At 70.4% G+C, this 101,440-nt stretch carries 104 protein-coding genes, 2 tRNA genes, 3 pseudogenes and 1 riboswitch; of the genes and pseudogenes, 36 read left to right on the top strand and 73 right to left on the bottom strand.

Going from position 1 to position 101,440, the window contains the following annotated elements:
* The 4 genes and pseudogenes from ABD437_RS23225 to ABD437_RS23210 all read left to right on the top strand — a co-directional run.
* Positions 1 to 291: pseudogene (locus tag ABD437_RS23225) on the top strand (pseudouridine synthase); the annotation flags it as partial.
* A gap of 107 nt (positions 292 to 398) precedes the next feature.
* The gene (locus ABD437_RS23220) at positions 399 to 857 is read left to right on the top strand and encodes a peroxiredoxin (protein ID WP_344651001.1); all 459 of its coding nucleotides are present in this window, start codon (positions 399 to 401) and stop codon (positions 855 to 857) included.
* 111 nt (positions 858 to 968) lie between these two features.
* Complete coding sequence (locus ABD437_RS23215) at positions 969 to 2,420, top strand: acyltransferase family protein (RefSeq protein WP_344651000.1); 1,452 nt, start codon at positions 969 to 971, stop codon at positions 2,418 to 2,420.
* Positions 2,421 to 2,485: 65 nt separating this feature from the next.
* The gene (locus tag ABD437_RS23210; protein ID WP_344650999.1) at positions 2,486 to 4,069 is read left to right on the top strand and encodes an acyltransferase family protein; all 1,584 of its coding nucleotides are present in this window, start codon (positions 2,486 to 2,488) and stop codon (positions 4,067 to 4,069) included.
* A 55-nt stretch (positions 4,070 to 4,124) separates the two neighbouring features.
* On the opposite strand, the gene ndk is transcribed toward ABD437_RS23210, so the two are convergent.
* Positions 4,125 to 4,532 (bottom strand): nucleoside-diphosphate kinase, encoded by a 408-nt coding sequence (ndk, locus tag ABD437_RS23205; protein WP_344650998.1) that lies wholly within the window; start codon positions 4,530 to 4,532, stop codon positions 4,125 to 4,127.
* 267 nt (positions 4,533 to 4,799) lie between these two features.
* Between ndk and ABD437_RS23200 the strand changes: the two genes are divergently transcribed.
* Positions 4,800 to 6,209, top strand: a complete 1,410-nt coding sequence (locus ABD437_RS23200) for an acyltransferase family protein (RefSeq protein ID WP_344650997.1) — start codon at positions 4,800 to 4,802, stop codon at positions 6,207 to 6,209.
* A 57-nt stretch (positions 6,210 to 6,266) separates the two neighbouring features.
* Positions 6,267 to 7,847: an acyltransferase family protein gene (locus ABD437_RS23195; protein ID WP_344650996.1), complete on the top strand. Its 1,581-nt coding sequence runs from the start codon at positions 6,267 to 6,269 to the stop codon at positions 7,845 to 7,847.
* On the opposite strand, the pseudogene ABD437_RS23190 reads toward ABD437_RS23195, so the two are convergent.
* The 8 genes and pseudogenes from ABD437_RS23190 to ABD437_RS23155 form a co-directional block, all read right to left on the bottom strand.
* Positions 7,844 to 8,832: pseudogene (locus ABD437_RS23190) on the bottom strand (IS481 family transposase). The gene ABD437_RS23195 and the pseudogene ABD437_RS23190 overlap by 4 nt on opposite strands.
* A 112-nt stretch (positions 8,833 to 8,944) precedes the next feature.
* Positions 8,945 to 10,309: a sensor histidine kinase gene (locus tag ABD437_RS23185; RefSeq protein ID WP_344650995.1), complete on the bottom strand. Its 1,365-nt coding sequence runs from the start codon at positions 10,307 to 10,309 to the stop codon at positions 8,945 to 8,947.
* Positions 10,310 to 10,311: 2 nt separating this feature from the next.
* Positions 10,312 to 10,998 (bottom strand): winged helix-turn-helix domain-containing protein, encoded by a 687-nt coding sequence (locus tag ABD437_RS23180; RefSeq protein WP_344651018.1) that lies wholly within the window; start codon positions 10,996 to 10,998, stop codon positions 10,312 to 10,314.
* A gap of 71 nt (positions 10,999 to 11,069) precedes the next feature.
* The gene (locus ABD437_RS23175) at positions 11,070 to 13,448 is read right to left on the bottom strand and encodes a bifunctional polysaccharide deacetylase/glycosyltransferase family 2 protein (protein ID WP_344650994.1); all 2,379 of its coding nucleotides are present in this window, start codon (positions 13,446 to 13,448) and stop codon (positions 11,070 to 11,072) included.
* A gap of 5 nt (positions 13,449 to 13,453) precedes the next feature.
* On the bottom strand, positions 13,454 to 14,254 hold the full coding sequence (locus ABD437_RS23170) for a hypothetical protein (protein WP_344650993.1): 801 nt from the start codon (positions 14,252 to 14,254) through the stop codon (positions 13,454 to 13,456).
* 517 nt (positions 14,255 to 14,771) lie between these two features.
* A complete protein-coding gene (locus ABD437_RS23165; protein ID WP_344650992.1) occupies positions 14,772 to 15,155 on the bottom strand; it encodes a DUF4233 domain-containing protein in 384 nt (127 codons plus the stop codon).
* Complete coding sequence (locus tag ABD437_RS23160) at positions 15,152 to 16,513, bottom strand: bifunctional folylpolyglutamate synthase/dihydrofolate synthase (protein ID WP_425558213.1); 1,362 nt, start codon at positions 16,511 to 16,513, stop codon at positions 15,152 to 15,154. Before ABD437_RS23160 ends, ABD437_RS23165 begins: the two co-directional genes overlap by 4 nt.
* Positions 16,510 to 19,140 carry a valine--tRNA ligase gene (locus tag ABD437_RS23155; RefSeq protein WP_344650991.1) on the bottom strand — a complete coding sequence of 877 codons (2,631 nt, stop codon included), beginning with the start codon at positions 19,138 to 19,140 and terminating at the stop codon, positions 16,510 to 16,512. The genes ABD437_RS23160 and ABD437_RS23155 overlap by 4 nt, the downstream gene beginning before the upstream one ends.
* Before the next feature lie 68 nt (positions 19,141 to 19,208).
* On the opposite strand from ABD437_RS23155, the gene ABD437_RS23150 reads away from it, so the two are divergent.
* A complete protein-coding gene (locus ABD437_RS23150; RefSeq protein WP_035849228.1) occupies positions 19,209 to 19,433 on the top strand; it encodes a hypothetical protein in 225 nt (74 codons plus the stop codon).
* Between the two features lie 11 nt (positions 19,434 to 19,444).
* Positions 19,445 to 20,317 (top strand): GNAT family N-acetyltransferase, encoded by an 873-nt coding sequence (locus ABD437_RS23145; protein WP_344650990.1) that lies wholly within the window; start codon positions 19,445 to 19,447, stop codon positions 20,315 to 20,317.
* On the opposite strand, the gene ABD437_RS23140 is transcribed toward ABD437_RS23145, so the two are convergent.
* The gene (locus ABD437_RS23140) at positions 20,269 to 21,114 is read right to left on the bottom strand and encodes a carbon-nitrogen hydrolase family protein (protein ID WP_344650989.1); all 846 of its coding nucleotides are present in this window, start codon (positions 21,112 to 21,114) and stop codon (positions 20,269 to 20,271) included. The genes ABD437_RS23145 and ABD437_RS23140 overlap by 49 nt on opposite strands.
* A 10-nt stretch (positions 21,115 to 21,124) precedes the next feature.
* Positions 21,125 to 21,958, bottom strand: coding sequence for an EamA family transporter (locus ABD437_RS23135; protein ID WP_344650988.1), 834 nt, complete (start codon positions 21,956 to 21,958; stop codon positions 21,125 to 21,127).
* 125 nt (positions 21,959 to 22,083) lie between these two features.
* Here ABD437_RS23135 and ABD437_RS23130 point away from each other — a divergent pair, with 125 nt between their 5' ends.
* Positions 22,084 to 22,647 carry a helix-turn-helix domain-containing protein gene (locus ABD437_RS23130; protein WP_344650987.1) on the top strand — a complete coding sequence of 188 codons (564 nt, stop codon included), beginning with the start codon at positions 22,084 to 22,086 and terminating at the stop codon, positions 22,645 to 22,647.
* Here the strand turns inward: ABD437_RS23130 and ABD437_RS23125 are convergent.
* The 8 genes from ABD437_RS23125 to ABD437_RS23090 all read right to left on the bottom strand — a co-directional run bounded on the left by ABD437_RS23125 (position 22,604) and on the right by ABD437_RS23090 (position 30,757).
* Positions 22,604 to 23,455: a YndJ family protein gene (locus ABD437_RS23125; protein ID WP_344650986.1), complete on the bottom strand. Its 852-nt coding sequence runs from the start codon at positions 23,453 to 23,455 to the stop codon at positions 22,604 to 22,606. The two genes, ABD437_RS23130 and ABD437_RS23125, sit on opposite strands and share 44 nt — an antisense overlap.
* Before the next feature lie 59 nt (positions 23,456 to 23,514).
* A complete protein-coding gene (locus tag ABD437_RS23120; RefSeq protein WP_344650985.1) occupies positions 23,515 to 24,285 on the bottom strand; it encodes a hypothetical protein in 771 nt (256 codons plus the stop codon).
* Positions 24,272 to 24,790: a SigE family RNA polymerase sigma factor gene (locus tag ABD437_RS23115; RefSeq protein ID WP_344650984.1), complete on the bottom strand. Its 519-nt coding sequence runs from the start codon at positions 24,788 to 24,790 to the stop codon at positions 24,272 to 24,274. Before ABD437_RS23115 ends, ABD437_RS23120 begins: the two co-directional genes overlap by 14 nt.
* Positions 24,791 to 24,900: 110 nt before the next feature.
* Positions 24,901 to 26,184 carry an ATP-dependent Clp protease ATP-binding subunit ClpX gene (gene clpX, locus ABD437_RS23110; protein ID WP_344650983.1) on the bottom strand — a complete coding sequence of 428 codons (1,284 nt, stop codon included), beginning with the start codon at positions 26,182 to 26,184 and terminating at the stop codon, positions 24,901 to 24,903.
* A 114-nt stretch (positions 26,185 to 26,298) separates the two neighbouring features.
* Complete coding sequence (locus tag ABD437_RS23105; RefSeq protein WP_344650982.1) at positions 26,299 to 26,964, bottom strand: ATP-dependent Clp protease proteolytic subunit; 666 nt, start codon at positions 26,962 to 26,964, stop codon at positions 26,299 to 26,301.
* Positions 26,965 to 27,009: 45 nt separating this feature from the next.
* The gene (locus tag ABD437_RS23100; protein ID WP_344651016.1) at positions 27,010 to 27,582 is read right to left on the bottom strand and encodes an ATP-dependent Clp protease proteolytic subunit; all 573 of its coding nucleotides are present in this window, start codon (positions 27,580 to 27,582) and stop codon (positions 27,010 to 27,012) included.
* 242 nt (positions 27,583 to 27,824) lie between these two features.
* Complete coding sequence (gene tig / locus ABD437_RS23095; protein ID WP_344650981.1) at positions 27,825 to 29,195, bottom strand: trigger factor; 1,371 nt, start codon at positions 29,193 to 29,195, stop codon at positions 27,825 to 27,827.
* Positions 29,196 to 29,398: 203 nt separating this feature from the next.
* On the bottom strand, positions 29,399 to 30,757 hold the full coding sequence (locus ABD437_RS23090) for an MFS transporter (RefSeq protein ID WP_344650980.1): 1,359 nt from the start codon (positions 30,755 to 30,757) through the stop codon (positions 29,399 to 29,401).
* Between the two features lie 133 nt (positions 30,758 to 30,890).
* Between ABD437_RS23090 and ABD437_RS23085 the strand changes: the two genes are divergently transcribed.
* Positions 30,891 to 32,456: a M12 family metallopeptidase gene (locus tag ABD437_RS23085; protein ID WP_344650979.1), complete on the top strand. Its 1,566-nt coding sequence runs from the start codon at positions 30,891 to 30,893 to the stop codon at positions 32,454 to 32,456.
* Here ABD437_RS23085 and ABD437_RS23080 read toward each other — a convergent pair.
* A complete protein-coding gene (locus ABD437_RS23080; RefSeq protein WP_344650978.1) occupies positions 32,408 to 33,091 on the bottom strand; it encodes a GNAT family N-acetyltransferase in 684 nt (227 codons plus the stop codon). The two genes, ABD437_RS23085 and ABD437_RS23080, sit on opposite strands and share 49 nt — an antisense overlap.
* Positions 33,092 to 33,195: 104 nt before the next feature.
* Here ABD437_RS23080 and ABD437_RS23075 point away from each other — a divergent pair, with 104 nt between their 5' ends.
* The 4 genes from ABD437_RS23075 (at position 33,196) to ABD437_RS23060 (ending at position 36,092) form a co-directional block, all read left to right on the top strand.
* The gene (locus ABD437_RS23075; RefSeq protein ID WP_344650977.1) at positions 33,196 to 34,089 is read left to right on the top strand and encodes a DUF5996 family protein; all 894 of its coding nucleotides are present in this window, start codon (positions 33,196 to 33,198) and stop codon (positions 34,087 to 34,089) included.
* A gap of 148 nt (positions 34,090 to 34,237) precedes the next feature.
* A complete protein-coding gene (gene vapB, locus ABD437_RS23070) occupies positions 34,238 to 34,462 on the top strand; it encodes a type II toxin-antitoxin system VapB family antitoxin (protein ID WP_344650976.1) in 225 nt (74 codons plus the stop codon).
* Positions 34,453 to 34,869, top strand: a complete 417-nt coding sequence (locus ABD437_RS23065; RefSeq protein ID WP_344650975.1) for a PIN domain nuclease — start codon at positions 34,453 to 34,455, stop codon at positions 34,867 to 34,869. Before vapB ends, ABD437_RS23065 begins: the two co-directional genes overlap by 10 nt.
* 11 nt (positions 34,870 to 34,880) lie before the next feature.
* Positions 34,881 to 36,092, top strand: a complete 1,212-nt coding sequence (locus ABD437_RS23060) for a hypothetical protein (RefSeq protein WP_344650974.1) — start codon at positions 34,881 to 34,883, stop codon at positions 36,090 to 36,092.
* On the opposite strand, the gene ABD437_RS23055 is transcribed toward ABD437_RS23060, so the two are convergent.
* Both ABD437_RS23055 and ABD437_RS23050 read right to left on the bottom strand, forming a co-directional pair.
* Positions 36,058 to 36,366 (bottom strand): DUF4326 domain-containing protein, encoded by a 309-nt coding sequence (locus tag ABD437_RS23055; protein ID WP_344651015.1) that lies wholly within the window; start codon positions 36,364 to 36,366, stop codon positions 36,058 to 36,060. The genes ABD437_RS23060 and ABD437_RS23055 overlap by 35 nt on opposite strands.
* Positions 36,367 to 36,651: 285 nt before the next feature.
* A tRNA-Pro gene (locus tag ABD437_RS23050) sits at positions 36,652 to 36,725 on the bottom strand.
* Between the two features lie 121 nt (positions 36,726 to 36,846).
* Between ABD437_RS23050 and ABD437_RS23045 the strand changes: the two genes are divergently transcribed.
* Positions 36,847 to 36,917, top strand: a tRNA-Gly gene (locus tag ABD437_RS23045).
* A 98-nt stretch (positions 36,918 to 37,015) separates the two neighbouring features.
* On the opposite strand, the gene ABD437_RS23040 is transcribed toward ABD437_RS23045, so the two are convergent.
* Both ABD437_RS23040 and ABD437_RS23035 read right to left on the bottom strand, forming a co-directional pair.
* Complete coding sequence (locus ABD437_RS23040) at positions 37,016 to 38,176, bottom strand: tyrosine-type recombinase/integrase (protein WP_344650973.1); 1,161 nt, start codon at positions 38,174 to 38,176, stop codon at positions 37,016 to 37,018.
* Positions 38,176 to 38,361: a helix-turn-helix domain-containing protein gene (locus ABD437_RS23035; RefSeq protein ID WP_344651014.1), complete on the bottom strand. Its 186-nt coding sequence runs from the start codon at positions 38,359 to 38,361 to the stop codon at positions 38,176 to 38,178. Before ABD437_RS23035 ends, ABD437_RS23040 begins: the two co-directional genes overlap by 1 nt.
* On the opposite strand from ABD437_RS23035, the gene ABD437_RS23030 reads away from it, so the two are divergent.
* Positions 38,278 to 38,463: a hypothetical protein gene (locus ABD437_RS23030; protein ID WP_344651021.1), complete on the top strand. Its 186-nt coding sequence runs from the start codon at positions 38,278 to 38,280 to the stop codon at positions 38,461 to 38,463. The genes ABD437_RS23035 and ABD437_RS23030 overlap by 84 nt on opposite strands.
* A gap of 122 nt (positions 38,464 to 38,585) precedes the next feature.
* Here ABD437_RS23030 and ABD437_RS23025 read toward each other — a convergent pair whose 3' ends face one another.
* The 12 genes from ABD437_RS23025 to ABD437_RS22970 all read right to left on the bottom strand — a co-directional run bounded on the left by ABD437_RS23025 (position 38,586) and on the right by ABD437_RS22970 (position 47,348).
* Positions 38,586 to 39,887, bottom strand: a complete 1,302-nt coding sequence (locus ABD437_RS23025; protein WP_344650972.1) for a DUF3631 domain-containing protein — start codon at positions 39,885 to 39,887, stop codon at positions 38,586 to 38,588.
* Positions 39,884 to 40,549: a DNA cytosine methyltransferase gene (locus ABD437_RS23020; RefSeq protein ID WP_344650971.1), complete on the bottom strand. Its 666-nt coding sequence runs from the start codon at positions 40,547 to 40,549 to the stop codon at positions 39,884 to 39,886. The genes ABD437_RS23025 and ABD437_RS23020 overlap by 4 nt, the downstream gene beginning before the upstream one ends.
* Positions 40,546 to 41,760, bottom strand: a complete 1,215-nt coding sequence (locus ABD437_RS23015) for a bifunctional DNA primase/polymerase (protein ID WP_344650970.1) — start codon at positions 41,758 to 41,760, stop codon at positions 40,546 to 40,548. The genes ABD437_RS23020 and ABD437_RS23015 overlap by 4 nt, the downstream gene beginning before the upstream one ends.
* Entirely contained in the window at positions 41,760 to 42,230 is a 471-nt protein-coding gene (locus ABD437_RS23010) for a single-stranded DNA-binding protein (protein ID WP_344650969.1), read from the bottom strand. Before ABD437_RS23010 ends, ABD437_RS23015 begins: the two co-directional genes overlap by 1 nt.
* A 47-nt stretch (positions 42,231 to 42,277) precedes the next feature.
* Positions 42,278 to 42,496, bottom strand: a complete 219-nt coding sequence (locus tag ABD437_RS23005; protein ID WP_344650968.1) for a hypothetical protein — start codon at positions 42,494 to 42,496, stop codon at positions 42,278 to 42,280.
* 189 nt (positions 42,497 to 42,685) lie between these two features.
* Positions 42,686 to 42,847: a hypothetical protein gene (locus tag ABD437_RS23000; RefSeq protein WP_344650967.1), complete on the bottom strand. Its 162-nt coding sequence runs from the start codon at positions 42,845 to 42,847 to the stop codon at positions 42,686 to 42,688.
* A 15-nt stretch (positions 42,848 to 42,862) separates the two neighbouring features.
* Complete coding sequence (locus ABD437_RS22995; RefSeq protein WP_344650966.1) at positions 42,863 to 45,031, bottom strand: hypothetical protein; 2,169 nt, start codon at positions 45,029 to 45,031, stop codon at positions 42,863 to 42,865.
* Positions 45,032 to 45,037: 6 nt separating this feature from the next.
* Complete coding sequence (locus tag ABD437_RS22990; protein ID WP_344650965.1) at positions 45,038 to 45,409, bottom strand: hypothetical protein; 372 nt, start codon at positions 45,407 to 45,409, stop codon at positions 45,038 to 45,040.
* 11 nt (positions 45,410 to 45,420) lie between these two features.
* Entirely contained in the window at positions 45,421 to 45,765 is a 345-nt protein-coding gene (locus ABD437_RS22985) for a hypothetical protein (protein WP_344650964.1), read from the bottom strand.
* The gene (locus tag ABD437_RS22980) at positions 45,765 to 46,517 is read right to left on the bottom strand and encodes a hypothetical protein (protein ID WP_344650963.1); all 753 of its coding nucleotides are present in this window, start codon (positions 46,515 to 46,517) and stop codon (positions 45,765 to 45,767) included. The genes ABD437_RS22985 and ABD437_RS22980 overlap by 1 nt, the downstream gene beginning before the upstream one ends.
* Positions 46,517 to 46,975, bottom strand: coding sequence for an RRQRL motif-containing zinc-binding protein (locus tag ABD437_RS22975; protein ID WP_344650962.1), 459 nt, complete (start codon positions 46,973 to 46,975; stop codon positions 46,517 to 46,519). The genes ABD437_RS22980 and ABD437_RS22975 overlap by 1 nt, the downstream gene beginning before the upstream one ends.
* A gap of 151 nt (positions 46,976 to 47,126) precedes the next feature.
* Positions 47,127 to 47,348, bottom strand: a complete 222-nt coding sequence (locus ABD437_RS22970) for a DUF6284 family protein (RefSeq protein WP_425558211.1) — start codon at positions 47,346 to 47,348, stop codon at positions 47,127 to 47,129.
* Between the two features lie 293 nt (positions 47,349 to 47,641).
* Between ABD437_RS22970 and ABD437_RS22965 the strand changes: the two genes are divergently transcribed.
* Genes ABD437_RS22965 through ABD437_RS22950 form a run of 4 tightly spaced genes read left to right on the top strand, consistent with a single transcriptional unit; the run spans position 47,642 to position 50,643 of the window.
* Positions 47,642 to 48,439 carry a GntR family transcriptional regulator gene (locus ABD437_RS22965; RefSeq protein ID WP_344650960.1) on the top strand — a complete coding sequence of 266 codons (798 nt, stop codon included), beginning with the start codon at positions 47,642 to 47,644 and terminating at the stop codon, positions 48,437 to 48,439.
* A gap of 58 nt (positions 48,440 to 48,497) precedes the next feature.
* Positions 48,498 to 49,292, top strand: a complete 795-nt coding sequence (locus ABD437_RS22960; RefSeq protein ID WP_344650959.1) for a hypothetical protein — start codon at positions 48,498 to 48,500, stop codon at positions 49,290 to 49,292.
* Positions 49,289 to 49,720: an NUDIX hydrolase gene (locus ABD437_RS22955; protein WP_344650958.1), complete on the top strand. Its 432-nt coding sequence runs from the start codon at positions 49,289 to 49,291 to the stop codon at positions 49,718 to 49,720. Before ABD437_RS22960 ends, ABD437_RS22955 begins: the two co-directional genes overlap by 4 nt.
* Positions 49,721 to 49,734: 14 nt before the next feature.
* Complete coding sequence (locus ABD437_RS22950; protein WP_344650957.1) at positions 49,735 to 50,643, top strand: protein NO VEIN domain-containing protein; 909 nt, start codon at positions 49,735 to 49,737, stop codon at positions 50,641 to 50,643.
* 12 nt (positions 50,644 to 50,655) lie between these two features.
* Here the strand turns inward: ABD437_RS22950 and ABD437_RS22945 are convergent, their stop codons facing one another.
* From ABD437_RS22945 to ABD437_RS22935, 3 genes are all read right to left on the bottom strand, one after another.
* Positions 50,656 to 51,732 carry a DUF262 domain-containing protein gene (locus ABD437_RS22945; protein ID WP_344650956.1) on the bottom strand — a complete coding sequence of 359 codons (1,077 nt, stop codon included), beginning with the start codon at positions 51,730 to 51,732 and terminating at the stop codon, positions 50,656 to 50,658.
* Positions 51,732 to 52,463, bottom strand: a complete 732-nt coding sequence (locus ABD437_RS22940; RefSeq protein ID WP_344650955.1) for an FRG domain-containing protein — start codon at positions 52,461 to 52,463, stop codon at positions 51,732 to 51,734. The genes ABD437_RS22945 and ABD437_RS22940 overlap by 1 nt, the downstream gene beginning before the upstream one ends.
* A 501-nt stretch (positions 52,464 to 52,964) precedes the next feature.
* Complete coding sequence (locus tag ABD437_RS22935) at positions 52,965 to 53,447, bottom strand: SRPBCC family protein (protein ID WP_344650954.1); 483 nt, start codon at positions 53,445 to 53,447, stop codon at positions 52,965 to 52,967.
* Between the two features lie 82 nt (positions 53,448 to 53,529).
* Here ABD437_RS22935 and ABD437_RS22930 point away from each other — a divergent pair, with 82 nt between their 5' ends.
* The 3 genes from ABD437_RS22930 to ABD437_RS22920 all read left to right on the top strand — a co-directional run bounded on the left by ABD437_RS22930 (position 53,530) and on the right by ABD437_RS22920 (position 56,987).
* Positions 53,530 to 53,994, top strand: coding sequence for a MarR family winged helix-turn-helix transcriptional regulator (locus ABD437_RS22930; protein ID WP_344650953.1), 465 nt, complete (start codon positions 53,530 to 53,532; stop codon positions 53,992 to 53,994).
* Positions 53,995 to 54,103: 109 nt separating this feature from the next.
* Positions 54,104 to 55,405 (top strand): hypothetical protein, encoded by a 1,302-nt coding sequence (locus ABD437_RS22925; RefSeq protein WP_344650952.1) that lies wholly within the window; start codon positions 54,104 to 54,106, stop codon positions 55,403 to 55,405.
* On the top strand, positions 55,311 to 56,987 hold the full coding sequence (locus ABD437_RS22920; protein WP_344650951.1) for an alkaline phosphatase family protein: 1,677 nt from the start codon (positions 55,311 to 55,313) through the stop codon (positions 56,985 to 56,987). Before ABD437_RS22925 ends, ABD437_RS22920 begins: the two co-directional genes overlap by 95 nt.
* Here ABD437_RS22920 and ABD437_RS22915 read toward each other — a convergent pair.
* Both ABD437_RS22915 and ABD437_RS22910 read right to left on the bottom strand, forming a co-directional pair.
* On the bottom strand, positions 56,977 to 57,327 hold the full coding sequence (locus ABD437_RS22915) for a nuclear transport factor 2 family protein (protein WP_344650950.1): 351 nt from the start codon (positions 57,325 to 57,327) through the stop codon (positions 56,977 to 56,979). The genes ABD437_RS22920 and ABD437_RS22915 overlap by 11 nt on opposite strands.
* Positions 57,324 to 58,070, bottom strand: coding sequence for an NAD(P)H-binding protein (locus ABD437_RS22910; protein ID WP_344650949.1), 747 nt, complete (start codon positions 58,068 to 58,070; stop codon positions 57,324 to 57,326). Before ABD437_RS22910 ends, ABD437_RS22915 begins: the two co-directional genes overlap by 4 nt.
* 88 nt (positions 58,071 to 58,158) lie before the next feature.
* On the opposite strand from ABD437_RS22910, the gene ABD437_RS22905 reads away from it, so the two are divergent.
* Positions 58,159 to 58,815 (top strand): helix-turn-helix domain-containing protein, encoded by a 657-nt coding sequence (locus tag ABD437_RS22905; RefSeq protein WP_344651013.1) that lies wholly within the window; start codon positions 58,159 to 58,161, stop codon positions 58,813 to 58,815.
* A 66-nt stretch (positions 58,816 to 58,881) separates the two neighbouring features.
* Entirely contained in the window at positions 58,882 to 59,259 is a 378-nt protein-coding gene (locus ABD437_RS22900) for a YkvA family protein (protein ID WP_344650948.1), read from the top strand.
* On the opposite strand, the gene ABD437_RS22895 is transcribed toward ABD437_RS22900, so the two are convergent.
* The 4 genes from ABD437_RS22895 to ABD437_RS22880 form a co-directional block, all read right to left on the bottom strand.
* Complete coding sequence (locus ABD437_RS22895; protein ID WP_344650947.1) at positions 59,253 to 60,086, bottom strand: ferredoxin family protein; 834 nt, start codon at positions 60,084 to 60,086, stop codon at positions 59,253 to 59,255. The genes ABD437_RS22900 and ABD437_RS22895 overlap by 7 nt on opposite strands.
* Positions 60,083 to 61,291 (bottom strand): cupin domain-containing protein, encoded by a 1,209-nt coding sequence (locus ABD437_RS22890; RefSeq protein WP_344650946.1) that lies wholly within the window; start codon positions 61,289 to 61,291, stop codon positions 60,083 to 60,085. The genes ABD437_RS22895 and ABD437_RS22890 overlap by 4 nt, the downstream gene beginning before the upstream one ends.
* A complete protein-coding gene (locus ABD437_RS22885) occupies positions 61,288 to 61,572 on the bottom strand; it encodes a BatC protein (RefSeq protein WP_344650945.1) in 285 nt (94 codons plus the stop codon). Before ABD437_RS22885 ends, ABD437_RS22890 begins: the two co-directional genes overlap by 4 nt.
* Before the next feature lie 75 nt (positions 61,573 to 61,647).
* Positions 61,648 to 62,025 (bottom strand): hypothetical protein, encoded by a 378-nt coding sequence (locus tag ABD437_RS22880; protein WP_344650944.1) that lies wholly within the window; start codon positions 62,023 to 62,025, stop codon positions 61,648 to 61,650.
* Positions 62,026 to 62,293: 268 nt separating this feature from the next.
* Between ABD437_RS22880 and ABD437_RS22875 the strand changes: the two genes are divergently transcribed.
* On the top strand, positions 62,294 to 62,692 hold the full coding sequence (locus ABD437_RS22875; RefSeq protein WP_344651012.1) for an ATP-binding protein: 399 nt from the start codon (positions 62,294 to 62,296) through the stop codon (positions 62,690 to 62,692).
* Here the strand turns inward: ABD437_RS22875 and ABD437_RS22870 are convergent.
* Positions 62,678 to 63,472 (bottom strand): Fpg/Nei family DNA glycosylase, encoded by a 795-nt coding sequence (locus ABD437_RS22870; protein ID WP_344650943.1) that lies wholly within the window; start codon positions 63,470 to 63,472, stop codon positions 62,678 to 62,680. The genes ABD437_RS22875 and ABD437_RS22870 overlap by 15 nt on opposite strands.
* Between ABD437_RS22870 and ABD437_RS22865 the strand changes: the two genes are divergently transcribed.
* Positions 63,458 to 63,775 (top strand): hypothetical protein, encoded by a 318-nt coding sequence (locus ABD437_RS22865; protein WP_344650942.1) that lies wholly within the window; start codon positions 63,458 to 63,460, stop codon positions 63,773 to 63,775. The genes ABD437_RS22870 and ABD437_RS22865 overlap by 15 nt on opposite strands.
* Here the strand turns inward: ABD437_RS22865 and ABD437_RS22860 are convergent.
* From ABD437_RS22860 to ABD437_RS22850, 3 genes are read right to left on the bottom strand one after another with little or no spacing between them, the layout of a single operon-like run.
* Positions 63,772 to 64,239 carry a ribose-5-phosphate isomerase gene (locus ABD437_RS22860; protein WP_344650941.1) on the bottom strand — a complete coding sequence of 156 codons (468 nt, stop codon included), beginning with the start codon at positions 64,237 to 64,239 and terminating at the stop codon, positions 63,772 to 63,774. The two genes, ABD437_RS22865 and ABD437_RS22860, sit on opposite strands and share 4 nt — an antisense overlap.
* A 12-nt stretch (positions 64,240 to 64,251) precedes the next feature.
* On the bottom strand, positions 64,252 to 65,205 hold the full coding sequence (locus ABD437_RS22855) for an alpha/beta hydrolase (protein WP_344650940.1): 954 nt from the start codon (positions 65,203 to 65,205) through the stop codon (positions 64,252 to 64,254).
* Entirely contained in the window at positions 65,202 to 66,371 is a 1,170-nt protein-coding gene (locus tag ABD437_RS22850) for a DUF1015 family protein (protein ID WP_344650939.1), read from the bottom strand. Before ABD437_RS22850 ends, ABD437_RS22855 begins: the two co-directional genes overlap by 4 nt.
* A gap of 115 nt (positions 66,372 to 66,486) precedes the next feature.
* On the opposite strand from ABD437_RS22850, the gene ABD437_RS22845 reads away from it, so the two are divergent.
* Positions 66,487 to 67,119 (top strand): hypothetical protein, encoded by a 633-nt coding sequence (locus tag ABD437_RS22845; protein WP_344650938.1) that lies wholly within the window; start codon positions 66,487 to 66,489, stop codon positions 67,117 to 67,119.
* Between the two features lie 2 nt (positions 67,120 to 67,121).
* Here ABD437_RS22845 and ABD437_RS22840 read toward each other — a convergent pair whose 3' ends face one another.
* Entirely contained in the window at positions 67,122 to 67,748 is a 627-nt protein-coding gene (locus tag ABD437_RS22840) for a mycothiol-dependent nitroreductase Rv2466c family protein (RefSeq protein ID WP_344650937.1), read from the bottom strand.
* Between the two features lie 225 nt (positions 67,749 to 67,973).
* Between ABD437_RS22840 and pepN the strand changes: the two genes are divergently transcribed.
* The gene (gene pepN / locus ABD437_RS22835; RefSeq protein ID WP_344650936.1) at positions 67,974 to 70,517 is read left to right on the top strand and encodes an aminopeptidase N; all 2,544 of its coding nucleotides are present in this window, start codon (positions 67,974 to 67,976) and stop codon (positions 70,515 to 70,517) included.
* Between the two features lie 220 nt (positions 70,518 to 70,737).
* Here the strand turns inward: pepN and ABD437_RS22830 are convergent, their stop codons facing one another.
* From ABD437_RS22830 to ABD437_RS22815, 4 genes are all read right to left on the bottom strand, one after another.
* Positions 70,738 to 71,130, bottom strand: a complete 393-nt coding sequence (locus tag ABD437_RS22830) for a DUF5130 family protein (RefSeq protein ID WP_344651011.1) — start codon at positions 71,128 to 71,130, stop codon at positions 70,738 to 70,740.
* A 49-nt stretch (positions 71,131 to 71,179) separates the two neighbouring features.
* On the bottom strand, positions 71,180 to 71,491 hold the full coding sequence (ctaJ, locus tag ABD437_RS22825; RefSeq protein WP_344650935.1) for an aa3-type cytochrome oxidase subunit CtaJ: 312 nt from the start codon (positions 71,489 to 71,491) through the stop codon (positions 71,180 to 71,182).
* A gap of 139 nt (positions 71,492 to 71,630) precedes the next feature.
* Positions 71,631 to 73,562 (bottom strand): protein kinase domain-containing protein, encoded by a 1,932-nt coding sequence (locus tag ABD437_RS22820; RefSeq protein ID WP_344650934.1) that lies wholly within the window; start codon positions 73,560 to 73,562, stop codon positions 71,631 to 71,633.
* 104 nt (positions 73,563 to 73,666) lie between these two features.
* The gene (locus ABD437_RS22815) at positions 73,667 to 74,185 is read right to left on the bottom strand and encodes an HNH endonuclease (protein WP_344650933.1); all 519 of its coding nucleotides are present in this window, start codon (positions 74,183 to 74,185) and stop codon (positions 73,667 to 73,669) included.
* A gap of 170 nt (positions 74,186 to 74,355) precedes the next feature.
* On the opposite strand from ABD437_RS22815, the gene ABD437_RS22810 reads away from it, so the two are divergent.
* Entirely contained in the window at positions 74,356 to 75,420 is a 1,065-nt protein-coding gene (locus ABD437_RS22810; protein ID WP_344650932.1) for a mechanosensitive ion channel family protein, read from the top strand.
* Here the strand turns inward: ABD437_RS22810 and ABD437_RS22805 are convergent.
* Positions 75,417 to 75,728 (bottom strand): hypothetical protein, encoded by a 312-nt coding sequence (locus ABD437_RS22805; protein WP_344650931.1) that lies wholly within the window; start codon positions 75,726 to 75,728, stop codon positions 75,417 to 75,419. The two genes, ABD437_RS22810 and ABD437_RS22805, sit on opposite strands and share 4 nt — an antisense overlap.
* A gap of 488 nt (positions 75,729 to 76,216) precedes the next feature.
* On the opposite strand from ABD437_RS22805, the gene ABD437_RS22800 reads away from it, so the two are divergent.
* From ABD437_RS22800 to ABD437_RS22790, 3 genes are all read left to right on the top strand, one after another.
* A complete protein-coding gene (locus tag ABD437_RS22800; protein ID WP_344650930.1) occupies positions 76,217 to 76,633 on the top strand; it encodes a globin in 417 nt (138 codons plus the stop codon).
* An 89-nt stretch (positions 76,634 to 76,722) separates the two neighbouring features.
* The gene (locus tag ABD437_RS22795) at positions 76,723 to 78,282 is read left to right on the top strand and encodes a glycoside hydrolase family 13 protein (protein WP_344650929.1); all 1,560 of its coding nucleotides are present in this window, start codon (positions 76,723 to 76,725) and stop codon (positions 78,280 to 78,282) included.
* A 76-nt stretch (positions 78,283 to 78,358) separates the two neighbouring features.
* A complete protein-coding gene (locus tag ABD437_RS22790) occupies positions 78,359 to 79,393 on the top strand; it encodes a hypothetical protein (protein WP_344650928.1) in 1,035 nt (344 codons plus the stop codon).
* Here ABD437_RS22790 and ABD437_RS22785 read toward each other — a convergent pair.
* The 4 genes from ABD437_RS22785 to ABD437_RS22770 all read right to left on the bottom strand — a co-directional run bounded on the left by ABD437_RS22785 (position 79,377) and on the right by ABD437_RS22770 (position 82,690).
* A complete protein-coding gene (locus ABD437_RS22785; protein WP_344650927.1) occupies positions 79,377 to 79,958 on the bottom strand; it encodes a DUF8185 domain-containing protein in 582 nt (193 codons plus the stop codon). The two genes, ABD437_RS22790 and ABD437_RS22785, sit on opposite strands and share 17 nt — an antisense overlap.
* Positions 79,955 to 80,362, bottom strand: coding sequence for an acyl-CoA thioesterase (locus ABD437_RS22780; protein WP_344650926.1), 408 nt, complete (start codon positions 80,360 to 80,362; stop codon positions 79,955 to 79,957). The genes ABD437_RS22785 and ABD437_RS22780 overlap by 4 nt, the downstream gene beginning before the upstream one ends.
* A gap of 1 nt (position 80,363) precedes the next feature.
* The gene (ettA, locus tag ABD437_RS22775; protein WP_344650925.1) at positions 80,364 to 82,034 is read right to left on the bottom strand and encodes an energy-dependent translational throttle protein EttA; all 1,671 of its coding nucleotides are present in this window, start codon (positions 82,032 to 82,034) and stop codon (positions 80,364 to 80,366) included.
* 68 nt (positions 82,035 to 82,102) lie between these two features.
* Positions 82,103 to 82,690 carry a TetR/AcrR family transcriptional regulator gene (locus tag ABD437_RS22770; RefSeq protein ID WP_344650924.1) on the bottom strand — a complete coding sequence of 196 codons (588 nt, stop codon included), beginning with the start codon at positions 82,688 to 82,690 and terminating at the stop codon, positions 82,103 to 82,105.
* A 44-nt stretch (positions 82,691 to 82,734) separates the two neighbouring features.
* On the opposite strand from ABD437_RS22770, the gene ABD437_RS22765 reads away from it, so the two are divergent.
* Positions 82,735 to 83,694, top strand: a complete 960-nt coding sequence (locus ABD437_RS22765; protein WP_344650923.1) for an alpha/beta fold hydrolase — start codon at positions 82,735 to 82,737, stop codon at positions 83,692 to 83,694.
* Between the two features lie 54 nt (positions 83,695 to 83,748).
* Here ABD437_RS22765 and ABD437_RS22760 read toward each other — a convergent pair whose 3' ends face one another.
* From ABD437_RS22760 to ABD437_RS22750, 3 genes are all read right to left on the bottom strand, one after another.
* A complete protein-coding gene (locus ABD437_RS22760) occupies positions 83,749 to 84,702 on the bottom strand; it encodes a carbohydrate ABC transporter permease (protein WP_425558210.1) in 954 nt (317 codons plus the stop codon).
* A complete protein-coding gene (locus ABD437_RS22755; protein ID WP_344650922.1) occupies positions 84,699 to 85,670 on the bottom strand; it encodes a carbohydrate ABC transporter permease in 972 nt (323 codons plus the stop codon). The genes ABD437_RS22760 and ABD437_RS22755 overlap by 4 nt, the downstream gene beginning before the upstream one ends.
* Positions 85,671 to 85,981: 311 nt before the next feature.
* Positions 85,982 to 87,331 (bottom strand): ABC transporter substrate-binding protein, encoded by a 1,350-nt coding sequence (locus ABD437_RS22750; protein WP_425558209.1) that lies wholly within the window; start codon positions 87,329 to 87,331, stop codon positions 85,982 to 85,984.
* A 373-nt stretch (positions 87,332 to 87,704) separates the two neighbouring features.
* On the opposite strand from ABD437_RS22750, the gene ABD437_RS22745 reads away from it, so the two are divergent.
* Positions 87,705 to 89,096: an alpha,alpha-trehalose-phosphate synthase (UDP-forming) gene (locus ABD437_RS22745; RefSeq protein WP_344650920.1), complete on the top strand. Its 1,392-nt coding sequence runs from the start codon at positions 87,705 to 87,707 to the stop codon at positions 89,094 to 89,096.
* Entirely contained in the window at positions 89,093 to 89,845 is a 753-nt protein-coding gene (otsB, locus tag ABD437_RS22740) for a trehalose-phosphatase (RefSeq protein WP_344650919.1), read from the top strand. Before ABD437_RS22745 ends, otsB begins: the two co-directional genes overlap by 4 nt.
* Positions 89,846 to 89,962: 117 nt before the next feature.
* Here otsB and ABD437_RS22735 read toward each other — a convergent pair whose 3' ends face one another.
* The 11 genes and pseudogenes from ABD437_RS22735 to ABD437_RS22685 all read right to left on the bottom strand — a co-directional run.
* Complete coding sequence (locus ABD437_RS22735; RefSeq protein WP_344650918.1) at positions 89,963 to 90,232, bottom strand: hypothetical protein; 270 nt, start codon at positions 90,230 to 90,232, stop codon at positions 89,963 to 89,965.
* 401 nt (positions 90,233 to 90,633) lie between these two features.
* Positions 90,634 to 91,893, bottom strand: a complete 1,260-nt coding sequence (cobA, locus tag ABD437_RS22730; RefSeq protein WP_344650917.1) for a uroporphyrinogen-III C-methyltransferase — start codon at positions 91,891 to 91,893, stop codon at positions 90,634 to 90,636.
* A complete protein-coding gene (gene cobT / locus ABD437_RS22725; RefSeq protein ID WP_344651009.1) occupies positions 91,890 to 92,939 on the bottom strand; it encodes a nicotinate-nucleotide--dimethylbenzimidazole phosphoribosyltransferase in 1,050 nt (349 codons plus the stop codon). The genes cobA and cobT overlap by 4 nt, the downstream gene beginning before the upstream one ends.
* A gap of 106 nt (positions 92,940 to 93,045) precedes the next feature.
* The gene (gene cobC / locus ABD437_RS22720; RefSeq protein WP_344650916.1) at positions 93,046 to 94,068 is read right to left on the bottom strand and encodes an Rv2231c family histidinol phosphate aminotransferase CobC; all 1,023 of its coding nucleotides are present in this window, start codon (positions 94,066 to 94,068) and stop codon (positions 93,046 to 93,048) included.
* The gene (locus ABD437_RS22715) at positions 94,061 to 94,456 is read right to left on the bottom strand and encodes a cobalamin biosynthesis protein (RefSeq protein WP_344650915.1); all 396 of its coding nucleotides are present in this window, start codon (positions 94,454 to 94,456) and stop codon (positions 94,061 to 94,063) included. Before ABD437_RS22715 ends, cobC begins: the two co-directional genes overlap by 8 nt.
* Positions 94,453 to 95,157, bottom strand: a complete 705-nt coding sequence (gene cobI / locus ABD437_RS22710; RefSeq protein ID WP_344650914.1) for a precorrin-2 C(20)-methyltransferase — start codon at positions 95,155 to 95,157, stop codon at positions 94,453 to 94,455. The genes ABD437_RS22715 and cobI overlap by 4 nt, the downstream gene beginning before the upstream one ends.
* A gap of 595 nt (positions 95,158 to 95,752) precedes the next feature.
* Positions 95,753 to 97,084: pseudogene (locus ABD437_RS22705) on the bottom strand (cobyrinic acid a,c-diamide synthase CobB); the annotation flags it as partial.
* Positions 97,081 to 97,695 carry a cob(I)yrinic acid a,c-diamide adenosyltransferase gene (gene cobO / locus ABD437_RS22700; protein WP_344650913.1) on the bottom strand — a complete coding sequence of 205 codons (615 nt, stop codon included), beginning with the start codon at positions 97,693 to 97,695 and terminating at the stop codon, positions 97,081 to 97,083. The pseudogene ABD437_RS22705 and the gene cobO, both read right to left, overlap by 4 nt.
* Positions 97,695 to 99,809, bottom strand: coding sequence for a putative cobaltochelatase (locus ABD437_RS22695; RefSeq protein ID WP_344651008.1), 2,115 nt, complete (start codon positions 99,807 to 99,809; stop codon positions 97,695 to 97,697). Before ABD437_RS22695 ends, cobO begins: the two co-directional genes overlap by 1 nt.
* A 96-nt stretch (positions 99,810 to 99,905) precedes the next feature.
* Positions 99,906 to 100,032: riboswitch (cobalamin riboswitch) on the bottom strand.
* Between the two features lie 69 nt (positions 100,033 to 100,101).
* Positions 100,102 to 100,770, bottom strand: a complete 669-nt coding sequence (locus ABD437_RS22690; protein ID WP_344650912.1) for a phosphoribosyltransferase — start codon at positions 100,768 to 100,770, stop codon at positions 100,102 to 100,104.
* A 41-nt stretch (positions 100,771 to 100,811) separates the two neighbouring features.
* On the bottom strand, positions 100,812 to 101,440 hold a 629-nt coding region (locus ABD437_RS22685; RefSeq protein WP_425558208.1), incomplete at its 5' end, for a LuxR C-terminal-related transcriptional regulator.

Raw genomic sequence — 101,440 nt, 5'->3', positions numbered from 1 at the left:
CACGGCAGCCGGGGCGGCTCGGCCCGTGGCGGTTCGAGCCCCGGTGGCCGCGGCGGTTCGACCCATGGCGGTCGGGGCGCGAGCGGCGAGAACGCCGGGCGGAGCGGCGGACGCGGCCGGGGTGGCGCGAGCCGCTCCGGTGGTGCCGTGTACACGTCCGACAGCAACGGCACCAGCGGTTACACGGCCGGCGGCGGCGCTGCCGGCTACTCGGGCGGCGGAGCCGCGGCACACAGCGAGCGCAGCGGCGGGCGTCGTCGCCGCGGGTCGGGTCCGCGTCGCGTCGCCTGACCCCCGGTCGGCGGGCAAGGCGAGTGGCCTTGCCCGCACCGACTGGCGGGAGCGCAGCGGGGCTGCGAGAGTGACCACCGACGAACCGAGCGCTACGAAGGTCGACGATGGACACAGGTGATCTGGCCCCGGACTTCGAACTGCCCGACCAGGACGGTGTGCCGCGCAAGCTCAGCACGCTGCTGGCCGAGGGCGGGCCGGTGGTCCTGTTCTTCTACCCGGCCGCGATGAGCCCCGGCTGCACCGCCGAGAGCTGCCACTTCCGTGATCTCGCCAAGGAGTTCGCGGCCGTCGGCGCCCAGCGCATCGGTATCAGCAACGACCGCGTCGAGGTGCAGTCGGAGTTCGCCGGCCGCCACAACCTCGACTACCCGCTGCTGTCCGACCTCGACGGCACGGTCGCGGCCGAGTACGGCGTCAAGCGTCGCCTCGGCCCGCTGGCGGTCAAGCGCCACACGTTCGTCATCGACGTCGACCGGCGTCTGCTCGCGGTCGTCCGGAGCGAACTGCGGATGTCCGTCCATGCCGACAAAGCGCTTGAGGTTCTCCGCCACCGAAACGTCTAGCCGGGAACATTTGTCCTTTCGGACGGTTTCGCTCCGCTGATCACCCCCTTTTGGCGGTGATCACCGAGATGCGTCCCCCATCACGCTGGCGAATCGGGCAATTATGGGCCAGTGACCGCTTTAGCCCCAGCGAAGCCCGTCGTCGACGCTCCCGCCGGACGCGTTCACGTCACCGTCAGTAGGCCGATCGGAGAACGGAACCGCTACTTCGACGTCCTGCGAGCGGCCTGCATCGCCTACGTCGTGCTGTACCACATGTTCCCGCTGGCAGCGTTCTCGTACTGGCCGCGGATGGGGCTGTTGTTCGCGATCGCGGGCTCGCTGACCGCCCGCTCCCTCGACACCTCCACGCGTCGCGCGGTCGGCCGGCGGCTGCGGCGCCTGCTCGTGCCGCTGTGGGCCACGGCCGCGCTGGCCGTCCCGGTGATGGTGGGCCTCGGCTGGCGCCCCGAGGCCCGCTGGGAGCTGCTGTTCTGGGTGGTGCCGTTCTCCGACCCGCCGGGCGCGGACTGGGCCGGCCCGCTCACCGAGCCGCTCTGGTACCTGCGGACCTATCTGTGGTTGCTGCTGCTGTCACCGGTGCTGCTGCCGCTGTTCCGGCGCTTCCCGCGGATGACGGTGCTGGTCCCGGCCGCGGTGGCGGTCGCGATCGGCACCGGCCTCTTCGACGTGTGGACGCTCGGCGAGCGGCTCGGCGCGGTGGTCCGCGACGCCTCGATCTACCTGCCGTGCTGGCTGCTGGGCTTCGCGCACCGCGACGAGTGGATCGCGCACGCCCGTCGCGCGACCGTGGTGATCGGCGGTGCGGTGCTCGCGCTCGCCGGCGTCGTCTGGGCGTTCACCCACCCGGCGGCCGGGTCGGTGGACCTGAACCTGATCCCGCTCGCCCAGCTGCTGTTCTCGACCGGAACGGTCCTGCTCCTGCTCCGCCCGGCGCCGTCGTGGGCCGGCCTGGAGCGGCGGTGGTGGCCCTACCTGCCGGCGAACTGGCTGGTGATGGTCGTCAACCGGCGCGCGATGGTGATCTACCTGTGGCACAACGTCGCGCTCGCGCTCAGCTTCCCGATCGGCACCGCGCTCGGCATCTGGGCGCTCGGCACCGTGGTGGGCACCGCGGCGTGTTTCGGAATCGCGCTGGTGCTCGTCGGCCTGGGGGTGGTCGCGTTCGGCTGGATCGAGGACGTGTCGGCCGACCGCCGCCCCACGCTGCTCCCCCGCCTCCCGGCCGAACCACCGCTGACGTGGCTCGGCGGACCGATCCGGCCGCGGCCGGCGGCGGTCGCAGCCGGCATCGCCGCCGGTTCCCGCGCCGACGCCGAGACGACCGTTCCCGACACGGTCACCGGCGATCCGGCCGAAGCTCCTCCGCCGGCCGACCCGTGGGCACTGGGCCTCCTGCGCGCCGACCAGTTCCCGGCCGAGGAGAGCCGCCCGGTCCGGGTCGTGCACGCGGTGGGCATCGCCGGTGGCGAGGTGCGTGCCGTACCGACGACGTTGCTCGTCCGCGAGGTGGCGTGGTCGGCGTTCCCGGGGCAGGACGCTCCGGTGCGGTCCGGCTCCTGATTCGCACCTGAATCGCTCCTGCCTTCTCACGATCCCCTCATGGAGAGACATCAATGATCTCGGGTGTGAGCGATCGCCCCACCAAGCGCCCGAACCGTGAGCTGTACCTGGATGCTCTCCGCACTGCGGCGATCATCCGGGTGGTCACGTACCACACGTTCGGCGGCAGTTGGCTGAGCTGGGCCTTCCCGGCGATGGGCGTGATGTTCGCGCTCGCCGGTGGTCTGATGGTGCGCTCGCTGGACAAACAGCCTCCGCTCACCGTGATCAAGAACCGGGCGCGGCGGCTCCTGCCGGCGCTCTGGCTGTTCGGCCTGGTCATCATCCCGGTCATGCTCTGGGGCGGCGGCGCGTTCTCCACCTGGACCGACCCGAACACCGGCGAGCCGGTGCCGTTCTGGAAGCTGATCTTCTGGGTGGTGCCGATCTTCGACCCGCCGGGCAACGAGTTCGGCACGAACTTCACCGTCGTGCTCTGGTACCTGCGCACCTACCTCTGGCTGGTCGCGCTCAGCCCGCTGCTGCTCAAGGCGTTCCGCAAGTGGCCGATCCCGACGCTCGTCGCGCCGCTCGGGCTCGTGCTGCTGCAGGCCTTCGGCGTCCTGCCCTCGCCCGACGAGGGCAACCTGTGGGACCTGGTCTCGACGCTCGGCATGTTCGCACCGTGCTGGATGCTCGGTTTCGCGCACCGCACCGGCAAGCTGACGAAGATCCCGATGCCGGCGCTGATCGCCATCGTGGTGGCGTGCGCGGTCGGCGGCATCGCCTGGGCGCTCGGTCACCCGGCGCAGGACGCCGACGCCGGCGAGGCCTACGACCTCAACGGCATCCCGCTGGCGAACGCCCTGTGGTCGATCGCGGTCATCATCCCGCTGCTGCGCTTCGCCCCCGACGCCAGCTGGATCGGCCGGACGCCGTTCCTGGGGCGGCTGGTGGCGCTGGTCAACAACCGTGCCGTCACGATCTACCTCTGGCACAACGTGATGATCGACGCGTCGTACCCGATCGACGACTGGCTGACCCGCTGGCTCCCGGAGGGGCTCGTCGAGAACCCGGCGTGGGACTTCCTGACCGTCTGGGTGCTGGTCGCGCTCTGCGTGCTGGCGTTCGGCTGGGTGGAGGACCTGGCGGCCCGGCGCAAACCGCGGTTGTTCCCGGTGGGGCCGTCGGCGGCGGAGCGACGCGCGGAGTACGCCGCCGAGCTGGCCGCCAAGGAGCAGGAGGACGCCGCCCCGGGTCGACCGGCCCCGGTGGGGCCGAACGTCGCCCACGGCGACGACCGGGGCCGGCGGCCGGGCCCCTACGGACCGGACCAGTACGGCCAGGGCCAGTACGGCCCGGGTCAGTACCCGCCGCCCGACCGGTACGCGCAGCAGCAGCCCTCCGGCTACGCCCCCAACGGCTACGGGCCGCCCGACGCGCAGCGCTACCAGCAGTACGAGACGGGCCAGTACGGCGCACCGATGGGTGGCTACGACCACCCCACCGCCGACTACAACGCCGAGTACCGGAACGCGAACCACCCGACCGCCGACTACAGCCAGGCGTACCGGGAGGCCCGTGGCGAATCACCGCGCCGCAACGGGTACCCGACGCAGCGCCCGGCGGCCGAGGGGCAGCCGGAGGAGCACCGCCGCAGCCGGCACTGAACGACGACGAGGCCGCAGCACGCTCGGAGCGTGCCGCGGCCTCGTCGTGGAAGTCTCAGGCCTCCGGGAACCAGATCTTGATCTCGCGTGCGGCCGACTCCGGCGAGTCCGACGCGTGCGCGAGGTTCTCCCGGTTCGACAGCGAGTAGTCACCGCGGATCGTGCCGCCCGCGGCCTTGCGCCCGTCGGTGGCGCCGATCAGCGTCCGGACGACCGTGATCGCCTGGTCGCCGGAGAGGATGAGCGCCACCAGCGGCCCGGACGTGATGAAGTCGCGCAGCGGCGGGTACCAGGGCTGCTCGAGGTGCTCGGCGTAGTGCTCGTCGGCGAGCGCGGCGTCGACCGTGCGCAGGTTCAGCGCGTCGATGCTCAGGCCCTTGCGCTCGAACCGCCCGAGCACCTCCCCGACCAGGCCGCGGCGGACCGCGTCGGGCTTGATCAGAACCAGCGTGCGCTCGGACACAGAGTTGACTCCTCGTTCATCGGGTGGGGGCCGGAGGCCGGGCGTGAACACCGGCAGCGGACGATGCGTGATGATGCTTTCGGCCCGTGCGCCGACCCGTCACCGCAGCGTACCGTCCGCGTGACGCCGCTCTCATACACCCCCGAACGAGCGGCGATCTGTGGCTACTCGGGTGATATGTGCATTCACCTGTGAAGACTCGCAGCAAACCGGAGTTGTTCTCCTCATCCAAACTTCATCTCGTTCCCGGAACATGTGCTCGTGTCCGTGACTGCCCCTGCGCCCGCGCCGAAGGCGACCCCCGCAAAGGGCCGCGACCGTTATCTCGACACGCTGCGCGCGGTCGCGATCATCCGCGTGGTCACCTACCACGCGTTCGGCTTCGCGATTTTTCCCTGGTTCCCGGCGATGGGCGTGATGTTCGCGCTCGCCGGAACGCTGATGGTGCGCTCGATCGACAAGGGCGCGTTCGCCGCGGTCAAGAGCCGGTTCCGCCGCCTGCTGCCGGTCGTCTGGGTGTTCGGCGCGATCTGGATCCCGCTGATGATCTGGCACGACGGCGCACCGCGTGAGTGGAGCTACGGCGCCAACGGCGACTCCCCGATCTGGCAGCTGGGGTTCTGGCTGCTGCCGGTCGGCGACCCGCCGGGCAGCCAGTGGGGCGAGGTCGCGTGGGGCGTCCTCTGGTATCTGAAGACCTACCTCTGGTTCGTGGCGCTCTCGCCGCTGCTCCTGAAGCCGTTCCGCAAGGTGCCGTGGCTGGTTCTCGCCCTGCCGTTCGCGCTGCTCGGCCTGGCCGAGGTGGGCCTGCTGCCGCTGGAGGACTGGTGGGGCAGCACGTTCAACGACGTTCTCGTCTACCTGGGCTGCTGGCTGATCGGGTTCGCGCACGCCGAAGGCATCATCAAGCGCCTGCCGCTGCCGGCCCTGTTCGCGATCGGTGGCGCGGTGATCGCCGCCGGCATCGGCTGGCTGGCCGGGCCGGGTAACACCGAGGCGCTCGAGGAGGGCGGCCGGGCCTGGTCGGTGGAGAACAGCAGCCTCACGCTCGCGCTCTACTCGTTCGGCGTCGTGTTCATCCTGATGCGTTACTCGTCGCGGATGGAGTGGCTGCAGCGCCACGCGGTGATCGACCGGATCATCACGATCTTCAACTCACGCGCGGTGACGATCTACCTCTGGCACAACGCCGCGATCCTGATCGCGATGACCGTGCTGGAGAACTTCGGTATCGACATCTGGGTCGCCTGGTTCCCGCTGACCTGGGTGCTCGTCGGCGTCTTCGTGCTGGTGTTCGGGTGGGTGGAGGACGTCGCCGCCCGGCGGAAGCCGGAGCTGGTGCCGGGCAAGGTGAAGGTGGTGGCCGCGCCGCTGCAACCGGGGGCCGAGGCCGCTCCCCAGTCGCCGCCCGTGCCGCCGGCCCCGGCTCCCGCCCACTACGGGAACGCCCAGCCTTACGGCGGCGACCCCCGGTACGCGAACGACCCGCGATACGGGGATCCACGGCAGCAGGTTCCGCAGCAGTACGACCCGCGGCAGTACCCGCCACAGCAATTCCCGCCGCAGCAGTACGAGCCCCGGAGCCCCGACCCCCGGGCCGGCGGGCGCTATCCGTCGGCGGAGTACGGTACTGCCCGTCCTCGCTCGGACGACCGGCCAGATCAAGCCGCCCGATAGTACGAGGAGTGTCAGCAAATGTACACCGCGTGCGCGAATTAGTTATCTCAAACAACCATGCGCACCCGTTCGGAAGGTGATCATGGTTCAGTGACCACGCATACGCCTGCGCGCGCCTCCACCGGGGGTCGGGACCGGTACTTCGACGTCCTCCGGTTCCTTTGCATCATCTGGGTGGTCGTTTACCACATCTTCTCGACCGAGGCGTGGCTCGGTTTCTGGCCGGCGATGGGCCTGCTGTTCGCGATCTCCGGGTCGCTGATGGTTCGCTCGCTCGACCGGGGCGCGTTGAAGACGATCAAGAACCGTCTCCAGCGTCTGCTGCCGGTGCTCTGGCTGGCCGGCATCATCGGCGTCCCGCTGATGTTCTGGCACGGCTGGCCGGCCGACGAGCGTCCGCCGCTCTGGCGTCTGGTGTTCTGGATCTTCCCGCTGTCCGACCCGCCCGGGTCGGAGTGGGCGGCCTCGCTCACCGAGCCGCTCTGGTACATGCGGAGCATCGTCTGGTTCATCCTGCTCTCGCCGCTGCTGCTGATCCTGTTCCGCTGGTACCCGCGGACGATGATCACGATCCCGCTGCTGGTCATGGTCGGGGTCGCGACCGGCAAGGTCGGCTTCGGCTGGGCCGGCGAGCTGGGCGAAGGTGTGCTCACCGACGGCTTCACGTTCCTCTCGCTCTGGCTGCTCGGCTTCGCGCACCGCGAGGGAATGCTCAAGAAGATTCCGGTACCGCTGGTGGTCACCGGTGGTCTGGCGCTGGCCGCGGTCGCGACCTTCTGGGCGTTCACGCACCAGGAGGAGAACAGCTACGACTTCAACCTGATCCCGGCCGGGCAGGCGATCTTCTCGTTCGGCATCGTGCTGATCCTGCTGCGCTTCGCCCCGAAGTTCAGCTGGGTGGGCAACAACAAGGCGCTCGACCGCCTGATCACGATCGTCAACGGCCGCGCCATGGTGATCTACCTGTGGCACAACGTCGCGATCGAGCTCAGCTACCCGGTCGGCGACAAGGTCGGGGTCTGGAAGCTCGGCGAGACCGCCGGCACCGCGGTCTGCGCGGTCATCGCGGTGCTGCTGACGATCCTGGGCATGCTCGCGTTCGGCTGGATCGAGGACGTCGCCGCGCAGCGGCGGCCGCAGCTGCTCCCCAAGGACCTGGGCAAGAAGGGCGGCGCGTCCACGCCGGCCGCACCCGCCGCGGCCTCCGGGGTCACCGGTGGTGGGCAGCCCGAGCCCCCGGTGTCCGCGAACGTCGACGACAGCACGGTGTCGCTTCCGGTGTCCGGTGCCCCGGTGGGTACTCCGCCGGGCGGCGCCTGGCAGGCGACTCCGGCGTCCCGGCCGGGGTGGCCCGACGAGCGGCCGCAGCCCGGTGTGTACGGCTCCCCCGCGCCCCGCGACGACCAGGCGTACGACAACGACCGGCGCTACGAGAACGACCGGCGCGTGCCCGAGCAGCGGCGTACGTCGGAGCGGGCCGCCACCTACGGCACGCCACGCAGCGGCCGGTTCCCCGACGTGCCGCCGCAGCGTGACGACGTCGGCTGGAGCGCCGGCCCCGGCACCCAGTCACCCCGGGGCCGCGACGACCGCCCACCGTCGTTCGACGAGACCGGCACCATCCCGCGCAACCGCTAGGCCGTGTCCTGTCCCGTGAGGTTGGTGACGCGGGTTGCGGGTGGTTGGCCGTCGAGGGCGGTGTGGCCGCGGTGGTGATTGTAGAAGTGCAGCCAGGGCGGAAACGCGCCCTGGCGTTCTGCTTCTGACTGGTAGGGGCGGGCGTAGGCCCATTCGTCGGCCAGCGTGCGGTGGAAGCGTTCGACTTTGCCGTTGGTCTGGGGCCGGTAGGGGCGTGTTCGTTTGTGGGTGATGCCGGCAGTGGTGAGGGTGTCGGCCCGGAGCTGGGACTTATAACAGGAGCCGTTGTCGGTCAGGACCCGGGCGACGGTGATGCCGCAGGAGTGGAAGTAGGCCTGGGCGCGGGTCCAGAACGCGGCGGCGGTGTGTTGCGTTCGTCGCCGAGGATTTCGGTGTAGGCCAGGCGGGAGTGGTCGTCGATCGCGGTGTGCAGGTAGGCGTAGCCGATCACCGCCCGGCAGTTCTTGCGGGCGGTGGTGGTGGCGCGTTGGTTGCGGCCGCCTTGGGCGCGGCCGACGATGCGGTGGCCGCCGCCGTCGGGGATCCGGCCGAGTTTCTTCACCTCGACGTGGACCAGGTCGCCGGGGTCGTCGCGTTCGTAGCGGCGGACCCGGACACCGGTCGCGCGGTCCAGCTGGGTCAGACGCGGCAGGCGGTAACGGGTCAGAACGCGGTGAACGGTGGACGGGTTCAGGCCCAGGCGGGCGGCAATGCGTGCTGGTCCGAGGCGTTTGATGACCCGGATCTTCACTATCCGCCGCTCCAGGGCGGTCGGCGTGCGTGTCGGTGATCGGTGCGGGCGGCTGGACCGGTCGGACATGCCGGCTGCACCCTCGCGGCGATAGCGGCCGGCCCAGCGCGCGGCGGTAGTGGGCGAGACCTGGAACCGGTCGGCGGCCCGCCGCAACGACCAGTTTTCCTCGACGACGCAGCGGGCCAGCCGCAGGCGTCCGAGTTCGGTCAGCGGGGCATTACGGTGGGGCACTGGAGGACCTCCGTGGACCGACAGGCTGTGTGTGCTTGGCAGCTACACACCTGCCCGGAGGTCCTCCGCCACGTCAACCCCAGTGTCACCAACGTCCATGGACAGAAAACACCTAGGCCGGGATCACCAGTTCGAAGACCGCGCCGCCGCCCGGGCGGGCGGCGGTGGTCAGTTTTCCGCCGTGCAGGTCGGCCGCCCAGAGCGTGATCGAGAGCCCCAGGCCGATCGAGCCACCATCGCTCCGGAACCGGCCGAACAGCGCCGAGGCCACGTTCGGGTCGATTCCCGGGCCGCGGTCGCTGACCGTGATGCGCCCTGGCCGCAGCACGACGACGTCCACCTCGGGCGCGACGCCCGGGTGGTGACCGTGCTTCAACGCGTTCTCGACCAGGTTGGCCACCGCGCGGGTGACCAGGTGGGCGTCGGCCCGGACCGTGCACTCCTCGGCGTGGAACGTGACCTGGGCCCGCGCGCCGGGACCGCCCACCGGGTCGGCCAGCTGATCGACGATGCTCTCGACCAGCAGATCGAGCCGGAGCAGCTCCTTGTTCAGGTGCTGGACACCGGCGTTGAGGCGGGCTCGGGTCAGCAGGTCGTCGATGATGTCGCCCATGCGTGCCGACAGCGCCACCGCCCGGGGCAGCAGGTCGGAGCGTTGGGCGGGATCGGCCAGGGCCGCTTCGGCGAGCGTCCGGAGCGTCGCCACCGGGGTGCGCAGGTCGTGGGCGGCGTCGGCGAGGAACGCTTCCTGCCGCTCCAGCGCGTCGACCGCGGGCCGCATCGACCGCCCGGACAGCGCGTGCCCGGCGAGCGCGGCCAGCGTCACGAGCGTCACGCAGCCGAGGATGAGCGCGGCGACGAGCTTCTCGTGCTCCTCGTCCCCGTCGGTCGGGTCCCCGATGACGACGACCGCACCGGCCGCGGTGCCCTCGTTGTCGTAGAGCGGGGCGGCGAGCAGCCGGGTGGGGTGCCCGCGGTCGTCCTCGCCGTCGGTGCGCACGATGCCGCCGAGATCGATGGCCTGCGCGGCCACGCCGTTCAGGTGGGACGCGGTGACCTTGAGCGCCGGATCGCTGCTCGCGAACACCGCCCGCTCGGGCGGGTACCCGAGCAGCACGACCAGCTGCGGCGACCCGGTGGCGACCTCGTCCTGCCGGATGTCCTGCAATTGGATGCCCGAGTCGGTGAAGTAGACCAGCGCGACCGCGGTGCGCGCGCGGGTCTCCATCGAGTTGTCGAGCCGGGTCTCGCGCAGGTGGTTGTCGGTGTTGACGGCCAACGTGGCCAGTGCGATCAGCCCGCAGCCGGCCACCACCGTGTAGAGGACGGTCAGCCGCCAGCGCAGCAGACGCAACGACCGCCGGACGCCGACGGTGCCCGTTCCCTTCCCGGTGAGTTTCCGCTTCCGGAGCCGCCCCGAGCGCCGCCCGGAGGTCTTCCCGGCGGCGGTGGGCGCGAGCGGCGGCGTGGCGACCACGATCAGCCGTAGGCCGGTTCGGCGGGGTCCTGACCGAGCAGATAGCCCGCACCCCGGACGGTGTGGATGAGCTGCGGACCGCCCAACTTGCGACGCAACTGGCGCACGAGCACGTCCACGACGTTCGACATCGGTTCGGCCATCGCGTCCCAGCAGTGCTCGATGAGCGTGGTGCGGCTGACCACCTCGCCGGCGTGGTTGGCCAGTAGCTCGAGCACCGCGAACTCCTTCGCGGTGAGCGTCAGCAACACACCGCCGCGCCGGACCTGCCGGCGGGGCACGTCGATCTCCAAATCGACCACGCGCAGCACCGGTGCGGCCGGCGGACCGGTGGTGAGCGAACGCCGGCCCAGGCTCAGCACCCGCGCGACGAGTTCGGCCACCGCGAACGGCTTCACCAGGTAGTCGTCACCGCCGTGCTCGAAGCCGGCCACCCGGTCGGCCACACTGTCACGGGCGGTCAGGAACAGCACCGGGGTGGCCCAGCCGCCCCGTCTGCGCGCGGCCACGTAGTCGACGCTGTCCCCGGAGGGCAGCATCCGGTCGAACACGACGCAGGCGTACGGGCTGACCAGCACGGCCTCGTCGGCAGCCGGGATGTCGCCCACCAGGTCGACGGCCAACCCGGCGCCGCGCAGCGCCGCTGCGACCGCGTATCCCAGGTCGGCATCGTCCTCGACCACGAGCACCTTCACGCCGACACTCTCCCACGGGGGTACGACGAAGGGCCCGGCGGATTCGCCGGGCCCTTCGTGATGCATCAGCTACCGGGAGCTTGGAGCCCGGTGCGGTGCAGCTTGTGCCACCGCAGTCGCGCGCCGGTCAGCGCGGTGACCACGGATTGGATCATCACCGCGTACATCAGCTGCCGGTAGACGAACTGCTGGGCGGGGAGCGACCAGAGCGGGCCGAGCTTCTCCTTGTCCAGCTTGAACGCGAACACCGCCAGGAAGAACTGCAGTGCGAGCATCCCGATCCATGCCGCCGCGGAGAGCGCCGCGTCGTACGCGACCAGGCCGTAGAGCGCGAACACGTCGATCAGCGGCGCGAACAGCGGCAGGCCGACCTGGAAGATGCCGAGGAAGACCAGACCGAACCGGCCGAACCGGCCGGACGGACCGCTCTCGAACACCGCCTTGCGGTGCTTCCACATCGCCTGCATGGTGCCGTAGCTCCAGCGGTAGCGCTGCTTCCACAGCTGCTGGATCGTCGACGGAGCCTCGGTCCAGGCGCGGGCCTTCTCCTCGTAGACGACCTTCCAGCCGGCGCGGCCCATCGCGATCGTGAGGTCGGTGTCCTCGGCGAGGGTCTCGTGCGAGACCCCACCGACGTCGTTGAGCGCCTCGCGGCGGAACGCGCCGATCGCGCCGGGGATCGTCGGCATGCACTGGAGCATGTCGTACATCCGCCGGTCGAGGTTGAAGCCGATCACGTACTCGATGTGCTGCCAGCGCGCGACGATGCTCTGGCGGTTGCCGACCTTCACGTTGCCGGCGACGCCGCCGACACGCGGGTCGGCAAACGGCTGCACGAGCTCGTAGACCGAGTCGGGCTCGAAGATCGTGTCACCGTCGACCATGACGATCACGTCGGCGCGGGCCCAGGCGGTGCCGATGTTGAGCGCCGCGGGTTTACCGCCGTTGGGTACTCGGACCACCCGGACGTTCGCGAAGCCCAGGCTCTCGGCGATCTCGGCCGTGTTGTCCGACGAACCGTCGTCGACCACGATCACTTCGACCATCGGATAGTTACTGGTCGCCAGCGATCTGACCGCGGCCGCGATGCCTTCCTTCTCGTTGTAGGCCGGCACCACCACCGACACTGGCTCCAGGAACTCCGGACCCCAGCGGAAGTTCTTCGACCGTCGCTTCCGGGCGTGCACCGTGGCCAGCACCAGCATCAGCACCAGGCGGGCGAGCGTCAGCACACCGACGACCGTCAGCAGGCCCACCAGGCCGGTGACGAACCAGCCCGACGCCTGGACGACCCAGATCATCGCGCGCCCGCGCCAGATCTCACCCGAGCTGGCCGGCTGCATGGCCTGGAAGTTGGAGCCACCGTCGGCGTTGTTCCAGTCGGGAGACAGCTTCAGGCCCTCACCGACGGTGACGAACGAGTAGCCCTCCCCCTGGAACCGCGGCAGCATCTTCGCGATCGCGGCCAGCGTCATCTCGCGGTTGCCGCCGGCGTCGTGGAAGAGCGAGACCGCGCCGTACTTCTTGTCGGTCGGGTAGGCCTTCTCGACGATCTTGTCGACGCCTTCCTTCTTCCAGTCCTCGCTGTCGGTGTCGTTGACGACGTTGAGGTAACCGAGCTTTCCGGCCTCCTGGACGATCGGCCAGTACACGTTGTCGATCGCGTCGGGCTGGGAGGAGTACGGGAAGCGGAGCAGCGACGTGGTGACGCCGGCCGCGCCGACGATCGCCATCTGCGTCTGCGAGTACTGGAGCTTGCGCTCCCAGGCACCCATCTCCGACATCTCGGGGTGGGTGAAGCTGTGGATGCCGACCTCGTGCCCCTCGTCGACCATCCGCTTGACGAGCGCGGGGTGCTCGGTGACCGCGGAGCCGACGAGGAAGAACGTCGCGTGGGCGTTGTGCTTCTTCAGCAGGTCGAGGACCTTCGGCGTCCACTTCTCGTCCGGGCCGTCGTCGAACGTCAACGCGATCTTCTTCGGCGGCAGCCGGTACGAGTACGGCTTGGCGTGGGTGGTGTCGATGATCGGCCCGCCCTCGCGCACCGAGTCGGGCACCTGGTCGGACTCGCCCGCGTTGTGAACGTTCTTCGGCGTGGCGACCTGCGCCTGGACGTACGCCTGCACCATCAGGACCGCGACGAGCACGAGCAGCAGGAACGCCACGAAGAGGAAGCGCGGGCGCGGTGGGACCTTACGGGCCTCGCCGCCACCGGCGTCGCCGCCGCCGCCTCCCCCACCGCCGCCTCCGCCCGGCGGTGGGGTGACCGGCCCGCCACCGTCACCGAACGTCGGTGGGTTGGCCGGCGGCCGCTGCTGCGGGAACTGCGTACCCGGACGCTGCGGAGCAGCCGGCGCCGGAGGCGCCGACTGCGGGTACCGCTGTGCGGGGTACTGCGGGTACTGGGTCGGCTGCGGGACGCGGCCGTACTGCCCAGGCTGCATCTCGGTCAGCTCTCCGTGGTGGAACTCGGGTTTGCGCTGGCGGTCGGCGCCTTGGTGACGGGCGCCGGGTCGTTGCTCGCCGGAGGATCGGCCGGCGGGTCAGCCGGGGGCTTCGGCGCGGTGCTGCCGCCACCGCCACCCGCGCCGGTGCCGGGCGCCGGATCCGCGGGCTTGGACGTCGGCGGGTCGGCCGGCTTCGTCGTGGGCGGCGGGTCCGCGGGCTTCGTCGTGGGCGGCGGGTCCGCGGGCTTGGTCGTCGGCGGCGGGTCGGCCGGCTTGGTCGGCGTGGGCGACGGCTTGGTCGGCGTGGGCGACGGCTTCGTCGGCGTCGGCGACGGCTTCGTCGGCGTGGGCGACGGCTTGGTCGGCGTCGGGCCCGGCTTGGTCGGCGTCGGGTTCACCGGCACCTTGGCCGTGCCGGACGGCGTCACCCTCGGCGTGGTGGTGGAAGTCGAGTCGATCCGGTCGTCACGGCGACCCCGGTTGCCGTCGTCGCCGCGGGAGATCTCCTCGTCGCTGCTGACCGCGGACATGTCGTCGCCCTTCGGCTCCTTGTCGGCAACGGCCAACGGAGCAGCGGTGGGGACGCCCGGGATCGGCAGCAGCGCGTTCGGAGCGATCGGGCCGCCGGCGAAGCTCAGGCCCAGCATGGCGGCGTAGGCGATGCCGACGCCGCCCGCGAGGAAGCCGACGGTACGGAAACGGCGGTGCCGCTTACCCGTCGTATCCACGAACACCGGAGCAGCAACGATGTCTTCAGGTAAGACCTCGACCTGCTCGGTATCGGAATTCAGCCCTGATTCCACGAGTGCACCTTAAGCGATATCTCAAAGACGTCAACGAAACCGACAAGTTGGACTTCCGACCCAAGGACCGCCAATTTGGGCGGACAGTGAGGGTTCAATCGGTCATCACGGACAGTGCCATTCCTAGGAAGTCACCAATCCGACATAGAACCTCGACTGTTCGACGGAGCGAGCCTTAAAGATCAGACGGTCGCCCACGCCATTCGGTTCGTTCGGATGACGACTGAAATTACCGGGAGTAGCCAGGACGTCGCGCTTTCGCGCAGCTTATTCTGCCAGGTCAGCGCTACAGGCGAGAGCGCGGACCGGACACCGGAGTGTTGCCCTGCATTCACTCTGCGGAACGGTCATCCGTCACGGTACGGATTGGAACCGCTACAGAGGCGACATACTGCGCCCGCTATCGGGTCGGTGTAGGACACACCCAATAGACGCTGTGAACAGCGAGGAAGTTGCTTCGGAGAACCGACTGATTCAATTACTTTCAGTTAATGACTCATGTACTCAAGGTGACTCTTTACGAGCGGTCACCCAGAACGCTTTTCCGGACGTTGAGGACATAGATCCACACCAAGAGGAATATGCCCCCGACGACGCCGAGCATCCAATGAACGATGCCGGTCGCGACGATCACAACCTGCAGACCGATCACCGCATTCCACGCCCAGTCGCGACGCAGCAGACCGGCCGCGGCCAGGCACAGCACCCCGAGCGCCAGGGCCAGGGCCGCGGCCGCACCGGAGGCGTCCGGCAGCAGCGTCCGCAGCGGCTGGATCGCCAGCAGCAGCACGAGGAACTCCAGCAGCAGCGCCGCCGAGCCGACCCCGCGGACCGCGGCGCCGGGGTTCTTCAACCCCGACTGCGGTGGCGTCGGCTCCGGGGTCTCGTCCGGCCCGCTCACCGGGCCAGCAGCTTCCGGGCGTCGGCGGCCGTCACGACCGAGCCGGTGACCAGCACGCCGGCGCCGGCCAGCGGGGCGTCGCCGTCGTCGTCCTCCTCGGCGATCGTGACCGCGGACTCGATCGCGTCGTCGAGCCGGGAGGCGACGTCGACGCGGTCGGCGCCGAACACCTCCACGGCCGCGGCCGCCAGCTCGTCGACGCTCAGGCGGCGCGGCGACGAGTTCTCGGTCACCACTATCGCGTCGGCCACCGGCTCGAGCAGTTCGAGCATGCCCCGGTAGTCCTTGTCGTCGAGCACCGCGACGACGGCCACGAGCTTGCGGAACGCGAACGCCTCGGCCATCGCCTGGACCGTCGCGGTCATGCCGGCGGGGTTGTGGGCGGCGTCCACCAGCACGGTCGGCGACGTGCGCAGCCGCTCGAGACGCCCGGGCGAGCGCACGTTCGCGAAGCCCTCGCGGACGGCGTCGGCGGCCAGGGCGCGGCCCGGCGCGGCACCGAGGAACGCCTCGACCGCGGCGAGCGCCATGACCGCGTTCTGCGCCTGGTGCGCGCCGTAGAGCGGCAGGAAGATCTCGCCGTACTCGCCGGCCAGGCCCTTGAGCCGCAGTTGCTGGCCCCCGACGGCGATCGTGCGCTCGAGCACGCCGAACTCGACGCCCTCGCGCGCGACCGAGGCGCCCTCCGACGCCGCCCGCGACAGCAGCGGCTCGATCGCGTCGGCCGGCTGCACCGCGGTGATCACGCTCGCGTCGCCGTGGATGATGCCGGCCTTCTCGGTGGCGATGCTCGCGACCGTGCCGCCGAGCAGAGCGGCGTGGTCGAGGCTGATCGGCGTGACGACCGCGACGCCGGCGGCCAGGACGTTCGTCGCGTCCCACTGGCCGCCGAGGCCGACTTCGACGACCGCGACGTCCACCGGCGCGTCAGCGAACGCGGCGAAGGCCATCGCGGTGGTGAACTCGAAGTACGTGACGGGATCGGCGTTCTTGGCGTCGAGCAGGTCGGCCATCGGCGCGACCTCGTCGTAGGCCGCGGCGAACTTGCCCCCCGGGATCGGCTCGCCGTCCAGCGCGATCCGCTCGGTGACCGACTCCAGATGCGGGCTGGTGTAACGCCCCACCCGCAGGCCGAACGCCTTGAGCAGGCTGTCGACCATGCGTGAGGTCGACGTCTTGCCGTTGGTGCCGGTCAGGTGGATCGACGGGTAGGCCCGCTGCGGGTTTCCCAGCAGGTCGAGCAGCGCGACGATGCGGTCCCGGTCGGGCACCATCCGCCCGGGACCGCGCGCGTTGAGGCCCGCCTCGGCCCGGGCGAGCTCGGCGGCGTCCTCCGCGGCCCGGTCGTTCTTGCTCATGCCGAGGGCAGTGCGGCGAGTTGGGCTTCGAGGCGGGCCAGATCGGCCTCGGCGGCGGTGAGCCGCTCGCGCACCTTCGCCACCACCGCGTCCGGTGCCTTGGCCAGGAACGCGTCGTTGCCGAGCTTTCCGGAGTTCTGCGCGCGTTCCTTCTCGGCCGCGGCCAGGTCCTTCTCCAGCCGACGCCGCTCGGCGGCGACGTCGATGGTGCCCGAAGTGTCGAAGCTGACCGTGAGCTCGGCCCCCACCTGCACGGTGCCGGTGGCGGTGAAGTCCTCACCGGCGGGGTCGAGCCGCGACAACGACCGGATGAGCGTCTCGTGCGCGGCCACGCCGAGCGCGTCCAGCCCGTCGAGCCGGGCCGGCACCCGCTGCGTCGGCTTCAGGCCCTGGTCGGAGCGGAAGCGCCGGATCTCGGTGACGACCCGCTGCAGCGCCTCGATCTCGGCCTCGGCGGCGGGGTCGCGGCGCCCGAGCTCGGCCTTCGGCCACTCGGCGATCACCACCGACTCCTTGCCGGTCAGCGCGGTCCAGAGCGCCTCGGTGACGAACGGCGTCACCGGGTGGAGCACGCGCAGCAGCCGGTCGAGCACGTGCCCGAGCACCGCCCTGGTGGTCTGCGCCCTGGTGCCGCCGGCCGCCAGCTCCGGCTTGGCCAGCTCCACGTACCAGTCGCAGACCTCGTCCCACGCGAAGTGGTAGAGCAGGTCGGTGAGCTTGGCGAACTCGTACCGCTCGTAGAGGTCGTCGACCTCGGCGAGCACGGTGTGCAGCCGGGACAGGATCCAGCGGTCGGCCGGGGAGAGCTCGCTGGGCAGCTCGGCGCTCGCGTCGGCGCCGTTGAGCAGCGCGAACCGGGTGGCGTTCCAGAGCTTGTTGCAGAAGTTGCGGGCGCCGGCCACCCACTCCTCGCTGGACGCCTGGTCGGAGCCGGGGTTGGCCCCGCGGGCCAGCATGAAGCGCAGCGCGTCGGAGCCGTAGGCGTCCATCCAGTCGAGCGGGTCGACGGTGTTGCCCCGCGACTTCGACATCTTCTTGCCGTACTTGTCGCGCACCAGGCCGTGCAGCGCCACCACGTCGAACGGCTGCTTGCCGTCCATCGCGTAGAGGCCGAACAGCATCATCCGGGCGACCCAGAAGAAGATGATGTCGTACCCGGTCACCAGCACGCTGGTGGGATAGAACTTCGCCAGGTCGGCGGTCTGGTCGGGCCAGCCCAGCGTCGAGAACGGCCAGAGCCCGGACGAGAACCAGGTGTCGAGCACGTCGGAGTCCTGGGTCCACTCCGGACCCGGCGGCTGCTCGTCGGGCCCGACGCACACCATCTCGCCCTGGGGTGAGTACCAGACCGGGATTCGGTGGCCCCACCACAGCTGGCGGGAGATGCACCAGTCGTGCATGTTGTCGACCCAGTCGAAGTACCGCTTCGCCAGCTCCGGCGGGTGGATCGCCACCCGGCCGTCGCGCACGGCGTCGCCGGCTTCCTTCGCGAGCGTCTCGACCTTCACGAACCACTGCAGCGACAGCCGCGGCTCCACTACCGTGTCGCAGCGCGAGCAGTGGCCCACCGCGTGCACGTACGGACGCTTCTCCGCGACGATCCGTCCGTCCTCACGCAGCGCGCGGACCACCGCGGGACGCGCCTCGAACCGGTCCATCCCGAAGAACGGACCGTGCGCGGTGATCACGGCCTTCTCGTCCATGATCGTGAGGTTGGGCAGGCCGTGGCGCTGGCCGATCTCGAAGTCGTTCGGGTCGTGCGCCGGGGTCACCTTCACCGCGCCGGTACCGAAGCTCGGGTCGACGTGCTCGTCGGCCACGATCGGGATGCGCCGACCGGTGAGCGGCAGCTCCACCTCGGTGCCGACGAGGTGCCGGTAGCGCTCGTCGTCGGGGTGCACGGCCACCGCGGTGTCACCGAGCATCGTCTCGGCCCGGGTGGTGGCCACGACGATCGCGTTCTCGCCGTCGCCGTAGCGGATGCTGACGAGTTCGCCGTCGTCGTCGGAGTGCTCCACCTCGATGTCGGACAGCGCCGTGTGGCAGCGGGCGCACCAGTTGATGATGCGCTCGGCGCGGTAGATCAGGTCGTCGTCGTAGAGCTTCTTGAAGATCGTCTGGACGGACTTCGACAGTCCCTCGTCCATCGTGAACCGGTCGCGCGTCCAGTCGACGCCGTCGCCGAGGCGACGCATCTGACCGGCGATCTTGCCCCCGGACTCGTCCTTCCACTGCCACACCCGGCGCACGAACTCCTCGCGGCCGAGGTCGTGGCGGCTCTTGCCCTCGTTCTTGGCCAGCTCGCGCTCGACGACGTTCTGGGTGGCGATACCGGCGTGGTCCATGCCCGGCAGCCACAGCACCTCGTAGCCCTGCATCCGACGGCGCCGCGTCAGCGTGTCGATCAGGGTGTGGTCGAGCGCGTGGCCGATGTGCAGGACGCCGGTCACGTTGGGGGGCGGGATGACGACCGTGAACGGCGGCTTGTCGCTCGTCGCGTCGGGAGTGAAGTAGCCGGCCTCGACCCACCGCTCGTAGAGCGGCCCCTCTACGTCCGCCGGCGTGTACTTGGTCGACAGCTCGGTCGACGGCGACGGCGGTGCCTGGGTGTCGGGGTGTGTGGTCACGCACTGAATCCTAGTTCGGTCGGCGAGCGCGTTCGCCACCCGGATACGGACGTGGCAGTCTGGGTGCCGTGGACTTGATTGCCCCGATGTGGGGCCCGTTGATCGGTCTTCTCGTGCTGATCGCGGTGGTCGTCGGCGCGGTCCGGATGCGTGGCCCGGGCTCCGCGCCGATGCGGCGGGCGATGCTCACGGTCGGCGGCGGCATCGTCGCGGTGTTCCTGATCGGCGTCGCGGCCGAAGGTTGTTCCGGTCCGGCCGACCATTCGCCGGGAAATGCCGTGGTCCAGCCTTAACATCGTCAGGCGTGCGCTGTGAACTGCTCCGCGGGGCGATCGGCCTGTCCGCGTTCACGCCGGCCGCCGCGTCCTGGCTGGCTCGTGACCCGGTCCGCCACAACCACCTGGCCACGGTGGTCAGCCAACGCGCCGACGGCGTTCTGCCCACCGAGCCCGACGCGCTGTGGGCGCTGATCGGCGCCGCACCGGGCACCCCGCCCACCTGGGTCGCGGCCTGGACCCCACCGCACCTGCTGCTCGTGCCCGAGCTGGACGACGAGGCCGCGTCCGCGCTCGTCGACGCCCTGCTCGAGGCCGGTGAGACGCTGCCCGGCGTCACCGGGATGGCGCCCGGTCCGTCGGCGGTGGCCCGCGCGTGGACGAGCCGCACCACCGCCTCGGCCCACCGCGGCATGGCCACGAAGCTGCTCGTCCTCGACGGGTTACGACCACCGTCCGACGTTCCCGGGCGGCTCATCCGCGCCGACTGGACCTACCGGCCCTGGTTGATCCGGGCCGTACTGGGCTTCGAGGCCGACGCCCACTCCGACGAACCGGAGCCGTTCACCGAGCGGGAAGCGGCCCGCCGGGTGGATTACTTCCTGAGCGGCGGGCGCGCCTGGCTCTGGGAGGTGCGTGGCGAGCCGGTCACGATGGTCTGTTTCGCCCCACCGGCCGCGGCCAGCTATCGCATCAACGCCGTCTACACCCCTCCGGAGCACCGGCGGCGTGGTTACGCGGCGGCCGCGACCGCCGAACTCAGCCAGCACCTGCTCGACATCGGGGCGGCCACCGTGCTGCTGTTCACCGACGCGGCCAACCCGACGAGCAACGGCGTCTACGAGCGGATCGGCTATCGGGCGGTGGCCGACGGCGAGACCTGGACCTTCACGCCGTCCTGATCCGGCAGCCGCCGGTTGGCCAGGCTGGGCAGCTCGGCGCGCACGTCCTCCAGGCGCTCCAGATCCAGATCCGCGGTGACGACGCCGACGACGTCGGGCGCCTGGGCGACGACAGTGCCCCACGGGTCGATCACCATGCTGCGGCCGAAACAGGTGCGGCCGGGCTCGTGGTCACCGATCTGGCCGGCCGCGACGACGTAGCACTGGTTCTCGATCGCCCGGGCGCGCAACAGCACCTCCCAGTGGTCGCGGCCGGTGTGGGCCATGAACGCCGCCGGGACGACGAGCACCCGGGCCCCGGCCACCGCCAGCGCGCGGTACAGCTCGGGGAAACGCAGGTCGTAGCAGATCGAGAGCCCGACGGGGGTGCCCTCGACGTCCGCGACGACGAGCTCCTCCCCCGGCGCGATCGTCTTCGACTCGTGGTACGAGACGCGACCGGGGATCTCCACGTCGTAGAGGTGGATCTTGCGGTAGGCGGCGATGCGCCGGCCGGACCGGTCGAACACCAGGCTCGTGTTGTAGGCCCGCTCGCCGTCCTCCGCGCGTTCGCGGAACGACCCGGCCAGCACGGTGAGGTTCAGTTCGCGCGCGGCGCGGGAGAAGAACTCCGCGAACTCACCGTCGACGGTCTCCGGCTCCGGTTCGCCGCGACGGCGCCCCAGGTAGTCGACGAACTCCGGCAGTACGGCGAAGTCGGCACCGGCCGCCGCGGCCCGTTCCAGCAGACGCCGGGCCTCCGCGAGGTTCGCCGCCCGGTCGTCCCGTGAGTTCAACTGACACACCGCTACGCGCATGGTTCAAGTCTTAACCGGTGGCGGCGAGAAGGGCCAGGGCGGTTCCGGCCAGGCCCAGGCCGAGCAGCTGCCAGCCGCGCACCTTCTCGCGGTCGAGCACCAGCGCGAGCACGACCGTGCTGGCCGGGTAGAGCGACGCCAGCGGCGCCACCAGCGCGAGCTGCCCGCTGTTGTTGGCCAGCACGTAGAGCACGTTGGCGACCGTGTCGAACGCGCCCGCGGCCAGCGCGAACGGCAGCGCCGCGCGCGGCACGGACATCCGTTCCCGGCGCACCGAGCTCAGGACGACGAGCGCGAGGATCGCCGCCACCTGCGCGACGACGAGCGGCCACTGCCCGGTGCCGGGGTGCACCCGGTCCAGCAGCACGAAGAACAGGCCGAAGCCGACGCCGGCCACCACGGCCAGCCCCACCAGTGCGGGCGTGACGTGCGCCGGCCGGCCTCCACCTGCGCTCACCAGCGCGATCGCCACGACCGCGCACCCGACGCCGAGCAGCGGCACGGTGCCGGGTGACCCGTCGACCAGGATGCCGACGATCACCGGCAGCACCGCCGACGCCGCCGCGGTGACCGGGGCCACGACCGCCATCGCTCCGGCCGACATCGCCTTGTAGAACAGGACGACCGCGCCGACGCCGGCCAGACCGGCCAGCGCCGCCCACCCCAGGTCGGCGGCGGACGGAGCGGTTTCGGCCCCGAGGAGCAGCGTGATGACCAGCAGCAACGGGAACGCCGACACCTTCGCCACCACCGTCACCGCGACCGCGGGTGCGCGCTTGCCTGCGGTTCCACCGCAGTAGTCGCCGACGCCGTAGACCAGGGCGGACCCGGCAGCGAGCAGCACCGGGATCATCGCCGGGGCCAACCGGTAGCGTTGTTCATGGCACCGTTTGTATCACTGAACTGACCGAAGAGGCCAATATAGTGACCACAGCTCGGGATGACGCGCGCCCCGCGATCGCACTCCTCGTGGGTGAACGGGTCCGGGGCCTGCGCACCGGGCGCCGCTGGTCACTGGACGAGCTGGCCGGCCGCTCCGGCGTCAGCAAGGGCATGCTCGTGCAGATCGAGGCGGGGCGCACCAACCCGAGCATCGGCACGCTCGTGCGCATCGCCGACGCGTTCGGCGTCACCGTGGCGCGGTTGGTGGAGGAGGCGCGGCCGCCGGAGGTGCAGCTCACCGGCCCCGACGACTACCGCGTGCTGTGGGAAGGCCCGTCCGGGGGCCGGGCGACGCTGTTCGCCGGCCTCGACGACCCGGAGTTCGTCGAGTTCTGGGAGTGGGTGCTGGAGCCGGGCGAGGAGCACGTCTCCGAGGACCACTCGGTGGGCACGCACGAGATCGCGCACGTGGTGGACGGCACGATGACGCTCGTCGTCGGCGACGTGGAGCTGCGTGTCCCGACCGGCCACACCGCGGTCTACCCCGGCGACGTGCCGCACCGGTACCGCAACGACGGCGAGTCGGCGGCCCGCGTCCACATGGTGGTCACGATGCCACCGGGTGAGTTCGATCGGCGGACGCGACGCTGAGCCGGCTGAACGCCAGCACCGCACAGAGACCGAACCCCAGTGCGTTCAGGACGCCGTGGGTGGCGGCCATCCAGGTGAGGCTGAGCTTCGGGACGCCGAACGCCTCGCCCAGCGCCCAGTCGAGCGCGAGCAGCATCGTCACGACGAGCACCACCGAGGAGATCGTGAGCAGGACCCGCGCCGCCCGGTCCGACACCGAGGCTCGCAACCGCCAGGTCAGCGCGCCGACCACCCACATCCCGGCGGTGAGCACCGCCGCCCCGGCCAGCTCCACCACCTCACCCGCGAAGAACCCGATCAACACCAGCAGGGTGCCCGCCGGCACGGTGAGCGCGGCGAACTTCGCCGCCCGGGCGGCCGGGGCCGCGCGGGTCGCCTGCGCCACGAGCCCCGCGACCAGGGCGGCCGCGAACCCGGCGTAGTGGAAGTGGGCGACGGTGAGAAGCAGGATCTTCGGGCCGAACCCCAGCACCGTGCCGCCGACGCGCTCGACCACCAGCGAGGCACCCGCCACCGCCGGCGTCACCAGCGCGGTGAGCGCCGCCACGTCCACCGGCGCGAACGACCGGTCCCGCAGGAACCGAGCCGCCCCCGTGCCCGCCAGCACGAACGTCCCGACGGCGTAGACACAGGCGAGCCCGACCGCGGGACTGCTCACCGGCATCGCCAGCGAGAGCGCGCCGACGATCGCGACCGGCGGCCACACCTTCCGGAGCATCCGGAGACCGGGCGCCTCGAGCAGCCCCAACCCCACCGGCACGATCACCAGCATGCCGAGCGCTATCGCCGCAACCACGACCCACCGCATCGTCGACCTCCCGATTTGAGCACCTGCTCAAATCATGGAAGCACGCTTTGAGCGATCGCTCAAGACTCGGTGAACCGGCTCCCGTCCCAGCGGTAGGTGTGCACACCGTCCGCCGAGTTGACCTCGTTGTGGTCGACGACGATCGCGCCGTCCTCGATCCAGTAACGGGGACCCGTGCTCTGCGGGTTGATCTGTGCCACCAACCCGAGCAGCTGCGGACCTCCCCGGGCGTTCGCGGTATACACCGCGACGGCCGGCTGGTACTCCGTGATCCGGCTGCCCTCGCCGGTGCCGACGCAGTCGAACGCCACCACCGCGTCCGGCCTGCCGTCGTTCGTGACGTCGCCGTACTCCGGCTCACTGTCCGGGAGCATCCGGTACTTCAACCGTCCCCACTGCCCGCTCTCGAACATCGCCGTTCCGGCCGTGAACCGCAGCCGGTCCGCCGAGCACACTCCGTATACCGGCAGGTCGAGGACGGCGTTCTTCCAGTCGGTAGTAGTCAGCGAGGCCGCCGGCTCGGACGAGCCCGAGGGCGACTGACCCGAGGGCGACGGACCCGAGGGCGACGGACCCGACGGGGCCGGGGACGCGACCGACGGCGTCGGCGGCTGTACCGGACGCAGGGTCTGCGGTCGATCGATCCCGACGACCGCCACTCCCCCGGCCGTCACCACGGCGACGACGGCCGCCAGCACCACCAGCCGGGTACGCCGCCGACGCCGCCCCGCGGCCGCGACGGCCTCCGGACCCGCACCACTGAACGACGGCCCCGCGTCGTGCCGGAGGCCGCCGAACAGCTCCGCCACCCGGTCCTCACGCCCGCTCATCGTCGTACCTCCCGTCGTAGACGTCGACCTCGACCTCGACGAGGCGGGCGGCGAGCGCCGTACGGCCACGGTGCAACCAGGCTTTGACCGTGCCGATCGCCGCACCCTCCTGCTCCGCGATCTCCGCGACGGACAGGTCGCCCACGTAGTGCAGCACCACGGCCCGGCGCTGCTTCTCGGGCAGCACCGCGAGCGCGGCGACGAGCGTCACGTGCTCGGGGCCCGGCGGTGGGGCGTACTGCTCCCGCTGCCGACGTGCGAACGCCAGCGCCGTGCGAGCCCGACGCCAGCGGCTCACCGCCAGCCGCCACGCCACCCGGCGCACCCACGCCGCCGGATCGTCGTACCGCGACAGCACCGACCAGCGCAGCCACGCGCGCGTGAACGCCTCCTGCACCAGGTCCTGGGCCTCGGCATGGTCACCCTGGTAGGCGTACAACTGCTTGCACAGGCCGGCGTAGTGCTCGGCGTAGAACCGCCCGAAGTCCCGCCCGGTCTCGGCCACGGCCCTCCTCCCCGTCGTCGGAGAGGACACGCGCGAAGCAGGACGAGGGTTGCACCCGACAAACGAATCGACCCCCGCCCTGCTGGGCGGGGGTCGATCGGCGAAACCTTCTAGGCGCTCTTCTCGCGGCGCTCGCGCTTCGGAACGTCCCGGGGGACGATCGTCGGCAGCACCTTCTCCAGCACGACCTCGCGGCTGATCACGACGCGGGCGACGTCGGGACGCGACGGGATCTCGTACATCACCGACATCAGCACCTCCTCCATGATCGCCCGGAGGCCACGGGCCCCGGTGCCACGCAGGATCGCCTGGTCAGCGATGGCCTCGAGTGCGTCCCGGGTGAAGTCCAGCTCCACCCCGTCGAGCTCGAAGAGGCGCTGGTACTGCTTCACCAGCGCGTTGCGTGGCTCGGTGAGGATCTGCATCAGCGCGCGCCGGTCGAGGTTGCGCACCGTGGTGATGACCGGGAGACGGCCGACGAACTCCGGGATCATCCCGAACTTCAGCAGGTCCTCCGGCATGACCTCGGCGAACACGTCGTCGGTGGTGCGCTCGGACGCGGAGATGATGTTCGCCGCGAAGCCCAGGCCGTTCTTGCCGACCCGGTTCTCGATGATCTTCTCCAGCCCGGCGAACGCCCCACCCACGATGAACAGCACGTTGGTGGTGTCGATCTGGATGAACTCCTGGTGCGGGTGCTTCCGACCGCCCTGCGGCGGAACACTCGCGGTGGTGCCCTCCAGGATCTTCAGCAGCGCCTGCTGCACACCCTCGCCGGAGACGTCACGCGTGATCGACGGGTTCTCGCTCTTACGAGCGATCTTGTCGACCTCGTCGATGTAGATGATGCCGGTCTCGGCGCGCTTGACGTCGTAGTCGGCGGCCTGGATCAGCTTCAGCAGGATGTTCTCGACGTCCTCACCGACGTAGCCGGCCTCGGTCAGCGCCGTGGCGTCGGCGATCGCGAACGGGACGTTGAGCAGCTTGGCCAGCGTCTGCGCCAGGTGCGTCTTGCCGCAGCCGGTGGGGCCGATCAGCAGGATGTTCGACTTCGCCAGCTCGACCGGTTCCGGGCCGCCGTTGCGGTGGCCCGTGTTCTCGGCCTGGATGCGCTTGTAGTGGTTGTAGACCGCCACCGCGAGCGCCTTCTTGGCCGAGTCCTGACCGACCACGTACTGGTCGAGGAACTCGCAGATCTCGATCGGCTTGGGGAGCTCGTCCCACTTCAGCTCGGAGGACTCGGAGAGCTCCTCCTCGATGATTTCGTTGCACAGGTCGATGCACTCATCACAGATGTACACGCCTGGGCCCGCGATGAGCTTCTTTACCTGCTTCTGCGACTTTCCACAGAAAGAGCACTTAAGCAGGTCTCCGCCGTCACCGATCCGTGCCACGAACGACCATCTCCCTGTCCTCGCCGGACCGCCGGCCGACTGACTCCTCGACGGTACATGCTCCGCGCCCTCGCTGACCCCTGGTCGCGAGGGCGCGTTGCCTTATTACGACTCTCAACCCGCCGCGACCGGAATCTTCTTGCGGCTTTCCAGCACCTGGTCGATGAGGCCATACTCCTTGGCCTCGTCCGCCGTCAGGATCTTGTCCCGCTCGATGTCCTTGCGGACCTTCTCGATCGGCTGGCCGGAGTGCGACGAAAGCATTTGTTCCAACTGCGTACGCATGCGCAAGATCTCACGGGCCTGGATCTCGATGTCCGAGCCCTGGCCGCCGCCCTCGCTGTAGGGCTGGTGGATCAGCACGCGGGCGTTCGGCAGCGCGAGGCGCTTGCCGGGCGTCCCGGCGGCGAGCAGCACGGCCGCGGCGGACGCCGCCTGGCCCATGCACACCGTCTGGATGTCGCAGCGGACGAACCGCATCGTGTCGTAGATCGCGGTCAGCGCGGTGAACGAGCCGCCCGGCGAGTTGATGTAGATCCAGATGTCCCGGTCGGGGTCCATCGACTCGAGGCAGAGCAGCTGGGCCATCACGTCGTTCGCGCTGGCGTCGTCGATCTGCACGCCGAGGAAGATGATGCGCTCCTCGAACAGCTTGTTGTACGGGTTCATCTCCTTGATCCCGTACGACGTGCGCTCGACGAACGACGGCAGGACGTAGCGGCCCTGCGGAGCGGTTTCGCGGTTGTACAACCCGGAGCCCGGGAAGCTTAGGTCACTCATTTCAGGTCCTCCGGACGAGAAAATGGCGGATCGGTGGCTGCGCGCTCAGTGAGCGCCGGTGGTCGCCGCCACGTCGGAAGTGGTGGGCAGCACCGCGTCGATCAGGCCGTACTCCTTGGCCTCGTCAGCGGTGAACCAGCGGTCGCGGTCGGAGTCGGCTTCGATCTGCTCGACGCTCTGACCGGTGTGGAAAGCGATCCGCTCCTGCATCAGCTTCTTCGTGTACAGCATCTGCTCGGCCTGGATCGCGATGTCGCTGGCCGAACCACCGATGCCGCCGGAAGGCTGGTGCATCATCACCCGGGTGTGCGGGAGGGCGTACCGCTTGCCGCGGGCGCCGGCGCACAGGATGAACTGCCCCATCGACGCGGCCAGGCCGAGGCCGTAGGTGGCCACGTCGTTCGGGATGAACTGCATGGTGTCGTAAATCGCCATGCCGGACGAAACACTGCCACCCGGCGAGTTGACGTACAGCGCGATGTCGCGCTCGGGGTCCTCCGCGGAGAGCAGCAGCAGCTGGGCGCAGATGCGGTTGGCCATCTCGTCGTCGAACTGCTGGCCGAGGAAGATGATGCGCTCCTTGAGGAGCCGGTTGAACACCGAGTCATCGAAGCCCATGCCGCCCGAGCTCGGCGCGCGGCCGACCGCGGGTGCTGCCGGTGTGTCGAAGTGGGTCACGATGCCTGCCTTCGCCTTGAACGTGATGCTGGGCTGAAGCTTTTCGAGCTGTGGGGCCTGCTTGCGCTGGGCCGACCAGAACTACGCGGCTGGCCGTACGCCTGACACTAACGCGGCCCCGAGGCGCCTGACGGGGCCTCGGGGGGCTGTTCGCTGTGAGCGCACGACCACGGCCCGGAGGATCAGACCTGAGCCGGAGCCGACTCGGCCTCGGCGTCCGCCTGGGGCGGGTTGATCTCGTCCTGCAGCGCCTTCAGGTCGACCGGGTTGCCGGCCGAGTCGACGATCTTCGCCTGGTCGGTGACGACCCCGAGCGCCTTGCCGCGGCGCAGGTCGGCGACGACGATCGGGAGCTCGCCGTTCTGCACGAGCTGGTCGGCGAACTGCTGCGGGTTGACGCCGGACTGCTGGGCGCGCCGGACGACCTCGCTGGTGAGCTCACCGTCGTCGATGCCGACCTCCTCGGCGTCCGCGACGGCGTCGAGCACGAGCTGGGAGCGGACGGCCTGAGCGCAGTCCTTGTCCAGCTGCTCGTCGAACTCCTCCTGCGTCTGGCCCTCGTTCTCCAGGTACTGCTCCAGCGTCACGCCGGCGTTCTCCAGCGCGTGGCCGAGCTGGTGGCGGCGGTACTCGATCTCGTCGGCGAGCACCTTCTCCGGCATCGGCACCTCGACGGCCTCGAGGAGCGCCTCGAGCGTCTTGTCACGGGCCGCGACGGCCTGCTCGAGCTTCTTGACCCGGCCGAGCCGGTTCCGGACGTCGTCCTTGAGCTCGTCGAGCGTGTCGAACTCCGACGCGGTCTGGGCGAACTCGTCGTCCAGCTCCGGGAGCTCCTTCTCCTTCACCGTGCGGATCGTGACCTTGACGTCCGCCTCCTGGCCGGCGTGCTCGCCACCGGCCAGTGTCGTGGTGAAGGTGACCTCGTCGCCGGCCTGGTGGCCCTCGATGGCCGCGTCGGTGCCCTCGAGCAGCTGGCCGCTGCCGACCTCGTAGGACACGTTCTCGGCGCTGCCGCCCTCGATGGCCTCGCCGTCGATCGTGGCGACCAGGTCGAGCTGCACGAAGTCGCCGGTGCGCACCTCGCGCTCGACACCCTTCAGGGTGGAGAACCGCTGGCGCAGGCTGTCGACCTGGTTGTCGATGTCCTCGTCGGAGACGACCGCCTCGTCGACGGTGACCTCGAGCGTCGAGTAGTCCGGGAGCGCGAGCTCCGGGCGGACGTCGACCTCGGCGGTGAACGAGACCTTCTCGCCGTCCTGCAGTTCGGTGACCTCGACGTCGGGGCGCCCGATCACCTTGATGTCGTGCTCGCGCACGGCGGAGGAGTAGTGCGCCGGGATCGCGTTGTTCAGCGTCTCCTCGAGCACGGCCGCGCGGCCGATCCGCTGGTCGATCAGGCGCGGCGGGACCTTGCCCTTGCGGAAGCCGGGGATCGAGACCTGGCTGGCGATCGAGCGGTAGGCCTCGTCGAGGTTGGGCTTCAGCTCCTCGAAGGGCACCTCCACGGCGAGCCGCACCCTCGTCGGGCTCAAGGTCTCGACGGTGCTCTTCACGTGTGTGCTCCTCAACGCTGCAGGTGTAATTAGGTGTTCAATCTCTGTGGGTTTCAGAGGGTAGGGCCCGCCCAGGACCGAGGCAGCGACAAATCGCCGACGATCGACACGGGGCACCACCAGAAGACGCGCACGCGGATAGACCGCAGGATTGACTCTACGCAGTCTATGCGACCGCCGATCAGCGACCGCACCCCAGCGTCCTACCCCGGTACGAGCAGGCGGGCCGCGTGGGCGTCCGGGCGGATCGTGGTCGCGGCCAGCGCGGCTCCGGCGAGCAGGAGCACGCCGGCCAGGCCGAGGGCGGCGGCGAAACCGGCGCTCTCGCTCGGCGCCAGGTCGACGACGAGCCCGCTGGCGAACGGGGCGGCGACGTTGCCGGTGGTGGCCAGCGCGTGGGCGGTGGCCAGCACGCCCGAGCGCTGGGCCGGTGGGCACACGTCGGCGATCGCCGCGTTGGTGAGCGGGGTGAGCGCCGGCCCGGTGGAGAACGCGACCGTCATCGCGGCGAGCAACGGCCAACCCGCGCCCAGGCGGCTCATGACGATCAGCGCGATCCCGCCCGCGACCATCGCGACCGCCGGAACCACCCCGTAGGCGACGCGTCGCGAGACGCCGCGGCGCAGCAGGCGGTCGGCGACCAGGCCGGCCACCAGGATCGAGACGATCGAGAAGATGCTCGGGAGCCCGACGAGCAGGCTCACCGTGGACGGGTCGTAACCGGCCTGCTCCTCCAGGTAGGTGGGGAGCCAGGTGAGCGCGAGACCGAGGGTCCAGAACACGGTGAAACCGGCCAGTACCGCGCCCCACCACGTGCTGAGCGCGAAGATCCGCCGGTAGGGCACCCGTTCGGCCGGCCCGCCCGCGGCGCCGGCCGTCGTTCCGGGGGTTCCGCGTGAGCCGCTCGGCCCGTTGCCCGCGGTGGTGCCCGGGGCGGCGTAATGATGAGGACCGGTACCACCGACCGCGAGCCAGCCGATCGCCCAGATCAGCCCGAGCACGCCGAGGATCCCGAAGGGAGCCCGCCAGCCGTAGGCCTGGATCGCGAGCATGAGCAGCGGGGCGCCGACCACGATGCCGGCACCGCCGCCGATCGCCAGCAGGGCGGCGGCGAGGGCACGGCTGCGGATCGGCACCCAGGTGAACGCCGTGTGCGACGCGAGCGGCACGGCCGGGCCCTCCCCCGCGCCGAGCAGGACACGGGTGCCGACGAGGCCGGCGAACCCGACGACCGGGAGCAGGACCGGCAACTGCGCGATCGACCAGACGACCGCGAGCCCGGCGAGCAGCCAGCGCGGTGAGACCCGGTTGCCCAGCAGGCCGATCACGATCGCGGTGAGGCAGAACAACAACGAGAAGCTGCTGCCGATGGCGCCGAACTCGGCGTTGGTGAGCCCCAGGTCCGCCATCATCGGCGGGCCGACCAGGCCGAGGATCGCTTTGTCGCCGAACGCCAGCATGGCGTAGAGGGCCAGCAGGAACACGATCAGCCGGGCGCGCGGCGGCCAGGGCTCCTGCCCGAGCGGCGCGGTGGCCCGACCGGCCCGAGACGTCGTCGCCATGGTGCGGACTCCCATCGCCGGGGCGACGCCACTGTACGGCGTTTCCGGACCGCTCCCGTCAGTTCCACAATGGTTTTCCACACCGGGAACGAAGCCGTCGTCGACGGCGGGTGCAGCGTGTATTGATGTGTCCATGTCGGAGACCGGCGTGGGATATGTGTACGGGCAGACCTTCGGTGCCCGCCGGGTCGTGTTCAGCGTCCGGGACGGGCGCGCGATCTTCGAGGGCGACATCGTGCTCGGCCCGGTGCCGGAGGTGTCGGCGCGGTCCGCGGTGGCCGTTCCGGGCGAGAGCTTCCGCTGGCCCGACGGGGTGATCCCGTACGAGATCGATCCGGCGTTACCCGAGGAACAGCGCTCCGCGGTGGAGGCCGCGGTCGAACACTGGAACACCCGCACCCGGCTGGCGGTCGTCCCCCGGGACGGCGAGGACGACTACGTCAGGTTCGTACCCGGCGGCGGGTGCACGTCGTCGGTCGGGCGGCAGGGCGGGATGCAGACGCTGGACCTGGGCACCGGGTGCTTCTTCGGTCAGGCCACGCACGAGCTCGGGCACACCGCCGGGCTCTGGCACGAGCAGAGCCGCGAGGACCGCGACGAGTTCGTCCGCATCGTCTGGGACAACATCGATCCGGGCCAGAAACACAACTTCGACCAGCACATCACCGACGGCGACGACGTCGGGCCGTACGACTACGGGTCGATCATGCATTACCCGGCGGTCTCGTTCTCGATCAACGGTGAGCCGACGATCGTGCCGCTCCTCGACGGGGCGGAGATCGGGCAGCGCGAGGCGCTGTCGGCCGGCGACCGGGCGGCGATCCGGGAGCTGTACTCGTCGCTCGAGCCGTCCGACGCGAACACCTGGGTGGGGTCCTTCGGCGTCCTGTACCACCTGCGCAGCCGCGGCACGTACCACCTCGGGTCGCTCGCCACCGGTGCGCTGACCTGGACGGAGGTCGGCCACGGCGGGCCCGGCCCGGTGGGCGACTTCGACGGCGACGGCCTCGACGAGGTGCTCGACGCGGCCGGCGGGCGGATCGGGCGGCTGGTCGAGGGGCGGTTGAGCTGGTCGCCGGTGACCGCGCGGGTGCTCGGCCCGCAGTCCTGGGTGGGGCGGTTCCGTCCCGGTGGCCCCGACGAGGTCCTGACCTACTACCCCACCGACAACTCGTGGTGGCTGGGCTCGTCGGAGTGGAGCTACGCCGGCAACACCGAAGGGTTCACCGCGGACATCTCGACGCTGCTCGTCGGCGACGTCGACGCGGACGGCGTCGCCGAGCTGCTGGTCGCCGACCAGGGCGAGTGGTGGTGCGCGAAGCTGGGCGCGTCCGGGGAGTTCGAGTGGTCGGTGGTGGGCGAATCCGCCGGCCGGGCGCTCGGGGTGACGTCGGGTGGCCTGCTCGTGACCACCGCCGACTCGACGCTCCTGGGGTCACTGGTGGACGGCGCGCTGACGTGGCGGCCGGTGGGGGCGGCCGGCCCGCCGGGGCGGCTGGTCGGTGGCCGGTTCGTCACGAGCCCGGACGGCGTGTGGTCGTTCGACGGGACGGCGTGGACGTCGCTGGACGGTGCCGCCGGCGACGTCGCGTGGGCGTTGGGCGACGGCCGGGTGTTGACGTACTCGTCGCTGGACGCGTCGTGCCGCCTCTACACCCCGGGCGCCGGGTGGTCACTGGCGGCGACGTTCGAGGCCTGAATTCCGAACAACGCCAGGCCGGGCTCGAGGCCGGTGAGCGTGATCGGCTCGATCGGGGAACGCCAGCCGGCCCGCTCGAGCCGGAACCGCTGCTCGACGGCCGGCTCGCCCCGGATCGACCGGCTGACCGTCCCGTTCGGGGCGTACCCCAGCCGGCGCGAGACGCCCAGCGAGGCCGGGTTGTCGGTGACCGCGCCGGTCACCGCCGCGCGGGCGCCGAGACCGTGGAAGGCCAGGTGCAGCACGGCGGCACGCATCTCGACGCCGAAGCCACGCCCCTGGTAGCGCCGGCCGAGCCACGATCCGGTGTGGACCTCACGGAGGACGGCGAAGTCGTCGCCGCCGATCGCCTGGGTGCCGATCACCGTGCCGTCGGCGACGGTGACCAGTTGCAGGGTCCACTTCTCCGGCGTCCAGTCGGCGAGTGACCTCCAGTGGTGCTGGACGGTGGAGCGGCTGCGCTCGGCCGGGGGCGCGTCGGTCCACTCGGAGGCGAACGGCTGCCGGGCCGGATCGTGGATCGGGCCGGCGGAGAGGGTCGCGAGTGCCGCGAGGTCGTCCGGGGTGGGGAGCCGGAGCTCCAGGCGCGGCGTCGTGATGCGCAGGTCGTAGAGCGGCCAGTGCTCGTTGATCACCCGGTCAGTATCGCCGGGGCCGCACCCGGCAGGCCGATGGACCGGTGACGGTTACGGTGGTGATCCGGGTGCCTGCGCTCGGCCGGCCTGCCGAAGGGACCGATGTGACCTCTGAACCGATCGCCCGTCCCTGGCCGCGGCTGCGCGTCGCCGACTGGGCCGACACCCGCGACACGCTGCACCTGTGGACGCAGATCGTCGGCAAGATCCGGATGGCGTACGCACCGCCGGTCAACCACTGGTGGCACGTGACGCTCTACCCCAGCGCCCGCGGCCTCACCACCTCCGCCGTGCCCCACCCCGACGGCGTCTTCGAGCTCGAGTTCGACTTCGTCGACCACCAGCTCCACGTACGCACCAGCGACGGCGGCGCGCGCGACGTCCGCCTCGAACCGAAGTCGGTCGCCACCTTCTACGGCGAAACCCTCGACGCGCTGGCCGCGCTCGGGCTGCGCCCACGCATCCACCCCGCACCCAACGAGGTCGAACTCGCGATCCCGTTCGCCGAGGACACGCAGCACACCGCGTACGACGGCGCGGCCGCCCATCGGTTCTGGCAGCAACTGCTGCACGCCGACCGCGTCCTGACCCGGTTCCGCTCCGAGTTCGTCGGCAAGGCCAGCCCGGTCCACTTCTTCTGGGGCGCGATGGACCTGGCCTACACCCGCTTCTCCGGCCGCATCGCCCCGCCGCACCCCGGGGGCGCACCCAACTGCCCGCCGTCGGTGATGCACGAGGGCTACTCGCACGAGCTGGCGAGCTTCGGCTTCTGGCCCGGAGGGGGCGCGGAGGGCGCGTTCTACGCCTACGCGTACCCGGAGCCGCCGGGTTACGGGGAGCGCACGAAGGCGTACTACGACGAGAAGCTGAACGAGTGCGTGCTGCCGTACGAGACGGTGGCCGACGCCGCCGACCCGGAAGCGACCCTGCTGGAATTCCTGCGCACGACGTACACGGCCGCCGCCGACCTGGCCCGATGGGAGGTCGCGGGTTCGTGACCCGGAACGCCCACGCGCCGTGAACAGCCGGAAATCCAGTCGGGGTGGCCGGAGTCAGCCGAAAGCCACGCCCCACCGGCGGCGCTAGACGACACCGCGAACCAGCAGCGTGATATCGTGATATCACGAGCCGGTTCGGAGGTACGCCATGCCAAACATCCTTATCCGCGACTTGACCCAGGAAGCCATCGACCGCATCGACGCAGCGGCTTCCAACCTCGGGCTCTCTCGTAACGAGTACCTGCGTCGCAGGTTCGAGGAAGACATCGCTCCCTCCGCCCAGCAGACGGTCTCCGCCGAAGACTGGCAACGCTCCGCTGAGGTTTTCGCCGACCTCGCCGACCCAGCGGTGATGGACGCAGCATGGCGGTAACCAGTTGGCTGATCGACAAGTCCGCCTACGTCCGTCTGCAACTGGGACAGACGACCGACCGTGATGAGTGGAGCAGCCGAATCAGCCGCGGACTGGTACGGCTCTCCACGATCACACGGCTCGAACTCGGATTCTCTGCCCGCTCGGGCGATGCCGGCCGCGGACAATTCGCAGTCCCGCCACTGGCGTTGATGCCGGTCGAGCACCTCACACCCACAATCGAAGACCGCGCCTTCGAAGTGCAGATGATTCTCGCCGATCGAGGTCAGCACCGCGCGCCATCCATCCCCGATCTACTGATTGCGGCGACGGCCGAGAAGGCGGGCCTGACGGTTCTCGCCGTCGACAAGGACTTCGACCTCATCGCCGACGTCACCGGCCAGCCCGTCGATTCACTGGCCAGCTGAACACCCTGAGGTTGACCCGTCACCTCACGCTCGAGCCGGATCCGGGCGGTCATGCGGTCGAGCGCGGTGACGTGCACCGGCTCCGGCCCGCGCACGGCCAGGAGGACCAGCTCAGCGGTTCGCGCTTCGGCGTGCCGACTGGCGGCGTCAAGCACGGTGGCAAGGCGGATCGTGGCGGCCCGGCCAGGTTGGTCGCCAGGATCGTCGTCCTGCAGGAACGCGGTCAGGTAGCGGACAGCCGCGTCGAAGTGGCCGAGTTCTGGGAAGGCCAGCTATCTCGCCCTCATGAAGAACGACCGTCAGCAATACTAGCTAGGAGTCATCATGTAAACACTCTTCGTGTGGGTGGTGGCATGAACCAACTGTCCTTCTGGGGCCCGGACGACCAACGCAGCCCTCAACCGAAGGCCGGCAAGATAGCGACGTTGCGCCTGTTGATCACCGTCAAGGCGGCGCCCAACCCCTCAGCCAGACACGGCGAGACCGTATGCGTGGGCGCCTTGAGCGTGGATCCGGGTCGGCGCAGCTGGATCCGCCTGTACCCCATCCACTTTCGTGACCTCGACGACGTCAACAAGTTCCGCAAGTACGACATCGTCACTGTCGACGCGCTTCCGGCCAACCAGGATAGGCGTCCGGAGAGCTGGCGGCCCATCGTCGGTACCGTCCGGCCCGAGCACCATCTCAGCCCCGGCTCCGCCCGGCGCGGGTACCTCGACCCGTACGTCGAGGACTCGATGTGCCGCCTCATCGAGCAGACACGCGAGGCGCCCGACGCCCCTTCGATTGCACTCGTCCGCGCCCACGACATCAGCGGCATGACCATTGCCCGACACCGGGGCTGGACTCCCGAACAACAAGCCAAGATCAACGGCTACCTGAGCCAGCTCGACATACTCGACGATCATCACCGCACACCATTGCAAGCCCCGCGGTTCACCGGCTCATACCGGTACCGGTGCGCCGATCGACGCTGCCACGGCCATAAACAGAGCCTGCTCGACTGGGAGTTCGTCGCGTTACAACGCCGCCTCAGCGGGCAGACCGACGCCGAGGCCGCCGACCAGCTGCGTACCAAATTTCTCGACCAGCTGTGCTCTGCCGACCGTGACGTCGCCTTCTACGTCGGCAATCAAGCCGCACGACCACAAACCTTCAGCATCGGCGGCGTCTACGCCCCGGGTCGACCTACCAGCCGGCACCGGCTGCGGGACAACCGATGACGTCGAGCAGGACATCAGCGTGACAGTCGACGTCCAACGGGCACCAGCACGCCAGTGCGCGGCCCGATAACTCACGTCGCGCCCGTTCGATCAACTCGGGCCGGTCGCGCAGCCACTGACGGTAGAGCCGCAGCGCTTCCCTACGGCCGTGCGCGCGAGCGCCATAGGGATTGGCCCAGGGCGAGCGTCGCAGCCCGAAGCCTTGACGTCCTACATAGACCGCATTCGGCGGCACCACCGGATGGTAGAGGTCCCCTGACACTTTCACCCGCATCGAACGTCCCACGGGATCCGAACTCACCACAGCACTGTACGGCCTGTCGTCGACGGCTTCTGGCTTCCGGCCCGCACACGAAGTTCGTCTAATTCCCTGGCCTGGACCGCGAGCGCCACTAGCCTTCCGCACCTCGGATGGCGCATCGCTACCGAAAACGGATGGCCGTTCAAAACCACGCAGATCCGCACTCATCCAGCGAGATCCGCCCGCGTTTGCTGACATTCACGGCCGAGGCCCCTCGCTCGACTACCGCGAAGGGCCTCCGAACTGCCCAAACACCAGTCGGGGTGGCGGGATTTGAACCCACGGCCCCTCGCTCCCAAAGCGAGTGCGCTACCAAACTGCGCCACACCCCGCGGCACTGCGCCGCCAGTGTAGGCCGTTGCGGTGAGCCACGGCTCGTTGGCCCGGGGTAAGTCGGTGGCGTGCCGCCCGACCAATGCCGTTACTATGGGCCAGGCCGCTCCGGCGGTACCTGCGGGTGTAGCTCAATGGTAGAGCCCCAGTCTTCCAAACTGGCTACGCGAGTTCGATTCTCGTCACCCGCTCCGAGCAGTTCCGGCCCTGGTCAACGGTAGGTTTCCGCTGACCAGGGCCGGTGTCGTTCGGGGCCGAATTCGGGCCGTCGTGCCCAACGCGTGCCCAATCATGCTGCCGGAGGGTCCTTCTCGGCCTCGTCGGCGGCGGCGCGCGCCTCGGTGATCATGAGGTTGAGCGCCTCCGCGATCTTGGCGTCCCGCTCGTCGGTGGCGTGCTGGTAGATCATCGCGGCCCGGGTCGTCGAGTGGCCCATGCGCTTCATCACCTCGCGGACGGTTGCGCCGGTCTGTGCGCTCAGCGTGCCGCCGGTGTGCCGGAGGTCGTGCAGGTGCAGTTCGGGGTTCGCGCCGGACTCGCGGAGCGCGCGCTTCCAGATCCGGTTGAAGTTGCTCCGGCGTGCGGTGCCTCCCTTCGGGCCGACGAACACCCGACCGTCGTCGCCTGGCTCGGCGTAGTGCTTGAGGTGCCTCCGCAGCTCGGGAGCGATGGCCTCGGGGAGCGTGACCGGCCGGACGCCGGCCTCGCTGCCCTTCGGGGCCTTGAGCATCTGGGTGCCGCTGTTGAGCTGGCTGACCGCGCTCCGGACCTTGACCACCGGTGAGCCGGTGGCCGGCACTCGCAGGTCCGCTCGACGGAGCGCCATCAGCTCGCCGAACCGCAGCTGCCCGAACGTCGCCAGCAGCACGAGTGCCTCATACCGCGGCTGGATCTTGTGCGCGATGGCGAACACCTCCGGCAGCGTCGCCGTTGGGCGCTCCGGCGTCCGGGCCTGGCCGGCACCGCGGATCCGGCACGGGTTGCGCCGGATCAGCTCGTCGTCTTCGGCGGTGTTCATGATCGCGCGGAGCAGGCTGTAGACCTTGGCGACGGTCGACTCGCCGGTGTGGTTGAGCAGCGTCGCTCGCCAGCTACGGACCCGCGGCGGCTTGAGGTCGCCGATCATCACGTCACCGAGGTACGGGCTGATGTGGTTCCGCAGGTAGGCGCGGTAGAGCTCGGCGGTGCGGTCCGCCAGCCCGCGCTCCTCGATCCACTGCTCCGCGTACTCTTCGAGCGGGATGAGCCCCGCGTCGGGGTCGATCCACACGCCTCGAAGCAGGTCAGCCTCGGTCTCGACGAGCCACTCCTCCGCGGCCGTCTTCGTCGGGAAGGTGTGCGGCGCCTTGTGGCGCTGTCCGTCGCTGCCGGTGTACCGGGCCTGCCAGGCACCACTCGGCAGCTGCCGAGTGGTGCCGAAGCGGCGCTTCGCCTTCTTGCGGGGAGCCATCAGGCGGACCTCCGATTCCGAGTGCTCGGCCGGGCCGGTGTGGTGCAGCGCTCGATGTAGGCGAGCAGGACGCTCTCGGCTATCCGAACGTGCCGGCCGAAGTGAGCGACCTCGATCCGGCGCTCCTCGATCAGACGGCGCGGGAATCGCTCGGTGGTGCCGAGAATGGCCGCTACCTGCGGCACGGAGAGGTACCGCTCGCCCGACGAGTTGGCCGCTCGACGCACGGAACCGCCGATGGCGTGCAGGTCTTCCCTCTCCCCCGCGCCTCGCTGGCGACGTTGTGAGCGGGCGCTGAGAGCGCCGCTCGTCGACGTTCGCGACCGTCCGGGTAGATCCGTGACCGGCCGTACGGTCTGGGCCGTCTCAGCGCGCCGGTTTTGGGTGCCGTTCACGGCACGGCGGGTGGTCATTGGACGCTCCCGACGACGCGTAGCGGGGGGCAAGCCGTCCCAGCCGTCCCAGCCTCGTTTGTGCTGGTCAAGCTGGGACGGCTTGCGGGGCTGGGACGGCTAAGCCGTCCCACGGACTCAAGCCGTCCCGCGCTGACCTGCGGTGTTACGGCTGGGACGCCTGGGACGGCTCCCCCCTCGGTCAGTGCCGGGGCGGGCGTCGGGGGCGGGCAGTAGCGCGCCCATGCGTCCCTGAAGTCGGCTCGGTGGTAGCCCTTGGCTTGGTCACTGTCGGGAAACCGGACGTTGCCGGCCGACCGAATGTCGTACTCGCGGAGCAGCATCCCGAGTTTCATCGCGGTCAGCCCGTTGGTGCCCATCTCGGCCCAGGGCGCCTCGGGGTCAGCGTGGAGCCGTTCGAGCAGGATCTTGGTGGGCAGGGACGGTTCCTCGCCGAACGCGGTGCGGCAGTCGATGAGCAGCCGGACCCCGATCGAGGTCTGCTGCTGGCCGGCTGACTCCTTGGTGAGCGCGAGCACCGCGTCGCGTGCCCTCCTTGGCCAGTCACCGCCCGCGTGGTCGGCGACGATGATCAGCGGCTCCCAGGTGTCGGCAGTGCGGTCCTCGACGGGCATCGGAGGCTCCGCGATCTCCAGCGGCCACGGCTCCGTCGAGCCGGGTTGCGGCTGGTCCCTGCGCAGCCATTCGGTGAGCTGCCCAGCGAGCGCACGCAGCGGCGGCCGGTCACGGCGGTGCCGGAACGGCGCCACGGTCTCCCCGGTCGCGCGGCGGCGCATGTGGATGACCACCGCGCGGTCCTCGATCGTGTCGGGCATCGCGCCGATACCGGCGAGCGCGGCCATCGCGAACGTCGGGATGTGCTCGACACGCTGCTCAGCGGCGTTGTAGCGGATGGCGTCGCGGTTGCGCTGGTGCCCGGCGTTGAGCAGCCCGCGGAGATCTTCGTTGCCGTCGGCCTTCGGCCCGAAGATGGTGTCTGCCTCGTCGACGAGCATGGTCGGCGGGTCGCTGGTGATCGACCGGTACACCGCGGACGGTGACGCGTTGACCGTGATCAGCGGAGCGTGGCAGGTGGCCTCGACGACGTCGAGCAGCCGCGATTTACCGCACCGCTTCTCCGGTGCCCGGATTACCAGCCGCGGCGCGTGCGCCCACGCCGGCTGCGCATGGGTGGCCGCGATCCACAGCGTGACGGCGTCGGCAGCGTGCGCGGACGGGAGCACGACGTAGCGCAGGAGCGCGGCGCGGACGGCGTCGAGCAGTTCGGCGCCGGTGCGGGTCGTGGTGTCGGTGGTCATGCCGCGACCTCCGATCGGGTGAGGTGCTCGAGAAGCTGGGTGCCGACGCAGCGGGTGTAGGCGGGTGGGATGGCCTCGGACAGGCCGTTGCCGGTCATCCAGTCGATGCCCATGCCCTCTGGGCCTGCGTAGGTGCCGATGTCACCGGTGAACGAGGCGTGGTAGCCGGCCGCCCACAGCTCACGCCGGCGGCTATGCGCGGTCCGTCGCCGGTGCGGAAGCACGTGCCGGGGTGCGGTGAGGGGCAGTCCAGGTGCCGGCTCGAACCGCCGATGCCGGATGGTGCGCAGCGCGAACATCTCCCCGCACAGCACGATCGACCGGGCAGGGTCGAGCGGTGCGGGCATGACGTCCTCCATCACCCACGGCAGTCCAGTCGCGTCGAGCAGCGGCCGGCCCGGGGTGATCAGGTCCGGCACGTCCCGCGCCGGGGCGAGCGTGCCGGTCAGGAACGCCTGGCACGGGAACGACGCGTGGATGGCGTCGAAGCCGGCGACGAACGCGCGATTCTGGAGCACGTCGAGCGCGTTGGCCTGGATGAACGTGAACGGGTAGCGGGGCTGTGGGTTCAGGTCGACTCCCACGACCTCGAATCCGGCGTCGACGTAGCCCCGGGAGGCGCCGCCTTGTCCGCAGCACAGGTCCAGTAGCCGCAGGCTCATGCTGCCACCGCCCGGGGGTTGCGGGCTCCGGTGCGTAGCCCAGATGCGATGGTGTGGCGCGCCTCGACGCTGCCGAGTCCGGCATCGTTTGCGGCTTGGTCCAGCGCCTCGGTGACCATGTCGGCGCTGAGCGCGCCACCGGCCACCAGCTGCCCGAGGGCTACGGCCGCGGTGAATAGGACGTGGTTGCGTCGTCCGGTCGGTGCGTTGGCCACCAGGTCGGCTTCGTGCCGGATGGCGGACGCGAGGTAGGCCGCGCGCCGGTCGCCGCGGTCGACGGACACAACGATCTTCGGGCGCTCGACGGGTCCGGCAACGTTGGGCACAAGCGGCTGGACCAACCAGGTAGGAAGCAGCTCGACGGGGTGCTCCAGCGCGACGGTGTAGGGCCGGCCGTCGAGCACCGACCCAGCGGCGACGACGTAGCCGCCGTGGGCGCGGGTGTCGATCAGCCAGCCCAGCCGCTTTGCGGTGTTGCGCAGCTCCGGGCCGTCGGGGTGCTGGAAGTACAGGTGCCGGCCGCCGGACGGCGTCGCCACGGTGTACGTGTCGTACGGCAGCGGCGCCCCGGCCCGCTCAGCGAGGACCGCGAGCACGTCCTCACCGGTCGCGACGCCAGGCAGCTGCCACTCGATCGGCGGTGCGGTGCCGGGCTTCGGCACGTCCAGGTCGACGACGAACAGATCGGACGGGCCGGTCGCGATGCCGACGTTGAACGCGCCGGTAGCCCAGCACCGGCGGATGCGGTCGGCGTCGGTGGTGGCGCGCTGCTCCCAGCCGCTGACCGCGGGGCGCTTGTCGCCCAGTCGCAGCGGGAACACGTGCCAGCCGCGAGCAGCGGCAACCAGAGCGGCGTCGAGCAGGGACGCCGGCGCGGTGGTGGTGCAGTGGTCGTGCATGGTGTCCTCCGTGGTGAACAGGTCCGGGCCGGGCGCTGGAGCGACGGCGGCAGCGGGCGCGGGCCGGGCGGGTGTGGAGGGGTGCCGCTTGGCGTGAGCGGCGTAGACGTGTGCGTTCCAAGCAGCGAGATCGGCGCGAGCGCTGGCCTCAGCGGCTGCGTCCGGGTCGACGTCGGCGAGCGCGGCAGCGCGGGCGGTGCAGGTCTCGGCCTGCGCGGCGTACCAGGCCGCCACTTGATCGGGGCCGATCCCGGCCCGGTGCAGGTCGGAGACCCACACCAGACCGGTTCCGGCGACACCGCCTGCGGCCATCAGAATGGCGGTTCGTCAGCGAACGTCGAGCCGGCGGGGGCCGGTGCGGAGGTGGCCCACAGGTCATCCGGCGGCGTCTGCCCCGCAGGTGGCGTGCCGGAACGGGTGGCCTTGCGCACGCTCGCGGTGGCGAACCGCAGCGACGGGCCGATCTCCTCGACGTCGAGACCGAACATCGAGCGCTTCTCGCTGGTCTCCTTGTCCTCCCAGTGGTGCTGACGGAGCCGGCCGGTGACCACGACCCGAGCGCCGCGGGTCAGCGACTCGACGACGTTCTCCGCGAGCTGACGCCAGGCGGTGCAGGTCAGGAACATGGCCTCCCCGTCGACCCACTTGTTCGTGGTCTTGTCGAACGTCCGCGGGGTGGACGCGACGGTGAACTTGGCCATCGCGGCCCCGGACGGGGTGACGCGCAGTTCGGGGTCGGCGGTGAGGTTCCCGACGACGGTGATGACGGTTTCGTTAGCCATGACTGCTAGTTCTCCTTTGGACTGTCGTGTGTGGTTGGTGGCCCGGTTCAGCGCGAGCGGGCGCCGAGTCGGAGCCGGCGGCCAGTGCCGCCGCATGCGCGGCAGGGGCGCCAAGCGCTGGTGAAGATCACGCCGTGGGTCATGCCGCCGCCTCCGCAGGTGCGGCAGAGTCCGTACGGGTGGGTGCGCAGCGAGCGCCGGTAGCCGGCGAGCGCGAGTGCGGCGGTGAGGATGAGCGCGAGCAGGGTCAGGGCCGTTCCGGGCATGGCGGTAGCGCCTCTCCGTGCTGTGGGGTGTGTTTCGCGGGCGTCTGTGCGCCGGCGAGTGATTCGGTTTCTTTCTGTCGGAGGGGGCCGGGGATTATTTCCGTGACGGGTGGGGTCCCTGGTCAGCCAGGGTGGAAAGAGTCGCGAGTGGTCGGACGGAAAGAATCCGCGACAGAATCCGGATGTCCGTTATGAGTCGTTCTGCTGGTGCAACTGGGCGCTGAGGCGCTCGAACTCCTCGGCCTGCGATCGAGCGCGCGCACGGTCCCGGCCGGTGGCCTGCTGCTCCTGCTGGCGCCACTCGCGCGCACGCGCGGCGTAGGGGTCGGTGGCATTCATCCAGAAGCTCACAGGGGCTCGCCTCCTTCAGCTCTCGTCGGTGTCGTCGGAGAGCACTTCGTGGGTGTGGATGAGGTAGACGCGGTTGCGGGTGTTGCCCACGGCGGTGAGCCATCCGCGCTCGATCAGGACGTTGAGTTGCTTGCTCAGCCACGACGCGGAGCGCCCTAGAGCGGTCAGGAGGTCGGCCAGGTCTCCGGGCGCAAACTCCACCGCCCCGGCCCGTGCCAGGCCGACGATGTGCCCGCGGACGCGGGCCGCGCCGTTGCCTCCGGCCAGCCGGAGGTCCGGGGTCGGCGGGTCCTCGTCGGCGCCGAGCGGCGCGTCGATGTCCGGCGCGGATTCGCCGGTCTCCGGCGGGATCATGTCGACTACCGGGTCGGGGCCGTCGGGGTCGACGTCGGCGTCGATGTCGCTGGTCAGCTGCTCCCACATGGCGGCCAGTCCTTCCTCGTAGTTGCCGGTCGTCAGGTCGCTGCGGGTGGCCGGGACGTCCCCGACCGGGGGGCCGGCCGGTGGGGTGGTGCGGGTAGGCCAGTTGCCTGGACGCGGCCCGATCACGCTCGGGGGCTGTCCACCGCCGGTGACGCTCTCCCGCAGTCCTACGCCGTGCTGAGCGGCCCACGCGGCGTAGGGGGCGCCGATGGCCTCCGCGGTCACCGAGCACAGCCCGCGGCGGGTCGGGGGCAGCGCGGCCAGCTGCTCGCGTTGAGCGTCGAACGTGCGGGCCGGAATCGCCCACCGGCCCTGCTCAACGCCGGGGCCGGCGTAGTAGAACGCGCCGGGCATGGTCAGGCCCCACTGGTGCGGGGCCGCACCGGCGTCGATGGCCTCATCGGGCAGCACGTGCCCGGTCTCGGCCTCGTCGCGGGTGCCGAAGCACGCCGCGCCACCGAAGTTGTTTCGCGCGCTGGTATCGATGTTGTCCCAGGTCGGGCGCTGCAACGATCCGAGGATCCCGATACCGCCCGACCGGCACGTGGCGAGCAGGTCCTTGAGGGCTTGAGCAGAGCTGGCGAGGGTGGCCAGTTCCTCGATCTGCACGACCGTGAACGGCAGCCCACAGCCGGGCAGCCACTGGTCGTAGCCGTGCTCACCCAGCCAGTTCGCCTTGGCCAGACCGGCCCGGTAGATCCCGGCGAGCGCGTCCTTGGACTTCGCCTTGGCCTTGGTCGGGTCGGCGTCCCAGACCGGCCAGTCGATGCGGTGCTCGATCGGCGCGATGGTCTGGATGCCCTTGGTCGGGTCGATGACGATCAGCTCGACGTCGTGCCGGTCGGAGACCTCCGCGGTGATGAGCCGCCCGAACACCGACTTGCCCGACCCCGACGCGCCACCGGTGAGCAGGTGCAGCACCGGCCGCGGCTCCGGGCTCTCCGCGCCCGGCAGGAGCAGCTGCATCGGCCGGCCGTCGGCATAGACCCCGACGACGATCGGGTCCGCGATCGACCCACCGGGCCGCGAGGTACCCGGCCACGGCGTCGAGGTGCGCAGGTGATCGACGGTCGCGATCGTCACCTCACCGAGGTGCGCGACCTGCGGGTCCCGCGTGACGGTGATCGCACCGGGGTGCAGCCCACCGGGCAGCCGGGCCGAGATCCGCGCTTCCAGATCCTCGCGACCGGCCTGCACCACCGCGGGCGTGCCCTCGGACATGTGCACCGGCACCCGGACCGTCGAGCCCTCGACGACCGGGCGGCCCCACCGGCCGCGGCCCGCGGTGATGGCGGTGAGGATGCCCTCCTCGTCGCCGAGCGTGTCCGAGCCCTGGCCACGCAGAGCCCGCTTGATCGACCACGATCCGCAGACCGCGATCGACCCACCGGCCCAGATCTGCCAGTACGGCGCCTGGAACGGACCGGCGAGCGAGGCCACCAGCTCCCACACCGCGGCGGCACTCGTGCCGGCCGTGGCCAGCACCCGCACCATCTGCCCGCGAGCACGGGCCGCATGCCACGCGACCCCGGTGAGTGCGCCGCCGACGGCGAGGGCTCCGGCGCCGTAGAGACCGGTGGACATGACGTTGGTCGGGTCGACGAACAGCTCACCCAGGCCCCAGGCCGCGGGCGGGAGCGCCGCGGCGGCGGCCCAGACCGGCAGGTGCTCCAGCGCGCGAGCGCCGAGCGACCCGCCGTGCTGCTGCATTGCGGCTGGTGACGGTGCGGCCGTGCTCCGGCCGCCGCGACGCTTCCCCATGGCCGGCTACTCCTTCCAGTTGAACGTGCGTCGGGTCGGCTTGCGGTGCCCGTTGGCCTGCTGAATCTCCGCGGCGAAGTGCCGGCGCACCGCGCCCCAGCACCGCACCGCTGAGGCGGCCACCGCGCGCTGGTGCTCCGCGGCCTTGTCCAGATGCCGAGCCACCAGCCGGGCGCGAACCTTCGAGTCCGCGCCGAACAGGCCCGGCGTGCCCGGGGTCGACGCGAGCGCGGCCTCCAACTCCGCACCCGCGGCGTCGAGTGCCGCCGACGCGTGCCGAGTCACCTTCCGCACCGTGTCGAGGTACTGCTTGACCTGCGGCAGCGACTCGAACTCCGGGTCACCGATCGGGAGCGAACTTCCGCGGCTTCCTGCCATGACGCCTCCTCTCAGACCGACTTGTCAGAACGGGTCCACGACGCCCACGACGGGCGGCGCGGCTGCTCAGGAACGGGCTTCTCGCCGGCCGTGCTGCGGTCGGCCTTCGTGCTCTCGGCATCGGCCTGGCGACGGCCGTGAGTCGCCGTGGCGCTCGCACGGGGCTTGGGAACCGGTGCCACGACGCAGACGTAGAGCACGGTCGTGGCCAGCGTCTCGGCGGCGCAGAACGCCACCAGCCAGCCGACCCAGCCGGTCAACGTGGCCGCGTGCAGCAGCAGAACGACCGAGCAGCCCACGTGGAAGCCGACCAGGCGGCGCCGGGCGCGGCGGGTGAGCGTGACCTTGACCTGCATCACCGGTCCCCGTTCCGCTGGTGCTCGGACGGGTGCCGGGAGAGCACGAACTTCATCAGGACCAGGAACGCGATCACCGGCACTGCGGCGAGAATCCAGCCCCACGCCGAGTGCTCCGCGCATGCGATCTGCACCGACAGGCTCAGCCCTGCACCGAGGATCAGCACCAGCACCGGCAGCCAGATCGGCTGACCCGACCGGCGGCGGCGCCGGAGCTCCAGCGTCGCGGACAGCGCGGTGGTCTCGATCAGCACCGCCGTGGCCGTGGCGTAGTACGGGTTCTGGCCGTGCGCGACGGCCAGCTGCACCGCGTGTCCGAGTGCACCGCCGAACGCGATCAGGCCCGTGGCGACGGTTAAGCCGACCTGCACCCGGTTCTCCCAATCCGGCGCGCTCACACCAGCGGGTTCGGTGCTGACGGTGGCCGTGTCTGGGTGTCCGGCGCCGCTGGCCAGCGGCGCGGCAACCGGCTCCGGCGCCGTGGCTGGTGCCTGGTCCATCCGCGCCGGAGCCGCCTCGGTAACCAGGTGCAGCCGGGACCCGCCGGACTCGCCGGGCGCGTCCGTCGTCTCGCCGGTGAGGATCTCGCGGAGCGCGGCAGCCTTCGGCGCGCCGATCCGGAACTCACTCATCAGCCGGTTCCGCGACGGAACCCCGCCGAGCGACGTGGCCAGCTCCCGGGCCTGCGGAACCAGGGACTCGATCGCGGGCGGATACGCGCTACCGGCCGGCGCGAGGGTCTGGGTGCTCATCAGGCGGCCTCCCGTCCGGTCAGGCGGTCAGTGGCGTTCTCACGCGCTTCGCGTGCCTGGTAGTCCGCCCATGCCTCGTCGCTGGCGTGGCAGGCGAAGCACTCGCCGAGCCACCGCGGGATGACGTAGGTCTGCACGACGGTGCAGGTGGAGCAGGTCCGGCGGGCGCGGTTGGCCTTCTCCAGCGCGGCCAGCTGAGCCGGCGTCGCCGGACGCTTGGGCGCCGCGAGGTCTCGGCGGTAGAGGAAGGCCACGCGCTCGCCGTAGCCGCCCCGACCGGTCACGCCCCACCACACGATCTGGGCTGCGATCGGCTGCCGGTTGGGTTGCAACCCGTCCAGCGCCAGCTGTCGACGCGTGGCGTACACCTCGCGGTCAGCCCCACCCCAGTGGGTGGTGGGCAGACCACCGTGGTTGACCCCCGCAGGGTCCATGAACGCGGCGAGGATGCGGCTCATCGGCGGCCATTCCCACCGCACGCACCGCAGGCCCGGTACCCGTAGCCGCCGCGCGGGTTCCGGCTGACCGGCACCGCGCCGCAACCGCCACAGGCACCGCACGCCGACGAACCGGTCACTCGATCGTTGGGAACTCGAACACGCCGCGCCATCACGCCACCTCCGGAGAGTCGGCGGAACGGCGGTCGGCAAGCTCGCGAGCGGTCAACGCCCGGTGCTCGGCGCGACGCAGCCGGCGCCGATCGAGCACCGACGGCCCACCCTCGGCCGACAGAGCTCGGATCTCGGCGTCCAGCACCGCGAGTCCGGCCTCAATCTCCGGCCACTCGGCCTCGATCGCTTTCAGGTCTGCGGCGGACGGTTCCCGGTCCACCGCAGACCCCCTACGAAGTGGAACAATGCGCATGGGGGTCGCTCCTTAGGCGTTGTGACCCGCTTCGCGAGGTCCGGTGGTAGCCGCCACCGGGCCTCGCCCTTTCATCTCCCGAAGTAGCGAATCAACCGCGCTCGGCTACCTGGATGTAGGACATCCTCCATGCTGATTGACGAGAGTGCAAGAGGGTTGAAGGATGTCCTACATCCAGAGCGGCGAGGCCGCTCCGTCCGCAAGCCCACTACGCTGGGCAGACGGTGCAGGATGTCCTACAACCGAGGGAGTGGAATCCGTTGGCGGCCATCCAGACCCCCAAGTCGCAGTACCAGCAGGTAGCCGATCTACTGCGCAGCCGAATCGCGGACGGCACGTACTCCGCGGATCAACCTCTGCCGAGCGAACCCCAGCTCTCGGCCGAGCTGGGCGTGTCTCGGCAGACGATCAACCGGGCGATCAACGTCCTACGGAACGCGGGATTGGTCCGCGTGCGCCGCGGATTCGGGACCTTCATCCGCGGCGTGCCGCAGGTAACCCGAGACGCGAAGAAGCGCTACGCCGCCCGCAATCAGGGCACCGGCGCCGGCGACGTCGAGATGAAGGCACTCGGACTCACCCCACGAACGGAATATGTCGAGATCGGACGCGCGAAAGCGCCGTCAGCCGTCGCGGACGCCCTCGGCATTGACGTGGACGCGCCCGTCCTGGTTCGGCGTCGTCGTCTGTTCGCCAACGACGAGCCGACCCAGCTGGCCGACTCGTTCATCCCGTGGGACCTCGCGGAAGGTGCTCCCGAGCTGCTCAAGCGAGATGCTGGCCGCGGCGGGTCCTACACGCGTCTCGCTGAACTAGGCCACGGGCCGGTTCGGTTTACCGAGGAAGTCACCGTTCGGACCGCCACAGAGGACGAAGCCCAACTGCTAGAGCTGGACGGCGGTCAGCCGGTCATCGACATCACGCACGTCGCTTGGGACGCGGCTGACCGGGCCGTCGAGGTCGCGCTGCACGTCATGCCGGGGAACCTCTGGCGGCTCCGATACGACTGGGACGACCCGACCGCCGACGAATACCCGACCGCGGACGGAGACGCCTGACATGCGGGTTAGCTTCGCGACTCAGCCAGCACCGGGAGTCGCCAACGAGGACTACGTCTTGGCGATTCCTGGCCTGGTGTGCGTGCTCGACGGTGTGACCGCGCCCCCTGAGCTGGAGACCGGATGCGTGCACGGCACGCCGTGGTACGTCCGCCGCCTGGCAGCGAGGCTCGCGCTCGCGCACTCCGCGAACCCGAGCGGCGACCTCGGCGGGCTCCTTTCCGTCGCAATCGCTGACGTACGCGCTGACCACGGGGGCCTCTGCGACCTACGACACCCCGGTACCCCGTCGTCAACGGTGTGCATGCTCCGCGCCGACGAGAAGCAGGCGGACTGGCTCGTCTTGTCCGACAGCCCGCTCGTGCTCGATCACGCCGGAGCCGTCGAGGTAGTCACCGACCACCGCTTGCGGCAGACGAGCACGAGGGAGCGTCGGGCCGTCGCCGCAGGTACCGCACCGGTCGGTACACCGGAGCACCGCGCGCAGGTGCTCGCACTCGTCGAGGCGCAACGCCCCTACCGGAACCAGCCCGGCGGCTACTGGCTCGCCGCGGCGACCCCGGAGGCGGGCCAGCACGCGGTGACCGGCAGCAGCCCGACGGCCGGCCCCAGTCGGCTGAGCCGTGCTGCGCTCCTCACCGACGGCGCCTCACGCGCGGTCGACGTCTTCGGCCTCTACAACTGGACCGGTCTCATGAATCGCGCAGAGGTCGCCGGGCCAGCAGCCGTCATCGACGACGTGCGGAATGCGGAAGCGCTCGATCTCCTCGGCGAGCAGCACCCGCGCGGCAAAGCCCATGATGACGCCACAGCAGCTCTTGCCATCTTCAGCGCTCCGGAAGGAAAGTCGTGACTACATCACGCCACTCAGTTAGCGTCGCCGCCGCGATCGTCGATGACCAAGACCGAGTGCTCGTAATCCAGCGACGAGACAACGGCAAGTGGCAGCCACCCGGCGGCGTGCTCGAACTCGACGAATCGATCACCGAAGGGCTTGCTCGGGAGGTCCGCGAGGAGACTGGTCTTGAGGTCCAGGCGGAGCGACTCACCGGCGTCTATAAGAATCTAAAGCTCGGAGTCGTCGCTCTCGTCTTTCGCGCCATACGCACGGGTGGCACCGAGACGCTCGGCGAAGAAACGGCAGCCATCGAATGGTGGGACACCGCGACAATCCAACGTAGGTCTGATCCGGCATTCGCCGTTCGGCTTCTCGACGCTTTCAGAGGCGATGGCGCGCCGGCCGTACGCAGCCACGACGGGCTGAACCTAATCGATCGATAGGCTGGAGGACAGCTATGCCACTGATCATTGCCGGGAATGAACGATCTGCGCTCGAGCAGAATTACGATGATGTGATTGGCGTACGCTATGAGTACCCTGCACGGATCTACCGAAAAGCGGTCCAGGCTGGCACCCCCTTCATCTACTACCGAGGAAGCCGCCGAGCTAGCGCAAATCGAAGCACGCCAGAATATCTGGGTACCGGGATAATCGGCGAGGTCCGACCGTCGAAAGAAGATCGTCTGGTTTGCGATATAGACGACTGGCGGCCGTTTACGGAACCGGTGCCGTTTAGGGATCACTCTGGCGAGTATTACGAAACAGGGGCCGTCGGGAATAATCAGTACTGGCGCCGCGCAGTGCGTTCGATCGACTATTCCACTTACGAACGAATCCTAACAGACGCGAATACCCAAGTTGCGTCATCAGAGTCAGCTGGCGCCGCCCGCAGAGCTCCGGTTAAGAGTCGGGTAACAATTTCTAACTACGCCTCATCGGATCGCATTCGCGCGATCGATGAATTCGCCATTGCGGAAGCCAAGAAAATAATCGATATCGCATGGGCGCCTGCGGAAGTAGAAATTCAGCCGCACAATAATCCGGGATACGATATTCGAGTGGGCCCGCCCAATAAGGCGGTCCGATACATCGAGGTAAAAGGAACCACCTTCAAGTACCCCCGCTTCTTCCTGAGCGAAGGGGAACGCCTGTACTCCGTGAACGAGAGTGAGCGCTACACCCTCCTCGTGATTCACTCGATCGACCTTGAAGCTCAGAGCTTCGAAGTATTCCAGCACGACGGTGCGATTGAATCAGAAGACTTTAAAATGACAACTCGCCAGTGGCACTGCGAGGTTCCTGGGCCCAATGCCGATGTAGCTACCGGCATTATGGATGGTCAAGCCACCGGCAGACCGATCTAACCAAACCTCCGATTACTCAGTGTCCCAACTATCGGGGATACTGATCTCGCCTGCGAAATATGAACGCAGAACACTCAGCCTAAGATCTAGCGCTGAGCCGTCATTCGGACTTTGCGCACGCTGATCAAATTCGATGAGATCATAACTCGCCTGACCAAGGTCATGCTCCGCTATTTCGCGATTGCGGCGCCGCGCCGCCTCGAATTCGACGAAATTCTCCCGCGTGAAATTCTCATCAGGGCTTGTCAGGTGAAGGAGATATAGGAGCGAGACGAATCCCACTTGAGAGGTTAGGGGGTCCCCCGGTACAAGTATCTGCACCAAGCGGTCGAGGACACTCGTTGCGGTTTCGTACGCGCCTCTCGCCTTGGCTTCTCCGTCAGGATCCTCCTTCAGTGTGAGCGCGAAGCCGTCGAGGCGAATCTTTTTGACATCGACGACCCGCCCCTCAAAAGCCCATAGGAGAAACTTAGCCGCCAAGTCATAGTGACGATACCGCGAGTTGTTGAACCATAGAACTTGCGTGAAAAAATTATGCTTCGCAAGTTCACGAATAAAAGACGGGACGGGACCTCCGAAGGCGTTTCGCTTTTCCGCAGCATTGAGAGGTGCCGCTTCATTGAGGCGCGAGAACATCTCCTCGATGATCTCGAGGTCGTCCGTTCGGATCGCAATGACCGGCAAGGTGGTTGCATTGAATAGGGCTGCCACATCAGAGAATTCATTCTTGAGATCTTCGTAAAACTTCCCTTGCATAGCCGTGCTGGAATCCTCAAAATACACAAAATCCTCGGCAAGCGGGAAGTGGCCATCGAGGAATCCCCAGATAGCCTCCATGCGCTGTTTGCCGTCAATGATGGCATATCGCAAGCGTTGTCCGTCGACTTCCCTGCGTCCAACGAACTCGTGGAAATAGATCTTTGGGATATCCAGGCCATTGATTATGGAGTCAATCAAAAGCTGCTGCTTCTCCAAAGTCCAAATACCACCCTGTCGTTGATAGACAGGCTCCAGCTCAATCTGCTGGCGCTGCTGATATAGATAGGCGACGGAGCTGTTCCGTAGGGCCGCGATTTGAAATTCTTCCATCAGTAGAGGCTCCTCACGTACGCTCCTAGGGTGCTGAGCTCTGGGTAGACACTCGCGGCCGTGATTCCTAGCGACTGGAGCTCGCCGCGGATACCTTCCTTGCTCCAAGCAGGAATAAGAAAGCTGTCGACACATTCCCCATCATGAACCTTTTCCAGCGCGGTCTGCTGTTTATGGTTGACCGTGAATGTCCCGCTTTGCGCAACGATCCGCCCGAAGCTCCTTGACGCAATACCCGCAAGCGGATCAGTGTTCGCGCCGTGAGGAACCTTCTCGGGCAGATATCCGTCCAGAACGGGGTCGTGGTCGAACAGTAGAATCCGGGGCTGCCCAAACGACCTCTGATTGAGCTCTTCAGGCCGCAAGATCCAGAGACGTCCAGGCTCGGTATCATCGATCTCGCTCCGCTCGGTTGCGAAGTAAAGGCCGATTAGTGGGTTTTCGCTCCAGTCCAGTAGCCGAGTTGGTATTCCGTGATGCTGCGCCAGAAATACCCACTCCCAGGCAGTCTCTGGTCGCTCGCGTAGCCTGGGATAAGCATCTTGCTTGAACAGCCTAATCATATCGAGTTCTGCGTTCAGATATTCACGGCGCCTAGCAACCGAAGGCTTCAGTTCCCAGGCCTCGTTGATGTGACCGCGGAACCAGAGCTTCTCGTCGCCGGCGCTTGACTTAAGATGCTGCAGGAGGTCAGCAACGCTCTCGATCTCTTTAGGTGGCGTAGCCGCCATTTCCCATCCCTAGGTCAGCCGCAGGCCCTTGCGGCGGCGGAGCCGTCTCCAAGACCACAGGGGAACCTTAACGAACGCCCGACCTGTACTCGAGACCCCTACGTTCGTGCCCACGCCGTGCCCGACCGGACGGTGAACCCGGGTGTCCAGCGGGGAACGCCGGGGGATCGCGTTCGTCACCGCAGGTCGGACAATCTGCTGCTCGGCGCCCTGGCTGAGCCCTCAGCTTCCAAACTGGCTACGCGAGTTCGATTCTCGTCACCCGCTCGCGGTTGGGGGACGTGTGTCTGCGGAAGGCGCAGACCGCGTCCCGCTCGCATTCCGCCCCGGGGCCGAGCCCCGGACCCCACGGTGCGGTCGGCGCACTTTTGGGGATGCGGCAGGTTCGACGGCCCCTCATGGGCGGTGGGTGCAGGCTTCAGGCAACTCATACCTGTCCTGGGCTCTGCGGTGCGGCGAGTGCGCGGCTCGGGCACAAACTCTTTCGGGTGTGGTGAGGGGTCAGGGGTGGAGGGTCGCGGCGGCTGTTTGGGCTAAGGCGTCTATCCAGTTCTGGTGTTCTCGGCGCATTCGGCGGGCGTGCAGCGGGCGCACGATCGCCGGTACCAGGCCTCGTTGGGTTTCCTCGGTGCGGATGTCCGTGCCGCCATCGGGGCGGGGGGTGAGGAGCCAGGCGTGGTGGCCTCGTGCGCCCATTCCCCGGCCCGTCCAGGCCAGGCGTTCGAACGGCTCGTACTCGGTGATCTCCGTGGTCACGCGGGTACCGAAGGTCACCCAGGAGAAGCGGGTGCCCAATCCCACCTCGGGCCAGCTTCCGGCGAGGTGGCGGACGTCGTGGGCGTTGCCGTAGTACGACTCCCACCCGGTGGGGCTCGCCAGCAGGGACCACACGGCCGAGGGCGGGGCGGCGCTCGTGGCGCGGTTGACCTCGTGGATGGCCGCGCCCCGGGGCTCGTGCCCGGCCGGCCAGCGGATCTCGGGCACGGCAGGCCCTCCGTTCGTAAACGTTCAACGATTGAACGATGTCATCGTTAACGTATCTCCGGGGCTGGATATCGTGCAACGCATGAACGATGCCAACCCGGTCGGATCGCCGGGCGGCCCGACCATCGCCGAGGGGGTCGCCGCCCGGCCGGCGCTCCTTCTCGCGCACGTGGGCAGCGCGCTCGAAGCCGCCGCCGACGACTGGCTGGCCCCGAGCGGACTCAGCGGCCGCGACTACGCGGTGCTGGCCATCCTCACCACCGACGCACCCGACACCCAGCACGAGCTGGCGCGCCTGCTCGGCAAGGCCCCGGGCATCGCGGTCATCGCGGTCGACCGCCTGGAGGCGGCCGGCCTGGTGGAACGGCGTCGCGATCCGAGCGACCGCCGACGGAGCCGGGTCGAGGCCACACCGGCCGGACGCAAGGCGCTGCGGAAAGCGGACCAACTGTCGGCCGACGGCCTGGACCGCCTGTTCCCCGGACTCGACGCCGGTCACCGGGACACGCTCTGGCGACTGCTCGCCGACGGCATCACACGGCCGTGACGGCAACGCTCGCGTTGTGGGTCGGTCGTCGAACCAAACGATTGGTGCGACCGTGTACCCGTAAACCGGGAAGGGGAAGTTTGTGTCGTTGATTCGGCGGGCTCGGAGTGTGCCTGCGGCGGAGTGGGTGCTGCTCGCGGGGCTCGTCGGACTGGCGGTCGTCATCCGGTACGCCTGCCGCAGTTACTGGACCACCGACCTCGACGTCTTCGGTGAGTGGTACGACCAGCTGCAGCGGGAAGGGTTGAAGGCGCCGGTCGGCAACTACAACGCGCCGTTCCTGTACCTGCTCGAGATCGCCAGCTGGTTCCCCGGCGCGACACTGATGAAGATCAAGCTCATCTTCGTCGTGTTCGACGTGGTGCTCGTTTACTACGTTTACCGGACGGTCGCCCTCACCTGGACGGGCTGGCGCATCCCGGCCACCGCGGCGCTGGTGGCCGCGTTCATGCCGACCGTGGTGCTCAACGCCTCGATGTACGGGCAGTGCGACTCGATCTGGGGCGCGTTCTGCGTCGCCGCCCTCTACTACGTGCTCAAGGGCAACGACTGGGCCGCCGTCGCGATGGCCGCCACCGCCTGGGCGTTCAAGCCGCAGGCCGTGTTCATCTTCCCGGTGTTCCTGCTCGCGGTGCTGGCCGGGCGGGTGCGGTGGCGTGCGGTGCTGGTGTTCCCGCTGGTCTACCTGGCCTGGGACGTTCCGGCGCTGATCGCCGGCCGCGACGCCGTCGAGCTGCTCACGATCTACTCCAACCAGCTCGACGACCCCTCCGCGCTGCGCCGCGGCGGCCCCACCGTCTACCAGTTCCTGCACGTCAACGTGGCGCTCGGCGTCCTGCGCAACCTCGGTTACCTGTTCGCCGCCACGCTCACGCTCGGTGTCTGCTACGTCCTCATCTCGACGCGGGCCACGCTCGACCGCACCCGCTGGCTGACCGCGGGCGCGTTCTTCGCGATCGCGATCCCCTGGCTGCTCCCGGGGATGCACGAGCGCTACTTCTTCCTCGCCGACGTGCTGACGCTGATCCTGGCCTTCTACCTGCCCCGGCTCTGGTACGTGCCGCTGATCGTCCAGGCCTCGTCGTTCTTCTCGTACCTGCCGTTCATGTTCAGCAAGGCACCGGTGGGTCCGATGATCGACCGGCGCCTGCTGGCCACGCTGATGCTCGTGGCACTGTTGATCACCGGTCACCGCCTGCTGTCGGGCGTCGTCGTCAAGGCGACACAGCGGCCGGACGACGACGTGAACCTTCTGCCGGGACCGGCCGTGAGCCTGGTGGAAAACGACCCCCACAACCACCGGAGAGGGCCGAAGGATGGCGCTTCTGACAGGGAAGCAGGAGCCGTCGACAACGACGGACAGCGGCGACCCGACCCCGATCGCGCCGTCCGCGAAACCGCGGAAAAGTAGAGTCCGTACCGTCCTGCGCTGGACGTTCACCGCGCTGGCCCTGCTGCTGGTCTACGCCGCGCTGCTGCTCCCGAACCGCGAATACCTGCTGACGCCGAAAGCGTTCGTGCGGATCCCGGTGGAGGCCGTCGTCGGCGCCGCCGTGCTGCTCGTGCTCCCCGGCCGGCTGCGCCGGATCGTGGCCACGCTCGCCGGTGTCGCGCTCGGCGTGCTCACCGTCATCAAGGTGCTCGACCTGGGCTTCTTCTCGGTGCTGGCCCGGCCGTTCAACGTCATCTTCGACTGGAGTTTCCTCGGGAACGCCTACGACTTCGTCGAGGGGTCGTACGGCAAGGCCGCGGCGATCGGCGCGATGGTCGGCGCGCTCGTGCTCCTCGTCGCCGTGCTGGCGTTGATGGTGCTGGCGGTGCGCCGGCTGTCGACGGCGCTGGTCGAGGCCCAGCCGCACGCCACCAAGGCGGTCGCCGCGCTCACCGTGATCTGGTTCGTCTGCGCCGCGTTCGGCTCCACCGTGCCCGGCCTCCCGCAGACCAGCTACACCACCTCGCTGTTCGGTTACAACATGTTCCGGAAGGTCCCGCACGCGCTCGCCGACCACAAGGAGTTCCAGAAGGAACTGGCGGTCGACGCGTTCAAGAACAACGACAGGCTCCTCGCCGGGCTCCAGGGCAAGGACGTCGTGTTCACGTTCATCGAGAGCTACGGACGCAGCGCGGTCGAGGACCCGACGTACGCGCCGCAGGTCGACGCCGTGCTGGACGAGGGGTCGGCGAAGCTGAAGGCCGCCGGGCTCACCGCACGCAGCGGCTGGCTCACCTCGCCGACGATCGGCGGCGGCAGCTGGCTCGCGCACTCCACGTTCTACTCCGGACTCTGGATCGACAACGAGGCCCGTTACCGCTCCCTCACCAAGAGCGACCGGCTGACGCTCACCCGGGCGTTCAAGCAGTCGGACTGGCGGTCGGTCGGCGTGATGCCGGGGCTCACCGGCTACTGGCCGGAAGGTGAGTTCTTCGGCTACGACAAGATCTACGACTCACGCAACCTGGGCTTCAAGGGGCCGAAGCCGCAGTGGTCGGCGATCCCCGACCAGTACCTGCTCTCGAAGCTGCAGCGCTCGGAGCTCTCGAAGGCCGGTGACACCCCGGTCGTCGCCGAGATCGAGACGACGTCGAGCCACGCTCCGTGGTCCTACCTGCCGAAGCTGGCCGAGTGGGACGAGGTGGGCGACGGCCAGGCCACCTACGGCGGACGCCCGCGCTCGACCAAGAACCCCGACCAGGTGCGTGTCCAGTACCGCGAGACGATCGAATACTCGCTGCGGACGCTGACCGGCTACGCCGAGAAGTACCTGGGCGACGACCAGGTGCTGGTGTTCCTCGGCGACCACCAGCCGGTGCCGCTGATCGTGGGGCAGAACGCCAGCTGGGACGTGCCGATCACGATCGTCGCGAAGGACCCGAAGGTGCTCGACCGGATCTCGGGCTGGGGCTGGACGGACGGCATCAAACCGGCCACGAACGCGCCGGTCTGGAAGATGGACGCGTTCCGCGACAAGTTCCTGACCGCCTTCAACCAGTGAGCGGGCCGGCGTGGCCGGCGAGGCACAACCACTCGCCGGCCACCCGCACCCAGATCTGGGTGACGGGCATCCGGAAGGTCCCGGCCGAGACGACATCGGTCACCAGGAGAGTCGCCACCCCGGTGTCGCCGATCACCACGGCGTCGAACGACTCGATCACCTGCTGACGCCACACCAGGCCACCGCCGGTGTTCGCCCGCACGTAGGCCGCCCGGTCGAACACCTCACCGCGGTGCGACGTCCAGCGGAACGCCGGGTGCAGCAGCGCCTCGAGCGCGGACGCGTCACCGGCCGCCAGCGCCGCGGCCCGGCGTTCCACCGCCTCCCGGAGTTCGGTCACGCTCCCAGTGTGTCCGCGTGGTCGACGACCCACTCGCGGAACGTGCGGGCCGGGCGGCCGAGGACACGCGGCACGTCGTCGGTGACGACCGCGCCCCGACCGGAGCGGACGTACGTGTAGCCCGGCTCCGAGCCGACGACCTCCACGGTCGGGAGCGGCCGGTCCAGCACCGAGGCGAGGATCGCGACCTGCTCCGGCGTGCTCAGCAGCTCCGGTCCGGTCAACGTGTGCACCCCGGACGTTCCGCCGGTCAGGGCCGCCGCCGCGACCGCGGCGACGTCCCGCGGATCGATCACGCCCAGCTTCCCGTCGCCGGTCGGGTTCTCGATCGGCTCACCGGCACCGATCGACGGCAGCCACCAGAGCGCGTTCGACGCGAACGCCGAGGGCCGCAGGATCGTCCACTCCCAGTCCCCCGACCGCACGGCCTCCTCGCCGGGCTCGTGCCAGGGTGCGAGCCCCTCGTCGACGCCGAACGCGGACAGCTTCACGACCCGACGCACCCCGGCGGCGGCCGCCAGCAGCGCCAGGTCCTGCGCGGGCGCCGAGGGCCCCGGCGGAGTCAGCAGGAACACCGCGTCGACGTCCTTCACCGCGGCGCGCAGCGAGTCGGCGTCCGCGTAATCGGCGCGGACGTCCGCCGACGGCTGCCTGCTCATCGCCCGGAAGGGCTCGCCGGCGGCGGTGAGGATCTCGACGAGAGCGGACCCGATCGTGCCCGTGGCACCTGTCACCAGAATCATGGCGCCACCCTGCGGCGGGCCCGGCGCCGGTGGATAGGACGTTTCGGAACTAGCGCGCGGCCGCTCAGCGCCTACGCTCGGAGAGGTGATGCACGCGCCCACGACGACGACCGAGCTGGTGCTCTCGGTCTGCTACTCGGGCGGCCCGGAGCTGGTCGTCCTCGGGCCGCGCACCCGCGCGCTCTACTACGAGCCGAACGGCGATCCGCTCGCGCCGCGGTTCAGCCTGACCGCGGGCCAGGCGCGGGCCGCGTTCGGGGTGCCGGTGACCGAGTTGACCGACCAGGTGGTCCCGTTGCCCTCAGCGGACGCCGAGCGGCTGGCCGAACGGTGGCTGGCCGCGCCCACCCGGCCGGGCGCCGTGCTCGGGCCCTATCTGGCGGCCGCCGCACCGGCCGCCGACCGGGAGACCCGCTGGGTCGACGCGGCCGCCGCCCGGCTCGCGCGCGGCACCCCGATCGCCGCGGTCGCCGACGATCTGGGCGTGAGCGAGCGGCACCTGCGCAACCGGTTCGCCGCCGCCGTCGGCGTCTCCCCGAAGCACTACGCGCGCATCCAGCGGGTCCGCCGGGTGCTCGACGAGATCGGGTCGGTGCCGTTCGCCCAGCTGGCCGCGCAGGCCGGCTACTACGACCAGTCCCACCTCGGACGCGAGTTCCGCCGGCTGATGGGCGTCTCCCCGGCCGCCTTCGCCGCTGGCCGCCGCCCTGCCCCGAGAACCTGCGCCACGACCAAGGGTGAGTGAATCCCCTCCAATGCGTCGCGTTGCCCTCTGCGGGTATCAAGGAGTGCAGACACTGGAGGTGTTCCCATGGCTCGCACCGGAAGTGGTCCCCTGCGGCGCAAGACCCGGCTCGCCGCCGCCGCCAAGGTGGCCCGCGAAGCGTCACGTCCGGGCTCGCCGTCGATCGGCGCCCGTATCGGCGCGGTCCCGCGCATGATCCGCGCCTCGGCGTCCGGCCAGTACCCCGGGCTGTCCCGGCTGAAGCTGGCCCTGCTCGGCGTCGGCGTCGCCTACGTCGTCTCCCCGGTCGACGCGATGCCGGAGCTGTTCATGACGATCTTCGGCCTCGCCGACGACGTCGCGGTCGCGGTGTACCTGGCCGGCGCGCTCTTCGCCGAGACCGACAACTTCCTCGAGTGGGAGCGCACGGTCGCGCCGCCCACGATCCACGGGCACGCCTACTGAACCCGGGTGAACACCCGCGCCACTTCGGGCCGGCCGGCGGCGCACGTCAGCACCGCCGGCTCGGACCAGCTCACCCGCACGGTGACGGTGGCGCCGACCAGCCGCACCCGGACGGTCCCGGGCTCGACGGTCTCCACGCCCAGCGGCGCGAACGCGTCGACGCGGTCGTCCCCGCTCTCCAGCCGCGCGTAGTGCTGGGCGGCCTGCACGGCCGGGGCGAACACCGAACGGCCACGCAGCAGCGACGGCACCAGCCGGCCGGTGCGGTACGCGGCGGCCACCTCGAGCGCCGTGCCGGGGTCGAGCATCCCGTAGTACAGCCCGTGCGGCAGCAGCACGAGGTTCGCCGAGAACCGGTCGCCGCCGACGTGTGAGCACTCCCAGGTGCGCCCGGGATACGCGTCGGCCAACGCGGCCGCCACCGGGCGGCCCTCCACCGCGCAGCACGTGTCGTGCCGGCCGTGCGCGCACACCAGGTGCACCGGCTCGTCCGACACCGACGGGCCCAGTTCGAGCGGCACGTCGAGCAGCTCGGCCTCGGAGCCGAACGTCCCCCAGGAGATGCCCTCGCGTCCCGGCCGCGCGTCGACCACCGCGTAGGAGCGCATCTCCCGGGCCGGCGACCGTCCCGGCCGGCGGATCAACACGGCCCGGAACCCGGACGCGACCGCGCGCTCGGCCACCCGCGTCAACTCCGGCGACGCCTCGAACGCCCGGCGCGGCCACGGCCCGGGATGTTCCACCAGCAGCCAGCGCTCACCCGGCGCGGCCGTGCCGAAGAGCTGGTCACCACGCTCACGGGCGGTGACCGCGCAGCGCGGGGTCAAGCCGGTACCACCAGCGCCTCACGCAGCAGGCGCCGAATCAGCACCAGGCCGTCGTCGGCGTCGAGATCGGGCAGTTCGCCGGCTCGCACCACCGCGCCGGACAGGATCGTCTTCAGCGCGGCGGCGGTGACCGCCGGAAGCGTCAGCGTGCGGTCGGGCAGGCGCAGCACTACGGAGTCGGCGTAGTCCACGGTGTGGTGGAGGTGTCCGCGCAGGCGCACCGGCGTGTCCGCGGCCAGCGCGGAGACGACACGCTCCTGCGCCAGCGGTGACACCGGCTCCGAGCGTCCCTGCGTCCACGTCCGCTTCCGCAGCCGGTCGGCGACCGCGTTCGCGTCGACCGTGCGCAGCCACGACGACAGCGCGTCCACCGCACCGGCGAGCAGGCTCGGGTCGGTGGGGTCGAACCCCAGCGGCAGCGACTCACGCAGGGACGGTTCCTCGGCGGCCAGGCCGGCCAGCACCTCCACGAGCGTGTGCCTGGTCACCGGGTGCACGCCGACCGTCAGGTGGACGGAGGTCTCGCCCAGCGACGACGCCGAGTGCAGCCAGCCCCGCGGCAGGTAGAGCGCGTCACCGGGGCGCAGGACGGTGTCGATCACCGGCTCCTCGGACGCCCGCGCGGCGACGGACGAGGCCCGCGAGCTCCACGGCTGGTCACGCAGCGGGGCGGCCAGCACCGGCGCGTGGATGCGCCACCGCTTCTCGCCCGCCACCTGGAGCACGAACACGTCGTGGACGTCGTAGTGGGCCGAGAAGCCCTGGTTCTGCGGCGGCGTCACGTACGCGTTGATCTGCACCGGGTGGCCGAGGTCGGAGGTGAGCTGCTGTCCGAAGTCGACGAGCGGCGGCCAGGTGCGGTGCAGCGCCTGCAGGACGATCGTGGCGCCGTCGAGGAAGAGGCGGGTGACGCGCTCGTCGTCGATCTGGTCGGAGATCTCGGCGCCGGCACCCCCCGAGCTGGTGTAGCGGCGGGGGTCGATGACCTCGCCGCCCTTGGCCAGGCGGAGGAACGGCGTCCGCAGCCCGCGGCGCGTGAGGAGTTCGTCGACGGCGTCGAGACCGAACAGGTCACCGAAGCCGAGCCCGGTGCTCAACAGCGGCTCGCGTCCCCAGGGGAAGTCGGCCACCGGCACCGAGATGCAGCGCTCCAACGCGGGACGACCGGCCGGAAGGCCGGTCGTCCGCAGCGAAGAGTCAGTCACAGCCGCGACGCGCCGCCGTCGGCACCGCCGTCCGCGCCACCGTCGTGGCCACCGGGGTTCGCGCCACCGTCGGCCGGGCCCTCGGCGCCACCGTCGGCACCGCCGTCCGCACCGCCGTCGTGGCCACCGGGGTTCGCGCCACCGTCGGCCGGGCCCTCGGCGCCACCGTCGGCGCCACCGTCAGCGCCGCCGTCGTGGCCACCCGGGTTCGCGCCGCCGTCGGCCGTGCCCTCCTCGCGGCCCGAGCCCGAGGTGACGATGTCGTCGTCGTTGATCGCCATGGACGTTCCTTCCTGTCAGAGCTTGAACGTCGAGGCATATTCCCAGGTCGGCCGGCGGCAAACTCGTTGCGTCGATCAAGCCGCCGGGACGGCCACCGGCGCGGTGTCCTCGGTGAGCGGCACCGGCGGCTCGGCCTCGAGCTCCAGCAGCCACCGCAGGGCGTGCTCGACGCCGTTGACGTAGTGCGGGTCGTTCCGCACGGTCGTCAGCGCCGACGCCGTCCCGGCGAGCAGGACGTCGCACAGTTCGATCTCGGCCGCGATGAGCGCGGCGTCGGCCGGGCCGGTGCCCGGGCCGACCGGTGCGGTCGCCGTGGCGCCCGTCGCCCAGTCGAGAGCCGCTTCCGCACCACGGAGGAAGCGACCGAATTCCGGGCCGGCGATGGGTTGAGTGTTCGTCGAGTAAGCCACCAGGGCCCGGCGTTCGTTCTTCACGATGACGTGGTCCCGCATCAGGTTTCCTCTTCTTCCTGGTGGACCACGTGGGCCCACCACTCGAGCTTTTCCCTGCCTACCCGGGCTGAGCGACGTCAGAACGTCCAGCGGGTTTCGTATATGTCACATCTCTCTCCGTACCGTTCAAGAGTCCATGTTTGTCCGGTCTCAGACAGCCGCGACCGACCCGGGTCGGGTTGAGGTATGACAAAGCGGCAAACTAGGAACTAACCGGCTAGAAGCCGCGTCCGTCACAGTTCGATAGCGCGACCCGAGGAGGTGCCCGATCCGCGCCCTGATCGAGCTCGAACCCGTAGCACGCAGCCCGCGGCTGGCGCGGCGGTTCGTGGCCGACACGCTCGGTCCGCACGCCGACGTCGAACTGGTGGACGCGGCCGAGCTGCTGGTCACCGAACTGGTGACGAACGCCGTGGTGCACGCGCGCTCGCGGGCCCGCGTGCTGATCGTCACCGCGGGCGACCGCAGCCGCGTCCGGATCGAGGTGCACGACGACGCGTTCGAGCCGCCGCGGATGGGCGGCTTCGACCCCGACGCGACGTCCGGACGCGGCCTCGCGCTGGTGAACGCGATGTCCGACCGCTGGGGGGTCGAACCGCAGGGCCCGGCGCGCCCGGGTAAGCGGATCTGGTTCGAGCTGGGGGTCAAGACCTCACTTCTGGCATAGCGGGCACCAGAACAGGTTCCGTCCCTCGACCACGGCGGTCAGCACCGGCGTCCCACAGATCCGGCACGGCTGCGCGGCCCGGTGGTACACGTACCGGCCGGCGCCCCGGCCGGGTGGTTCCCGGACCTTGTCCTCCGGTCGCAGCGTGCGGATGCGCCCGGCCCGCACCCCGTCGGTCATCATCGTGACCAGGTCCGCCCAGATGGCGTCCCACTCCGCCCGGGAGACGTCCCGACCGGACCGGTACGGGTCGATCCCGCCGCGGAACAGCGCCTCGGCGCGGTAGACGTTGCCGACACCGGAGAGCACGTCCTGACGCATCAACAGAGCGCCGATCGACGTGCGGCTGCGGCTGATGCGCTGCCAGGCCAGGTCGGGCTCGGCGTCCGAGCGGAGCGGGTCGGGGCCGAGCCGGGCCAGTAACGCGTCGCGCGCGCCGTCGTCGAGCACCTCGCAGGCCGTCGGCCCACGCAGCTCGGCCCAGGCCGGCTGCTTGCGCCCTCCGGTCAGCCGCAGCCGGATCTGCCCGCGCACCGCGGGCGGCTCACCGGCGCCGTCGCGGAACGTCCCGTACAGGCCCAGGTGGACGTGGAGCCAGCGGTCACCGTAGTCGTGGAAGAGGTGCTTGCCGTGGGCGTCGGTGCCGCGCAGCGTCAGCCCGTCCAGGGCGGCGGCGCCGGCGTCGAAGCGTCCCTGCGGGCTCGAGGCCCCCACCACCGCGCCGCCGAACAACCGCTTGTGCCGTCGGGCCAGCCGGTGGATCGTGTGACCTTCGGGCACGCTTCTCCTCGCTCCTGGGGGCTCCCCATCGAAACCCACCGCCATCGTGCAAGACGCCGGCGCGAACGGCACGTCGAGGCGCCCGAGCCTCCCCGGCCCGAGCAGCCGTCCGACGACAAGGTGCTGCGCGGGCTCGTCGGCGCCGGCCCGTCACAGCTGAGCACGCACGCCGCTCTCCGCGCCCGTGACGCGTCCCGGCCGACCGACGAGGACCTGGCCGCGGCCGAACGCGAGGTGGTGCTCGTCCGCCGCCAGTACGTCCCCACCGAAAACCTGCCGCCCGGCATCAAGCCGGCGAACTAGGGCAGCGGCGGGTAGTTCCCGGTGCGCTCGAAGTCGGCCAGGATCTCGATCCGGCGGGCGTGGCGGGCCTCGCCGCTGAACGCGGTACCGAGGAACGCGTCGACGATCGCGGTGGCGTCCTCGACCGAGTGCATCCGGGCCCCGACGCCGACGACGTTCGCGTCGTTGTGCAGCCGGGTCAGCTGCGCGGTCTCGATGTTCCAGGCCAGGGCGGCACGCACGCCGGGCACCTTGTTCGCCGCGATCTGCTCGCCGTTGCCCGACCCGCCGATCACGACGCCGAGGCTGCCCGGGTCGGCGACGACCTTCCGCGCCGCGTCCAGGCAGAACGGCGGGTAGTCGTCCTCCGCGTCGTACTGGTGCGGGCCGACGTCGACGACGTCGTGACCGGACTTCGTGAGGTGTTCGACCAGGTGCTGCTTCAGCTCGAATCCGGCGTGGTCGGAGCCAAGGTAGACGCGCATGCCCGCATCCTCTCAAGAAACCTGCACGGGGAATGCGATCGGGTCCAGCACGTCCTTCACCGCGGCGGCCACCTGGTCGACAGCGGCCCGCGAGGCGTCGTACACCGCCAGCCGCCGGAAGAACCCGTGCGGCACCCCGAGGTACCGGGTCGTGACCACCGGCACGCCCGCGCCGGCGAGCGCCTCGCCGAAGGCTTCCGCGCCGTCGCGCAGCACGTCGAACTCGGCCGTGACGATGAGCGTCGGCGGCAGCCCGGCCATGTCCTTGATGCGTGCCGGGGCGATGTCCTCGTTGTCGGGGTCGGCGCCGCCGAGCCAGGTCTTCCAGGCCCAGTTCATCTCGCCGACGCTCAGCCCGTGCTCGGTGCCGTCCTGCGGGTCGGGGCCGAGCGGCGGCTCGGCGAACGGCTCCACCGGCGGGTAGATCAGCGCCTGGAAGTCGAACCCGACGTGCGCGTCGCGGGCGCGGCGGGCCAGGATCGCGGCCAGCGTCGCCCCCGCCGAGTCGCCGACCACCGCGGTGCGGCTGATGTCCAGACCGAGCTCGTCGGCGTGGTCGCGCACCCAGGCGAGCGCGTGCACGGCGTCCTCGACCTGCGCCGGCCACGGGTACTCGGGCGCGAGCCGGTAGTCGATCGCCACCACCGCGCAGTGCGACCGGTTGGCCAGCCGCCGGCAGGTGGCGTCGTGGGTGACCAGGCTGTCGCCGACCCAGCCGCCGCCGTGCAGGAAGAACATCACCGGCGTGCCCCGCCCGCCGCGGGGGTTGTAGAGCCGGATCGGGACGCCGTCGGCCTCCAGGTCGACGACGATCGCCACCGGCGCCGGCGGGCCGCCGAGCACCGGCGCGTTGTCGTTCTCCGCGGCGCGGGCGGCGGCGATGTCCGCGAGCGTCGGCTCCGGCACCGGGCCGTCCGGGATGGCTTCGCTGGCGAGGTCCGCAACGGCTTGCGGGTGCAGATTCATGTAGGCATCTCCAGATCCGCGAGGACGAGACCCGTCCGGGCTTTCGGGGTGAACCACGTGCTCTTGCGCGGCATCGTCGCCCGCTCGAGGTTGACCGCCACGAAGTCCTCGACGGTCACCGGCGCGAGCAGGACGGCGAGTTCCGCGCGTCCGGCGTCGACCTCGGCGGCCAGCCAGCTCGCCGGGTAGTCACCGCCGACGTAGGAGATCGCCGGGTCGTCCGGGGTCAGGCCCAGGACCTGGCGGATCAGCAGCTGCTCGACGACCGTGTGGTCGATCCGGTCGACGGTGTCACCGGCGACGGCGGGCAGCTTCACCTCGTAGGTGCGGCCCTCGGCGTAGAGCACGACGGTTCCCCGCGGCGGCGTGGCCGGGCGCCCGTCCACGGCGTCGACGCCGCAGCCGGCGGCACGCAGCCCGTCCAGCACCTCGGCCACCGGCATCGGCAGCCGCCGCAGGAGCCGCTGGTAGGGCTGGATCGACGCGGACGACGCCGGGGCCACCACGGCGAGGAAGCGTGGGAGCCCGGCCTCCTGGGCCGCGAGGCTGCGGTGGTTGCCGTCGGCGACGACGAGCTCGCCGACGTCGGCGGCCGCGATCAGGCGGTCCTGGTCGGCGCCCGGGCCGACCAGCCACACGGAGTGCGTCTGACCGTGCTGGTCGGTGTCCGAGACGGCCGGCTCCCCCAGCGTCAGCGAGGTCAGCGCCGCGCGCAGCGAGTCGGAGGCCTGCACGAGCAGGACGGGGCTGGTCAGCGCACCCAGCGCGCGGATCAGCGCGGTGCGCTCGGCCACCTTCGCGGCGAACACCTCCTCGTTGCGGATCACCCGCCCGCCACCGATCTCGGCGGTGTCGACGAGGCAGAACATCCCCAGGAAGTCCGTACCGATCCGGTAGACGGCGATCGCCTCGGTGAACGGCGCCAACTTCCCGCGGTCCACGAGGCTGCGCAGCCGCGTGACCGCGGTCGGCAGCGCGGCGGCGAAGTCGAGTCCGTCGGCGACCGCGTCCGGCGTCCGGTGCGGCATCTCCACCCCGAGCATGGAGTCGGGGTTGCCGGCCACCAACGCCGTGATTTCCGCGTCGTCGGCGAACTCGTCGTAGTTCTGTGCGCCTGTTCCTCCGGTCGACACCCATCCAACCGGTATGGGGTGTATTGCACTCATTGCCCCGAGGCTACCGCGTGTCGTGCGCACCGAGCATCTCCTCACTAGGTATGGGCGCGCCGCGTCTTGGGGACGTGCGCTATGGGTTAAGTCCCGCCTTGGAGGAGGAACCCCCATGAGTAAGTCCGTCGCCCCCCGCACGGCCCCGGTGCTCTACTCCGCACGTACCGGTCAGGCCGTACGGCAGCTCGTCGGGGACTTGATCGCGGTGGGCCTGGTGTGGTGGGCCATCCGTCTGCAGGGATGGGTCGACGACCAGATCTCCAAACTCGCCGCACCCGGCGAGACCCTGCAGTCGGCGGGCAACGGCTTCAGCGGCGGGCTCTCGAACGCCGGCAAACAGGTGGGGCGCATCCCCGGGGTCGGCGACGACCTCCGGGAACCGTTCGACCGGGCCGCCGGCGCCGGTCTGCAGGTCGCCGAGGCCGGCCGGACGCTGCACGACACGATCGAGCGGGCCGCGCTGGTCAGCGGCATCATCGCGGCGGCGATCCCGATCCTGATCGTGCTCTGGTGGGTGGCGCGGCGGTGGCGGTGGTCGCGGGAGGCCACCGCGGCCAGGCGGCTGGTGCGTGGCGGCGCCGACGCGTCGTTCTTCGCGTTGCGCGCGCTGGCGCACCAGCCGCTGTCCGAGGTGATCCGAGTGGCCCGCCGCCTCGAGGTCGACCCCGGCGAGGCCTGGCGGTCGGGCCACCCCGAGGCGGTGGCGGCCCTCGCCAAGCTGGAGATGAGCCGCCTGGGCCTCTAGCCCTAGTCGAAGATCGGGCCCTGGGTACGCGTGCGCTTGAGCTCGTAGAAGCCCGGCACCGACGCCACCAGCACCGCGCCGTCCCAGAGGCGGGCCGCGGCCTCACCCTTCGGCGCCGGCGTCACGACCGGCCCGAAGAACGCCACCGGTCCATCGGGCCCGGGCACGTGGATGACCGGCGTGCCGACGTCCATGCCCACCGGGTCCATGCCGGCGTGGTGCGACTTCTTCAACGCCTCGTCGTACTCGGTGGACGTGGCGGCCTCGGCGAGCGACTCCGGGAGCCCGACCTCGCGCAGCGCGTCGACGAGCAGCGCGGGGTCGTCCAGCTCGACCTTCTGCAGGTGGATGCGGTTGCCGAGCGCGGTGTACAGCGGCAGCACCACCTCGTTGCCGTGCGCCTGCTCGGCGGCGATGACGACCCGCACCGGCCCCCACGCCTTCGTCATCATCTCGGCGTACTCCGCCGGCAGGTCCCGGCCCTCGTTGAGCACGGCCAGGCTCATGACGTGGAACGTGACGTCCAGCGGGCGCATCGTCGCCGCCTCCAGCACCCAGCGCGACGTCATCCACGCCCACGGACACAGCGGATCGAACCAGAAATCGACCGGGATCCTCTGCTCGCTCATCGATCCTCCTCGTGAAATGAACTCACCGAACGAGAGCCCCTACCCACACCGGGGTATTCCCGCCCTGCGGCGTACGTTTCCCTTGAGAGCTGCGTAAACACCTGGTGCAGCACTGGTCTCCGGCGCATCGTTTACCGCCCCGCCTGCGTGGGAGACTCATTGGCACGGCTCGAGGACGCGGACCGCGTCCTCTGCGAATCGGAGCGGCGAAGGAGTACCCGACAGTTGGCCGGTACCAATCTCACCCTCGGCGAAGCCAGGGAACGCGGAGATCTTCTCGAGGTCGCGTCGTACCACGTCACGCTCGACCTGACCGATGGCACCGGTAAGCCCGGAACCGACACGTTCCGTTCGGTCACCGAGGTCAAGTTCAGCGCCAGACGACCCGGCGCCAGCACGTTCATCGACCTCATCGCAAGAACCGTCCGTTCGGCGACGCTGAACGGCACGACGCTGGACGTCAGCGGCTACGACCCCGAGAAGGGGCTCGAACTGCACGACCTGCAGGCGGACAACGTCCTCGTCGTCGACGCGGACTGCCTGTACATGAACACCGGCGAGGGCCTGCACCGCTTCGTCGACCCGGTCGACGACGAGGTCTACCTGTACTCGCAGTTCGAGACCGGCGACGCCAAGCGCGTCTACGCCTGCTTCGACCAGCCCGACCTCAAGGCGACGTTCACGTTCGAGGTCACGGCGCCCGAGCACTGGGAGGTCGTGTCGAACACGACGCCCGAGAAGGTCGGGGCGGTGCGGAAGTTCCCGCCGACCGCGCGGATGTCCACCTACATCACCGCGCTGGTCGCCGGCCCGTACCACAAGGTCACCGACCAGCACGACGACATCCCGCTCGGCCTGTACTGCCGTCGCTCGCTCAAGGACTTCCTCGACCCCGACGAGATCTTCGAGATCACCAAGCAGGGGTTCGACTTCTTCCACGAGCACTTCGGCGTGCGCTACCCGTTCGGGAAGTACGACCAGCTGATCGTCCCGGAGTTCAACGCGGGCGCGATGGAGAACGCCGGCTGCGTCACGATCACCGAGTCCTACATCTTCCGCGGCAAGGTCACCGACTACGTCCGGGAGAACCGGGCCAACACGATCCTGCACGAGATGGCCCACATGTGGTTCGGCGATCTCGTCACGATGCGCTGGTGGGACGACCTCTGGCTGAACGAGTCGTTCGCCGAGTGGGCGGCGCACTGGGCCGCGGCCGGCGGCACCCGCTTCACCGACTCGTGGGCGGCGTTCTGCACCGACCGCAAGGGCTGGGGCTACCGGCAGGACCAGCTGTCCTCCACCCACCCGATCGCCGCCGACATCCCCGACATGCAGGCGGTCGAGGTCAACTTCGACGGCATCACGTACGCCAAGGGCGCCAGCGTCCTCAAGCAGCTGGTGGCGTTCGTCGGCGAAGACGAGTTCGTCTCCGGTCTGCGCTCGTACTTCAAGGCCCACGCGTTCGGCAACACGACGCTCGCCGACCTGCTCACCGCGCTCACCGAGGCCAGCGGCCGCGACCTGTCGAACTGGTCGGCGCAGTGGCTGGAGACCGCGGGGGTCAACACGCTGCGGCCTTCGTTCACGCTCGCACCCGACGGCACGTACGCCTCGTTCGCGGTCACCCAGGAAGGCATGGCCGAGCACGGCACGCTCCGCGCGCACCGCATCGCGATCGGCCTGTACGACCTGTCGGAGTCCACCGGCAAGCTGATCCGCCGCCGCCGCGTCGAGACCGACATCCACGGCGCGCGCACCGAGATCGACGACCTGGTCGGCGAGACGCCGCCGGCCGTCGTGCTGCTCAACGACGACGACCTGACGTACGCGAAGATCCGCCTCGACGAGCGGTCGCTGAGCACCGTCGTCGACCACATCGGCGGGTTCACCGAGTCGCTGCCCCGCTCGCTGCTCTGGGCCACCGCCTGGGACATGTGCCGCGACGCGGAGCTGCCCACCCGCGACTACGTGCGGCTGGTGCTCAACGGCCTCGCCGCCGAGTCGACGATCAGCGTCGTCGAGACGCAGCTGCGTCAGGCCCGCGCCGCGCTGGCGTCCTACGCCGACCCGTCCTGGGCGCCCACCGGCTACGCGATGGTCGCCGAAGCGGCGCTCGAACGGCTGCGTGCCGCCGAGCCCGGCAGCGACGTCCAGCTGGTGTGGGCACGCACGTTCGCCGGCACCGCACGCACCGACGAGAACATCGCGGTGCTGCGCGGCCTGCTCGACGGCACCGAGGTCGTCCCCGGCCTGGAGGTCGACACCGAGCTGCGCTGGGACTTCCTCCAGTCGCTGGTCGCCAGGGGCGCCGCGGGCGAGGCGGAGATCACCGCCGAGCTCGAGCGCGACAACACCGACCAGGGCAGCAAGGAAGCCGCCACCGCGCGGGCGCTCGTGCCCACCGCCGAGGCCAAGGCCGCCGCGTGGCACCTGGCCACCGAGGACGATACGATCCCCAACCAGGTCGGCCTCTCGGTGATCCGCGGCTTCGGCCACCCCGACCAGGCCGCGCTGCTCGAGCCGTACGTCGAGCGGTTCTTCGCCACGGTCTCCGACGTCTGGGCCCGCCGCACCAGCGAGGTCGCCCAGAACGTCGCGGTGCTGCTCTACCCGGCGTGGGCGGTGAGCGAGGACACGGTGGCCCGCACGGACGCGTGGCTGGCCCAGGCCGACCACCCGCCGGCGCTGCGCCGCCTGGTGGTGGAAGGCAAGGACCGGCTGGTCCGAGCGCTACGGGCCCGCGCCTGCGACGCGTCCGCCACTTCGTAGATCTACGCCTGCAGGGTGAGCGCCGGTTGCTTCCGCAACCGGCGCTCACTCGTTGCGGCCGAAACGCCCCGCCGATCCGTGCGTGGCGCGCGCCCACCCTCCGGTGGCCGGGGGTGTGCATGGCGCTCAGACCACCGCAGCTCCCAGCACAGGGCTGGGAGCTGCGGTGGTGTGAGCTACTGCGCCGGCGCGGACACCGGTCGCCGCACGGCCGGGCCGGTCAGCGCGAGGCGGGGCGGGGGGTGCCGGCCCGGTCCGCCAGCATGCGGAGGCCGGTGACGATGCCGCCGGCCAGGTCGCCGCCCTGGAAGGCGGCTCGCATGGACATGCCGGCCAGTTCGCAGGCGCGGTCGGGGATGCGCTTGGCGGCGCGGATGCCGGTGACGATCTCCAGCGCGCGCTGGTTGGGCGATACCGCGAGCAGCACCGAGTCCTCCGGCGCCGGCAGTGCGTCGAGCATCGTCTCGGCGCTGGCGCGCAGCGGCTCCTCGAGCCCGCCCACGTACACGCTGAACGTCAGCCCGGTCTCCCGGTCAGCGGCGGTGAGCGCCTCGTCGATGCGGAACAACTGACGCGAACTGAACGGGCCGGCCGCGGCCGCACCGTTCGCGATGGACGTGAGCTGGCTGGACGTGAGCTGCGAGGCCGGGATCTCCGGGGAGTCACCAGGTGCCACGTGCCCCTCCCTTCGGACCGGAGTTGGCGACCGACACCGTGTCAGGCCGGTCGATGACACCACCGGACTGCAGCACACCGGGTGCTGCGGCCCGCTCCAGTGCCGGCTGCCGACCGTTGACGGACAGGCCGGTCGGCGGGGCCGACAGGAACCACACCGGCGTGAACTCGAACGGCATACCGGGCCGGTAACGCGGCGTGCGATTGCCGCCACCGACGCCGAGCGTCAGCAGCGCCAGGACGCCCGCCACCGCCAGGGGGATCAGGACGAAGACGAGTGTGGTCTCCAGCACGGACATCGGGAGCTCTCACTCTCTCTCACGAGCGAGCGGACGTGTGGACGCCGCTTACGGTAGCGGAGGGCGGTGCCACCGCATGTCAAGGGTGTCCGCGGTGGGCCCGGTTCTCACCTCGCCGTAGGCGGTCGGTAATGGACCGTCAGAACGGCCAGATGCTGTCCCACAGGTTCGACCACCACTCGCTGATCATCGCTCCGACGTCGGAGAAGTTGCTGACGCCGCGGGTGGCGAAGAACAACCCGCACAGCAGGATGAACGTGCCGGTCACGGCGTTCTGCACGAACGTGCTGCGACGTGCGCCCCGCTCGAGCGTGGAACGGATCAGGTGGCCGCCGAGACGCACCAGCCACCACACCGCGAACGCGGCCACGACGACGAGGATCGCCGCGGTGATCGGTTCGCCGGTGTCGGCGCCGCTGATGATCGCGACCGTGGCCAGCCAGAGCAGCCAGCCGGCCGCGGCGACGACCGTCGCGAACGTCGTGTACTTCTTGCCGCTCCGGCGCAGCGGGCCGGCGGGCTGCTGCTGGGCGGGCGCGGCCTGGCCACCGCCGTGCTGGTCGTGGCCGTCGTCGCGGCGACGCCGGGAGTTGTCCACGTCGTCGACGCCCGGCTGGCGCGGGCCGACCTTCGCCACCCCGCTGCGGATCTTCGGCCCGGCCGGCGGGCCGGACTGCGGCTCGTTGGCGTCCGAATAGCGGGGCATCGCGGTGGTTTTGGGTGGGCCCGACCGGGGCGCGTTCACGGCGGCGATGTCCGGCAGCGGCGCGGTCGGGTTGGGGCGCGAGGCGCCGTACGCGGGCCCGCCCGACGAGGGAGCCGACGGCGCGGGCGGCCGCGGAGCCTGCGCTCCGTACGCGGCCGGGCCGGCGGCGGGCGCCCCGTAGACGGACCCGTACGCCGGGCCACCGGACGCCGGCGCGGCGGCCGCGTAGGGAGCTGCGGCCGCGGCCCCACCCACGGCGGCGGTGCCCACCTTGGCGGCGCCGCGGATCGGCGCGGACGCCCGCGCGGCAGGCGCGGACGGCGCCTGGGGCGGGATGCGCTCGACGCGCGTGGGGGTGGGCCCCGCGGCCGCACCGGCGACCCAGTCGACGTGCGTGCTCGCCGCCGGCACCGCCGAGGCCAGCCGCGCCAGCGTCGAGACCCAGTTGACCAGCTCCGAGCTGAGCGGACGGTTGCCCGGGTTGTCGTCGAGCGGCGCCAGCAGGTGGGCGGCGAGCGCCGGGTTGGCGTCCAGCAGCGGATGACGGCGCAGCGCGCCCGGGGCCACCAGCGCACCGTCGTAGTGCGACGTCGCCCGGTCGGCGCGGGGCAGCCAGCCGGTGACCAGGTGGTAGGCGACCGAGCCGAACCCGTGCACGTCGTACGAGGGCCCGACCACGCCGGTGAACGCCTCCGGCCCGGCGGACTCGGGCGTGTGCGCGATCGTCGTGATGTGCTGCGGGTCGTGGTAGCGGGCCGCGGTGAAGTCGATGAGCCGGATCTCGCCGCTGGGCAGCACCAGCACGTTCGCCGGCTTGACGTCCATGTGCAGCACGGGCGTGTCACCGCGGTCGGCCGGCCGGTGCAGCAGCGCGATCGTGCGTGCGAGCGTGGTGAGCACCGCCGGGCCGTCGAGCCGCGGAACGGCCTCGCCGCCGGCCTGCTTGGCCACGTGCTGCAGCAGCGTGTGGCCGGGCAGGTAGTCCAGGACCTGGTACGGGATCCGCCGGTCGGTGCTCGACCCGAGCACGGACGTGGCGTTCGCGGCGACCGGCGGCGCGCCGTAGAAACCGTCGACACGCAGGCAGATGCCGGGCACGTCGCGGGTGTTGAGGTCCATCAGGACCGCGTCGCCCTTGTCCCAGGAGCGCATCTGGTCGAGCACGGGCCGGCGGTGGTCCTCCCGGAACACCTTCACGGTCACCGGCGCCGAACGCACGCCGCTGGAGAGCCGCACGCCGCGGAACACGTCCGCCTGCCCGCCGGAGCCCAGCCGACCGGTCAGCCGGTACCGCTGACGCCCCTCGGGAAGCGGTCCGTCCGGCCCGCAGACCAGGTCGACGGTGTCCGCTCCCACACTGGTCATTTGCGCCGTCCTCTGAATCGCCAGGAACCCCTACGGTACCTACACGACCCCAGTCCCCGGGCTCTCTGCGACCGAAGGACGACAAGCTCAGGGTTTCCCCTTAGCTACGCCGAGGCTTGCTCCGGGATGTCCAGCCACGTGTACCAGAGGGGGTCGGGCGTGCGATGGCCGAGGACGCGCCAGGCCACACCGGTGGGCGCGGCGGGGCGGCGGCGCAGGCGCCAGCCGAGCTCCGCGAGCGTCCGGTCGGCCTTGACGTGATTGCACCGGGTGCACGCGGCGACCACGTTCTCCCACACGTGCCGGCCACCCCGGCTGCGCGGCATCACGTGGTCGATCGTCGTCGCCGACGAGGTGCAGTACGCGCAGCGCCCACCGTCCCGGGCGAAGATCGCCCGCCGGGTCAGGGACACCTGACCCCGGAACGGCACCTTGACGAAACGCGTGAGCCGGACGACGGCCGGTGCGATCACAACTGTGGTCGTGGAACGAAGAAGGCCGTCCCCCTCGGTCACGGGGACGGCCTTGTCGGTGAGTACCAGTACGGCAGCACGCCGTACTGGTACCACGCACAATGGTTCGTACGTGGCATTGAGTACCAGCGATACGGCTGTACCAGGCATCGGATCACCTCCGCTGCCGCAATGATCGCTTACCAGACGCGGTTCTGCACGCATGATCCGGGAGGTACTGAATCCGTTCTTCGTCACAGTCGCGTACGCGGACGGGTTCGTCCTGATCCGTCCCCAGGGTGGTGGGCACGCCACCCAGCCGGGTGCTGTACCAAGAACACGTGAGTTTCCGTCTTCCCGCCGCCGTCCCCTCGTGGTTCGAGAAGTGGCCCAGCTTCCTGGACGACAACGTCACCCCCAGCTGCGCCCTCGGCAAAGAAAACGAGGGTTCGGTCTGCAAGTGGGTGTGGGACTCGACCGAGAGCCGGTGGCTGGCGAACGCGTCGGAGTGGCTGCTCGCGAAGCCGCTGACGATCGTGGTGATCGTCGTCGTCGCGATGCTGATCCGCTGGGTGATCTACCGGACGATCAGGGCGATCACCTCGGTCGGGAACGGCGACGCCGAGGCGGCGACGCCGGACGGCAAGCCGAAGAAGAAGCCGCGGATCCTCCGCCCGTTCCGGGAGAAGGCCGAGTCGGCGCTGCTGGCGTCGGGGCTGATGAGCGAACGGCGGGCCCAGCGGGCGAGCACGCTCGGCTCGGTGCTGCGCAGCGTGACGTCGGTGATCATCCTGGTCGTCGCCGGTTCGACGATTCTCGGGTTGTTCGACATCAACCTGGCGCCGCTGGTGGCCAGTGCCGGTATCGCCGGTGTGGCGCTCGGTTTCGGCGCCCAGTCGCTGGTGCGTGACTACCTCTCCGGCATCTTCATGATCCTCGAGGACCAGTACGGCGTCGGCGACATCGTCGATCTGGGTGAGGCCAGCGGCACCGTGGAGGGCGTGGGGCTGCGGATCACCACCGTGCGCGACGTCCGGGGCGTGGTCTGGTACATCCGCAACGGCGAGATCCTGCGGGTGGGCAACAAGAGCCAGGGCTGGGCGCAGGTCGTCATCGACGTCCCGATGCCGTTCGGCACCGACCTGGAGAGGGCCCACGAGGTGCTCACCGAGGCGGCGTCCCGGCTCACCGAGGAAGAGGAGTTCAAGGACGACCTGCTCGCCCCGCCGGAGGTGCTCGGCGTCGACCAGATGACGGCGACCGGCCTCATGCTGCGCGTCACCGTCCGCACCACGACCGCGGCCCAGTGGCGGGTGGCCCGCGAGCTGCGCGCCCGCATCAGCACCGACCTGGCCGCCGCCGAGATCACCTCGGGCATCGCTCCCATCCCGGCGCCGCCGGCCTAAGCGCGGGTGAGCTGCTCCAGGCGTCGCAGCACGGCCGAGAACTCCTGCCAGGTGTGACGATCAGCTTCGATCGCCTCGACAGCCATCGTCGCGAGGACACCGACGGCGTGCTCGACCTCGAGCTGCCGGTGCTCGAGCGCACGGGCCACGTCCGCCGCGACGTCGTCGGCCGCTCGACGCCGACGCGCGGAGTCGAGGAGCGCCCCGCGGGCCACCGCTTCGAACGCGGCGCGATACGGCCGTCCCCCGGTCTGCCCGATGGCCAGCACCAGGAGCTTGAGCGCGGCGGCGGCGTCCTGTGATGTCACTACCCGATCGATGTCGCCTCGGACCCGACCCAGGAGGCGTCGGCGGAACTCGGAGGCCATGGCCTGCTCGATCCCGACCCGGAGAGCCTCCCCTGAAGTGACTTCGGCACGCGGTTCCAGGATCCGGGAGTTTCGGCCTCCGCGCCTCGATCGTGTGCAGCCGGTCGATGGCTTCGGGAGCCCGCCCGTCCTCGAAGTCCGATCGGGTTCGAGCCACTTCGTCCTCATCGGCAAGCCCTTGGCGTCGCAGCAGGTCAAGCATCCAGCCGGATGAGACCCGCGGCCGCCGCGGCCTCGTACTCCAGCCACCGATCCGGCCGAATTCCGCGGTACGGCTGAGAAAGACCCGCATTCCGGAGACCGCCTCCCCCGCGCCCCTGCGTCCGAGCGCCGATTGTGCCGCCGAGGGTGGAGAGGCGGTGCCCGGACGGAGCCGGACTGGCCGAACGCCTGCGAACGAGCGTCGGAACGGGTGGCAGGATGGAGACATGACGCAGCCTTCGCCGGACTTCTACGAGGCGGTCGGTGGGGACGACACGTTCCACCGGCTGGTGGCCGCGTTCTACCGCGGTGTCGCCGAGGACCAGGTGCTCCGGCCGCTCTACCCGGAAGAGGACCTGGGGCCGGCCGAGGAGCGTTTCCGGCTCTTCCTCATGCAGTACTGGGGCGGCCCGCGCACCTACTCCGAGCAGCGCGGACACCCCCGGCTGCGGATGCGTCACGCGCCGTTCCGCGTCGGGGTCGCCGAGCGTGACGCCTGGCTGAGCCGCATGCGTGACGCGATGGACGAGATCGCGCTGCCGGCCGAGTACGACGCCACGATCTGGGAGTACTTCGTCCGGGCCGCGGACTTCATGGTCAACCACATCGAGGACATCCAGCAGGGCCGCGCCGCCCAGATTTGAGCCCGCCGCAGCGGGGTAAGGACTAGACCTCCGCGGGCCTCTGGCAGCATGGGGGCTCTGAAACGATTCCGGAACCCCGGGGGTACATCTTGGCTGGCACGTGGTGGCGCGATGCCGTGTTCTACCAGGTCTACGTGCGTAGTTTCGCCGACTCGAACGGCGACGGAGTGGGTGACCTGGCGGGGCTGAAGTCCCGTCTGCCCTACCTCGCCGACCTCGGCGTCGACGCGCTCTGGCTGAACCCGTTCTATCGCTCCCCGATGGCCGACCACGGCTACGACGTCGCCGACCCGCGTGACGTCGACCCGGTCTTCGGCACGCTCGCGGACTTCGACGACATGGTCGCCGAGGCCCATCGGCTCGGCATCAAGGTCACCGTCGACCTGGTCCCCAACCACAGCTCCGACCAGCACGTCTGGTTCCAGGAGGCGCTGAAGGCGGCGCCGGGCAGCCCGCAGCGGGAGCGCTACATCTTCCGCGACGGCCGCGGGCCCGACGGCAGCGAGGCGCCGAACAACTGGACGTCGGTCTTCGGCGGCCCGGCCTGGCACCGCGTCACCGAGCCCGACGGCACGCCCGGGCAGTGGTACCTGCACCTGTTCGCGCCCGAGCAGCCCGACCTCAACTGGGACAACCCGGAGGTCATGGCCGACCTGGAGAAGACGCTCCGGTTCTGGCTCGACCGCGGGGCCGACGGGTTCCGGATCGACGTCGCGCACGGCCTGGCGAAACCGCCCGGCCTGCCCGACATGGAGGCCGAGAAGGAGACGCTGGTCGGCGACGGTCACCCGCGCTTCGACTACGACGGCGTCCACGAGATCCACCGCCGGATCCGCAAGGTGCTCGACGAGTACCCGGACTCGATGGCGGTCGGCGAGATCTGGGTGCAGGACGTCGAGCGGCTCAAGCTGTACCTGCGCGCCGACGAGCTGCACCTCGCGTTCAACTTCGTGATCGTGCAGGCCCGGTGGCGCGCCGACGAGCTGCGCAAGGCCATCGACGACTCGCTCGACACCGTGTCGGGCACCCCCGCGCCGCCGTGCTGGGTGTGGTCGAACCACGACATCGTGCGTCACGTCTCGCGCTTCGGCGAGGGCCTGGTCGGTGACCGTCGGGCCCGCGCCGCGTCGATGCTGACGTTCGCGCTGCCCGGCGTCGTCTACGTCTACTACGGCGACGAGGTGGGCCTGCCCAACGTCGAGCTTCCCGACGAGGTGCTGCAGGACCCGACCTGGGAGCGGTCCGGACACTCGGTGCGCGGCCGCGACGCGTGCCGGATCCCGATGCCCTGGACGCCCGGCGAGCCGCCGTACGGGTTCTCGCCCGAGCCGGTCGACACCTGGCTGCCGCAGCCGGCGGGCTGGTCGCCGCTGGCCGTGGAGTCCCAGGTGGGCGTGGAAGGCTCCACGCACACGCTCTACAAGGACGCGATCGCGCTCCGCAAGGCGCGCGACGAGTTCTCCGGCGACATGACCTGGCTGGACGCACCGGAGGGGTGCCTCGCGTTCCGGCGCGACGGCGGCCTCACCTGCCTGGTGAACTTCACCAACCACCCGGTGGAGCTGCCCGCGCATCAGGAGGTGCTGCTGACCAGCGTTCCGCTCGTCGACGGCAAGCTCCCCGGCGACGCCGCCGCCTGGCTCGTCTGACCGATCGCGGCCCGCGCCCACCCGGCGCGGGCCGCGCACCGGCCTGAGTGGACACGCGCGGTTACCGTGTGGCCTCGTGAAAACGGACCGCACGACGCGGGTGCTGGCCGCCTCGATGGCGGCGCTGTTCGTGCTCGTGTGGTTCGTCGCCTGGGTCAGCCGGGACGAGCCCGACGAGGTCGTGCGCGACTACCTCGAGGCGTTGTCGGCCGGCCGGACCGCCGAGGCACTGGAGATCTCCCGCGCCGAGGACGTCCCGTCCAGCCCGTTCCTCCGCCCGGAGGCGATGGACGGCGGCTGGACGGTCGACGAGGTCGAAGCACCGGACCTGGTCGAGGGCGGTATCCCCGACTTCGAGAACGAGGACGTCTACTCCGTCGACTACCGCCTGAGCGGCGACCGCCCCGGCCAGTTCCACCTGGCCGAGGACGGCTGGAGCTGGCGAATAGAGAATCCGCTCGTCTACGTCCAATTCACGCCGATCGTGTATTCGTTCGTGCAGGTCGGCACGGTACGGGCGCCGCTGCCGGACGACGGATCCCCGGGGTTCTGGATGTTCCCCGGCGTTTACCGGCCCTACGCGGACCTCTCGTTCGAGGCCCTGGCGCCGAAGCAGCCCCAGCTGGTCGTGGCGCCCCGCTGGGACCGGTACCGGTACTCCCCCGAATTCGCCGCCACCGCGGCCGGCAACCGGATCGCCCAGACCGCCGCCGACACGGTGGTGGACGACTGCGTCGCCCTGCGCACCGCGAAATGCACCATGGCGCTCGAGTACCAGAGCGATTACGACACCGGAACGGACACGGTCGAGCTGGAAGACGTGACGGCGCAACGGTGGCGGGTGGTCCGCCGTCCGGTGGTCGGCGTGCGGGGTTCACTTCGGGAGGGGGACGCGTACGGGCCGCTCGAGACCCACGTCGTCACGCCCGGCGTGCTGCGACTCGACGCGACCGGCCTCGACCGCTACGACGAGCCGGTCACGTTCTCGCAGACCTGCGAGATCACGAAGTTCCGGCTGACGGTCCGGCCGAACGACGCCGGTGCCCTGACCTTCCCGCGCGACGGCAAACCGGTCCACGTCAAGTTGGACTGCACTAACGCAGGAGCTTGACGCCGAGCGACGCGGTGCGGTGGTGGACGTTGCCGTGGTCGGCGGACAGCCGCACCCACGGGCCGCACGACGCCACCCCCACCGGACCGTCGCCGAGGAACGCCATCCGGGCCAGCGCCAGCAGCAGGCGAAACGTCACCGCGATCTCCGGTGACCCCGGCGCACTGACACGCAACGTCTCGTGGTCCAGCAGCGACTCACCGGCGGCCTGGGTGCCGGCGGCACGGAACGCGTTCTGGCCGGCGGTGATCAGATCGCGCACGACCTCCGACGGCACGGTGTCAAGCACGCGCCAGCCGCGGTCGGGCGGGAGCGACCCCCGCCATTCCGAGTCGCGCCGACGCGGGGACTCGGACTCCAACAGCTCGGCGGCGCTCACCGTGACGTCGTCCAGCCGCGTTCCCGGCACCGTTCGCGACACCAGCACGTCGAACGGCAGCGCCGCCCACAGCGTCAGGTGATCCGGGCCGGACGGCCGCAGACGCACCAGCGCACCGGCGTCCAGACGCAGCACGCGCCCCAGGAACACGTCGAGGTCACGCCGCTGAGCGACCGGAACGGTCACGATTCCTCCCGCCACGCTTCGAGGAACTCGCGTTCCTCGGGCGACAGCCGACGCGGACGCCCGGACGGCAGCGAGACCGGAACCAGCCGGGTGAGCCCGCGTGCCGCCGTCTCCTTCGCGTGGTTGAACAGCTCGTAACCGACGCCGTAGCTGGCCGCACGCACCTCGGTGACCCAGCAGTCGACCCGGATCGGGCCACGCCCGTACGTCACCGGCCGCTTGTAGTCGATCTCGTGCCGGATGACCACGCAGCCGTCGAGCATCCCGGACAGCGCCTCTCCCCCGTCGAGGATCAGCGCCGTCCGGGCCTCTTCGAACAGCGTCAGGAACCGGGCGTTGTTGACGTGCCCGAAGGCATCCATGTCCGACCAGCGGACCTGACACCATTCCGTGTGACGCGGCATCTCAGTCGCGGGTCAGCTTCCGGTAGGTCACGCGGTGCGGACGAGCCGCCTCGGCGCCGAGCCGGTCGACCTTGTTCTTCTCGTACGACTCGAAGTTGCCCTCGAACCAGTACCACTGCGAGTCACCCTCGTAGGCGAGGATGTGCGTCGCGACGCGGTCCAGGAACCACCGGTCGTGGGTGATGACCACGGCGCAGCCCGGGAACTCCAGCAGCGCGTTCTCCAGCGACGACAGCGTCTCGACGTCGAGGTCGTTCGTCGGCTCGTCCAGGAGCAGCAGGTTGCCGCCCTGCTTGAGCGTCAACGCCAGGTTCAGCCGGTTGCGCTCACCACCGGAGAGCACGCCCGCCGGCTTCTGCTGGTCGGGGCCCTTGAACCCGAACGCGCTGACGTACGCGCGCGAGGGCATCTCGACCTTGCCGACCTGGATGTAGTCGAGCCCGTCGGACACGACCTCCCACAGCGTCTTCTTCGGATCGATACCGCCACGACCCTGGTCGACGTAGGAGATCTGCACGGTCTCGCCGATCTTCACCGCGCCGCTGTCGGGCTTCTCCTCGCCCATCAGCGTGCGGAACAGCGTCGTCTTACCGGCGCCGTTCGGGCCGATGATGCCGACGATGCCGTTGCGCGGCAGCGTGAAGCTCAGGTTGTCGATCAGGACCCGGTCGCCGAAGCCCTTGGTGAGGTTGTCGACCTCGATCACCACGTTGCCCAGACGCGGGCCCGGCGGGATCTGGATCTCCTCGAAGTCGAGCTTGCGGTGCCGGTCGGCCTCGGCGGCCATCTCCTCGTACCGGGCCAGACGCGACTTGCTCTTGGCCTGACGCGCCTTCGCGTTCGAGCGCACCCACTCGAGCTCTTCCTTGAGCCGCTTGGCGCGCTTGGCGTCCTTCTGACCCTCGACCTTCATCCGCTCGGCCTTCTTCTCCAGGTACGTGGAGTAGTTGCCTTCGTACGGATAGGTGCGGCCGCGGTCGATCTCGAGGATCCACTCGGCGACGTTGTCCAGGAAGTACCGGTCGTGCGTGACGGCGAGGACGGCGCCGGCGTACTTGGAGAGGTGCTGCTCGAGCCAGAGCACGCTCTCCGCGTCCAGGTGGTTCGTGGGCTCGTCGAGCAGCAGCAGGTCGGGCGCCTGCAACAGCAACTTGCACAGGGCGACGCGACGCCGCTCACCACCGGAGAGCACGCGGACGTCCGCGTCGCCCGGCGGGCAGCGCAGCGCGTCCATCGCCTGCTCGATCTGGCTGTCGAGCTCCCAGGCGTTGGCGGCCTCGATCTTGTCCATCAGCTCGGCCTGCTCGGCCAGGAGCTTGTCGAAGTCGGCGTCGGGCTCGCCCATCGCCTCGTTGACCGCGTCGTACCGCTTGAGGATGTTGCGGATCTCCGCGACACCTTCTTCGACGTTCTCGCGGACGTTGAGGTCCTCGTTGAGCGGCGGCTCCTGGAGCAGGATGCCGACGGTGGCGTCGGGGGCGAGGAGAGCGTCGCCGTTGGAGGCGTTCTCCATCCCGGCCATGATCTTCAGAACCGTGGACTTGCCGGCGCCGTTGGGACCGACGACGCCGATCTTCGCGCCGGGCAGGAACGACAGCGTGACGTCGTCGAGAATCACTTTGTCGCCGTGCGCCTTGCGCACCTTGCGCATCGTGTAGATGTACTGGGCCATCAGGGGGTCGTTCCTCCGCAGATCGCGTACTTCCTTCCATCCTCCCAGGTCTGCAAGTTCACGCGAAATCAACGCCCGTACCCGCGACGGAGCAGATCGATCAGCTCGGCGGCGGCCGCGCCGGTGTCGAACGCCGGGTCGGCGAGGAACTCGCCCACTATCGCGTCGACCGCGCCGTCGATCAGCACCGCGGTGACGACCGGGTCGACGTCCGCGCGGTAGTCGCCGGCCGCGACGGCTCCCCGCACCAGACCCGCGACGGCGTCACGACGGCTGGACGCGCGCGGGACGTCCTCGACGCCGGTGTCCTCCACGATGGCCTCGACGATCATCCGGACGTGGGTGGGGTTCGCACGCAGGTGCTCGATCAGCGACCGGACGTACGCCTCCAGCGCCGCCGCCCCGGAACGCGCGGCCACCGCCCGGCCGACGTGGCTCGTCAGCCCCTCGATCACCTGCCCGTACGCGGCACGCACGATCGCGTCCTTGGACGGGAAGTGGTAGAGCACCGCGGCCTTGGTGAGGCCGGCCGCGTCGGCGATGCGCTGCAACGAAGCCTTCGCGAACCCGTGTTCGGCGACGACGTCGATCGTCACCCCGACGATCTGCGCACGCCGCGCCTGCTCCACGAACGTCAGGGGTTTCCCGGATTCCACGCTCCGAACCTAGCGTTCTACCGCGTGGTTAGTAAACTGACCGCATGGTAGAACGACGCAAGCGGCTGTTGCTCGGCGCGTTCGGCACCGTGATCGCGCTGGTGCTCGGCACCGCCTACGCGCTGAAAGACCCGTCCCCGATCGGCTACTTCACGTCCGGCGACGCCCAGAACCGGTTCCTCGCCGCCTACGACGACGCGATGGACGAGATGCCCACCCCGGACCGGACCCTCGACGTCCGCACCACCTACGGAGTCGTCCGGCTGTACCGCTTCGCCGGGGCCGACCCGGGCGCCGAACCGCTGGTCCTGCTCCCCGGTCGCGCGTCCGCCTCACCGCTCTGGGCCGACAACCTGCCGTCGCTGTTGAAACGGCGCAGCGTCTACACGATCGACCTGCTCGGCGAACCCGGCTACAGCGTCCAGCAGCGGCCGATCACCACCCCGGCCGACCACGCCCGCTGGCTGCACGAAGCGCTGCTGGCGCTCCCCGAGCCGCGCGTGCACCTGCTCGGCTGGTCGATCGGCGGCTGGACCGCGGCGAACCTCGCGGTCCGCGAGCCGGCCAAGATCGCGAGCGTCGCGTTGTTCGATCCGGTCGTGGTCTTCGGTGATCTCTCCGGCCAGGCGGTGATCCGCTCGCTGCCGGCGAGCGTGAAGTGGTTCCCGAAGTCCTGGCGCGACTCCTTCGCGAGCTGGACGGCCAACGACGCCCCGGTCGAGGACGAGCCGGTTGCCCGGATGATCGAGGAAGGTCTGCAGTCCTACGTGATCAAGCTGTCCGCGCCGACCCGCCCGACCGACGAGCAACTGCGTTCGCTGCGGATGCCGACGCTGGTGGTCTTCGGCGGCGAGTCCCGGATGCACGACCCGAAGGCCGGCGCGGAGAACGCCCGCCGCGTGCTGCGCCACGGCACCGTGAAGAGCTACGACGACGCCTCGCACGCCGTTCCCGCCGAATACCCCGACCGCGTCGCGGCGGACGTCGACCGCCTCCTGACCTGACGAAACGCCGGGCCCGAAGGGGTTGGGCCCGGCGCTTCGCGTCAGCAGGCGGAGCTAGCCCTTGAGGCCACCCGCCAGAAGTCCTCGCACGAAGTACTTCTGCAGGGACAGGAACACGATCAGCGGGACGATCAGCGAGACGAACGCGCCCGCGGTCAATCGTTCCCACCGGTCGCCGCGCGAGCCGGCCATCTCGGCCAGCCGGACGGTCAGCGGTGCGACGTCCTTCGTGCCGCCGGTGAACGTGAGCGCGACCAGCAGGTCGTTCCACACCCACAGGAACTCGAAGATGCCGAACGAGGCCAGCGCCGGCGTGATCAGCGGAAGCATCAGCTTCCGGAAGATCGCGCCGTGCCCGGCACCGTCGACCCGAGCTGCCTCCACCATCTCCCGAGGGATTTCGGAGATGAAGTTGTGCAGCAGGAACGTGCCGAGCGGCAGACCGAACGCGGCGTGCGCGATCCAGACCGTCACGAACGTGCCGGTGAGGTTGAAGTCCGGGACGATCGTGATGCTGCCGATGTGCGCACCGTTGGAGAACAGCTGCAGCAGCGGGATCAGCGCCATCTGCAGCGGAACGATCTGCAGCGCGAAGATGCCGATGAACACCCAGCTGCGGCCCTTGAAATCGATCCAGGCCAGCGCGTACGCGGCCATCGCCGCGAGCGTCAGCGTGAAGATCGTCGCCGGGACGGCGATCACGATCGAGTTGATGAAGTAGCTGGCCAGCTGCGTCGAGGAGGTTCCGAACAGAACCGTCTCGTAGTTCTCCAGCGTGAACGACGGGTTGGTGAACGCCGTCCACCAGCCGGTCGTCTTGATCTCGCGCTCCGGCCGGAACGACGAGAGCAGGAGCCCGAACGTCGGGATCGTCCAGATCACCGCGATCAGCAGCGAGATGATCGACGCCGTTCGCGAGGTCAGCCGCTTCTTCACCCGGTTGGCCATCGGTTCGGTGACCGCTACCGGCGGTGTCTGGGTGGCGGTGGCCGCGACCGTGCTGCTCATCGGGTCTCCTCCCGCTGACGAAGAACCCGGATCTGGTAGAGCACCAGCGGGATCACCAGGACGAACAGCAGGAGCGCGAGCGCGGCACCGCGGCCGGGCTCACGGAACCGGAACGCCTGCGTGTACATCTCGTTCGCGATGACGCTGGTGTCGAAGTTACCGCCGGTCATCGTCCGGACGATGTCGAAGACCTTCAGCACCGCGATCGTGATCGTGGACAGCACGACGATCACCGCGCCACGGATCGACGGCAGCGTGACCTGCCAGAACATGCTCCAGGGGTTGACGCCGTCGATGCGTGCCGCCTCGACGATGTCGGCCGGGATGCCCTTGATCGCCGCCGAGAGCACGACCATCGCGAAACCGGCCTGGATCCACACCATGACGATGAGGAGCAGGAACGTGTTCAGCGGCGGGTCGAGCAGCAGCTGCTTGGGTTCACCGCCGAACCAGACGATGAACTGGTTGATCAGGCCGATCTGCTCGTTGCCGCCGCCCCGGTAGGCGTACATGAACTTCCAGATGATGCCGGCGCCGACGAACGAGATCGCCATCGGCATGAACACCAGCGTCTTGGAGATCGCCTCGGTGCGTGCCTTGTCGATCACGATCGCGTAGATCAGGCCGATGCCGGTCGCCAGGATCGGCGTCAGCACGGTCCAGATGATCGTGTTCCGGATCGTGATCAGTGCCTCGTCCTCGGTGAACAACCACTTGTAGTTGTCCAGCCCGACGAAGTCACCGGCGGCGTTGGTGAACGACAGGATCGTCGTCCGGATGGCCGGGATCAGCAGCCCGACCGCCAGCAGCACGACCGCGGGCAGCAGGAACACCGCCAGCTGGTACCTGTCGTGGCCGCGTTTGGGGGCGCGATCGACCACGAGCAGAAGCAGCCCCACGACCGCGCCGAACACGGCGACGGCCAGCAGAGCGTTGAACAGTTTCGGGCCCCAGTCGACAAAGTCCACGGCCCACTCCTTCCGATGCCGGAATGCCCGGGGGGTCACCCCCGGGCATTCCGACCCGCACAGGTTTCGTCAGCGCACGCCCGTGTTCCGGGTCATGACGCCAGTGGAATGCTGCCTTCTCGTTTCGCGGGGCGTCACGGCCGTCACGCGAGCTTCACCATCTTGCGCCCACACCCGGCCCCAGGCCGGGCATCAGCGGAAACTCGTGCCAGCAAAGTTGTAACGCGCGGCCCCCGAACGGAGGGCAGGCGGGTGCCCGGGCGGTGCGGTCGCACCGCCCGGGCCGGTCGGCGAGAGCCGACCCCGTGGGATTACTTCGGCCAGCTCTTCTCGACCGAGTCGAGCGCCGGCTTGGTGGCCTCGCCGTTCAGCCAGGCGACCATGGCCTTCCAGAACGAACCGGCGCCCACCGAACCGGGCATCTGGTCCGAACCGTCGAAGCGGAAGACCGACTTCGGGTCCTGCAGGATCTCGACCGACAGCTTGTCGATCGGGCTCTTCAGGTTGTTGGCGTCCAGGCCCTTGTTGGCGCTGATCCAGCCACCCTCACCGATCTTGGCCCGGCTGTTGGCCCACTCCGGCGTCGAGAGGTACTCCTGCACGGCCTGGACCTCGGGACGGTCGGCGAACGCACCGACGAACTCACCGGCACCGAGCACCGGCTTACCCTTGGCGGGGTCGATCGGGGGCAGGTAGAACGCGAACACGTCGCCGTCAGCGGCGACCGTGGTGCCTTCCGGCCACTGGTTGCCGTAGAAGGACGCCTGACGGTGCAGCGTGCACTTGTTCTCGAGGATGGGCAGGCCACCCTCCTGGAACGACGTGGTCACGATGCTCTTGACGTCGCCGTAACCGCCGTTGACGTACTTCGGGTTCTTCAGGATCTTGCCGACCTCGTCGAGGCCCGACACGATCGGCGCGGAGTTGAACGGCGTGGTGTGGTTGACCCACGCGTCGTACTCCTCCGGCGTGCCGGTGCGCAGGAGGACGTCCTCCAGCCAGTCGGTGGCCGGCCAGCCGGTGGCGTCACCGGACTCGACGCCCGCGCACCACGGCTTCTCGCCGGTGTTGGCGATCTTGTCGGAGAGGGAGATCAGCTCGGCCCACGTGGTGGGGACCTGGTAGCCCTTCTCCTTGAACGTCTTCGGCGAGTACCAGACGAACGACTTCACGTTCGCACCGAGCGGCGCGGCGTAGAACTTGCCGTCGACCGTGCCGTACTTGATCCAGTCCGGCGAGAAGTTCGCCTCGGCGCTGGTCTTGACGGCGGCCGGGGCCGGCTTGACCTTGCCCTCCTTGGCCAGCGAGGCCAGCAGGCCCGGCTGCGGGAAGAACGCGAGGTCAGGAGCGTTGCCACCGTCCACGCGGACGTTGAGCTGGGCCTCGAACTCACCGGAGCCCTCGTGCTCGATGGTGATGCCCGTGCAGTCCTCGAACTGCTTCCAGGATTCCTCGAGACGGTCGGCTTCGACGTCACGGATCGACGAGTACGCCGTCACCGTGGCGTCTTCCTCGACGGCCCACTTCTTGTAGGGCTCACACTCGGCGGAGTCCTTGTCCGCCCCGGAGCCGCTGGTGCTGCAGCTCGCGAGGAGAAGCACCGTCCCCACCGCTGCCACGGCCCCTCTGACGGCTCGTCGACGCGGCACACCAAACACCATCGTTTGTAACCTCCTTCTCAACGAGGGATGCGTGTCGCACAATGACCGCTCCACCGGTCACCGTGTGAGCTACGCCTCGATCCCCCGGGCGGTAGAGCGATGAAAGCGCTTTCTTAACTCCAGCGCAACATCTCTGGCTTTCAAACAGGTAACGATCCGGAAGCGGCTAACTCCGCCCCTGGTAAACCGAGGTTCCGACGCTGCTGAACTGAATCGATAGAGCTGACCAGGTCGTGAATGACGGGCCACTCCACGGGGCACAGCCGGTGATCGACCAGACCCGAACGGTCCGGATAGCCCAAGTCGGTGGTCTAGCCTCGGCGAACGCCCGATAGGATGACGGCCGTACGGACAACCCGAGGGGGTTCCGCCCGTGTCGGACCGCACTTCGATCGTCGTCGTCGCCAACCGATTGCCAGTCGATCGCGAGGTGAGAGCCGACGGTTCCGTCCATTGGCGTCCCAGCCCGGGGGGCCTGGTCACGGCCCTCGAGCCGGTGATGCGTAAACGGCAGGGCGTCTGGGTCGGCTGGTCCGGCGATGCCGGCGACGCGCCCGAGCCGTTCGAGGCCGACGGCATCCAGATCCATCCGGTGCCGCTGTCGCGCCGCGAGGTCGACTCGTACTACGAGGGCTTCTCGAACGCCACGCTCTGGCCGCTCTACCACGACGTCATCGCCGAGCCGGAGTACCACCGAAGCTGGTGGGACGATTACGTCACGGTGAACCGCCGGTTCGCCGACGCGGCCGCCGAGGCCGCGCCGGACAACGCGGTGGTGTGGGTGCAGGACTACCAGCTCCAGCTGGTGCCGCAGATGCTCCGCGAACGGCGGCCGGATCTGCGCATCGGGTTCTTCCTGCACATCCCGTTTCCGCCGCAGGAGCTGTTCATGCAGCTGCCGTGGCGCACGCAGGTGATCCGCGGGCTGCTCGGCGCCGACCTGATCGGGTTCCAGCTGCCCGGCGGCGCGGCCAACTTCCTGCGCCTGGCCCGGCGGCTGATCGACCTCAAACCACGCGGCAGCGAGGTCGACTTCGAGGGCCGCACGGTCCGCGCGCGGTCGTTCCCGATCTCGATCGACTTCGCCAGCATCGACGCGATCGCGCGCGAGGAGCACATCGCCAAGCGCGCGGCCGAGATCCGGGACGAGCTCGGCCACCCGAAGACGATTCTGCTCGGCGTCGACCGGCTCGACTACACCAAGGGCATCGCCATCCGGCTCAAAACGTTCTCGGAGCTTCTCCAAGACGGGTCCGTGAGCGTGCCCGACGTCGCCCTGATCCAGATCGCGACGCCCAGCCGGGAGCGGGTCGAGCACTACAAGGTGCTGCGCGACGAGATCGAACTCCAGGTCGGCCGCATCAACGGCGACTACGGCAACGTCGGCGCCCCCGCGGTGCACTACCTGCACCAGTCGTTCAGCCGCGAGGAGCTCACCGCGTTCTACCGCGCGGCCGACGTCATGCTCGTCACCCCCCTGCGCGACGGCATGAACCTGGTCGCCAAGGAGTACGTCGCGTCGCGGGTGGACCACGGCGGCACGATGGTGCTCAGCGAGTTCACCGGCGCGGCCGCGGAGCTCAAGCAGGCCTACCTGGTCAACCCGCACGACATCGACGGCGTCAAGGAGCGGGTGCTGCAGGCCATCAACGCCGATCCGGCCGACGCCCGGCGCCGGATGCGCCGGATGCGCAGGCAGGTGGCCGAGCACGACGTGTCGCGCTGGGCGGCCGACTTCCTCGAGGCGATGGGCATCGAGGCATGACCCTGCGTAACGCGATCGCGCGCCTGTCCGGCGTCGGGACCCTGCTGGTCGCCACCGACTACGACGGTGTGCTCGCGCCGATCGTCAACGACCCGGCGAAGGCGTTCCCGCTGCCCGCGGGCATCGACGCGCTGCAGGAGCTGGGAACGCTCCCGCGCACGTCGGTGGCGCTGCTCTCCGGGCGCGCGCTGGTCGACCTGGCCCGGCTCTCCGGGCTGGGCGGCGAGGCGCTGCTGGTCGGCACCCACGGCGTCGAGTTCGACGACGGGTTCGCGATCCCGGCCGAGGCCGCCGAGCTGCGCGCGCGGCTGCTCGCCGAGCTGGGGCCGCTGGTCGGGGCGGTGCCGGGCGCGGCGCTCGAGGAGAAGATCGCCAGCGTCGCGGTACACGTCCGGAACGCCGACGAGGACGCCGGGGAGAAGCTCCTGGCGGCGGTGGCGGCCGGGCCGGGCAGCCACCCCGGGGTGCACTCCACGGCCGGCAAGAAAGTGCTCGAACTGGCCGTCGTCGAGACGAGCAAGGGCACCGCGCTGGACGTCCTGCGCGAGCGCACGGGCGCCGACGCGGTGTTGTTCGCCGGCGACGACGTCACCGACGAGAAGGCGTTCGCGGTGCTCCGCCCGGGTGACGTCGGCGTCAAGGTCGGTCCGGGCGAGACGGCCGCGGAGTACCGAGTGGACGATCCGGAGGCGGCCGTCGCGATGTTCGCGCTGCTCTCCGAGGAGCGGCGCCTGCACGTCGGGACATAGGTCGGCCGCCCGGACGAACCGGGCGGCCTCATGCCGTGGTCGGGAGAGCCCGGGTGGCGGCCCGGCCTAGTCTCCCGACGACAGCGTCAAGCTTTCGTGCGTGAGGCGGTCAGCCTCTCAACGCCACCGGCGGTGGTGGTGGCCACGCCAGTGGCGGTGGTGACGGCCACCCCAACCCCAGTTGTCGCCACGGCCCCAGTAGAAGCCGGGACGGCCGTAGTAGTAGTAATCGCCACCGCGGTAGTAGTCCCCGGCCCAGGGGTAGTCCAGGTAGTCCGGGTACTGGCATCCGTAGACGGGCGCGAACCCGTCACAGATGATGACGATGGCGGCCTTCTTGGCGGCCGGAGCGGTGCTCTGCGTCGCGGCCGACGCGGGGGCAGCCACGCTGGCCAGGCTTGCGGTCGCTACGCCCGCGAGGACGAGCCCGCGCATGAACTTGGAAGACAAGGCGAAAGAGCTCCTTTCGACTGGATGGCGAATGTCGGCAGCAGCACGGGAACGGCCGTGAACACGGCGAAGACCGCCGTCCGACCAGGGATTCCGTGCTGTCCGAGCGCTACACACCGGTGGTCACCACCACACTGGACGGCGGCGCGGCCCCGGGTTCGTGCCCCTAGGAGTATGCCTTCCCGAAAGGGACAAAGCAACGCAAAACGCTCTTGCCCTCACGCCGCTTGATCGGCTCCAAAAATGGGGCGTATCGCGGTTCGAAGCCATCGCGTGAGCGGACGCCGACCACTTCCGATCTCGTCGCTCGACCGGCCATATGCGAGCATCTCGCCTTACTAAGGGTTACCGAACCTCGCGCCGCCGACCGGGAGGGCGGCAGCCAGCGCGGTGAGGCGCTCCCCGATCGTCACGACCTCACCGACCACGCAGATGGCCGGGTGCGACAGGCCGGCCGCGAGCGCGTCCGACGCGACCGTGCCGAGCGTGGCCAGCACCTGACGCTGCGACCCGGTCGTGCCCTCCTGGATCACCGCGGCCGGGGTGTCCGCGGCCCGGCCGTGCGCGATCAGCGCGGCGGTGATCGCCGGCAACCGCTCGACGCCCATCAGGATCACCAGCGTGCCCTTGAGCCGGGCCAGCGCGGACCAGTCGACCAGCGAGCGCGGGTCCTCCGGTGCGACGTGCCCGGACACCACGACCAGCTCGTGCGCGACACCCCGGTGCGTGACCGGGATCCAGGCCGACGACGGCACCGCCACCGCCGACGTCACGCCCGGCACCACCTCGACCGGCACCCCGGCCGCGAGGCAGGCCTCGAGCTCCTCGCTGCCCCGGCCGAACACGAACGGATCGCCGCCCTTGAGGCGCACCACGAACCGACCGGCCTTGGCCCGCGACACGAGCGTCTCGTTGATGGCCTCCTGCGCCATCGCCCGCCCGTACGGCACCTTCGACGCGTCCACCACCTCGACGTGCGGCGGGAGCTCGTCGAGCAGCAGCTGCGGGGCGAGCCGGTCGGCCACCACGACGTCGGCCTGGGACAGCAGACGCCGACCGCGGACCGTGATCAGCTCCGGGTCGCCGGGGCCGGCACCGACCAGGGCCACCCCCGGCACGGGGCCACGGCCGCGCTGCGGAGCGGCGTCGAGCGAACCGTCGTTGAGGCGGTCGACGAGCGCGTTACGCAGCAGGGACGCACGCCGGGGATCGCGGTCGGCGTGCACCGCGACCGTGAGGTTGCCGTGCCGCCCGACCGCCGGTGTCCACGCGGACGCGTCCGAGCCGTCGTCGGCACGGGCGCAGAACGTGTGCGCGGCCTCGGCCGCCGCGGCGACCGCCGCGTTGACGGCCGGCACGTCGGTCGCGGCCATCACGTACCAGGCGCCCTCGACGTCACCCTCGGCGTACTCGCGCGGCTCCCACCGCAGCCGCCCGGCCGCCGCCAGCGCGTCGAGCGCGGGCGTCACCTCCGGCGCCACCAGCACGATCCGCGCACCGGCGTCGAGCAGGGCCGGCACCCGCCGCTGCGCGACCGTGCCGCCGCCGACGACCAGGACGCGTCGTCCGGTCAGCCGCAATCCGACCGGGTACGTCACTGTTTCTCCGTCACGCCGGCCGAGTCGAACGTCGCCACGTCGCGCAGGGCGCGCACGCTCGCCTGCACGATCGGGAGGGCGAGCACCGCACCGGTGCCTTCGCCGAGCCGCAGCGAGAGGTCGACGAGCGGCGTCAGGCCCAGGTGCTCCAGGGCCACCCCGTGGCCGGGCTCGGTGGAGCGGTGGCCGGCGACCACGGCGTCCAGGCAGTCCGGTGCCAGTGCGGCGGCCGCCAGCGCGGCCGACCCGGCGATCACCCCGTCCAGGATCACCGGCACCCGCTCGGCCGCGGCTCCGAGCACGAACCCGGCGATCGCGGCGTGCTCGAGGCCGCCCACGGCCGCCAGCACCTCGACCGGATCGGTCAGTCGACCGTGCCGAGCCAGCGCCCGACGAACGACGTCGGTCTTGCGGGCCAGGGTCTCGGCGTCGACACCGGTGCCCGCGCCGGTGACCGCCGCGGCGTCGGCGCCGGTGAACGCGGCCACCAGCGCCGCCGAAGCGGTCGTGTTCGCGATCCCCATGTCGCCGGTGAGCAGCGCCCGGTGCCCGGCGGCCACCAGCTCCTGGGCCACCGTGATGCCGACCTCGATCGCGGCGACCGCTTCGTCCCGCGTCATCGCCGGCTCGACCGTCATGTCCCGGGTGCCCCGGCGCACGTTGCGCTCCAGCAGCCCGGCACCGGCCGCGGGCGGAACCGCCACGCCCACGTCGACGACGGTGACCGACGCCCCCATCTGCGCCGCGAACGCGTTGACGACCGCGCCGCCGGCGAGGAAGTTCGCCACCATCTGACCGGTGACCTCCTGCGGCCACGGCGTGACGCCTTGCGCGTGAACACCGTGGTCACCGGCGAACACCGCCACCGCCGCGGGTTCGGGCAGCGGCGGCGGGCACTCACCGGCCAGCCCGGCGAGCCGGATCGACAGGTCTTCGAGCACGCCGAGAGAACCGGCCGGCTTCGTCATCCGCGCCTGCCGGTCACGCGCCTGCGCGGCGGCCGCGGCGTCCGCGGGACGGATCGCCGCAACGGTCGAGCTCAACAGGCTCATCAGGTGGTTCCTCCCAGGGCCGTTCCCTTAATCGTGCACCGCGCCGCTGCGTGACCGCGCCCGCCCTCCCCACTACGCGCCCGCACGCGTGGCGCAACCCTCAACGGGCCGCCCGGAGCGCGTCCAGGAACCGGTCGGTGGTGGCGCGGTCCCGGACCGCGATCCGGAGCCAGTCGGGCCCCAACCCGGGGAACGTGTCGCCCCGGCGCACCGCCCAGCCCCGCTTCCGCAACCGCTCCCGCAACCGCGCGGCCCCCGGCGTCTCGATCAACACGAACGACGACGCGGGCATCCCGTGCACCCGCACCCACGGCAACGCACGCAGCCCCGCCAGCAGGTACTCGCGTTCGCCGACGAGGGTGGCCGCGAACTCGTCCGCGGCGGCCACGGCACGTATCGAGCTGCACTCCACCGCCGCCGCCAAGGCCGGCGTGGACACACCCCAGAGCGGCTGGGCCTCCGCCATCGTGGCCACCGCGTCGGCGGACGCCAGCAGATACCCCACCCGCAGCCCCGCCAGCTGCCACGTCTTGGTCAGGCTCCGGACGACGACCAGCCCCGGCAGATCCCGCCGGCCCGCCAGCGACTCCGGTTCCCCGACGACCGTGTCCGCGAACGCCTCGTCCACGACGAGCGTGCGCCCCGGCCGCGCCAGCGCCGCGATCGACGAAGCCGGATGCAGCACCGACGTCGGATTCGTGGGATTGCCGATCACGACCAGGTCGGCGTCGTCGGGCACCAGCGACGGATCGAGCACGAACCCGTCCGCGGCGCGGAGCACGACGTGTGACACCGCGTGCCCCGCGGCCAGCAACGCCGCCTCCGGCTCGGTGAACTGAGGGTGCACCACCACCGCGCGCCGCGGCCGCAGTACCCGCGCCAGCAGCACGAACGCCTCCGCGGCCCCGGCGGTCAGCAGCACCTCGGCCGGTGGCCGACCGTGCCGCTCGGCCACCGCCGCCCGCGCCCCGGTCTGATCGGGGTAGGCCCCGAGATCCTCGAGCGACTCCCGTAACGGCTTCGCCAGCCACCTCGGCATCGGTCCTCGACGCACGTTGACCGCGAGGTCGACCAGCTCGATCCCACGCACCTCGGCGTCGCCGTGGTGCCGGAGATCAACCACTGTGCCGGGCGATCGCCACCGTCACGGTCGGCGACGTCCGCTTCGGCACGACGAGCGTGCCGGTCGGCCGACCGGTGGAGTCGAGCAGCGCCGAGGCCTCGGCCACGCTCGCCGTGCCGGCCACCTCACCGACCAGCGCGGACGGCGTCGGCACCAGCACCTGGGCGAGCCGGGCGGACGGCCAGGTCACCAGCCGCCAGCCCCGGTCGGCGGCGACGGTGCGGATCCCCGCCTCCGTCCCTTTCGCCTCCACGGTCGCGAGGTGCGCCACCTCGTGCGCCGGGATGCGCGCGGCGGCGAGCGCCTCGTCGACGAGCGCGCTGACCTCCGCGGCGGACGCCCCGGCCCGCGCCCCGACGCCGACCACGTAGACCGCTAACGGCTTCACTGTGCTCCACTCCGAACGCCGGTCCGCCGGGCAGGGACCAGCACCGATGACAGGTACGGCGCGATGCTGCCGTCGGCCGAGGCCAGCGGCCGCACCTCCTCGCCCGGCAGGCCGAGCCGCGCCCCGTACAGCGCGCCGTGCAGACGGCCCGCGCGCCGGACCGCTTCCTTCACGCCGATCAGGTGCCGCCCGCTCTTGTAGACGACCACGCTGCCCGGACGGTCGAGCACGTCGGAGAGGCCACCCACGCCGGTGCCGAGCGGCAGCAGCGTGAGCGACTCGCCGCCCTCCACCAGCGGCACCCGGCAGCGGCTGGCCAGGTCCTGGGCCGCGGTGACCCCCGGAACCGTCTCGACCGTCACCTCGGGAAGCCGCGCCCGGATCGCTTGCGCGAGCTGGGTGAACGCCGAGTACACGTTGGGGTCGCCGATGGTCGCGAACACCACCGAGCCGTTCGCGCCGATCGACTGCAGGTGCCGGGCGACGGCGTCGGCGGCCCCGTCCGGGTCGCCCGCCGCGAACACCAGACGCTCGAGCCGGTCGTGGTCCACGTGCGTACGCACGGTGATCTCGGCGTAGCCGGTCTCGTCGGCGGACAGCACCGGAACGTAGACCCGGTCGGCCGCGCGCATCACCCGCACGGCCTTCACGGTGACCAGCTCGGGATCGCCCGGGCCCACACCGACGCCGATCAGCTTCATGCGACGCTCCTCCGCCGGTGGTCGGGGCCGTCCCACCCGGCCCGGCTCGACCACCCGCCGTGAGAACTCATGATCCGTCGCGATCCGCCGCAGACGCCGGACCGTCGCTCCGCGACACGCGGGGCAAACTTCCCGAATCGCCGTTTTTGTCGGCCACTGCGGTGTCATCCCCGTCAGCGGTGGTCCCGCTCTCCGCGTCCGACGCCACCGGGTCGGAGTTCTCCGCGCCGTCGCGGGCACGGGCGGCCGCGGCGTCCTGATCGGCGCGCGCCCGGGCCGCCTCGGCGTCCGACTCCGCACGGGCACGAGCGGCCGCCGAGTCCGCCGCGTCCCGATCCTCACCGGACCCGTCCGCGGGCACGACCGCCATCGGCGCCTCGTCGGCGGCCGGCTCGGTAGCGGTCGGTGCGACCGAGGCCGGCTCGGTAGCGGTCGGTGCGACCGAGGCCGGGTCGGCGGCGGTCGGCGGTACGTCGACCTCGGTGGGGGCGGGATCGGTGGCGGCGGGCGGCAGCGCTCGCGGAGCGTCGACCAGGGTGGGTGACGGACCGGTAGCGACGGCGGGCAACGCGCGACGCTGCACACGCGCCGCCGCATCGACCAGCCGCCGCGCGATCACCGGATGCGCGGCCCAGTGCAGGTGCAGGTAGGACGCGTGGATCCCGTCCTGCACGAACCCCTCCGGCGGGCGCCCCTGCCACTGCCAGGCCGGCCGCGCACCGGCCCGCGGCTCCACCTGGGTGCGGTGGAACACGTGCCCGTGCACCCGCGTGCCTTCCGGCAGCAGTGGCGAATCCGAGATCGCCACCGCGCTGCGATAACCGAGCGTGAGGTTCGGCGTCATCCCCGACTCGGCGTCGAGCACACCGCACATCGGCTTGCCGTCCAGCGACTTCGTCAACCAGAGCAGCCCCGCGCACTCCGCGGCGATCGGCGCCCCGGACGCCGCCAGCTCACGCACCGCCTTCTTCAACGGCTCGTTCGCGCTCAGCGTCTCGGCGTGGACCTCGGGGAAACCGCCTCCCACGACCAGCCCGGCCGTGCCCTCCGGCAACGACTCGTCGTGCAGCGGGTCGAACCGCGCCACGACCGCACCGGTGGCCTCCAGCAGCTCGACCGTCTCGGCGTACCCGAACGTGAACGCCGCTCCCGCGGCGACCGCGATCACCGGCCGCTCCGACACCCGGCCACCGACCGCTTCGGACGCCGACCACGGGTCGGCCGACACCGGCGGGGCCGACCGCGCGAGCCACAGCAGCCGGTCCAGGTCGACGCTCTCGGCGACGATCCGCCCCATCGCGTCGACCGCTTCGGTGGCTTCCTTGCTGCGCTCGGCGACCGGCACGAGCCCCAGGTGACGCGACGGCGTCGAGATCGCGTCACGACGACGCAGCGCCCCGAACACCGGCGTGCCGATCTCCTCGCACGCGTCACGCAGGATCTTCTCGTGCCGCTCGGACCCGACCCGGTTGAGGATCACCCCGCCGAGCCACACGCTCGGCTCGTAGGTGCGGAACCCGTGCACCAGCGCGGCGACCGAGCGGCCCTGCGCCGACGAGTCCACGACGAGCACGACCGGCGCACGGAGCGCGGCCGCGACCTGGGCGGTCGAGCCGAGGTCGCCGTGGCCGACCGCACCGTCGTAGAGGCCCATGACGCCCTCGACGACCGCGAGGTCGGCACCGGCGGCACCGTGCGCGAACAGCGGCCCCATCAGGTGCGGGCCGACCAGGTACGGGTCCAGGTTGCGGCCCGGCCGACCGGAGGCCAGCGCGTGATAGCCGGGGTCGATGTAGTCCGGGCCGACCTTGTGCGGACTGACCCGCAGGCCGCGTGCCCGGTACGCGGCGAGGAGCCCGGTCGCGACGGTGGTCTTGCCGTGGCCGGACGCCGGGGCGGCGATGACGAGGCGGGGGACGACGGTCACCACTCGATTCCCTTCTGGCCCTTCTGCCCGGCGTCCATCGGGTGCTTGACCTTCGTCATCTCGGTGACCAGGTCAGCAGCTTCGAGAAGGGACGGATGGGCGTTACGGCCGGTGATCACGACGTGTTGGCTGCCGGGGCGGTTCCCCAGCGTCTCCACCACATCATCGACGTCGACCCAACCCCACTTCATGGGATAAGTGAACTCATCCAGGACATACAGGCCGTAACTTTCGGCGGCCAGATCACGCTTGATCTGCTCCCAGCCCTCGGCCGCGTCACGCGCGTGGTCCTGTTCGGTGCCCGCGCGCTGGATCCAGGACCAGCCCTCGCCCATCTTGTGCCAGGTCACCGGGGCACCCTTGCCGGTCTGCGCGTGGTACTCGCCGAGCGCGGTGAGTGCGTCCTCCTCCCCCACCCGCCACTTGGCACTCTTCACGAACTGGAAGACGCCGATCGGCCAGCCGGCGTTCCAGGCCCGCAGCGCGAGCCCGAACGCGGCCGTGGACTTGCCCTTCCCGGGGCCGGTGTGGACGGCCAGGATCGGCCGGCGGCGGCGCTGGCGGGTGGTGAGGCCGTCGTTCGGGATGACGTCCGGTTTTCCCTGCGGCATCAGGCTGCTCCCCTCGCGACGTGCACCAGGTTGTCGGCGTTGAGTTCTTCCAGGCGGAGCGCGGGGGCGCCGAGGTGTCGCGCCAGTTCCTGGGCGAGGTTGAGTCGGATCGGCCCGCTCTCGCAGTCGACGACGACCGCCGCGATGTGTTCGGCGGCGAGGTGGGCGGCGGCGCGGCGGGCGTCGCTCATCGCGTTCTTTCCGTACGTGGCGCGACCGTCGGTGACCACCACGAGCAGGGGACGTCGGTGCGGGTTGCGTCGTTTCTCGAGTTTGATCACCTCGGCCGACTTGAGGAGCCCCTGCGCGAGCGGGGTCCGGCCGCCGGTCGGGAGCTCCTCGAGGCGCCGCGCGGCCACCTCGACGCTGCCGGTGGGCGGCAGCGCGAGCGTCGCGGTGTCCCTCCGGAACGTGACCAGGCCGACGGTGTCGCGGCGCTGGTAGGCGTCGAGCAGTAACGACAACACCGCGCCCTTGACCGCGGCCATCCGCTGCCGCGCGGCCATCGAGCCGGAGGCGTCGACGCAGAACAGGATCGTGTTGCTCTCCCGGCCACGGCGGACCGCGGCGCGCAGGTCCTGCTTCTCCAGCCGGAGGCCGGTGGTGCGTCCGCGGGCCTTCTGGTGCGGCGCCGCCGCCAGCAGCGTCGCGATCAGGTGGACGTCGGTCACCGGGCCGTCGGTGCGTGTCGCGCGCACCACGCGGCCGCGCCGGGACTCGGCCGGCGAGCGGCGACCGGTGGCGTCGGTCTGGGAGCGTCCGACACCGGGCACGGTGAGCAGCTTGGTGCGGTAGGGGTTGGTGGCACGGACCGCGGCTTGCTCGGCGGCGGCGGCGAGCCGGCGCGGCCGGTCGTCGGTGTCGTTCTCGGCGGCCTTGGCGTGGTCGGCGGGGGCCGGTGGGGCGCTCGTTGCGGGATCCGGTTTCAGGTCGGGGCCGCCGCCCGGGTTTTCGTCGGGCGCGTTGCTGTGGGGTGCGTCGCTGTTGGGTGCGTCGCTGTTGGGTCCGTTGCCGCCGGGTGGGCCGCCGTTGTCGGGGCCGGTGTCGTCGTCCGGGCCGGGGCCCGGGTCGTCGGGGTCGTCCGGGTCGTCGTCCGGGTCGTCGGCGGCGGCTTCCTGGAGGGCCTTGTCGAGCTGGTCCTGGTCGAGGCCGGGCGCGTCGAACGGGTTGCGGCGACGGCGGTGCGGCAGCGCCAGCTCGGCGGCGCGCCGGATGTCGTCGTCGGTGACGTGGTCGCGCCCGTGCCAGGCGGCCAGCGCCACGGCCGTCCGCGCGGTGACGAGGTCGGCCCGGAGCCCGTCCACGTCGAACGCGGCGCACACCGCGCTGATCCGGCGCAGGGCGGCGTCGCTCAGCACGACGTCGGCCAGCCGGGCCCGGGCCTCGACGATGTGGGCCGCCAGTTCCGCGTCGTTCCCGGCCCAGCGGGCCGCGAACCCCTCCGGGTCGGCCTCGTAGGCCAGCCGGCGACGCACGACCTCGGCGCGTTCCTTCGGTTCGCGGCTGGCCGTGACCTCCACCGTGAGGCCGAACCGGTCGAGCAGCTGCGGACGGAGCTCGCCCTCCTCCGGGTTCATCGTGCCGACCAGCAGGAAGCGGGCGGCGTGCCGCACCGAGACCCCGTCGCGCTCGACGTAGGCGCGGCCCATGCCGGCCGCGTCGAGCAGCGTGTCGACCAGGTGGTCGGCGAGCAGGTTCACCTCGTCGACGTAGAGGACGCCCCGGTGCGCGGCCGCCAGCAGCCCGGGCTGGTAGGCACGCACACCCTCGGTGAGCGCCCGCTCGAGGTCGAGCGCACCCACGAGCCGGTCCTCGGTGGCGCCCACCGGCAGCTCCACCAACCGGGCCGCCCTGGTGTCGGCGGCGACGTCGGTGTGCGGCCCGTCGGGGCACTGGGGGTCCGGCGACGCGGGGTCGCAGGCGAAGCGGCAGCCGGCCACCACCGTGACCGGTGGGAGCAGGGCGTGCAGGGCCCGGACCACCGTCGATTTCGCGGTGCCCTTCTCGCCCCGGGCGAGCACACCGCCGATGGCCGGCGAAACGGCGTTGAGCGTCAACGCGAGACGTAGGTCGTCCAGCCCGACGACCGCGGAGAACGGGTACGGCGGAGTCACCCGCCGATCACGCACGAGGGCATGCCAGGATCCTTCCCGCGGGTGTCCACGCCCGCGTGTGCGGTGACCTGCGAGCAGGCTCGCAGGGAGCGGACGCAGTGTCCTGGCTCCCGGATCGAAGCGTGTCCTCGGCCTTCCAGCCGTTACCGGCCGTGACCGTTGAGTGAGGTCGGCTCCCCGGTGACAGTGGCGGGACCGCGCCGGATTCGCACCGGTCTTCCTGCCCTCCGCTCGCGGTAACTGTGACTCACCACGCGCCCGTCGTCAAAGGCGCGAGACGTGCGTCACCACGTCAGAGACGCAGCGCCGCGGACTCGCGCCGGGCCGCGGCCAGCTCGGCCTCCACTTCCCCGTCGGTGAGCTGCGGAAAAGACCGGTAGTGGTAGCCGACGGCACGGAACTCCGGCGGCGCGGCGACGCACACCACGGCGTCGGCCTCGGACCGGAGCATCGCCACCGCCTGCGGCGCGCACACCGGTGACGCGAACACCAGGTGGCCGGGGCGCAGCGACCGCAGCGACCGCAGCGCGGCCCGCGCGGTGGCACCGGTCGCGAGCCCGTCGTCGACCACGACCACGGTGCGCCCGGTCACCACCGGCGCCGGACGGCCGCCGCGGTAACGCTCGGTGCGCCGCACCGCCTCGGCGCGCTCCCGCTCCACGTCGGGCTCGAGCTCCTCCAGCGTGAGGCCCACCTGGTCGAGCAGCCCCCGGTCGAACAGCGCCGGTCCGTCCACGGTGACCGCCCCGACGCCGAGCTCGCGGTGCCACGGCACCCCGATCTTGCGCGCGACGACGACGTCCAGCTCACCGTGGACCGCGGCGGCCACGGTGCGCGCGATCGGGACACCACCGCGCGGCAGCCCCAGCACGAGCGGCACCTCGTGGTCCTTGAGATGTTCGGTGACCGCGACCGCCAGCGCGCGGCCCGCTTCCGCCCGATCAGCGAAGTAGTCCGACATTTGGCACCTCCGGTAACCGGGGGTTACCCGGCTGACCGGGGTCACACGCCTCCGAGCCCGCGTTCCCGGGCCCGGATCAGCGCCTCGGCCCGGCTCGGCACGCCGAGCTTCGTCAGCACGTTCGCGACGTGGTTACGCACGGTTTTCGGGCTCAGCACGAGCCGGCGGGAGATCGTCGTGTTGTCGTACCCCCGAGCCACCAGGTCGAGCACTTCGCGCTCACGGTCGGTGAGTTCGGGGAACGGCACCGGCCCGGTGGTGCGTGCTCCGGACAGGTAGCTCACGGCCTGCGCCGCGACCTGCGGGCCGAGGATGATCTCGCCGTTCGCGACCGCGCGCACGGCCCGCTCGACCTCGGCGGGTGTGGCGCCCTTCAGCAGGTACCCGCGGGCACCGGCGCGGACCGACGCGACGACCGACTCGTCGTCCTCGAGCATCGTGACGACGAGGATGCGCAGGTCGGGCCACCGCCGGAGCAGTTCCCTGGTGGTTTCGACGCCGGAGTCGGCGCCCAGGTGCAGATCCATGATCACGACGTCCGCGCAGGCCGGGGCGTCCCCGCTTGCCCTGACGTCCCGGCTTACCCCGACGTCCCCGCTTACCCCGACGTCCCCGCTTACCCCGACGTCCCCGCTTACCCCGACGTCCCCGCTTACCCCGACGTCCCCGC

The sequence above is a fragment of the Cryptosporangium japonicum genome (assembly GCF_039524755.1).
GTDB classification, from domain to species: Bacteria; Actinomycetota; Actinomycetes; order Mycobacteriales; family Cryptosporangiaceae; genus Cryptosporangium; species Cryptosporangium japonicum.
Note: the sequence above shows the minus strand (reverse complement) of the source record. Positions and strands in the feature narration are given on the sequence as shown.

Excerpts from the sequence above, each read along its gene's own strand:
- ABD437_RS22840 (WP_344650937.1), bottom strand. The coding sequence starts at position 67,748 with ATGAGCGAGCAGAGGATCCCGGTCGATTTCTGGTTCGATCCGCTGTGT.
- ABD437_RS23220 (WP_344651001.1), top strand. The coding sequence starts at position 399 with ATGGACACAGGTGATCTGGCCCCGGACTTCGAACTGCCCGACCAGGAC.
- ABD437_RS23100 (WP_344651016.1), bottom strand. The coding sequence starts at position 27,582 with ATGGGCTTCGATGACTCGGTGTTCAACCGGCTCCTCAAGGAGCGCATC.
- ABD437_RS23125 (WP_344650986.1), bottom strand. The coding sequence starts at position 23,455 with ATGCGGTGGGTCGTGGTTGCGGCGATAGCGCTCGGCATGCTGGTGATC.
- ABD437_RS22940 (WP_344650955.1), bottom strand. The coding sequence starts at position 52,463 with ATGGCGGCTACGCCACCTAAAGAGATCGAGAGCGTTGCTGACCTCCTG.
- ABD437_RS23175 (WP_344650994.1), bottom strand. The coding sequence starts at position 13,448 with ATGCAGCCTGGGCAGTACGGCCGCGTCCCGCAGCCGACCCAGTACCCG.
- vapB (WP_344650976.1), top strand. The coding sequence starts at position 34,238 with ATGCCAAACATCCTTATCCGCGACTTGACCCAGGAAGCCATCGACCGC.
- ABD437_RS22690 (WP_344650912.1), bottom strand. The coding sequence starts at position 100,770 with ATGTCGGACTACTTCGCTGATCGGGCGGAAGCGGGCCGCGCGCTGGCG.
- ABD437_RS22930 (WP_344650953.1), top strand. The coding sequence starts at position 53,530 with ATGAACGATGCCAACCCGGTCGGATCGCCGGGCGGCCCGACCATCGCC.
- otsB (WP_344650919.1), top strand. The coding sequence starts at position 89,093 with ATGACCCTGCGTAACGCGATCGCGCGCCTGTCCGGCGTCGGGACCCTG.
- ABD437_RS22885 (WP_344650945.1), bottom strand. The coding sequence starts at position 61,572 with ATGGCGATCAACGACGACGACATCGTCACCTCGGGCTCGGGCCGCGAG.
- ABD437_RS22855 (WP_344650940.1), bottom strand. The coding sequence starts at position 65,205 with ATGAATCTGCACCCGCAAGCCGTTGCGGACCTCGCCAGCGAAGCCATC.
- ABD437_RS22920 (WP_344650951.1), top strand. The coding sequence starts at position 55,311 with ATGGCGCTTCTGACAGGGAAGCAGGAGCCGTCGACAACGACGGACAGC.
- ABD437_RS22985 (WP_344650964.1), bottom strand. The coding sequence starts at position 45,765 with ATGCAGGTCAAGGTCACGCTCACCCGCCGCGCCCGGCGCCGCCTGGTC.
- ABD437_RS23055 (WP_344651015.1), bottom strand. The coding sequence starts at position 36,366 with ATGCGGGTGAAAGTGTCAGGGGACCTCTACCATCCGGTGGTGCCGCCG.
- ABD437_RS22820 (WP_344650934.1), bottom strand. The coding sequence starts at position 73,562 with ATGACCAGTGTGGGAGCGGACACCGTCGACCTGGTCTGCGGGCCGGAC.
- ABD437_RS23015 (WP_344650970.1), bottom strand. The coding sequence starts at position 41,760 with ATGGCCGCAGGCGGTGTCGCCGGAACCGGTCTGGTGTGGGTCTCCGAC.
- ABD437_RS22910 (WP_344650949.1), bottom strand. The coding sequence starts at position 58,070 with ATGATTCTGGTGACAGGTGCCACGGGCACGATCGGGTCCGCTCTCGTC.
- ABD437_RS22975 (WP_344650962.1), bottom strand. The coding sequence starts at position 46,975 with ATGAGCCGCATCCTCGCCGCGTTCATGGACCCTGCGGGGGTCAACCAC.
- ABD437_RS22900 (WP_344650948.1), top strand. The coding sequence starts at position 58,882 with ATGGCTCGCACCGGAAGTGGTCCCCTGCGGCGCAAGACCCGGCTCGCC.
- ABD437_RS23040 (WP_344650973.1), bottom strand. The coding sequence starts at position 38,176 with ATGGCTCCCCGCAAGAAGGCGAAGCGCCGCTTCGGCACCACTCGGCAG.
- ABD437_RS23140 (WP_344650989.1), bottom strand. The coding sequence starts at position 21,114 with ATGCGCGTAGCGGTGTGTCAGTTGAACTCACGGGACGACCGGGCGGCG.
- ABD437_RS22945 (WP_344650956.1), bottom strand. The coding sequence starts at position 51,732 with ATGGAAGAATTTCAAATCGCGGCCCTACGGAACAGCTCCGTCGCCTAT.
- ABD437_RS22990 (WP_344650965.1), bottom strand. The coding sequence starts at position 45,409 with ATGGCAGGAAGCCGCGGAAGTTCGCTCCCGATCGGTGACCCGGAGTTC.
- ABD437_RS22750 (WP_425558209.1), bottom strand. The coding sequence starts at position 87,331 with ATGGTGTTTGGTGTGCCGCGTCGACGAGCCGTCAGAGGGGCCGTGGCA.
- ctaJ (WP_344650935.1), bottom strand. The coding sequence starts at position 71,491 with ATGTCCGTGCTGGAGACCACACTCGTCTTCGTCCTGATCCCCCTGGCG.
- cobO (WP_344650913.1), bottom strand. The coding sequence starts at position 97,695 with ATGCCGCAGGGAAAACCGGACGTCATCCCGAACGACGGCCTCACCACC.
- ABD437_RS23195 (WP_344650996.1), top strand. The coding sequence starts at position 6,267 with ATGCGCACCCGTTCGGAAGGTGATCATGGTTCAGTGACCACGCATACG.
- ABD437_RS23010 (WP_344650969.1), bottom strand. The coding sequence starts at position 42,230 with ATGGCTAACGAAACCGTCATCACCGTCGTCGGGAACCTCACCGCCGAC.
- ABD437_RS23120 (WP_344650985.1), bottom strand. The coding sequence starts at position 24,285 with ATGAGCGGGCGTGAGGACCGGGTGGCGGAGCTGTTCGGCGGCCTCCGG.
- ABD437_RS22800 (WP_344650930.1), top strand. The coding sequence starts at position 76,217 with ATGACGCAGCCTTCGCCGGACTTCTACGAGGCGGTCGGTGGGGACGAC.
- ABD437_RS22950 (WP_344650957.1), top strand. The coding sequence starts at position 49,735 with ATGCCACTGATCATTGCCGGGAATGAACGATCTGCGCTCGAGCAGAAT.
- ABD437_RS23085 (WP_344650979.1), top strand. The coding sequence starts at position 30,891 with ATGTCGGAGACCGGCGTGGGATATGTGTACGGGCAGACCTTCGGTGCC.
- ABD437_RS23065 (WP_344650975.1), top strand. The coding sequence starts at position 34,453 with ATGGCGGTAACCAGTTGGCTGATCGACAAGTCCGCCTACGTCCGTCTG.
- ABD437_RS22850 (WP_344650939.1), bottom strand. The coding sequence starts at position 66,371 with ATGAGTGCAATACACCCCATACCGGTTGGATGGGTGTCGACCGGAGGA.
- ABD437_RS22765 (WP_344650923.1), top strand. The coding sequence starts at position 82,735 with ATGGTAGAACGACGCAAGCGGCTGTTGCTCGGCGCGTTCGGCACCGTG.
- ABD437_RS23025 (WP_344650972.1), bottom strand. The coding sequence starts at position 39,887 with ATGACCACCGACACCACGACCCGCACCGGCGCCGAACTGCTCGACGCC.
- ABD437_RS22780 (WP_344650926.1), bottom strand. The coding sequence starts at position 80,362 with ATGCCGCGTCACACGGAATGGTGTCAGGTCCGCTGGTCGGACATGGAT.
- ABD437_RS22815 (WP_344650933.1), bottom strand. The coding sequence starts at position 74,185 with ATGCCTGGTACAGCCGTATCGCTGGTACTCAATGCCACGTACGAACCA.
- ABD437_RS22760 (WP_425558210.1), bottom strand. The coding sequence starts at position 84,702 with ATGAGCAGCACGGTCGCGGCCACCGCCACCCAGACACCGCCGGTAGCG.
- ABD437_RS23005 (WP_344650968.1), bottom strand. The coding sequence starts at position 42,496 with ATGCCCGGAACGGCCCTGACCCTGCTCGCGCTCATCCTCACCGCCGCA.
- ABD437_RS23090 (WP_344650980.1), bottom strand. The coding sequence starts at position 30,757 with ATGGCGACGACGTCTCGGGCCGGTCGGGCCACCGCGCCGCTCGGGCAG.
- ABD437_RS22845 (WP_344650938.1), top strand. The coding sequence starts at position 66,487 with ATGAGTAAGTCCGTCGCCCCCCGCACGGCCCCGGTGCTCTACTCCGCA.
- ABD437_RS23105 (WP_344650982.1), bottom strand. The coding sequence starts at position 26,964 with ATGAGTGACCTAAGCTTCCCGGGCTCCGGGTTGTACAACCGCGAAACC.
- ABD437_RS22980 (WP_344650963.1), bottom strand. The coding sequence starts at position 46,517 with ATGAGCACCCAGACCCTCGCGCCGGCCGGTAGCGCGTATCCGCCCGCG.
- ABD437_RS22905 (WP_344651013.1), top strand. The coding sequence starts at position 58,159 with ATGCACGCGCCCACGACGACGACCGAGCTGGTGCTCTCGGTCTGCTAC.
- ABD437_RS23020 (WP_344650971.1), bottom strand. The coding sequence starts at position 40,549 with ATGAGCCTGCGGCTACTGGACCTGTGCTGCGGACAAGGCGGCGCCTCC.
- ettA (WP_344650925.1), bottom strand. The coding sequence starts at position 82,034 with ATGGCCCAGTACATCTACACGATGCGCAAGGTGCGCAAGGCGCACGGC.
- ABD437_RS22995 (WP_344650966.1), bottom strand. The coding sequence starts at position 45,031 with ATGGGGAAGCGTCGCGGCGGCCGGAGCACGGCCGCACCGTCACCAGCC.
- ABD437_RS23160 (WP_425558213.1), bottom strand. The coding sequence starts at position 16,513 with ATGAGCAAGAACGACCGGGCCGCGGAGGACGCCGCCGAGCTCGCCCGG.
- ABD437_RS22880 (WP_344650944.1), bottom strand. The coding sequence starts at position 62,025 with ATGCGGGACCACGTCATCGTGAAGAACGAACGCCGGGCCCTGGTGGCT.
- ABD437_RS22860 (WP_344650941.1), bottom strand. The coding sequence starts at position 64,239 with ATGCGCGTCTACCTTGGCTCCGACCACGCCGGATTCGAGCTGAAGCAG.
- cobI (WP_344650914.1), bottom strand. The coding sequence starts at position 95,157 with ATGAAGCTGATCGGCGTCGGTGTGGGCCCGGGCGATCCCGAGCTGGTC.